Origin of the sequence: Blautia sp. NSJ-175, from assembly GCF_022867815.1 — a bacterium.
Taxonomy (GTDB): Bacteria; Bacillota; Clostridia; order Lachnospirales; family Lachnospiraceae; genus Blautia; species Blautia celeris.
The window spans coordinates 170,360-285,702 of the sequence record NZ_JALIFQ010000001.1; the positions used below are offsets into that span (position 1 = coordinate 170,360).

The window sequence follows — 115,343 nt, forward strand, 5'->3', positions numbered from 1 at the left end:
ATCGCTGTTATGGCCCATATCGAAAGCTCTGAAAGCAGCCAGGACAGAGTCAAGGGATTTACAGATGAGCTCACAGCCAATTACCCGGATATTAAGATTGTTAATCTCTCCTATGAAAATGAGGAGACACCGGTCAGGGAGATGGCAGCAAAAGTGCTGGAGGATAATCCGAATCTGAAAGGATACTTCTGTACCAATCAGGTCACTGCGGATGATGTTCTGGAAGCGCTGAAAGAAGCAGAGAGAGAAGAAATTGCCGTAGTGGGGTTTGATGCCGGCAAGACCCAGAAAGAAGCGATCAAGGACGGAAGAGAGGCCGGAGTTATCGCACAGAATCCGTATGGCATGGGATATGCCACCGCAGTAGCAGCAGCCAGGGCTTGGCTGGGGCTGGAAAATGATTCCTTTATCAATCCGGGATATCAGTGGATCGATGCTGCCAGCCTGGATGATGAGAAGCTGAAGAACTACTTATACGAGTAAGATAAAGTCAAATTAAACAAAGACATTCGGGGAGATTGTGTAAATTCTATACAATCTCTCTTTTTTTGTCGGGATTACCAAAATAAGGCAACTTTTTTTCGTGTAATTCGGTTAAAAATATTGTGAACAAATTGACAAATTGCATAATTCATAGTAATATTTAAACTATGTGAAGGTGGTGATACTGTGATAGAAGGAACAATCAAAGAAATCCGGGATGCGGAGCAGGAGGCAGCAAACATCGTTGCGGATGCAAAGCGCCAGAGTGAAAAGATTTCTGAGGAGGCAAAACTGGCTTCCGAAAAATTGTATTCCGATATGATTTCCGAAGCGCAGCAGAAGGCGAAAAAATTAAGAGACTCTGCTGAAACATTTGGAAAACAGCAGACGGACGAGGCCCTTTTGGCGGCTGGAAAAGAAATCGAAAAGCTGAAGAGCGCGGCAAAAAGCCGGGAAAAAGAAGCGGTTGATTTGATTATTTCCGAATTAATCTGAGAGGAAGAAAAAGAAAACGAGTTAAAGGAGGGATGAGAGTATGGCAGTAATGCAGATGCAGCGAGTCAGTATCTGCGCGCTGAAAAGGGACCGGAAGGCCATCCTGGAAAAGCTGCAGACCATGGGCGTCATGGAAATGACCCAGGTATTAGACGATGAGTCAGGCTTTGAAAAGATGGATACCCAGGGGGCCAGAAACACTTTTGAGAAAAAAGCGAACCTGGCGGATTTAGCACTGGATATCCTGCAGGAATATGCACCGGAGAAAAAATCCCTGCTGTCCAGTCTGGAAGGAAAAAAACTGATTGAAAAAGAAACTTACAACCAGGTAGCGGTTCAGAAGGAAGAAATGATGGACATTGCTTCCAGAATAACCGGCTGGCAGAAAGAAATCGCGGAGTGCCGTGCAAATATCCAGAAAATGGAGAACCAGATCGAAGCACTGGCTCCATGGATGAGCCTGGATGTGCCCATGAATTTTGAGGGTACCGGTTCAACCAGCGCACTCATCGGTGCTATTTCAGGCGAAATGACACTGGAAGCGGTTTACAGCCTGATCGCGGAGTACGCTCCCGAGGCTGAAGGCGTGGATGTGACAGTCCTTTCTGCGGACAGAGATTCCACTTATATTGTTGTGCTGTGTCTGAAGAAGAACGCACAGCAGGTGGAGGATGCGCTGCGGCAGGGCGGTTTTGCTAGGCCATCTCAGATCGTCAGTGAAATACCGGCGGTCGAAAAAGAACACTTGGAGGCAGAGATCAGTGCGCTCCAAAAAGAAATTGAGGGATGTCAGAAGCATATTACTGAATATGGGGACAAGCGCGCAGACCTGCGTTTGATTTCTGACTATTTCCGTACAAGAGCAGAGAAATACGAACTCCTGGGACAAATTCCACAGTCCTCCAGGACCTTTTTTGTAAGTGGGTATATACCTAAAAAAGCGGTTCCTGCAGTGAAAAAGGCAATGGAAGAGGGCTATGATCTGGTCTTTGATGTGGAGGAGATACAGGAGGATGAGGAAGCCCCGGTGCTTCTGAGCAATAACGCGTTTTCACAGTCTGTGGAGGGCGTTTTGGAATCCTACGGTCTGCCGAAAAAAGGCGAGGTTGACCCAACGACGATCATGTCGTTTTTCTATGTATTTTTCTTCGGTCTGATGCTGTCTGATGCGGCATACGGACTGATTATATTCCTGGCATGTTTTATTGTACTGAGAAAGTACCCGCGCATGAGCCAGGGCATGCATAAGGCGCTGAAAATGTTCATGTACTGCGGTCTTTCCACTTTAGTGTGGGGTGTACTTTTCGGAGGATACTTCGGAGATGCCGTGGACGTGGTCGCGCGAACCTTCTTCCATGTGGATGTACCGGACGGCGGACTGATCAAGGCAGCCTGGTTCGTTCCGCTGAATGACCCAATGCGTCTTCTTATGTACGCGATGCTGTTTGGTGTGATCCATCTGTTCATGGGACTGGCACTGAAAGGATACATGCTTCTGAAAGATAAACAGTACATGGATTTCTTCTGTGATGTTATTATCTGGTATGTATTTCTGATCGGTTTGGTTATGATGCTGCTTCCAAGCAGTATCTTTGCATCCATCTCCCAGCTTCCGGAAGGAACTTTCCCACCGGCAGTTTCGCAGATCGGAAAGGTCATGGCGATCGCAGGCGCGGTAGGACTGCTTCTTATGTCAGGGCGTGCGAACAAGAATATCGCTCTTCGTCTGGCACTGGGCGCGTATGATATTTACAATGTAACAGGATGGCTGAGTGATGTGCTGTCTTACTCCCGTCTGCTTGCTCTTGGTCTGGCAACAGGTGTTATCGCATCTGTGGTAAACCAGATGGCAAGTATGCTGGGCGACGGTATCATTGCCGCTGTCGGTTTTATAGTGATTTTTATTGTGGGCCATTCACTGAATCTGGCTATCAATCTTTTGGGCGCATACGTGCATACAAACCGTTTACAGTTTGTCGAGTTTTTCGGCAAGTTTTATGAGGGTGGAGGAAGACCTTTCAACCCATTTAAATTAACTACGAAATATGTAGATGTTAAGGAGGAAACTTATTTATGAGTCAGTTAGGAATTGTTTACGCATTACTTGGTGCAGCATTAGCAGTATTATTAGCAGGTGCAGGTTCATCTATTGGTGTAGGTATTGCCGGTCAGGCAGCAGCAGGTGTTGTTACAGAAGATCCCAGCAAATTCGCTAAGGTTCTTATCATGCAGCTTCTCCCAGGTACACAGGGTATCTACGGTCTGCTGGTTGGTTTCATCACACTTTCCAAGATCGGTCTGTTAGGCGGAGGTATGCTGGATTTAACACCGCAGCAGGGCTTACTGGTATTAGCAGCTTGTCTGCCGATCGGTATCGTTGGTCTGATCTCCGGTAAATATCAGGGAATGACATCTGCAGCAGCTATCGGCATCGTTGCCAAGAAACCGGAACAGTTCGGTAAAGCTATGCTTTTCCCGGCCATGGTTGAGACATACGCAATTCTTGCTCTGCTGATTTCCATTCTTTCTGTAACGAACCTTTCCTTCTAATTAAAATATGGAGAGAAGTCCCGGCATGGGACAGAAATTACAGGACAGAATAGAAATAGTAAAGGAGAGCTAAAGAATGACTGGATTAGAAAAAATGAAAAGCCAGATTCTGGATGAAGCAAAAAGCTCCGCGAATGATATCATCGACCGTGCGCAGAAGAGCGCAGAAGCAGTTAAGCAGGAGATGAGAGACAAAGCGGAAGCAGAATGCGGACGTATCTCCCAAAAAGCGGATGCTGATGTTGAGAATATCAAGGAACGTGCCCTTTCCTCCTGCGACCTGCAGAAGAGAAAAGCACTTCTGGAGGCAAAGCAGGAAGTGATCTCTGATGTACTGGAGAAAGCTTACGATACACTGCTTACAGCAGACGACGAGACATATTTCAACATGCTCCGCAAAATGCTGGACAAATTCGTTCTGGCTCAGGAAGGGGAAATCTGTTTCTCACCTGAAGATTTGAAGAGAATGCCGCAGGGTTTTGAAAAAGAAATTTCGGACATAGCTGAGAAAAAGGGCGGAAAACTGGTTCTTTCCAAAGAACACAGAAATATCCGCGGAGGCTTTGTCCTGATATATGGTGGAATCGAAGAAAACTGTACCTTTAAGGCCATGTTTGATTCCAAGAGAGGTGAACTTTCCGACAAAGTTCATGCATTATTATTTTTGTAAGCGATAACCGCAAGAAGGAGGAATTATCTTGATTGATACAAAATATACCTATGCGGTTGCGCGAATCCGTGCGCTTGAGACGGCGTTATTCACTTCTGCCACTCTTGACCAGCTCATGGCCTGCCAGACAGAGGAGCAGTGCCTGCAGCTTATACAGGAAAAGGGTTGGGGCGGCGCGGATACGCCGGTGAATGCAGAGGCAATATTGACCAGGGAGCAGGAGAAAATCTGGGAGAATATCAGGGATCTGGGTGTTGATATGTCCGTCTTTGATGTACTTTCCTATCCCAATATGTTCCACAATCTGAAGGCAGCCATCAAGGATGTGTGCACGGAGGAGAACGGCAAGTCAATGAACATCTACTATGATGACACTGCCATCTCCCCGGATGAAATGCTGGAGATCGTGCGGAGCAAGGATTTTTCCAGACTTCCCAAATATATGGCTGGCGCTGCAAAAGAGGCTTATGAGACACTGCTTCACACAAGGGACGGACAGCTCTGCGACGTCATTGTGGACAAGGCAGCCCTTGAGGCGATCTATGCAGCAGGCAAGGAAGCAAAGGACAGCATTATCAAGGATTATGCGGAGTCTACCGTTGCCATAGCTGATATTAAAATCGCTGTGCGTTCACAGAAAACCGCAAAAAATCTGGATTTTATGAAGCGCGCGATGGCGGAATGTGAGTCACTTAGTGTGGCACAGCTTTCCAAGGCGGCAGTGAGCGGCATTGATGCCATTGTGGAGTATTTGTCGGGAACTGCTTATGCGGAGGGCGGTAAGGCCATTGCAGAGTCCATGTCCGCGTTTGAACGCTGGTGTGACAACCGCATGATGCAGACCATGCAGCCTCAGAAATATCAGTCATTTTCAGTGGGACCTCTGGTTGCCTATGTGCTTGCCAGGGAGAACGAGATCAAAACGGTACGAATCATTTTGTCCGGCAAACGCAGCGGGCTTTCGGATGATTCTATCCGGGAAAGGGTAAGGGAAATGTATGTATAAGATTGCAGTTGTGGGCGATTACGACAGTATTTACGGGTTTGCTACACTGGGTCTTGATATATTCCCGGTAACATCCCGAAAAGAAGCTGAAGAAAAACTGGAGCATCTGGCAGCCAGCAAATATGGGATCATCTATATCACAGAAGCGCTGGCAGCAGAGTGCAAAAAGACGATTGATAAATTTCAGGAACAACTGCTTCCCGCCATTATCCTGATCCCCGGTGTTTTCGGAAACACGGGTGAAGGTGTGCAGGGAGTGAAATTATCCGTGGAGAAGGCTGTTGGCTCGGATATTCTTTTCAGCAATAATTAAAAGGTCCGGTATGCGGCAGCACGCCGCAGCACCCGGAATTTGAGCGGTAAAATACCGCAGATACGAACTAATTTAGAAAGCAGGTGATTCGTTCCGATGAGCAAAGGTACGATTAAAAAAGTTGCAGGACCGCTGGTTATCGCGGAAGGCATGAGAGACTCGAATATGTTCGACGTTGTCCGTGTCAGTAACCAGCGTCTGATTGGTGAGATCATCGAGATGCACGGTGATGAAGCCAGTGTTCAGGTATACGAGGAGACATCAGGTCTTGGGCCGGGCGAGCCGGTTGAGTCCATGAATGCGCCTCTTTCCGTAGAACTTGGACCAGGTCTGATCACAAGTATTTACGATGGTATCCAGCGACCGCTGGATGAGATTATGAAGGTGTCCGGCACCAACTTAAAGCGTGGTGTTGAGGTTCCTTCTCTTAAGAGAGATAAGAAATGGAACTTTGTTCCTACTGTTAAAGTGGGGGACGAGGTACAAAACGGTGATATTATCGGTACGGTACAGGAGACCATCGTTGTTAATCACAAAATCATGGTTCCTTACGGGATAAACGGTAAAGTAAAAGAAATAAAAGCCGGTGAATTTACGGTGGAAGAGATCGTTGCTGTTATCGAGACCGCAGACGGTGACAAGGAAGTTGGTATGATGCAGACATGGCCGGTTCGTAAAGGCCGTCCGTATCTGAAAAAGCTGCCGCCGGAGATGCCTCTGGTAACAGGACAGCGAGTTGTTGATACTTTCTTCCCCATCGCCAAAGGCGGTGTTGCAGCCGTTCCGGGACCTTTCGGAAGCGGCAAGACAGTGATTCAGCATCAGCTTGCAAAATGGGCTGAGGCTGACATCGTGGTTTACATCGGATGCGGCGAGCGTGGAAATGAGATGACAGACGTTCTGAACGAGTTCCCGGAACTGAAGGACCCGAAGACAGGACAGTCTCTGATGGAACGTACCGTTCTGATCGCCAATACCTCCGATATGCCTGTTGCGGCACGTGAGGCTTCTATCTATACAGGTATCACCATCGCGGAATATTTCCGTGATATGGGTTACTCCGTAGCCCTGATGGCAGACTCCACATCACGCTGGGCCGAGGCTCTTCGTGAGATGTCAGGACGTCTGGAAGAGATGCCCGGTGAGGAGGGTTACCCTGCATACCTGGGTTCCCGTCTGGCACAGTTCTATGAGAGAGCCGGACACGTGGTTTCTCTGGGCAGTGACCACAGAGAAGGTGCGCTTTCCGTTATCGGTGCCGTATCTCCTCCGGGTGGTGATATTTCCGAGCCGGTATCCCAGGCAACCCTGCGTATCGTTAAGGTATTCTGGGGTCTGGATTCCGCACTTGCTTACAAGCGTCATTTCCCGGCGATCAACTGGCTGACCAGTTACTCTCTGTATCTGGACAATATGGCTGACTGGTTCAATGAGAAGGTTGCTCCTGACTGGATGGAAGACCGTCAGAAGATGATGAGCCTTCTGCAGGATGAGGCTGAACTGGAAGAAATCGTTAAGATGGTAGGTATGGATGCACTCTCCGCAGGCGACCGTCTGAAAATGGAGGCTGCACGCTCCATCCGTGAGGACTTCCTGCATCAGAACTCATTCCATGAAGTAGATACCTACAGTTCTCTGCAGAAACAGTATCTGCTGATGAAACTGGTTATCGCATTTTACGAGCAGTCCAAGGAAGCGCTTGACAAGGGTGCTAATATCCAGGGGCTGATCAAGATGGATGTCCGCGAAAAGATCGGACGTTTCAAATATGTGACAGAAGACAAACTGGACAAAGAATATAAGGCAACAATGGACGAACTTGCTGCTGATATTGCCAATGTATTTGGGAAGGAGGACTTCTAATGCCGAAAGAGTATAGAACCATACAGGAAGTTGCCGGCCCTCTGATGTTGGTGCGCGGTGTTGAAAATGTACATTTTGATGAATTAGGTGAGATTGAGCTGGCAAGCGGTGAGACACGCCGCTGCCGTGTACTTGAGATCAACGGAAGTGATGCCCTGGTACAGCTTTTTGAGAGCTCCACAGGTATCAACCTGTCAGACAGTAAGGTGCGTTTCCTGGGACGAAGCATGGAGCTGGGTGTGTCTGAGGACATGTTAGGCCGTGTATTCGACGGTATGGGACGCCCGATTGATGATGGTCCTGAAATCCTTCCGGATGAGAGACGTGATATCAACGGTCTGCCTATGAATCCGGCTGCCAGAATGTACCCGGAAGAGTTTATTCAGACAGGTGTATCCGCAATTGACGGTCTGAACACACTGGTACGTGGTCAGAAGCTGCCTATCTTCTCCGCATCAGGTCTTCCTCATGCGCAGCTGGCCGCTCAGATTGCAAGACAGGCTAAGGTTCGCGGTACCGGTGAGAACTTCGCCGTTGTATTTGCCGCTCTTGGTATTACCTTTGAGGAGTCCAACTTCTTTATTGAGAGTTTTAAGGAGACAGGTGCCATCGACAGAACCGTTCTGTTCATCAACCTGGCAAATGACCCGGCTGTAGAGCGTATCGCAACACCTAAGATGGCGCTTACCGCAGCAGAGTATCTTGCATTTGAAAAAGACATGCACGTACTGGTAATCCTGACAGATATCACAAACTACGCAGATGCCCTGCGTGAGGTTTCCGCAGCCCGTAAAGAGGTTCCCGGACGCCGTGGATATCCCGGTTACATGTACACAGACCTTGCAACCATGTATGAAAGAGCAGGACGTAAGAAAGGAAGTAATGGTTCCATTACCATGATTCCGATCCTTACCATGCCTGAGGATGATAAAACCCATCCGATCCCTGACCTTACCGGATATATCACAGAGGGTCAGATCATTCTGAGCCGTGAGCTTTACAGAAAAGGTGTAACACCGCCCATCGATGTTCTGCCGTCCCTGTCACGACTGAAAGATAAAGGTATCGGTGAAGGCAAGACACGTGCTGACCATGCGAACACCATGAACCAGCTTTTCGCCGCTTATGCCCGTGGTAAAGAGGCAAAAGAGCTGATGACCATCCTTGGTGAGGCAGCACTTTCTGATATTGACCTTATCTATGCAAAATTCGCGGATGCTTTTGAGGCGGAATACGTTTCACAGGGTTATACCAGCAACCGTGATATTGAGGAGACACTGCGCATCGGCTGGAAGCTGCTCTCTATTTTACCGAGGAGTGAGCTGAAACGTATTGATGATAAGTTCCTTGATGAATATTACGGTAAACAATAATGCCGGCCGGCAGCAGGCTTAAGATGCCTGCTGTCCCTTTAGAAAATGCATAGAAAGAGGTGATTGTCTTGGCATCTACCCAGGTAAATCCTACCAGAATGGAACTTACCAAGCAGAAGAAAAAGCTGGTCACAGCCATCAAAGGCCACAAGCTTTTGAAGGACAAACGTGATGAGCTTATGCGTCAGTTCCTGGATCTGGCAAGAGAAAATATGGCTCTGCGCCTGAAAGTGGAAGAGGGTATTAAAGAGGCTAACAAGAACTTCGTGATCGCAAAAGCCGGCATGTCCGAACAGACACTGAACACAGCGCTGATGGCACCGAAACAGGAAGTATATCTGGATGCCGGCAAGAAGAATGTCATGAGTGTTGACATTCCTGTCTTCCAGTCCCAGACCAGAACCGCAGATGCAAATGACATCTATTCCTACGGTTTTGCCTTTACTTCCGGTGACCTGGACGGCGCGGTGAAATCTCTGGCAGACATCCTGCCGGATATGCTGAAGCTTGCGGAGATTGAGAAGTCCTGCCAGCTTATGGCTTCCGAGATTGAGAAGACCCGACGCAGAGTAAATGCTCTGGAACACGTTATTATTCCGGAGACACAGCAGAATATTAAATATATTACCATGAAGCTGGACGAGAGCGAGAGAAGTACGCAAATCCGTCTGATGAAGGTAAAGGATATGATGCTTGAAGAAGCACATCATTATAAGGAAAAGGACAGAGAACGCGCATACGGCGCGGGCTGATATGTCTGATGGAAGAATCCTGTTTCCCGGGAGAACTGACACATGGTCAGTCCGCTGGGAGACAGGATTTTTTTAATTTACTGGAAAAATTTTACATTACTTGAAAGAAGGAATTAATTTGGAGAAGAGATATTCGATAGGGGAAATAAGTCACATAACAGGTGTTTCCAAAGATACGCTGCGCTATTACGACAGAATTGGTGTCTTTAAGCCGGAATATGTAGATCCTGATAATCAGTACCGATATTATACATACAGCCAATTTTGGTATCTGGACATTATCACATGCTGCCGAAGGCTGCAGATACCGTTGGAACGCGTGAAGTCAGTTTTGGATCTGCATGATAACGAAAAGATTGTGGAGATGCTCAAGGAACAGAGGCAGGAGGCACAGAGGCAGAGTGAGTATTACGCCAGAGTGGTGGATGATATAGACTGGTACACAGAACAGAATAAACGGCTTAGAGAGATGGGGAAGGATAAGGAAATCAGAGTAAAGCATCTGCAGCAGAGACGTGTTATTTATGGGAGAAATAAGGAAGATGAAGCAGCTTATCATATTAAATTACAGGAGGCGTGCAGAGACGAGATTTCGCATATGGAATCAATTAAAAGAAACTACGGATATGTGTTGAATGGCAGTAAAATTCGTGAAAATGTGTTTCATCAAATGGGAGAATATATTGATATCCGTGTGGATGAATACCGTTTTGCGTCCAAAGAAAATATCCTTACAATTCCGGAAGGGGAGTATGCTTGCTTTACTACAGAAGTCAGAGGGAATTTTGCGGATTTCGAAATACTTGTAAACTGGCTTGACAAGAATGGGTATTCCCCTGATTTTGTCATAGCCGACGAGGCAGGGCTCCAGCTTTTTGCGTATAATCAATATTTTTACCCGTGTGAGATAAAGGTTTTACTTTCCTCTTGACCTTGGAGCGGCTCAAAGGTTTATGCTGAGTATAACAAAAAGGATATATAGTGCCGGCTGAAAAAAAGCTATAGTATCCGGTTAAATGAAGAAAAGAAGTTTTGATATAGGTATGGGTTCTTTATGAACCGGTGAAAGGGGGACTTTTTTATGGATGTAGCCAATCTCACACCAAAACAAAGACGGGTGAAACAAATATGGGGAATGCTGGCGCTGTGTATCTGCGGTGCAGCAGTTTATGAACTGCCATATCTGAGTTGGTCTTATTATGATGCAGCAGTAGAATTTTATAGGGTTAGTAATGCACAGATGGGGTACTTAATGACGATGTACGGTTTGGCATGCGTTATTTCTTATCTGCCTGCAGGATGGGTTGCAGATAAATTCCAGGCACGGCATTTGATCGCAACAGCGCTGGTATCAACAGGTATTTTTGGCTTGATTCTTACATTCAGGCCGCCATATGTTGTGTTGATGATCTGTTATGTCTGTTATGGATTTACCACAACTATTCCGCTATGGAGTGCTATGATGAAGGCCACTAGAGAGCTGGGGGATAGTTCCGAGATGGGGCGCCTTTATGGATTTCTGGAAGGGGGAAGAGGTTTTGTACCCGTTTTGTATGGTGCTGTCATCATTCCCATTTTCTCCTATCTGGGAGAGGGGGCAGGAGGATTCAGGGCGATATTGATATATTTTGTTATTCTGGATTTTGTCTGTGCTTTCTTCGCGCTTGGGGCGATCCGTAAACTGCGTCCGGATGAAGAAGAAACACAGGAGACCGGGACAAAGCATAAGCATTCTTTTGCCGAGTATCTGGATATGATGAAAAATAAAAATCTATGGCTGCTTACACTCTTGATGTTCTGTTGTTTTATGATATATGAGAGCTACAGTTATATTACTCCATATCTTACTAACTTTTTTGGTGTGAGTGAATCCCTTGGGGCAATGATAAGTCTGATCAAATCCTACGGACTGGCCGTTTTTGGGGGAATTGCGGCCGGATTTGTGGCAGATAAGATTCATTCCAATCCAAAGGTGATCGGAATCGGATTTTCACTTATGGTGATCGGAATCGCTACTTTCTTTGTAGTACCGGCAGAGCCGAAGCTGCTTGGAATTGCAGCGGTCACAATTCTCGTTATCAGTCTGGGTTTGTTTATGGTCAGGGCATTGTATTTTGCTGTTATTGATGAGATAAAGATTCCGCTGAAATATACGGGTATGGCGGTAGGATTTGCCTCTGTAATAGGTTGTCTTCCTCAGATATTTATATACTCTATCACAGGAAACCTTTTGGACGCATTTCCGGGGATTCGGGGATACAGATATATGTTTGCATATGAATTTGCAGCTGCGCTGATAGGGGCAGTACTGGCATTTACTCTATATAGAAATATAAAAAAAGAAAACAGCAAAAACGCCTGAGAGCGCTGTATGCAGCAGAAAGGAGTATGGGTATGGATAACCATATAATGACAGAGTTAATAATTAACAAGGCGATTGCATTTGGAGCAGCAGCAGCAGGTATTGCTAATATTCGGGATTTAAAAACAGCGCCTGCATTTTTAATGATGCCGCAGAGACCTCATATTGACCGGGTGGGGGCAGTAGAGAATACAACGGGCCTTCCGGAAGGGGTTGTGGACTGGAAAGATGAAATGCATTCTGTTTTAGTGATCGCCTATGAACACCCGGAGGAGAAACCGTATCTGGACTGTTGGCTGGATGGCAAAAATCCGCCTGGAAATCTGGAACTTATCAAAATTAATAAAAAGTTAAAGGAATACATAGAGTGTGAAATGCCGGAAGTCACAGCGAGACCTCTGAACTATTATGTGGAAAAGGGCGGTGTCTGGCTTAAAGACTCCGCAGTTGTGGCAGGACTGGGCGTAGTAGGAAAAAATAATCTGCTTATTACAAAAGAGTATGGGCCGAGAGTACGGCTTAGAGCTATGTTTTTGAGCGCTGACCTGCCATCTACCGGTCCTATTGACTGGGACCCATGTGACGGATGTGATATGCCGTGCAGAAAAAGCTGCCCCCAGAATGCTTTTGGTTCTGTTATTTATAAGGCCGGTGAATACGGTGGGCTGACAAAACTGCCGGGGCGGGATGGCAGTTACAGTTTGCTTACTTGCGACAGGCAGATGGCAGAGGATGAAGATAATGAGATAAAGACACCTACAGAGGTGCCGGATTACGGAACAGCAGATTCCATAATTAAATATTGCAGAGAATGTGAGCTGAACTGCCGGATTAAATAATGTTAAAAGGCGTCCCTGTACTGTCTGGGCGTCATGCCCGTATATTTTTTAAAGACAGAAATATAATGGCTCTGGCTGGAAAAAGACAGTATCATGCTGATCTCTGAAATAGAATACTGAAACACAGTCAGCAGGGACTTTGAGGTCTCCACCCGTTTCCGGTTCAGGTATTCCATAGGGCTCATGCCCATTTCCTCCCGAAAGAGGTGGGAGAAGCGGTCCCTGCTCAGACCGGCGGCACAGGCAATGTCAGAGAGGTATACTTTTTCCTGCTGATGGTCATTCATGTAATTGATGGCTCTGCGGATGGCAGGGGAATGACTGGTCAGGCCTCTGGCCTTTGCCGCGGCAGCCGTAAATTCTCCGGTGGCCTGGTCCCGCAGGGAGAGAAGGCGTGTGACAGAGGTGCATTTTTCAGATGCCTGGATATAACTGTCACTCATAGCATAAGCCATATCTTCCTCCACTCCTGCCTCCATTGCGGCTCTGGTGATCTGAGTAATGTGAGCGATGAAAAGATTCTGGGCATGGCGCAGCGGGTTGAGGGAAAGGATTCCCGGTTTTCCTGTGAGGCTTAACTCGTTCATACATTCTTTTGCACGTACAACATCTCCTGAGCGCACCGCGTCCAGGAGATTTTTTTCGTATGAATAGGGTGTATGAAATGCGGCGGATTCTCTTCTGTGAAACAGGGTCTTCTGAACCGCTGCGGGAATAGGGGCAGACATTTTCAGATGATTTGCCTCCAGAATCTCTTCGGTATGAACTTTTTCCCGGAAGAACAGGCTGCAGGCCAGGGAAAGGAAATTGTAAAAGTATTCCTGTTCCATGACAGGCAGCGCTGACATGAGAGGAAAACGCATGTCAGGAGGCAGCGCGGAGAAATCCGGAAAGCTCTGTTTAAACTCCCTGTCGGAGAGCCGGGAAAAGAGGCAGGGGCCGAAATAAAGGGTAAAATTTGTGTCGGTCAATGCAAGGGGAAGAGCTGCACTGTAATATGCGTTGTTTTCCATGAAGAGAACAGGCAGGGGTACTGTATTTTTATGGGGCAGACTTTCCGGCAGCAGGGGGAAAGGGAAACGCTCCATGCCCTCCAGGTGCGGGAAGGTAAAACATATGCTGCTGTCAGGTGACAGGCAGCGTATGGGAATCTGTGTTAAATGATAAAGCAGACGGCAGTTATGGCGGATGCTCCGGATGTCCATTTTAAGTTCTCCTTCCATGGCAGCAGACAGTTTTTTTCAGTATACCAGAAAAAGAAAGTAGTGACAAGAAATTGATATAAACAGCATGATTTTGATATTCTCCGGAGCATATACGTGGTATTTTAAGGGTATAGCTCATCATGCGGCACAGCCGTTGGAGAGCATGATGAATTTATGCAAAGGAGCGAATAAGCATGAAACGTGATGTGAAAGCAATTGTAAAACAGATGACACTGGAAGAGAAGGCGGGGATGTGTTCCGGTAAGGATTTCTGGCATTTGAAAAGTGTGGAAAGGCTGGGGATTCCTGAGGTGATGGTCAGCGACGGACCTCACGGACTCAGAAAGCAGGATAAGGAGGCAGACCATCTCGGAGCAAATGAGAGTATCAAAGCCGTGTGTTTTCCTACTGCCTGTGCGACTGCCTGTTCATTTGACCGGGAGCTTTTAGAGACTTTAGGTGAGACACTGGGAGACGAATGTCAGGCGGAGAATCTGTCTGTCATTTTAGGCCCGGCAGTAAATATTAAGAGGTCACCGCTGTGCGGAAGGAACTTTGAATACTTTTCAGAAGACCCGTATCTGGCTTCACAGATGGCTGCAGCGCATATAAAGGGTGTGCAGTCGAAAAATGTGGGAACATCCATCAAACATTTTGCGGCAAATAATCAGGAGCACAGAAGAATGTCATGTTCCTCTGAAATAGATGAGAGAACTTTCCGGGAGATTTATCTGGCAGCTTTTGAGGCCGCAGTGAAGGAGAGCAGACCCGATACCGTGATGTGCTCTTATAATAAGATCAACGGAACATTTGCGTCTGAGAACCACAGACTGCTCACGGAAATTCTGAGAGATGAGTGGGGATTTGAAGGATACGTTATGTCTGACTGGGGTGCAGTGAACGACAGGGTAAAAGGACTGGAAGCAGGTCTTGACCTGGAAATGCCGGCAAGCGGCGGACATACGGATGCGGAGATTGTGGAAGCTGTGAAAACAGGTGTGCTTGATGAAGCGGTTCTGGATACAGCGGTTGAGAGAATCCTAAATATTATCTTCAAATTCTCAGATAACCGTCAGCCCGGCAAATTTGATAAGGAAGCAGATCACAATCTGGCAGCCAGAATCGCGAGAGAGTCCATGGTGCTTTTGAAAAATGATGGAATCCTGCCTCTGAAGGGAGAAGGACAGAAGATTGCGTTTATCGGAAAATTTGCAGAGAAGCCCCGGTTCCAGGGAGGCGGAAGTTCTCATATCAACTCCTTTAAGGTGACAAGCGCGCTGGATGCAGTCAAGAAATACGCGGATGTGTCTTATGCACAGGGATATGACGTGAAAGAGGACAAAGTGGATGAAGCCATGTTTGCTGAGGCAGTGGAGACGGCTGAACATGCGGATATCGCTGTGGTATTTGCAGGTCTTCCGGATGCGTTTGAGTCTGAGGGGTATGACAGGGAGCATATGAGAATGCCGGAGTGCCAGAACAGGCTAATCGCGGAAATCGTAAAAGTACAGCCGAATACAGTGGTGGTTCTTCACAATGGTTCCCCTGTGGAAATGCCGTGGGCAGATGATGTGAGAGGAATCCTGGAGTCTTATCTCTGTGGACAGGCGGTGGGAGAGGCCCAGGCGGATATTCTCTTCGGCAGAGCCAATCCATGCGGTAAGCTGGCAGAGACCGTTCCCTATAAATTATCCGACAACCCGTCTTATCTGAACTTCCCGGGTGATGGGAAGACCGTGGAGTACAGAGAAGGAGTATTTGTGGGATACCGCTATTATGATACCAAGGAAATGGCAGTGCGTTATCCTTTTGGCTATGGACTTAGCTATACTACATTTGAGTACAGCGATCTGAAGCTGTCAGCAAAGGAGATAAAGGATACGGACACTCTGACGGTTTCACTTAAGGTTAAGAATACCGGAAGTATGGCCGGCAAGGAGATTGTACAGCTTTATGTGACAGATAAGACCAACGCTGCCAGCAGACCGGTTAAGGAATTGAAGAATTTTGCCAAGGTAGAGCTGGCGCCCGGCGAGGAAAAGGTTGTTGCTATGGAGCTGGATAAGAGAAGCTTTGCATGGTACAATACGGAAATTTCTGACTGGTATGCAGCCACCGGCACATATGAGATTCTTGTGGGAAGTTCCTCCAGGGATATTCTTTTAAAAGATGCGGTGCAGCTTACTTCTACAACGAAGATTCCTGTGAAAATCCACATGAACACCACCGTTGCGGAATTGCTCGCAGAGCCGAAGGCAAAAGAGATCATGAGCGGCCTGCTGAAAACCATGATGGCAAATATAGGTGCCGGTGATGAGGAAGGCAGTGCGGCAAGTGAAGCTATCTCACCTGAAATGTCTTTGAAAATGATGGAGAATTCACCACTCAGGACATTCAGAAGCTTTGCGGGAGTGAGCACACAGGAAGTGCAGGCACTGATTGAGAAGCTCCAGGCAGCCGTGGATCAGTGATGTGAGAACAGCAGCAAATATGAATTATAATTTTAACGGACAGGCGGGAAAGTATATTCCCGGCTGTCCGTTTGTGGTATACTGTATGTGGCATAATTATTGAGAAAAATAGCGGCAGTTAAACGGATGAGGAGGAATCAATATGTTTCGATGGGGAATTATGGGCGGCGGTTTTATATCATCCCAGTTCGCAAAAGGGCTGGAAGAAGTAGCGGATATGCAGGTGGAGGTACTGGCCTCCCGGTCCGGAAGGAATGATTACGGGATACAGGCAAAGAAATACTGCTGTTCCTATGAAGAACTGGTAAATGACAAAGATGTGGATGCTGTTTATGTGGGGACCATTCATCCTCAGCATCTGGCGTGCGTCAAAGCCTGCTTAAAAGCAAAGAAACCCGTGTTGTGTGAAAAACCGGTGACAATGAATGCCCGGGAACTGGAAGAGATCCTTGAGCTGGCAAAAGAGAATCATACCTTTTTTATGGAAGCTATGTGGACAAGATTTATCCCTGCAATGAGAGAGCTGAAAAAGGAAATACAGGCAGGTGTGTACGGAAAAGTGCATAATATGCATTTTACATTTGGCGGGCCGGCTAAGCCGGAGACAAGGCGTCTGTTTGAAGCTGAACTGGGAGGCGGTGCTCTTCTCGATGTGGGTGTTTATGGTGTAAGCATTGCACAGTATCTTCTGGGAGAAACACCCGATGTGATACACGCATGGTCTGAAAAGAATGCGGAGACAGTGGATTTGAATACCTGTATCCAGATGACTTATCCCTGCGGATGTCTGGCGGATATGGTATTTTCCATCAATAGAAAAGTGGACAACCGGGCAGTGATCATCACGGATAAGGCTGAACTGGAAATTCCGTATTTCTGGCGTCCCAATACGGTCTATCTGTTTGAACCAAATGAGGATTTCCGCACGGATACGCTGAAAGAAAAAAGAGTCGTCGAAGTGGCCGGAAACGGATACCATTACGAGGCACTGGAGGTAGAAAAAATGTTGAAAGAGGGCAGGACAGAGAGTCCGGTTATGCCCTGGGCGGAAAGCCTCCGGATCATGAGGGAACTGGATGAGATCAGAAGGATCTGCGGGATCTGCTATCCTCAGGATGCCAAGTAAAGTAAGAAAAAAGGAGATGAGACCGGATGTCAGAAGGGAAACAGAAGTTTTTGATTGGTACATATACGGAAACCGTTATATTCGGTGACGGAAGCCGTTTTAACGGCAACGGACAGGGGATATATCTGGCTGAAATAGATATGGCAGCAGGAAAAATGAAACAGGATCAGCTGATAGAAGGGATAAAGAATCCCTCCTATGTCTGTGCAGATAAAGCAGGAAAAAGGATTTACGCGGTGAGTGAGCTGGAAGAGTATGAAGGACTTGAAAGCGGAGCTGTCAGTGTTTATGAAACCGGGAAGGACGGCATGATGAGGCTGGTGGACAGAAAACCTTCCATGGGAACCAATCCCTGTCATCTTTATCTGGATGAGGAGGAGAGGATATTATATATCAGTAATTATGGCAGCGGTTCTGCCTGCGCATACAGGATAGGGGAAGACGGGCATTTCCGGGAACCGGCAATGGTGATACAGCATCAGGGACATTCCGTTGATGAGGAGCGGCAGGAGGGACCTCACGTACATTCTATCCATCCATGCCGTTTTGCGGAAGGTGTGCTTGTGTGTGATTTGGGGCTGGACAAAATAAGCCGTTGTGTGGTGCGGGAACAGAAGGGTGAATGGACTTTTACAGAGGTGGAGAGCTGGATGACAAAGCCCGGATATGGTCCGAGAATGCTGGTATACCATCCGTTTCTTCCCATGTTTTATGTAGTGCAGGAGATGGGAAACAGGGTTCTTGTATATGACTATGGAAGCGGCACACTTCAAGAAGTACAGGATGTTTCCAGCCTCATGGAGAAGGACAGAAAAATACCGAATACAGCGGCGGAAATCCGCATTAATTCTGCCGGGACAAAGTTATATGTTTCCAACAGGGGAGCTGACAATATCAGTGTATATGATGTGGACCGTGAGGGAAGGCTTGCGCTCACAGGCAGTATCTCCTCCGGAGGAAAGACACCGCGCTGCTTTGCAGCGGCAGAGGACAGAGATTCGGGGATTACATATCTGGTCATTGCAAACCAGGATTCCAATGAGATCATTTCGGTGAAGCATATGGATTTCAAAGAGGCGGCAGCAGAAGACAGTATGCAGGTGGGTAGTCCTGTTTGTATCTGGCTTCTGTAAGAAATGATGTCTGACGCAGTACGGCAGATTTAAAATTGTTTTGGTTTAAAACAGAGAGTAAGGCGGCAGAATTCCGCCTTAGAAGGAAGAGGAAAATGAAGAAGTCATACGAAATAGATATGTGCAACGGGCCGCTTTGGGGAAAACTGCTGCTGTTTTCTGTGCCGCTTATTTTATCCGGTATTCTGCAGCTTTTGTTTAATGCGGCAGATATTGTGGTTGTGGGAAGGTTTTCTGGAAATCATGCTCTGGCAGCCGTGGGGTCTACCAGTTCTCTGATACAGCTTTTTGTCAATGTATTTATTGGGTGTTCCATTGGGACAAATGTTTTGGTCGGAAGGTTCTGCGGGGCGAAGGATTCTAAAAATGTAAGCGAGACAGTACATACATCTATTTTGTTCAGTATTGTCTGTGGCTGTATTCTTATATTTCTGGGTGTGGCGTTTGCCAGGCCAATGCTGGAGTGGATGGCAACACCTCCGGAGGTTCTGGGGCAGGCAGTGCTCTATATGAGGATTTTCTTTGTAGGGATGCCGGCTATGATGCTCTATAATTTCGGTGCAGCGGTGCTGAGAGCTACAGGAGATACCCAGAGGCCTCTTTATTATCTGCTTCTGGCCGGAGTCATCAATGTGGTGCTGAATCTGTTCTTTGTTATTGTCTGCGGTCTTGGCGTGGCGGGTGTGGCGCTTGCCACGATCATTTCTCAGGCAGTGTCAGCACTTTTGATTCTGCGCTGCCTTATGCATACAGAGGGAATGTGCAGGCTGGAACTTAGAAAGCTGAAAATACATAAAGACAAGTTAAAACACATTGTCCGCATTGGTCTTCCGGCAGGGATGCAGAGTGCCATTTTTTCCATATCCAATGTATTGATCCAGTCCTCTGTAAACTCTTTCGGAGCCATTGCCATGGCAGGAAATACAGCAGCATCCAATCTGGAGGGGTTTGTATATACCTCCATGAACTCTATTTATCAGGCTGCATTGAGTTTCACCAGCCAGAATATGGGGGCCGGCAATCAGAAACGAATCAGTCAGATTTTATGGAGGTGTCTGGTGCTTGTGACGGTCATCGGAGGAATCTTCGGATGTCTGATGGTATTATTTTCACCGCATCTTCTTGGAATCTACTCCTCGGATGCAGAGGTGATCGCTTACGGAATACAGAGGCTTAAAATCATATGTCTTCCCTATTTTCTCTGTGGTATCATGGAGGTGCTGGTGGGAAGTCTGCGCGGTATGGGATATTCGGTTCTGCCTATGCTGGTGTCCCTGACAGGGGCCTGCGGGCTTAGGATTGTCTGGATATTTACCATATTTGTATGGCAGCACAGTCTGTTTGTCTTATATCTGTCGTACCCTATAACCTGGGTGATCACTGCAGCGGCACACATGGTCTGCTGGTGCAAACTGCGGCAGATGATGAAAAAACGGCAGATGGCAGGATAGGAAAGGAGAGGTCAGTATGGGGATTTTTAAAATTGAAACAGGCGATATTACAACGTATCATGTGGATGCCATTGCAAACGCTGCAAATTGTTCTCTTCTGGGCGGTGGTGGTGTTGACGGGGCCATCCACAGAGCGGCGGGACCGGGGCTTTTGAATGAATGCAGAGCACTTGGCGGATGTGAGACCGGACAGGCAAAGATAACAAAAGGGTATCAGCTTCCTGCAAAATATGTGCTTCATACTCCGGGGCCTGTCTGGAACGGCGGCGCTTTCGGAGAGGCGGAACTGTTGAAAAGCTGTTATGAAAACTGTATCCGGTTAGCTCATGAAAATGGCTGCAGGACTGTGGCATTTCCATCAATCAGCACAGGGATTTACGGATATCCTCTGGAGCAGGCGGCTGAGATCGCAGTGAAGACGATTTACGAGGGACTGGAAAAGTATCCTGATATAGAAGAGATTATTATGGTATGTTTTAGTGAGAGGGTGGAGAAGGCTTATAAAAAAGCGTGTTATGATTTAGCCGGTTGAATTGTTATGTGGATCAGCCCATTAAAATTGTTGTTTGATGGGGGATGTCCTGTTGCTGCTTTTACGCACAGCCTGTGCAGGAAATGCGCAGAACTGATTGGATAGTTGCAAAAAACGTATGTATTGTGGAGAAAACAGACAGGTGAACAGGCACCAGGGATAAGACGGGAAAGGAATTAAGGGAAATGAAGAAATGGAAAAATTTATTAGCCGGGCTGGTGGTTCTGGCATTACTTTTGGTAGGATGCAGCTCCGTGGGGCAGACGGCGGATGGGAGCCAGCCGGAGGTCGGTGGTCAGCCTATAGGCGAAGCAGAAGGCAGCGGCCGGCTGAACGTACATTATCTGGATGTTGGGCAGGGAAATGCAGCGCTTCTGGAATCTGAAGGGCACTATATGCTCATAGACGGAGGAAACAGGAAAGCATCCTCCTTTGTGGTAAGCTATCTGAAGCGTCAGAATGTGGAGTCTTTGGATTACATATTGATATCCCACTTTGATGAGGACCACCTGGCGGGAGCTATTGGTGCGCTCTACCAGTTTCCGGCAGGAAAAGTCATCACGGCTGATTATGAGACAGATTCTTCCATTTATAAGTCCTATCAGGATGCCATGGAGAAACAGGGGTACGAGGAGACGCATCCGTCCCAGGGCGATGTCTTTTCCCTTGGAAGTGCTTCCGTGAGGGTCATTTCTCCGATTTCTTATGGCCACGAGGACGAGAATGAGGATTCAGTGGGAGTGATTGTGGAAAATGGGGATAATCGTTTCTTTTTTGGCGGTGATATGGGGAAAACCGGTGAGAAACAGGTAATGGAATCCGGTGCAGATATTGCGGCAGATGTATTTCTTTTAAACCACCACGGTTCCTACCTGAGCAGCAGATTTCTGGAACAGATTTCCCCTTCCTATGCAGTGATAAGCTGCGGAGACGGCAACAGCTACGGACATCCCAGACAGGATACCATAAAGCTGTTGGAGGATGACGGGATTCCCGTATTCCGTACGGACAAACAGGGAACGATCATTCTCCACAGTGATGGAAAAACAATATCCTGGGAACAGGAACCCTGCAACGATTATACACCCGGTACCAGGACTGCGAGCGGCGATAAAGAAGAGCCGTATGTGGAGGAAAATAACAGTGACGCAGAGCACTGCGACTATGTTTTGAACACACATACAAAGAAGATTCACCTGCCTTCCTGCTCGTCGCTGAAAGGAATGAAGGAAGACAATAAAGCTTATTATAAAGGCAGCAAAGACGAGCTGATAGATAACGGATATGAGGCATGCGGGAATTGTAAGCCATGAGGCTGATTAAAAATAACGAATCAGTACAAACGATTGAATTTAAATGAAAAGAGGTGGAATTATGAAAGCATACCAGATGAAAATAGCAATTAAAAATTCCCATCCACCCATATGGAGAAGGTTTATTGTTCCGGCCGGACTGAGTTTTTCACAGCTCAGTATCGTTCTCAACGAGGTTATGGGTTGGTGCGGATATCACTTGTTTAAATTTGAATATTATCACTTGAAGATAAGTATTGAAGAGGAATGTGAAGACTTCGCAGATATGGATGATATGGAATATCTGGAGGCATCTGAAACAATCATAGATTCTTTTATGGAGCAGGAGGACTGGTTTTCTTATATATATGATTTCGGGGACTATTGGGAGCATAGGGTGACCATCGAAAAAGTCATAGAGGATTATGAGTTTGCCTATCCTGTTGTTTTAAAGTATAAGGGAGAAACACCGTATGAGGACTGCGGGGGTATTTATGGATATTATGATCTTCTGGAGATTCTGAAGGATTCCTCCCATCCTGAATATGAAAGTATGAAAAAATGGACAGAGGGACATTTTACTCCAAAATATGATTTGGCAGAAGTGAATGCATCGTTAAAGCATATGGCTTTGGAAAATAAGAAAAGCAGTCCCATGATCCAGAGTGAGATTTACGAAGATTTAACCAAGAAGGGAAGCGGTTTTAAAACTATTCAGGGCACAGCAAAAGATTGGGATTATAACAGAGATGAAGTCATGAGAACGGATGCATTATCTGAAATGAGTAATCTTATTAAGGAGTATGAGTCGAAATACAGTCAGCTTAAAGAAGAGCTGGAAGCGAATTTGTCCGATGGATCACTCAGAGATATTTTAGAGGATTATCGGAAAGATGAGTTGCAGGAGATCTGTAAAATACATGGCATTTCCGGCTGCAGCAAATTATTAAAGAAGGATCTAATAGATTTTCTATATCAAAAGCTTCTGTCAAAGGAAGTCATGTGCAGATGTCTGTTGTATATGAATGATGTGGAATTGTCACTTATGGATAAAGAGGTTACCGGTGTGGATGAATCCGAAGATGTGTTGAATCTTGTGGAGAGCGGATATGCCGGAGCCACCTATATGGGAGCGGTGTACGTTCCGGAAGATGTGAAAGCTGCCTATTGTAAAAACTGTGATGAGGAGTGGAAAGAAGAGCGAAAAAGGGTACAGGATATCTTTCTCCATATCAACGCCTGCGCAGAGTTGTATGGAATCTGCCCCATAGAACGAATGATTTCCATGTATGAAAAGAACACGGGAAATACTATCTCAGAGACAGAGCTGCAGGAGTTTTGCATCCGAATCCCCGGATATTTAAAACGTTTTGAGATAGTTGGGAACGAACTGGTTCAGGAACAGGTGATAGAAGCAGATAGAATACAGTATCTTAAAAATATACAGGGAATTAAGGCTTATTATACTCCAACAATAGAAGAGATACAGACACTCGGAAGTTATTTCTATCTTCCTTTTGACAGGTATATGGATGCAATGGCAGATTTTTTCATGGAATTTTCGGAAGAGGAAGAAGAGGACGCCCGGGAATTATGCAGGAATATCCAGCGCATTATCCGTCTGGGGGGACAAATAGGAGATATAATGAGATATCTGGACAACGAGCTGATTATGATCGACGAGGAGGACTTCCCTCAGCTTGCAGAAATTCTGATGAGAGTCTGGAATCACACACGTATGCATATGAACCGGGGATATATGCCGGATGAAATGTCATATAACGGGGATGTAAAAACATTACAGGAAGAAGCAGACGAGATGGGATTTCAGCCGCTTCACGATGTGTCACGCGGAAAAGCGGAAATCATTGATTTTCAGGAAGAGCACAGGAAAAAGATATATCCAAACGATCCCTGCCCATGTGGTTCGGGCAAAAAGTATAAGCATTGTTGTGGTAAGAAAAAATAAAACGATGTTCCTTCAAGAATATAAGAAAGACAAGATGCGGAGGCAGTGTCCGGAATCTTGTCTTTTTCTTTAGGCATTTTTAGTGGGTTTAGTCATCAACCAATATAGCATTTGGATAGATATGTTCCATGCGTTCATCGGTAAAATGTTTATCCAGAAAACGTGTGACCGCATTTTCGGCAGACGATATATTGGAGTGGCGTTCCGTGTATCGGTTAAGCGCAAGGCCTGACATGATCATGTTGAATACCATGAACAAGATCATAAGCCATGTGATGGGAACTCCGGCTTTTTTCGGGATTTTTTCTATCAGTGCGGACAGCCGCGGGTAAAGAATTTTTAGCCAGATGACTGCGGCAATGCCCCAGAAAAAACAGTAAAGCAAGTTGATACGGCCTCCCAGATTAAAAGGAATGTCACTGTAATCCCAGAACACAGTACCGAAAACCAGCTCTGTAAACACACTGCATATGTATTCATAAGCTCCGCCTAATACGGTACCGAAGATAAAAATATAACTGTCACTGCGATTGCGGTATTGATATAAAATAGCAGTCAGCAGTACACAGCCCAGGCCCCATACAATACTGAACGGCCCGTAGACGACACTGCTGCGGCTCATTAATTTACCGGTAGTTGCAAGGCAGAAAATGGTTTCCGTGATATCTCCAAGAAAAGCTCCGAGGAAAAACAGACAGACCAGTTTATAGAACGAACAGCCGACAGCAAACACACCGGCGCGCTCTTTGGCTGCCTCAAGCTGCCGTTCCTTTTCCTGTCTGGCAGCTAATAATTCTTTCGCCTCCAGGCTGGGATAAGCCTTAGCCATATGTTTCTGTACCCATCCGGTCAGCCCTTCGCCCATCATATCTGCAGCCTTTTGCAGATTTTCAGATACACCCTCAATGATAGAGAGTCTTCGCAGCCTGGAATGAACGGCTTTGATAGCCATAATCGTTCCTGCCAGATCGAGACAGAGAACCGCGTACAGGACAATTAACAATATGGTTCCCAGGTTGGAGGGAATCAAGACGAGCAGTTCCTTCAGGGATGGGTTGATAAAGGAAATACAGACTACGGCAGAGATTCCCCACACAACCGTGTATGGAAGGTTGACATAACCTCCAAATTGAAATCTTTTCCGTGAGTAATCCCACCATTTCCGGTGGAATATTTTCTCCAGAACAAAACCGGTAGAAAACGTGATAACAGATGAAAGAATCACCCCGCCCAGAAAAAGAAAGAACAGGTGATTTCTGAGTTCAGGCAGAAAGACCGCAAATGCCACTGCGCCGAAACCATAAGCCGGACAATAGGGACCGAATAAAAAACCTACGTCAATGAACCGATGCTCCCTGACCGCCGCAACCGACGTGCCGATTGCCCAGCCAATGAAAGAATAGAGTAAGTAAAACCATAGAAGTTGGTATAGTGTGTAGTTCAAGTTATACCTCCTTTTGGGTGATGCCGGATGATAAGGGTTTTAGTATACCATATACGCGGGGGGAAGGGATGTCAAGTATAAGTGTAGAGAGAATTTCCGGTGCGAATTGAGAGGGAGCATGGATTTATCGGGAGATTCGCACTTGTAGTGGGGCTGAAAATGGGAAGAAGGGGTGGTGGGGAGTGAGAGGAATCTGTGGAAATTAATTGTAAATATGAGGATAATGTGATATTATATACAAGATGTAGTGAGGATGTTTGTGTATTTTTGCTATCGCTGCCTGTGCGGGGGCGTGGATTGAAATCAGTCAGGCGGTCAATCATATGCATAATTTTTCCAAGCGCTGCCTGCGCGGTGGCGTGGATTGAAATAGGTTGACGTTAAAGACACCGGCATTGGAACCATATCGCTGCCTGCGTGGCAGCGTAGATTGAGTTAAACCTGACACCCCGGTGCCGATGTCCATATATGATCGCCCCTACGGCGAAATACAATCAAATATCCTACACTACATTAACTAATAATTTGCATTGACATACAACCAAATTTCCCGGCATACATTGTAAAAACAACGTTTCCGGGAGATTTTTCCTTGAAAAGTTATATAGAAGAACGTGCTATATCCATAGCCAACTACATCATTGAAAACAACGCAACAGTCCGCCAGACCGCCAGGGAGTTCAAGGTGAGCAAGAGTACAGTTCACAAGGACGTAACCGAGCGTCTGCTGCAGCTTAATCCTTCACTGGCAAAGTGTGCCCGCAAGGTCCTTGACGTGAACAAGCAGGAGCGTCATATCCGGGGTGGAATGGCTACCCGGGAAAAATATCTGCACAAGGTGCAAAATTAACAAAAGAGACTCTTGTTTTGACAAAAATATGGGCGTATAATTGTTCCTATCAAAATACAAAAGCTTATTGTGAGGGGAAAACAAATGAATCGATTCTTTTCAAATGCGGATTTGCGGAAGCTGATCATACCGCTGATTATCGACCAGTTTCTGCAGGCGTTTGTAGGACTTGCCGATTCTATCATGGTGGCCAGCGTAGGCGAGGCTGCCGTGTCAGGTGTATCCTTGATCGATACGGTTATGGTATTGATCATCAACATTTTTACAGCACTGGCTACAGGAGGAGCCGTTATCGCAGGACAGTTCATCGGGAAAAAGAAAGCTGAGCATGCCTGCCTGGCAACCAACCAGCTGCTGTCCTTTACCCTGAAAGCATCCTGCATCATTATGGTGCTTGGATATCTTGGGAAGAACCTTATTATCAACGGAGTGTTCGGCAGGATTGAAGCAGACGTTATGTATAACTGCAATGTGTATCTGCTGATCGTATTTGCGTCTGTGCCCATGATTGCCCTGTACAATGCAGGTGCGTCTATTTTCCGTGCCATGGGAAATTCAACCATTGCAATGAAGACGTCCCTGCTTATGAACGCCATCAATCTGGGCGGAAATGCGTTGCTCATCTACGGATTCCACAGAGGTGTGGAGGGTGTGGCAATTCCCACACTTGTATCAAGAGGGGTTGCCTGTGTGGTAATGCTCTGTCTTTTAAATAATCAGAGCAGGATTCTGCATATCCACCATCCGTTTTCATTCAAAACAGACTGGATGCTTCTGAAGAAAATATTATACATTGGTATACCAAACGGTCTGGAAAACAGTATGTTCCAGCTTGGAAAAATTTTGGTGCTCAGTATTGTTACGGGATTCGGAACCGCGTCCATTGCGGCAAATGCTGTGTCCAACAATGTGGCCACATTTGCAGTCCTGCCGGGAATGTCCATAGGATTTGCGCTGCTCACAGTGGGAGCACAGTGTGTGGGAGCCAATGATTTTGAGCAGGTACATTATTATACGAAGAAATTGATGAAGGTCGCCTATATTTCCCTGATTGGAATCAATATACTGCTCATGCTTGTAATGCCCTTTATCATCAGGGCTTACGGACTGTCAGCGGAGGCCAGCGGCTACGCTTATAAAATACTGATATATCATTCCATATGCGTAGTGACCATATGGCCGTTGTCTTTTTCGCTGCCAAACACTCTGCGTGCAGCGGCAGATGTGCGTTTTACCATGCTTTTAGCCATTGTTTCCATGTGGATTTTTCGTATCGGATTCTCAGTGCTGCTGGGTGTAAAGCTTCACTGGGGCGTATTTGGCGTGTGGGTGGCTATGACGATTGACTGGCTGTTCCGCGCTGTCTGCTTTACCATTCGATATATCAGAGGAAAATGGCAGCATCAGTCACTTGTCTGAGGATATACATCTGTTTCGGATGCATTCATCCGCGGCAGTGTAATATATGAAAATACAAAAGGAGAAAATATCGATGAAACAGGATATGATTGTCATTCTTGACCTGGGAAGCACAGAGAACACCGTACTGGCGAGAGAAATCCGTGCTATGGGTGTTTACAGTGAGATTTATCCCCATGATATTACAAAAGAAGAGCTGGAAAAGCTCCCGAATGTGAAAGGTATTATCATTAACGGCGGGCCAAACCATATAGTTGACGGCGTTCGCATTGATGTAAGACAGGAGATTTATGAAGCTGGCAGTCCGGTAATGGCAATTGACCATGAACCGTCGGCCTGCAGTGAGAAATATCAGGACCTGAGCGAGGAACAGAGAGCTGAGATCCTGAAAAAGTTCGTTTTTGATACCTGTAAAGCGGAAGCAAACTGGAATATGAAAAATTTCGTCGCTGACCAGATCGAGATCGTCAGAGAACAGGTTGGCAATAAAAAAGTTCTTCTGGCATTATCCGGCGGTGTGGACAGTTCTGTAGTTGCAGCACTTCTGATCAAGGCTATTGGCAAACAGCTTACATGTGTCCATGTAAACCACGGCCTTATGCGCAAAGGAGAATCTGAGAGCGTAGTGGAAGTATTCAAAGACCAGATGGATGCGAATCTGGTTTATGTGGATGCCTCTGAGCGTTTCCTGACAAAGCTTGAAAATGTAGATGATCCGGAGCAGAAGCGTAAGATTATTGGTGCTGAATTTATCCGTGTCTTTGAGGAAGAGGCGAGAAAGCTGGAAGGCATTGAGTTCCTGGGACAGGGAACCATCTATCCTGATATTGTTGAGAGCGGAACCAAAACGGCTAAAATGGTGAAATCCCATCACAATGTAGGCGGCCTGCCGGAAGATTTACAGTTTAAGCTGGTAGAGCCTTTGAAACAGTTATTCAAAGATGAAGTGCGCGCATGCGGCATTGAGCTGGGACTTCCGGAAGAAATGGTGTACAGACAGCCGTTCCCGGGTCCGGGACTGGGCGTGAGATGTCTGGGCGCGATTACCAGGGAACGTCTGGAAGCAGTACGTGAATCCGATGCGATCCTTCGTGAAGAATTCAAAAATGCAGGACTGGATAAAAAAGTCTGGCAGTATTTTACAGTGGTTCCTGATTTCAAATCCGTCGGTGTGCGTGACAATGCCAGATGTTTTGAATATCCGGTAATCATCCGTGCAGTCAACACTGTGGATGCCATGACTGCTACCATTGAGGAAGTTGACTGGAAGGTACTTCTGAAGATCACAGACCGTATCATGAAGGAAGTTAAAAACGTAAACCGTGTCTGCTATGATATGAGTCCAAAGCCGAACGCTACGATTGAATGGGAATGATCCAAAACGCTGAGGTCAAATGTGGAGATATTTGTGGTTAAACTTACAAATTAAAACGAAAGAGAAATGTGGGTAAAATATGAACAGTAAAATGTTTCAAGAACCAAAGGCTCCTGTAAAACTGCCGGTCATGGAAGACGTGTCTTCTGTACTGGAAGCTGCGAAGGTTTCTGAGGAAGAAATTACAGGCTGCTGTTTTAAAGGAGTGTTTATCACTAAGTTTGATGGGAAACTGCTTCGTTTCAAAAGGGTAGCTTTTGAAAACTGTAAGTTTATCGGCTGTTTTTTCGATGAGGCCAGTTTCACTGATGTACGTTTTAAAAACTGCGATTTTTCCAACACCAGCCTCACGGATGTCTATTTTAAGAGATGTTCCTTTCAGTCCTGCAAGGCAGTTGGAGCTGATTTTTACGGCAGCCTTATGCGGCATGTGTCATTTCTGGAATGTAATCTTTCAGATATGAATCTGGACGCATCCAGAATGAGCTATGTTAAAATAAAGGACACGAATATGGAAGAGTCAAGCCTGAGCAAATGTGGGCTGGACAACATGGACTTACATCAGGTAAAGTTTGCCGGCACCAGCTTTTTCAAGACTGCGCTCAAGGGCGTGGATATGTCTGACTGTGATATGGACAAAATCATCATATCCGACGGCAAGGAGGAACTGAGAGGTGCTGTGCTCAATATGTCGCAGGCCATAGTCTGCGCAAAGCGGATGGGAATTGTGATCAAAGAATTCGAGACAGAAAACTAAATAAAAAATTAGCATTGACTAATGGGCCTGCTCTGGCATAAAATAACATAAACTTCTTTGCACTGCATTTATACTACAGTACAAACTGAGCAGGCACGGATGCTGGGCATCCGTATAGCCGGGTCACTTTTAGTGACAGCAGATGAGCATAGGGCATCTGTGGGACAGTAGATTACTTTATTGTTCCGCAGGTGCTTTTTAAATGGTTGGAAACAGCCCGGGTATTAAGAAGCAGCAGAGAAAGTTATGCAGTATCAAAGAAACAATACCGGGGAGGATTTAAAATGGAACAGGTAAGGAAAGAATTCGTTACGGATGAAAAGGCAAAGAAAATTGCACTTCATGTATCCGGAGTCAGTGTGGCAGGTAATGTGCTGCTCTCTCTCTTTAAACTGCTTGCAGGTATTATCGGTCATTCCGGTGCTATGATCTCTGATGCGGTGCATTCTGCTTCCGATGTATTTGGAACGATCATCGCAGTTCTTGGAATCAGCATTTCCAAAAGAAAATCAGATGCCAACCATCAGTACGGACACGACAGACTGGAGTGTGTGGCTGCCATTGTGCTGGCTGTGATCCTGCTGGCCACGGGGCTTGGAATCGGGATCAGCGGTGTGGAAAAAATCATAAAGGGAAACAGTAAAGGGGCGGCGATACCGGGCGTTATCGCACTTGTGGCAGCTGTCGTTTCCATTGTGTTCAAGGAGTGGATGTATTGGTATACCAGAGCAGCAGCCAAGAAGATCAATTCCGGCGCTTTGATGGCAGAAGCCTGGCATCACCGTTCCGACGCGCTTTCTTCTGTCGGAGCATTTGCCGGTATTTTGGGCGCAAGATTGGGTTATCCTATTTTAGATCCCATTGCCAGTGTGATCATATGTTTATTTATAGGAAAAGCGGCTTATGATATATTTAAGGATGCCATAGATAAGATGGTGGATAAATCCTGTGATGATGAGACTCTGGAACAGATGCGCGGCATTATTTCAAAACAGGCCGGCGTGCTGCATATTGATATGCTGCATACGAGGCTTTTCGGAGCAAAAATGTATGTGGATATTGAAATTTCCGCGGATGGCACGCTTTCCCTTGAGGAAGGACATGAGATAGCCCAGAAGGTGCATGATGCCGTTGAAAAGGAGTTTCCGCTGGTAAAACACTGTATGGTTCACGTAAATCCCGTATAAAATACAGTTAAGTAAGGTTCACGAAGAATGCGGCTTTGCAGGGGCGATTTTTGTCAGATATTCTGTTTTTAAGATATGGAAGGGAAAATTTCTTGTAAATTGAAGCGGGATATTTTATAATGAAATCTAGTTTTGAGGAATGCAAAAGAACAGGAGGGCACTTTTTTGAAGAGAGAAACCGTAATTGTACTTGATTTTGGCGGACAGTATAACCAGTTGATAGCAAGACGTGTTCGGGAATGCAATGTATACTGTGAGATCTATTCTTACAAGACAGATATTGAGAAAATAAAAGAAATCCAGCCTAAGGGAATTATTTTTACCGGAGGTCCTAACAGCGTGTATCTGGAGGATTCTCCCACATATACAAAAGAAATCTTTGAGCTGGGAATTCCGGTTCTGGGAATCTGTTATGGTGCGCAGCTTATGATGCATCTGTTAGGCGGTCAGGTAGGCACAGCGCCTGTCAGGGAATATGGAAAGATCGAGGTTACGGTGGAACAGTCTTCCAAGATGTTTGAGAACGTGTCCGAGAAGACAATTTGCTGGATGAGTCACAATGACTATATTGCGAAAGAAGCACCGGGATTTGAGATCATTGCCCATACATCGGACTGTCCGGTTGCAGCAGTGCAGAATCCGGAAAAGAACCTGTACGCGGTTCAGTTCCATCCGGAAGTGCTGCATACACAGGAAGGGAAGAAAATGCTTTCCAATTTTGTTTATAATGTGTGTCAATGCTCCGGTGACTGGAAGATGGACTCCTTTGTGGAGGAGAGCATCAATGCCATCCGTCAGAAGGTTGGAGACGGCAAAGTGCTGTGCGCGCTTTCCGGCGGTGTGGACTCTTCTGTTGCAGCGGTTATGCTGTCAAAGGCAGTTGGAAATCAGCTTACCTGTGTGTTTGTGGACCATGGTCTTTTAAGGAAGAATGAGGGCGATGAGGTTGAGGCAGTATTCGGACCGGAAGGCCCTTATAACCTGAATTTCATCAGAGTAAATGCGCAGGAACGTTTTTATGAGAGATTAAAAGGTGTGGAAGAGCCGGAAGATAAGCGGAAAATTATCGGTGAAGAGTTTATCCGCGTATTTGAGGAAGAGGCGAAGAAAATCGGTGCAGTTGACTTCCTGGTGCAGGGAACGATTTATCCGGATGTTGTGGAGAGCGGAGTGGGCGGAGAGTCCACTGTGATCAAATCTCACCATAATGTGGGCGGCCTGCCGGATTACGTTGATTTTAAGGAGATTATCGAGCCGCTCCGTGACCTGTTTAAAGATGAGGTGCGCAAGGCCGGTCTTGAACTGGGGATTCCGGAGTATCTGGTGTTCCGCCAGCCGTTTCCGGGCCCGGGTCTTGGTATCAGGATCATTGGAGAGGTAACTGCGGAAAAAGTGGAAATGGTGCAGGAGGCTGATGCCATCTGGCGTGAGGAAATCGCCAATGCAGGACTGGATAAGGAGATTGGACAGTATTTCGCAGCATTGACGAATATGAAATCTGTGGGCGTTATGGGGGATGAGAGAACCTATGACTATGCAGTGGCGCTGAGAGCGGTTACTACTACGGACTTCATGACAGCTGAGAGTGCAGAGATTCCCTGGGATGTGATTGGGAAGGCGACAAGCAGGATTGTGAATGAAGTGAAGCATATTAACAGGGTTATGTATGATTGTACGGGGAAACCGCCGGCTACGATTGAGTTTGAATAGTAAACAGAAAGCCGTGAGGCCGCATAAACAGCGGGTTTCACGGCTTTAACTATAGGTCGTGGTACTATTTTGGTACTATTATAATAATCAGAATATTTAGTGCTTTATTTTGTGAATAAAGAAATCATTTTTTATTGTATCATTTCTATAAATATTATAGAGATCACTATCAAGAGGCTGGAGCGTTTGTTCTTAAAGGAACAGGCGCTTTTTTAGTAGATATTTAAGGAGAGGTTTGGAATGGAAGGAATAAACAGCAGTTAAATCGAACGATATCAATGCTTTACATGCAAACTATAATACTTTATTATAAGTTGTATGAAAGTAAGGTGATGAAATGACAAAGAAAGAAATGCTGGAACAGCTCTCAAAAGAAAAGAAAGGGATCCTGAGGACAGCAGATGCCCAGGTATTAGGGATCTCCAGGCCCTACTTTTTGGAATTTATCCAAAAGCACGGATATGAAAAGATGGCCCACGGCATCTATCTGTCCCCGGATGCTTGGGAGGATGGGATGTATATCCTGCAGTCTAGATGTCCGCATGTTGTTTTTTCCCACGAGTCTGCTCTATACCTTTTGGGGCTGACAGACCGGGAACCTATGCAGCATACGGTGACTGTAAAAAGCGGCTATAAAACGACAAATCTAAAGGAAGAGGGGGTGATCGTCCACATCGTAAAAAAAGAAAGATATCCGATCGGCATCACAGAGATCGAGACGCCCATGGGCCACATGGTGCGTACTTATAACGCGGAGCGTTCGATCTGTGATATTCTGCGCAGCCGCAGTCAGGTGGAGATCCAGGACAGGCAGACCGCCCTGAAAGAGTATGCCCGCAGCCGGAAGAAGGATATCCCTCTGCTCCTGGAGTACGCAGAGGAGTTCAAAGTCGATAAGATCTTAAAGATATATCTGGAGGTGTTATTATAAGTGATCCACACATCAAGACAATTAAAAGCGCTGGTCCGTAACCGTTCCCATGGGGACAGCACGAAGGCGCAGCTGCTCATACGAAGTTATATCATGGAACGTTTTCTGGAAAGGATCTCCCTGTCGCCGTACAGGGAGAAATTTATTTTAAAAGGCGGAATGCTCATATCCTCCATGGTAGGGGTAGATTACCGTTCCACCATGGATATGGACACTACAGTCCGGAACATGCCCCTGTCTGCAGACCATATGGAAAAGATCATAAAGGATATCATCCGGATTCCCATCGAGGACGGCGTCACGTTTGGGATCAAAAAGATAACAGAGATCATGGAAGAAGAGGAATACGGGGGCATCCGCCTGCATCTGGAAGCTGTCCTGGATACCATGAAGATCCCCTTAAAACTGGATGTTTCCACTGGTGATATCATTACGCCGAAGGAGATCACGTATCAATACTGGCTGATGTTTGAGGAACGGACCATCCCGGTCCTGGCCTATAACCTGGAGACGGTATTAGCTGAAAAGCTCGAGACCGTGCTGAGAAGGGGGACGGCCAACACCAGGCTCAGGGATTTTTATGACCTGTTCCTTTTGCAGAAAGAGTACAGTAGCAGCCTCATCCTCCCGGATCTGAAACAGGCTTTTACAGAGACCTGCCGGCAGAGGGAGACAGGAGCAGAAAAAGGGATGGATGTCCTGAACAGGATCCGGGCAGACCCGGGCATGGAGCGGCTGTGGGAAAACTACAGGCGGAAGTTTGAGTATGCAGAAGGCATATCCTGGGATGAGGTCATGGGAACCGTAGAAATGCTGTATCAGATGACAGCAGAAAAAAAGGAGGAAAAGAGCTTTGAAAAGAAAGAAAGCCCATATAGGGCGAAAGACAGGGATCTATAAGAGAAGGAACTATAGTATGGGAGATACCATATAGAAGCTGGCCGCACATAAAAAATGCAGTCAGCTTTTTTTATGCCCGGGATCCGATATCACGGAAAGGAGTTGGTCCCCATGGAGAGGGAAGAAGCATGTTCTGCATCCCATGCCGCACACAGCAGCATTTTGGCCATTGCCGGGGCATATACCGGTCCGCTGCTGGAACACCTGTATGGGAAGGGACAGAAGACATGTGACATGGAAGATATATATGAAGCTTTGAACGCACTGTATGAGACCAACCGGGTGGAGGAGGCTATGGGCCTTATCCGCGGACTGTTTGCCATAGGGGAGATGGACTATCCCTATCCTCTGGAGGCCTTAGAAAGGTTCAGATCCGCGCGTGAGGCTTTTGTTTCCGAGTTTTTGGCCGGCTTCCAACGGAAGATCACAGAGAGAAGGAAAAGAGAGAAGTGTACAGGAAAGGAAGGAGGCAGATATGCCGCAGAGTAAAGTGATCGCGGTCATCAACCAGAAGGGCGGCGTGGGGAAGACCACGACTACCCTAAACTTGGGGGCCGGGCTTGTACGGGAGGGAAAGCGGGTGCTCTTGGTGGATGCGGACCCTCAGGGGGATCTGACCACATCCCTTGGCTGGCAGGACGGGGACCGCCTGGAGGCGACCCTTGGGACCCGGATGGGAAAGGCCATCGAGGATGTGCCGGTACCGCCGGAGGAGGGCATCCTCCATCATGAAGAGGGGATGGATCTGCTTCCGGCTAACCTGGAGCTGTCGGGAATGGAGCTGACACTGGTATCGGTCATGAGCCGTGAACGTGTCATGCGCAGCTGCCTGGAGCCATTAAGGGACAGGTATGACTACATCCTGATCGACGGGATGCCGAGCCTTGGGATGCTGACCATCAATGCACTGGCGGCAGCGGACAGTGTCATCATCCCGGTACAGTCCCAGTACCTTCCGGCGAAGGCCATGACTCAGCTGATCAAGACCGTGAACCGGGTAAAAAGAGGGATCAATCCGGGCCTGCGGATAGAAGGCGTGCTCCTCACACTGGTGGATCACAGGACAAACCTGGCGAAGACAACAGCAGAAGCACTCCGGAATGGATATGGGGATAAGCTGAAGATATATAGGACCGAGATACCGATCGCGGTGTCCGCAGCGGAAGCCACGACCGTGGGGCAGAGCATTTTTTCCTATGATGGGAAAAGCACGGTTGCCGCGGCATATGAGGCTTTGACAAAGGAGGTGCTTAAGGATGGCGAAAGGCAGCGGCATCCGGTTCACCCTGCCATCGAGCGATGAGCTCTTTAAGACAGAGGAGGCCCGGGAGGAGGAGAAGCTTGAGAAGGTCGTGAACCTTCCCCTCCAAGCGATCTCCGATTTCCCCGGCCATCCTTTTAAGGTGCGGGACGATAAGGAAATGCAGGACCTGGCAGACAGTGTCAGGGACTTTGGCGTCCTCGTCCCTGCCCTGGTACGGCCGAAGGGGGACGGCTATGAGATGATCGCAGGGCACCGCCGCAAGCGAGCAGTGGAGCTTTCCGGCCGTTCAGAGATCCCCTGCATCATCCGGGATTTTACAGAGGAAGAAGCCACGATCATCATGGTGGATTCCAACCTGCAGAGGGAGCATATCCTGCCGTCTGAGAAAGCGCTTGCTTATAAGATGAAATTGGAGGCTATGAAAAGACAAGGTCAGCGAAATGATTTAACTTCGGACCCAGTGGGACCGAAGTTTCGTTCTAATGAGGAATTAGCTAAAAAATCGGAAGAGAGTGTGACTCAGATTAAACGCTATATCCGCCTTACAGAACTGATCCAGCCCATCATGGATATGGTGGACGATGGAAAGATCGCTTTTCGGCCGGCGGTAGAGCTTTCCTATATCCCAAAGGATCTGCAGGAGACACTTTTGGATGCGATGGAATGTGAGGACTGCACCCCGTCCCTTGCCCAGGCGCTCAAGATGAAGAGCTTTGCAAAAGAAGGGCGCCTGAGTGAGGATGTCATCTTTTCCATCCTGCAGGAAGAGAAACCAAACCAGATAGAACAGTTCAAGATACCGAAAAAGCGCCTGAGCAAATATTTTCCTGAAGGGACGTCCGCAAAAAAGATGGAAGATACGATCTTAAAAGCGCTGGAGCAGTATCTGAAACGGCAGAGGAGCATGGAGCGGTGAAGGTACGCCAAGGGGGGAGTCTATCCCGTCTCCCTATGGCAGGCCGCGTCCGGTTTTCCCCTCTCCACACCTCACCCCTTTCGTTACCAGCTATACCAGCTCAAAGAAAAAAATATGGCTTCCGGAACGTAGTGGTAAGGGATAGGGCTGGATGGAAGCGGGGATATGGAAAGAGACCTTGACAGTTTGTATGTTTTTTATGTTTGAATGGCGTGGTCACAAAGAAAGGAGGGCTGTATATGACACTGAAACTGGGGATCACAGTGCTGTTAGTGGTATTTATCGCAGGGGCTGTCATCTGGCTGAACCTGCGGCACAGAAAGAAATGAAGGCCGGCAGGATCATGACCGGCAAAAAGGAGGGATGCGCCGTGAAGGAGCAGGAAGAAAGGAAGGAGACAGATCTGCAGGGGCTGCGGGAACTGGTCCGCCAGCTTGAGGACGGGCAGATGCTCACCGTGAGCCTGGGAGAGGAGGAGGAGGACGATGCATGAGCTGGAAGTGGTGAAGATCCGTCTGGTAAAGGGTACCTCCCTGTATAGTGACAAAGAGCTGAACTCCCCTGAGGCTGTCATGGAGCTGATCGCCGGGGAGATGGCCTTATATGACCGGGAAGTCCTGTGCATCCTGAACCTGAAAACAGATGGGACACCCATCAATCTGAACATCGTGAGCGTAGGCACCGTCAATCAGGCCATGGTCATCCCGGGGGATGTGTTCAAGAGCAGCATCCTGTCAAACGCGGACCACATCATCGCGGTGCATAACCATCCGAGCGGGAAGATCCTCCCGTCTAGATCGGATCTTTATATCACCCAGAGGCTGCGGCTTGGCGGGGAGCTCATGGGCATCCCGTTATCTGATCATATCATCATCGGGGGAGGCAGCGGGCAGATGTTCAGTTTCCGGGAGCATGGCCTCCTGCAGGCGGATCCAAAAGAGATGGAACAGTTCTTCCGGTCAATGAAAAAAGAGGCATGCCGGGAGCGGTGAACAGGAGGTGAGAGAAATGGGGTATATCCCGCCCGAAATGGTTGAAAAGGCAAGACGGATGGACCTTCTGACGTATCTGCAGACCTTCGAGCCCGGAGAGCTGGTCCATGTCTCCGGAAACACGTATGCGACGGCCACCCACGACAGCCTTAGGATCAGCAACGGCAAATGGTGCTGGTTCAGCCGCGGCATCGGCGGACGTTCCGCTTTAGATTACCTTGTAAAGGTGAAGGGGTGTTCCTTTCTGGAAGCTGTAGAGACACTGAGCGGCATCCCATGTCCGGAGACACGGCCGGTCCATAAAAAAGAACCTGCCCCCAAAAGGCTTCTGCTGCCCGAAAGAGCGGAGCACGCAGACCGGGTCATCGAATACCTTAAGAGGCGCGGGATCTGCCGGGAGGTACTGGAGTTCTGCCTGGAAACGGGCAGGCTTTATGAGAACAGGAACGGCCACAGCGCGGTCTTTGTGGGAATGGATAAGGAGGGGAGGCCGAGATATGCCGCCATCCGGGGCATGGGCGAAACTGGATACAAAGGGGATGCCTCCGGCAGCGATAAGCACTTTTCCTTCAGCATCCCGGGAAAATGCGGGACGCTCCAGGTCTTTGAGGGGGCGGTGGATGTGCTGTCCTATGCCACCCTGCGGATCCTGGATGAGAAGGACTGGAGGCAGGAGCACCTGCTTTCCCTTGGGGGCGTGTATGTCTCCAAAAGACCTATGGAACAAAGAAAACTCCCTGCGGCGCTGAAACAGTACCTGCAGGACCATCCGGAGATCCGGACCGTGATCACGAACCTGGATGATGACAGGGCGGGGCGGGAGGCAGCTCTGGCCATCGAAAGGCTCCTGCCGGAGAAGTACCGGGTGTCCCTGCGCCTCCCGTTGTATGGGAAGGATGTCAATGACACCTTATGCCACAGGCTGGGGCTTCCGATCGTCCGGACGGTGCAGAAGGGAAAGAAAAGAGAAGAAGAAAGATGACAGAAGGAAGGGAGGGGGAATGTATGGAGAAATGGGGGTACAGGGAATACAGGCAATGGATCCTGTCCGAGATGCGGATGTATTATCCACCCAATGAAGGCTTTGCCGTTTATACCCAGTGGATAGAAAAGAACAACATATCCCTGGAGGCGCTCATCATCCGGCATGTGACGGAACAGGAGGTGCCAGTCTTTTATCTGAAAGACTTTTATGGAGCGTACCGGGGCGGAGTGCCGCTGCAGGGGACTGCCATGCATATCTGCCGTCTGTATGAATGCCGCAGGCAGCTGCGGGCACCCTTTGGAGAGCTCAGTGACTTTGGGGCGGTGAAGGACAAGCTGCGCATACACCTGGTGGAAAAGGAGGGGAACCAGAGATATCTGGAGGAGGGTCCGTACCGGATCCTCACTTTAGGAGCCGCCATTGTGACAGCAGAGGTGCTGGACACACCAGATGGGAAGTTCTGCGCCCGGGTGACGGAGGAGCTGTTAAGAGGATACGGCATCTCTGATGACCGGTTGTTTGAGACCGCCATGGAAGAGACATGCAGGCAGGAACCGGCCTGTTTTTTTCCTTATGAAAGGGCAGGGAACGCCCTGGGGGAAGCACTCAAAGAGGATCTGGGAGCCGAGCCGTATCTGTACGTCCTGACGAACCGGTCGGGACAGTTCGGGGCTGCGGCTGCTTTATATCCGGGAGTCCTTTCGGAGGCCGGAGAGGTCCTGGGGGAGGATTTTTATCTCCTCCCGTCCAGTGTCCATGAGCTGCTGGCCATACCGAAATCTGAGGGGCTGAAACCGACATATCTGCGGAAGATCCTGCAGGAGGTGAACGCGGAAAGGACAGCGCCGGAGGAACAGCTCGGGAGCGAGGTCTTTGTCTATCAGAGAAGAGAGGAGCGGATCGCACCGTGCATAGGAAAGATGAGAGAACGGGAGGAGAACAGATGAAGGAAAACGACAGAAAAGGAGCAGAAGAAAGGGTACATGGAAAGCCATATACAGAGTGGGAGCCGAAAACGGACGCATACAAGAGGCTGAAGGCCTATTGGGAGAAGGCTGCCGGACTGGCGGAAAAAAAGACAGGACAGGGTGCCGGAGAGCTCAGGGAAAAGGAGGCGGGGCATGATGGAACATGATATCTTTTATTTTCAGGAACAGCTTTTAGCCGGGTTAAGGGAATACCTTCCCGCGGATGCCGGATATGTATACCGGATGGAGACAGTGGAAAAGAACAGGGAGACAAGGCATGCCCTGGTCATCGGGAAAAAGACAGACAGCATCATCCCGACCATATATATGGAAGGGTATTTTCAGGCGTATGAGAACGGGTATCCCTTATCCAGCATCTGCAGGGATATCTGCCAGGACATCCTCACAAGGGAGCCGCCCCGGCTGGATATGGGGAAGGTGCAGGACTATGAGCAGATAAAGGAGAACCTGCGCCTGCGCCTGGTGAGCCGGGAGGATAACCGAAAGTACCTGGAACAGGGGCCGTACCGGATGGATACCATAGGGGCCATGGTGGTGTACGCAGACCTGGATGAGAGCCTGATGGGCCAGGAGATGGGCATGCGGATCACACATAGGCTGCTGCAGGGGTACGGGGTCACAGAAGGCCAGCTCTTTGACGAGGCCATGACCCAGACACGGATGCACTGCCCGTTCACCCTGCAGTCCATGGACAGCCTGATCGAGGAGATGACGGGGATGCGGGGGCCCGGCGGCTGTGACATGCACATCCTGACAAACCGGGATAAGTTCTATGGCGCGTCCGTATCCCTGTATCCGGATACGCTCCCGAAGGTGCGGGAGATGCTGGGGGAGGATTTCTATGTCCTGCCTTCCAGCGTCCACGAACTGATCCTCTTACGTAAGTCCGGGCAGCATACTCCTTATGACCTGCGCGCCATGGTACGCCAAGTGAACCGGGAGCAGGTGGCGCCGGAGGAACAGCTGTCCAATGAGGTGTTTGAATACCGGGGAAAGGAAAGGCAGCTCCTGCCGTGCAGGATAAAAGAAAGGGAGAGGGAGCGTTGAGTGACAAAGGAGATACGATCCGCGTCCTGCTCGTGAGGCCAGGGAAAGCGCCGGAGGTCATGGAGATGGAGAACAGCCTGTCCGGGATGCAACGCGCGGTGGAAGGAAATATCGAGATGCTCCTGCCTTTTGAGGAGGAAGTGGCCCTTGTCTGTAATGAGGAGGGAAAACTGGACGGGCTGCCCTTGAACCGGGGCATCCGGGACCGGGAAGGGTGTCTGCTGGATATCGTGGCCGGGAACTTCTTTTTGTGCCGGGCCCCGAGGGACAGCAGTGCGTTTGAGAGCCTGACAGAAGGGCAGATAAAAAGATACAGGGAGATGTTCCGGTATCCGGAGATGTTCTTACAGATGGGACGGGAGATCTTCCCGATAAAGATAAAAGAACAGGAGACCGGCAGGGACAGCAGGTAAAAGAGCCGCAGAGGGACGGGGGCGTACATCATACCAGCAAGCATCGTGTTTGTGATACCACAAACACCGTTTACCAGGGGAGCGCCCCTGGGACCCTCTGCTATCAGGAAAGGAGGCAGCCGTATGGCAGGTTTTATGGTGGGGTTTCTCATCGGCACCCTGTTCGGGGTGTCCATCATGTGTCTGGTACAGATCAACCGGTATCATGGAAAGGACGGGGAAGGGACATGAGAAAACGGAACGTCCACATCCAGTTCTGGCTGGACCGGAAAGAAGCAGAACATCTGCAGAAGCTCGTAAAGAGGAGCGGCCTTGGCAGGGAGACGTATCTCCGGCAGCTGATAAGAGGCGTGGTCCCCAGGGACGCACCGCCGCCAGACTATCATGCCATGATGCGGGAGCTGTACCGGATCGGGAACAACCTGGACCAGATCGCGGCGAAGGCCCACACCCTGCAGGTGATGGATGTGCAGCGCTATGACGAGGCAGTGAAGGAGTTCCGTGACGCTGTCCGCACCATCACAGAAGCCGTGGTCCTGCCGGAAAAGAGGAAGTGATGGCAACTACATCTTTATGGAGCGTAAAAGGGTGGCTGGGGAAGGTGGTCATCTATGTGGAGGATCCAAAGAAGACAGAAAACCCTGCCTTTTACGGGGATGACAGGCTTACCGGACAGCAGGAGCAGAGCCTTGAGGATGTCATCTCCTACGCGGTCAATGAAAGAAAGACAACCGATACCGGGGAGACGGCATGCAGGGCCAGGGAGGGAGGAGCCGTAAAACAACGCTTTGTATCCGGCATCAACTGCTCGCCGCTGACCGCAAGGGAGGAGATGATGGCGGTGAAGAAACGGTTCGGGAAGGATAACGGGGTCATGGCCTACCATGGGTACCAGTCCTTTGCCCCGGGAGAAGCAACGCCGGAGGCCGCCCATGAGATCGGCGTCCGCCTGGCAGAGCGGCTGTGGGGAGACCGGTATCAGGTGCTGGTCGCCACCCATCTGGATAAGGAGAGCCACCTGCACAACCATTTCGTGGTGAACAGCGTATCCTTCCTGGACGGCCTGCGGTATTACCGCAGTGAAAAAGATTACTATGCCATGCGCAGGGAGTCGGACCGGTTATGCCTTGAATACGGCTTGTCCGTCCTGCTCCCGGATGCAGCGCGGGGACGTCCCAGACAGTATGGGGAATGGAGGGCTGAAAAAGAGGAGAGGCCGACCTTTAGAGGGCTCATACGGTCGGATGTGGATGAGGCCGTCCATATGTCCAGGACAGAGCAGCAGTTCTTTCAGTATCTGCGGCAGAAAGGATACGACATCAAGTTTGGCAGTGACATCACGGTACGCCCGCCGGGAAAGGAGCGGGGGATGAAGCTGGCCCGGAACTTTGGCCCGGAGTACACCCGGGAGGCCATCTGCCGGCGTATCCTGGAGCATCCGGTAAGAAAACAGAGAGGGCCGGTACTAAGCAGCAGACAGGGAGCACGGCATGCCCGGCTTTTGGGAGACCGGAAGAAGGCGAAACACACCGGCGGCCTTCGCGGGCTGTACCTGTATTACTGTTACTGCTTAGGCACCCTGAACACCCGGGAGCGGCCGGGCATGTCTGAAAGGGCGCGTTTCCTTCTGCGAGAGGATCTCATGAAGATGGAGCAGATCTCCAGGGAGACCCGGTTTTTGTGCACCAGCCGTATCGACACGGCGGAAGCGCTGGCGGCCTGCAGAAAAGACCTGGAGATCCAGATGGGGGAGCTTAGTAAGGCGCGTAGGCATCTGCGGAGCAGGAACCGGAGGGAGTCGGATGACGGGAAGAGAGAGGAGCGTAAAGAAGAGATCCGGGAGATGACCAGAAGGATCCGGAAACTCAGGGGAGAGCTGACGCTTTGTGACGGGATCGCCAGGCGCTCCGGCATCCTGAAAGAGACACTGGGGATCCTGCATGAGGAAGAACAAAAGGAGGGAAAGGAACATGAACACAGGGGGAGAGGCGGCCGAGCAGGTCGTTAGGATGTCCCTGGAGACAGGGGAGGTGGCACTGAAGATCACCGGGCAGGCGGCAAAGCATCTGGCGGTCATGCTGTATGCGGTCCTAAAGGACCAGAAAAGGACAAAAGGCCGGGTACGCTTGGAATCCCTGTGCCGGAACAGCCGTGAAGTGAAGGTCTTCACTGTCAGAAAGGAGGACGTGGGGACCTTTGTGCGGAGGGCAAGGGACTACGGGCTTCTTTACTGCGCAGTCCGGGGACAGAAGGACGGGATGGTGGACTTCATGGTGCGCCTGGAGGACGCCTCCAAGGCGGACCGCATCGTGGAGCGGTTCCGGCTGGCGTCTGTGGAAGAGAAGGATGTGAAGCTGGAAGTGGAGCATCCAAAGAGGAAACGGGGCAGGGAAAGCCGGGAGCAGAGAGGGGCAGCCCGCAAAGATAAGATCTCAAAAGCAGAGACGGAGCCAGAGACCGGGGAGGACGCTCTGCTGGAGGAGCTGCTTGGAGGACAGGAGGAGAGAAAAAAGGACCCTTTGAGAGCGGGGGCGGAAAAGCCCCGTCCGTCCGCGCCTATCTCAGGGACGCCAAAAAAAGAAGGGGATATCTCTAAAGAGCAGGAACAAAAGCGCCCCTCTGTAAAGAGACAGCTGCAGGAGATACAAAAGGAAAGGCAGGCATCAAAAGAGGGCAGCCGGATGAGACAGGCAGAGAGGAACAGCGCCGCCCACAACCAGCCGGGGAGACGAAAAAAGGACAGGGGCCAGAGAGTGAGGTAAGGGAAATGGAAGATCTTGACGCATTATTGAACACCGGTGCAGTGCCGCAGGATGAACGGACAGCCGACTTCATCGCGGAGAGCCGGGCAAACCGGAGCTTCTGCTATGAAACGGCAGAACGCGGAGCCCTGCGGGTGGCAGAAGACCCGGAGGCATTTAAGGCTTATCTGGATGTACAGAGCCGTTTCCTGCGGTATACGCCCAATAACGTGCTCCTGATACTGGAGCAGAAGCCGGAGGCAAGGAAACTGGGGAACATGGCCTACTGGAGGGATAAGAACACTTTTGTGAAACGGGCAGAGAGGAGCCGGCCCGTCTTCCTCCTGGAACCGGGGAAGGAATACCGGAGGGAGGACAACACCATCGGTCAGTATTACAATGCCAGGAAGCTGTATGACATCTCCCAGACCACGCTTGCGCCGTCAGAATGGGGACTGGGGAAAACGTATGGGGACAGGCAGCGGATACAGGCGCTCATCAGCCGGACCCCGGCAGCCATCCATACCGTGGAAAAGGAGCCTGAAGGTGCGGTGTTCGTGCCAAAAGAGCATAGTATCCTTGTACAGAAGGGCATGGGGGCAGAAGCCGTATTCCGGTGCCTTTCCAGGGAGCTGGCCCATGCAGAATTTGCAAACGGAGAGGAGGGATACGACCGGGAGTGCTGCGGGTTTCAGGCGGAATGTGTCTCTTATATCCTATGTAAGAGATACGGCGTGGAACCGGAAGGACCAAAAGACTTTGGTAAGGCACAAGCTCTTCTCGCGGGTCTTAGCCCTCAAAAGATCAAACAGGAGCTGGCCGTGATCCGGGATGCGGCGGGGAAGATAGCGGAACGCATGGAAAAAAGCCTGTCCGAACAGAAACGGAGACAGAAGGGCCAGACGGACAGACAGCAGGAAGGGCGCTGAGGCAGTGGGACAGAGAAAGGAAGAGCAGATATGAGAAAGGATAAGGGTCAGGGTGTGCTCCTTGCAGCCCTGGGGATACTGCCGGTGCTGTGGTTCTCACTCCTTGCGGCACCTCATCTTAAGGGCGGGCTGTCCGGGATCCTAGCGGGATTGACCACAGCATTAGAGCATCCGGCCCAGATAAGATGGGTGGAACAGAGTCCGAAGACCGCGGTCTGTTTTCTGGGAGCCTATCTCATGGGCATTGGCATCTATCTGAGCACCCGCCGGAACTACCGGAAAGGGGAGGAGCACGGCTCGGCCAGATGGGGGAGCGCCCGGGCCATGGACCGGCGATACGCGGACAGGCAGAAAGAGAAGAACCGCATCATGACCCAGCACGTGTCCATCAGCTACAACAGCTATCGGCATAAACGCAACCTGCTGACCATGGTGGTGGGCGGGAGCGGTTCCGGAAAGACCCGGTATTACTGCCTGCCGAACCTGATGCAGGCCAACACCTCTTTTGTGGTGCTGGACCCCAAAGGGGAGAACACCAGGGCGACCGGGAACCTCATGAAAGCAAAAGGATATGAAATCCGGGTGCTGGACCTCATCAATATGGAGCGGTCACACTGCTATAACCCGTTTTGCTACCTGCGGACAGACCAGGATGTACAGCGGCTGGTCACAAACCTGTTCAAGGCCACCACACCCAAAGGGAGCCAGTCCAATGACCCCTTCTGGGACACTGCGGCCAGCATGCTCTTATCTGCCCTGATCTTTTATCTCTGGTATGAGGCACCGCCCCGGGAGCAGAACTTCCCCATGGTCATGGAGATGCTGCGGGCAGGGGAGGTGCGGGAGGATGATGACAGTTACCAGTCTCCTCTTGATGAGCTCTTTTCCAGGCTGGAGATGAAGGATCCGGAGCACATCGCAGTGAAATACTATAAGGACTACCATTCCGGTTCGGCCAAGACCCTGAAATCCATCCAGATCACCCTGGCGGCCAGGCTGGAGAAGTTCAACATCCCAAGCGTTGCGGGGCTGACCGCCACGGATGAGCTGGACCTGCAGCTCTTAGGGGAGAAGAAGATGGTCTTATATGCCATCATCCCGGACAACGACACCTCCTACAATTTCCTCGTGAGCATCCTGTACACCCAGCTCTTCCAGCAGCTGTTCTACCGGGCGGACTACGTGTACGGGGGAAAGCTGAAGGTGCCGGTCCACTTTTTGATGGATGAGTTCTGCAACGTCTCCCTGCCGGATGACTATACCAAGATACTGAGCGTCATGCGCTCCCGTGATGTGTCCGTCTCCATGCTGATCCAGAACGTGTCCGCTCTAAAGGCACTGTTTGAAAAAGACTGGGAGAGCGTCATCGGCTGCTGTGACGAATTTTTATACCTGGGGAGCAATGAGACGGCGGCCCATAAGCTCATCAGCGAGTCGTTTCTGGGGAAGCAGACCATCGACATGAACACCTATGGGAAGTCCACCGGGCACTCCGGCAGCTACTCGACCAACTATCAGATCACAGGCAGGGAGCTGATGACGCAGGATGAGCTGCGGATGCTGGACAACCGGTATGCCCTTCTCTTTATCCGGGGGGAGCGCCCGGTCATGGACCTGAAATATGACATCCTGAAGCATCCAAACGTGGATCTTACCACAAATGGGAAGGGAAAGCCGTACCGGCACGGGGAAGTGAAGAAAGCTTCGGCCAGCATCACCTTTGACGGCTGGCTCTTAGATACTACGGATCTTGATCTCTATGAGGAGGAGGCAGGGCAGTATGAACTTTTGAGTGAGGAGGAACTGGAACTTTTACTGGAGAAAACAGAGGAGGAGAAAGAACATGGACAAGAAGGATAGGAAAAGGAGGTACCCGGACCTCAGGAGACGATGGGTCATCCTTTTCTTTGCGGCAGTGATGCTGAGCGTCATCCCGGGAGCTGTGCCGGTGCTGGCATCCAATGACCCGTTACAGGTAGTGAACAATTTGAGTGATTTCATCTTCGGACTCATCCGTGCCATCGGGATGATCCTTCTGGGACTCGGTATCATGCAGATCGGGCTGGCCTTAAAGTCCCATGACCCGTCCCAGAGGGCGAACGGGTTCTTAACAATGGCAGGCGGTGTCATCATCACCTTTACCAAAGAGATCCTGGAGCTGATCACCGGGTAAGGGGATGACAAGAAGAGAGGAAAGGAGGCGGAGGGATGGAAACAGACAGCTGGATCGTCCAGAACCTGCAGAACGCCCTGAACACCTGGAACCATAAGCTGGCGGAGATCTGGACCATCATCACCCAGACACCGGAGGAATTCCGGGGCGGGAGGATCTGGACGGTCATACGTGACATACACGGGGCACTGCAGGCCATAGGCTATGCGCTGCTGGTCCTGTTCTTTGTTGTAGGTGTTGTCAAGACCTGCGGGAGCTTTGCGGAGGTCAAGAAACCAGAGCATGCACTGAAGCTCTTCATCCGTTTCGCCCTGGCAAAAGGGGCCGTGACCTACGGCATGGAGCTTATGACGGCCCTGTTCCGGATCACCCAGGGGATCGCAGGCTCCATCATGGCCTCTGCGGGATTTTCAGACCCATCGGAGACACTGCTCCCGGACAGCATCGTGGAGGCGGTGGAGGACTGCGGTTTCTTAGATAAGATCCCTTTGTGGGCGGTGACACTCTTAGGGAGCCTGTTCATCACGGTCTTATCGTTCATCATGATCTTGAGCGTATACGGCAGGTTCTTCCGGCTCTATATGTACACAGCCATCGGGCCGGTCCCTCTTGCCGCCTTTGCCGGGGAGCCGTCCCAGAACGTGGGGAAGAGCTTCTTAAAAGGGTACGCAGCCGTATGTCTGGAAGGGGCAGTCATCGTGCTGGGATGCATCATCTTTTCCATCTTTGTGGAGAGCCCGCCGGTGGTGGACAGTGATGCGGCTGCAGTGACACAGGTGTGGTCGTATGTGGGGGAATTGATCTTTGACATGCTGGTGCTCGTGGGTGCCATCAAGATGTCAGACCGGGTCGTGCGGGAGATGATGGGACTGTAGAGAGATCTGGTTCTGGATATCAGAAGTTACCGGATATCCTGTCAGCGGATAAAAAAGTGGGAATGATGAAAAACGTAATGGATGGATATGGATCGCTGCCAAAAGGTAATGTGCGGAATCCACACGCTGCGATCCGGGTTTTAAACCTATCGAGTTCGATAGGTTAAAAAAAGGCCGGAGATAATGCCTTTACATTGATACTACAGTAATGAAAAGGCAGCGAAGCCAATAGGGAGCATATCAAAATCAGAAACATGTGGAGAACTTATGCTCATTTCAAAGGAGGACGCATGGGAAAACCAAGGGGGCGGTCTGCCGGGAATGCGGAGAGGTATCTATTTATCTTGAAGACCCGGAAAGATTAAAAGGAATTGAGACATAAAAGGTTATATGAGAGAACTATTACAAGAAAAAAATGAAGAGAACACCAGATAACGCCCGGTCATCTGGTGTTTCGCATCTTCACCATATAGGATCAGAACTATGGTTTTGTAAAAGATAGAAGCAGGTCTCCTGCCTTTTTTCTATGTAGAAATTTAAGTTTGCTGTCAGATAACAGGCGTGTCATCATCGCAATAGCGCATATCACCATTGCCGTCAATGTAAACATCCGACATGCTGACACCCATCTGTCTGGCCCTGCCGATCTGCCAGGCGATATCTTCTTCCATGGCCCGGGCGCGCCGTCTGTCCTTTATGGCTTCGGCAAGGGAGGAAAACCAGCTGAGGATGGTGATCAGAACGAGCAGGCCTAAGATCCCCAGTGCCAGCATCTCATGGGCGGAGGCCCAGCGGTTCAGGACCGTAGAGATCGCGAGGAAATAGAGCAGGGGAATGGTCAGGCGCAGTTTTCCGGCGGCTTTAAAAGCAATGGAAAGCAGTAACATCAAACAGGTGATACCAAGAGACACAAGTGCGTACATCATAAGATCCCCTCCAATCAGATGTGTTTTTTCTTTTAGTATAAAGGAAGGCAGAGACCGGCGCAACTGTATCAGGACGGTATTGAAAAAATAGGATAGGAGAAGAACAGTGGAAGTAAAGATCAATAAGGAGATACGGGAATACACAGAGAACATGTTTTTTGGACTGTCCATGCGGCAGTTCTTTTTTTCTGTCCTGGCCTGCGGGGCAGCGATCAGTCTATACTTTTTTGCAAAGCAGTATCTATCAGATGAAGCGGTGAGCTGGATCTGCATCCTGGGGGCTCTGCCCTTTGTGTTCTTAGGGTTCTTCCGATACAACGGGATGACAGCGGAACAGTTCCTCTGGGCCTTTATAAAGTCAGAACTTTTGACCCCCAAGATCCTGGTGTTCCGTTCCGAAAATCTATACTATGAAGCACTGAAGCCCATGCGGAAGGCAAAAGAAAAGGAGGAGAGGAAGAAACATGATCAAGACGCTTAGGCAGGCAGTCCTGCAGGAAAAAGAGCGCTTCCGGATACCCCGGAGTGTCCAGCATCTGATACCCGCAGAACGGATCTGGCCGGATGGGATCTTCCTGTGCGGCAGGAAATACACTATGATGTACCGGTTCACGGATATCAACTATGCGGTGGCAGGAAAAGAGGATAAGAAGTCCATGTTCTTTGCCTGGTCGGATATCTTAAACTCCCTGGACTGCGGCGCCGCGGCGAAGCTCACGGTCTTTAACCGCAGGATAAACCATAAGGAGTTTGCTAAACGCATCCTGCTCCCCATGCGTGGGGACGCGCTGGATGGATACCGGGAGGAGATGAACCAGATCTTATCTGACAAGGTGCGGGGCGCAAATGGAGTCGTACAGGAAAAATATATCACTATCTCTGTCTGCCGGAAGGACATCCAGGAGGCACGGAACTATTTTGCCAGGACGGGCACAGACCTGGCGGGCAGGTTTGCACAGCTGGGATCCCAGTGCCTCCCTCTGGATGCGGCGGAGCGTCTCCGGATCTTGTATGATTTCTACCGGGCCGGGGAGAAGGAGGATTTTTCCTTTGATATGAGGACAGCCATGAAAAGAGGCCAGAGCTTCAAGGACTGCATCTGCCCGGAATCCTTTGAGCATGGGAGCGACTACTTCAAACTGGGCGCACGCTATGGAAGGGTGCTGTTTTTAAGGGACTATGCCAACTATATCAAGGACGAGCTGATGAACAAGCTGTCAGAGGTGAGCAGGAACCTGATGATGAGCATGGACATCATCAGTGTGCCCACGGACGAGGCGGTGAAGGAGGTGGAGAACCGGCTCTTAGGGGTGGAGACCAATATCACCAACTGGCAGCGCAGGCAGAACGCCAGCAATAACTTTTCCGCCATCATCCCCTACGACATGGAGCTGCAGAGGAAGGAATCCAAGGATTTTTTGAACGACCTGACCGTCCGGGATCAGCGGATGTTCTTCGGGGTCCTGACCCTTGTGCTGACCGCCGATACCAGGGAAGAGTTAGAAAGAGACACTGAGTCCATCCTGGCACTGGGCCGGACAAATATGTGCCAGTTCGCGATACTTCGGGAACAGCAGATAGAGGGGCTTAATACAGTGCTCCCTTACGGGATACGGAAGATCCACGCCCTGCGGACCCTGAACACAGAGAGCCTGGCTGTCTTCATGCCGTTCAATACCCAGGAGATCATGCAGGAGCGGGGCCTTTACTGCGGTGTCAACCCCATGTCCCACAACCTGATCCTTTTGGACCGGGGGAAACTGATGAACCCTTCCTGCTTTATCCTGGGCGTACCGGGGAGCGGAAAGTCCTTCCGGGCAAAACTGTTCATCATCCTGGTGGTGCTGGCCACAACAAAAGACCAGATCCTCATCTATGACCCGGAAGGGGAGTATGAGGCCCTGGTAGAAGCACTTGGAGGCGTGAGCCTGCCCATCGCTGCGGGAAGCTCCGTGAATCTGAACGCCATGGACATGGTGGCAGGGTACGGGGAAAAGAACCCGGTCATCGACAAATCCCAGTTCATCCTGTCTCTGTATGAAAGGATCAGCAAAGGTGAGCATGTGGGGCCCAGGGAAAAGAGCATCTTAGATCGCTGTGTGGAACAGGTATATAAGCAGAAGGAAAAATACGGCATCCTTCCGTCTCTGCCAGAGCTGCGCAAGATCCTGCTCCAGCAGCCGGAACAGCAGGCAAGGGACCTTGCCCTGATGCTGGAGCTGTTCACAGAAGGGTCTTTGAACATCTTTTCCCAGCCGACGAACATCAATCTGAAGAACCGCATCATCTCCTTCAATACCAGGGATATGGGGGAAGAATTGAAAGAACTGGGCCAGCTGGTCATCACGGACCATATGATCAACCGGGTGACCGTCAACTGGGAGCAGGGCATCCGGACCCACATCTTCCTGGACGAGTTCCACACCCTCCTGCAGCAGGAGTACAGCGCGAATTTCTTCGACAGTGCTTACAGGCGGTTCCGGAAGCGTGATGCCTGGCTGACCAGTATGACCCAGAACGTGGAATATATCCTGGACTCTGTAAAGACCAGGACCATGCTGTCAAACTCAGAGTTCATCGTCATGTTCAACCAGTCCGAACCGGACAGGAAGGAACTGGCAAAGCTTTTGCATATCTCAGAACAGCAGCTGGCTTTTGTGACGAACGCACAGGCCGGGAACGGCCTTCTGCGGGTAGGGCATTCCCTGATCCCGTTCGTGAGTGACTTCCCAAAGGACAGCAGCCTGTATGGACTGATGAGCACAAGCCCAAGGGAGGACTAAAGGTCAAAAGAAAGAAGATCGACAAATGAAAAAAGACAGGAGAGAGTGAGAGCTGACAGAAAGGGAGGATGAGGAAGATGGACACTATGCTGCAGGTACCGATCGGGGAAAATGGGCATCTGAAGGAATTCTTTGAGATGTGCAGACAGGGAGGTCTGTCAAAAGAAGGGCAGGAGATCGAACAGCTCCTGCTCGTCCTGGAAAACATGGAAAAGCAGTATGAGGCAGTGACAAGGGAGCTGCAGGAGGTAAAGGGAGAACTATCCAAAGTCAAAAACGGAAGTGTGAAAGGAAAGGCCCTGTCACTGATCCGGCAGACAGAGTCCTATGTGGAGGAGGGAAAGGAGCAGGCGGTGGCCATCAAAGGCCGGATATTAGCCAGCATCGAGAGAGCAGTAGAGCACGCAAAAGATACAGGGACTCTCTTGATAGCCCAGGCCATTGACCTGACGCGGATACCCATTGCACTCAAACGTCTGCAGATCCGACTGGAACGGTCAGTGGAAGGGACGAGGCAGGCCGGAGAACGGTTACAGCTCATAAAGAAGGAATTTACCTTTGCCAGGACCCATCTGAAAAATATAGGAAGGGCTGTAAGACATGAGGAGCTCCTGCAGCCTATAACATCGGAAGATAAGGGACGGATGACCGGTGCGGAACGGACGCTGAAGGGGATCGAGGAAAAGTTCTCTGCCATGGAGAAAAAGACAGGGCAGGCACTGGATAAACTCTGCACATTCAAAGAGCATCTGGGGAGACCGGAGGGAGGCAGGGATTCTGTAAAAGGGACCCTCAGAGAGATAAAACGGGAAAAAGAAACCCCGGACAAACGGGAGACTAAGGAAATGACGAGAGAGTAGAGCAGGCTTGAGGGGCCTGTTCTTTTTCGTGAAAGGAGGAACACATGGAAAAGATACGATTTGCAAGCAGGGAGCATGAGGCATTTTATGAGCAGATGCTTAAGAGATGCGGGAACCGGGATTGTTATCATCAGGCATTTTTTTATTGCCTGGGGATCGCAGCAGAGACAAGAGAGAATGTGGAGTCCCTGTTTGATCTTGACGAGGACTGCATCCGGTTTGAAGGCATGGAACAGGGATGGCAGACCAGCGGGAGCCGGCGCCTCTGCCGTCTGGCTTATAATCTCTGGAACGGGTATATAGAGGAAGGAGCGGAGCGTATGTCAACACCTTATGGGCTGTTTGACTGCAGCTATTCTCCTTATTTTATGGAGGCTGTCCGTATCCGGTATCCAGAATATTTCCGGGGAGACAGGACTTTGGCAGAGCTGCGGGAGAAACAGGGACGATAGAGAGAAGGAGAGGAGCATGGCGGATATAAGGACCAGAGAAAAAGTAAAGGATGTCCGGACCATCGACCGCCTGCAGGCAGCCACCCATCATGCAAAAGAGGGGTATGTACGCACAAAAGAACAGATGGCGGAGGAGGTCTCCGGCAGGGAATCCTCCCCTTCGGGATATGCCACGGATCAAATGGAAAGGGAAGTGGAAAGAGGTACGGAAACCGCTGTCCGAGAAGGAGCCAGAAGGGGCATGGCGGCCGTTTCTCTGACCTGGAAAAAAGTCCGGGATATGAAGGAGAGAAGGGAGGAGAAAACGGATACCAGTACGGATGGGACAGATGAAAAAAATAATGAATTTTTACCAAAGGAAACAGGGACAGATGCTTCTTCGGATATACCATTTGAAAGAGAGCAGGCAGGATGGGAGAGGTCGAGCCCAGCTAGGAGTAGCGGACATGACGAACAGGGGTCGGATACAGATCTCAGACAGAGGCAGTCAGCAGGACGTAACAGGATACAGGAAAGGACGGAGTCCGCCCGAAAGATCAGACAGTGGGATGAAGCGGAGGGAACAAAAGGCTGGAACAAAGGAGATGAGACCGGTCTCCTGCTTGATCAGGACGCAGAGACCGGAAAAGAGGGAAGGGAAAAGATCCTTTTTGGAAAAACAGGGGATGGAAAGAATGGATACAGAGACAGCAGGCTGTCAGGTATGAGGGAAGAGTCGTCCCTAAAACGGCAGGATGTCGTTGCCAAAAGGGACAGCTGGGTCCGTACAAAGGAACAGACGGGAAGAGATATCAAGGAACCTGCCCATGCGGCGGGGAACTGGAACCGGCCTTCCTTTAAACATATCTGGGGAGGCGGCAGGACAGTGAAGACGGGCGAGATCAGGGAAGGCATCCAGGCATCAGCCTGGGCGCTGCCGGACCATGCCGCTTTCAGGCAGAAGGCCTGGGCCGTGCAGTCCTATCAGGCTGCCGTCCGGAAGGGGGTACAGACAGCAGGAAAAAATACCCTTACCATCTCAAAGGGCATAGCTGCTGGGCTTCGGAAGACTGCGGCATCAGCCAAGGCGCTGGCAGAAGGAACAAAGGCCCTGGGCGGCCTGCTGTGGCCTGCCTGTAGTACCGCTGTCCTTATCATTCTGTTCATTGCTCTGTTCGGAGGCTTTTTTCTGACATCTGCAGGAAATGACCCGGAGGGGAATGGACAGACCGTAAGTCAGGAGATCATCGCCTACACACCTGTCATCACACAATATGCCCGGCAGTACGGCATCCCCCAGTTCGTCACAGCCATACAGGCCATGATGATGCAGGAGAGCGGCGGACAGGGGACAGACCCCATGCAGAGTTCCGAGTGTCCCTTTAACACACGATTCCCGAATTCCCCGGGAGCCATCACAGAGCCGGAATATTCCATCCAGGTGGGCATCCAGTATTTTGCTTCCTGCCTGCAGGAGGCTGCCTGTGAGAGTCCTATGGACATGGACCGGCTGAGCCTGGCGTGGCAGGGCTATAACTGTGTGAAACGTTCCTAGCTGAAAAGGCTAGGCAGACAGCAAGTGCTGTTTAGAACTATTACTTTGAGAAATCAAATGAGTGGGTAACGCCACAAAGGGTTTCCTCTAATACTCCGACATGCGGGAAAAGTTGATATTAACATGAACCGTATGAAGCTCGGTGAAGTCGGTTGAAAGTGACCGTAAAGCATTATCAAATGCTACGAAATCTGCTCAGAGGTGGGCGGTGTCACCCATAGACCGGGAGTCTATAAAATACTCATGGATAGAATGGGTTCGCAAAACTATTGGCGAGACGAACCTGACGAATCTCCGAATGTACGGGTCTATAACCCTAATGCACAGAAATGTGTATGCCACGTGCGTGGTGTCAGTGCGGACGAGTAAGATTAGTTGTTATGAAAATCCGTTTATTGTTAAAGGCAGTAACAAGCTGACAGGCTCAAAGGAGAATCCTAAAAGTATATGTAAAGATAAAAGTAATGGAACGTTGGAAGCTGCCAACATGGAGAAAATATCTTCTATGAAGTGGTTGAAAGGAAATCTTTTGTGAAAATAGCAGAAGTATAACTTTATTTATGGCAGTGAAAGCGGTGACATGGTACTGATGAAGCGTCTAACAAACGTGGAGGGACGGTCACTAGTCTATGAAAGATGTATCATTCATTCTTCTTAGTAAGTTGTTAGAATAAGGTTCTGGTGAGACTAAAAAGGGCAAACCTCAATTAAGGAGGAGCCAACTTATTAAAAAGACAAACAAACTAAGGTACGCTGAGTATTATGATATGCAGTCTAAATTAGACCAATTATATATGCAAAGCAAGAATGGAAATAACTTTTATAAGCTGACAAAGCTTATGGAAAGTGAAGAAAATATCCGATTAGCCTATCGGAATATAAAGAAGAACATGGGCAGTCATACTGCTGGTGTTGATGGAAAAACAATAGCTGACATCGAAGATTTGACAGTTGAGGAAGTTGTAACAAAAATACGGGAAATGTTCAAATGGTATGAACCTGAAAAAGTCCGAAGAGTGTATATCCCTAAACCTGATGGACGGAAACGACCGTTAGGCATTCCCGCTATATGGGACAGGTTATTCCAACAATGTATTCTTCAGATTTTAGAACCTATATGTGAAGCAAAATTTCATCCACACAGTTACGGATTCCGACCAAACAGAAGTGCTCATCATGCAATAGCAAGAGCAAATCATTTTATGAATAATAAAGGGAACGGATACCATTATTGTGTTGATATGGACATTAAAGGATTTTTTGATAATGTAAATCATGGAAAATTGCTAAAACAAATGTGGACAATGGGAATACGAGAAAAGAAACTGCTTTCCATAATTTCCACTTTATTAAAAGCAGAAATTATCGGAGAGGGTAAGCCGATAAAAGGAACACCGCAAGGCGGTATATTAAGTCCGTTATTGGCAAATATTGTGTTGAATGAACTTGACTGGTGGATTAGCAATCAGTGGGAAACAATCAAAACTATAAGAGAATATACAACACATAAGGGTGCAAGAAGAGCCTTGATGAGACAAAGGAAGAATCTAAAACATTGCTATATGGTTCGTTATGCCGATGATTGTGCGCCACGAAGGCGAGTCCAAGTAGCGTAGCTACTTGAAGACAGCTATGCTGTACAGATGATGGCGGAGGGCCCGCCGGAACCGCTATACAGGTGGAGGTTCCAAACCACCCTAAGGTGCTGTAGTCAAAAGCTATGGTATTGAGCGTTAGGGAAAAGGCAGATATAACTGTCAGGTGGGTGTGAAGGAGATGAATGAACATATAAACCGCTTACGGAAATGTCGAAAGCGTAGAGATTCCATCAAAACCAGGGGGTAGTCGTTAACCTGGGATAAGCCTGGAGGAAACCTGTTTACTGTCCAGGCGGTGGGCGGCATAAAGGCGGCATGAACTTTACACAGGCATCTGTACGGAACGTGGGAACCCACGGGCTGATGTTAAGGGAGTATATCAAGCGGAAGAACCGTAAGATAAGAGTACCGATGCAGTCATGGGGGCAGATTGGGTTATAGTAGCGTGGAAGTTTCTGTAACGGGAATGGAGCAAAGAACCCGAATTATCCGGCTTTAAGGATAAGTCAACTTTAGAAAGAAGGAGGAACTTATGCAAGAAGCAAAGCCATACAGTATTTCAAAGAAAGCAGTGATAGCGGCTTATCAAAGAGTGAAAGCGAACAAGGGAACCTATGGTGTGGACGAACAGTCCATAGAAGATTTTGAGAGGAAACTCAATAACAACCTCTACAAAATATGGAACAGGATGTCATCCGGCACTTATTTTCCCAAACCTGTAAAAGCGGTAGCGATACCAAAGAAGAATGGAGGAACCAGAATTTTGGGGGTTCCGACAGTAGAGGACAGAATTGCCCAGATGGTGGCGAAGCTGTACTTTGAACCATGCGTGGAGCCAATCTTTTATGAAGATTCCTATGGATACCGTCCGAACAAGTCAGCCATACAGGCGCTTGAAGCCACAAGGACAAGATGTTGGAGAAAAGACTGGGTATTGGAGTTTGATATCCGGGGGCTGTTTGATAACATCAGACATGATTATCTCATGGAAATGGTAAAGAAACATACCAAAGAGAAATGGATAATCCTATATATCCAGAGATGGCTGACGGCACCGTTCCAAATGGAAGACGGGACGATTGTGGAAAGGAAATCCGGAACCCCGCAAGGCGGGGTGATAAGCCCAGTATTGGCGAACCTGTTCCTGCACTATGTGTTCGATGATTTCATGGTAAAGGAATTTCCGACGATACCGTGGGCAAGATATGCTGATGATGGGATAGCGCACTGCGTCTCCCAGAAACAGGCGAAATACCTGCGGAGAAGGTTGGAACAGAGGTTCCAGAGTTATGGTTTGGAACTGAACCAGGAGAAGACAAGGATAGTGTACTGCAAAGACGATGACCGGAGAGGGAATCATGAGAATACTTCCTTTGATTTTCTGGGATACACATTCCGTCCAAGAGATGCAAAGAACAGGTACGGGAAGTTCTTTACAAACTTCCTTCCGGCAATCAGTGAGAAAGCAAAGAAAGCCATACGCAAAGAGGTAAGAGGATGGAAACTGCAATTAAAATCGGACAAAGACCTCTACGATATAGCAAACATGTTCAACCGTCAGATACAGGGATGGATTAATTACTACACGCATTTCTATAAATCAGAAATATATGATGTGCTGAGGTACATCAATGGATGTCTGGTGAAATGGGTGCGGAGGAAGTATAAGAAGCGCAAGGCTAGACGAAAGGCGGAACACTGGCTCGGAGAGATAGCAAAGCGTGACAGGAACCTGTTTGCACACTGGAAATTTGGGATACTGCCAGCGGCTGGATGATGGGAGCCGTATGAGCTGAGAGGTTCACGTACGGTTCTGAGAGAGACTTGAGGGGAGGTTCCTCAGGTCTACTTACTTTAAAATCTTCTGTCGAGATTATCCGAGTGCATTGAGATTGTATCATGCTACGCAAGATTTTATTGAAAGAAGATTGAAATTGGAAATCAGTCCCGAAAAATCAAAAATAGTCAATCTTAGAAAACAGCGAAGTGAATTTCTGGGTTTTACTATGTATGTAAGACCAAAAAGAAATGGTTATGTGGCTTATAGTCACATGAGTGACAAGGCAATCAGACATGCACATGATAAACTAAAACAATCTATTAAAAGGATTGCAAAGGAACAATCACGTGACGCAGTGTGGAAATATAATACGGTAGTAATGGGAATCCATAATTACTATGAAGTAGCCACGCACGTAAACAGAGATTTAGCCCATATGAGTCAACACCTTACAAAATCTTTATACAACAGGCTGAGAAGAGATTGGAGACCAGCGAGTAAAGCAGATTTATCCATAACACTTTTAAAACGTTATGGCAGGTATAATCCAAAATGGTATAAAGCTCACGATATGATTATCATTCCTATATACACATGGAAACACAGGTATGCGATACAATTCAATCAAAATATCTGTCCATATACAAAAGAAGGAAGAGCCTTGATACACAATAATCTAAAAGCGGTGAGCAGGGAAGTTCTTATACACATACAGAGATATTATTGTGATTATCGTTCTATTGAATATAACGATAATCGTATCTCAAAATTTATTTCTCAATATGGAAAATGTGCAATCAGTGGCGAAGAATTAACGTTGAGGGATTGGGAGTGTCATCATAAAGTTCCCTTGAAATATGGTGGAACAGACAAATATAACAATCTTATTATTATGATACTACCATTTCATAAAGCAATTCATAAAAGGGATAGAAAAGAACTTGACAATCTAATGGAGAAGTATCAGTTATCAGAACAAAAAAGGAAGTTATGTATAGAATTACATGAACTGGCTAATCAATCAGAAAAATAGATACATTGGAGTAGATGGCACGCCGTATGAGGTGAAAGTCTCATGTACGGTGTAGAGTGGGGGAAAATTCGGAGATAATATCAAAGAATTACCTATCACTATACGGAAATGGGTATATCACCTGGGCTGTCAGTAACTTTGGCGGCTACAGCGAAGCCAATGCCCTGGTGTTTTCCCAGCAACAGGCCGCATCCCACGGCTGGTCCGGATATGGGGACCCGCAGTACGTGCCGCATGTGATGCGCTATTACCAGTACCGTGGAGGCGGCATGGCAGAGGGCGGCCTGCTGGTACAGGTGGCCAAAAGTCAGCTGGGGAACCAGGGCGGGCAGCCTTACTGGAGCTGGTATGGATTTGAGAGCCGCCAGCCATGGTGCGCCTGCTTTGTCAGCTGGTGCGCGGACCAGTGTGGGTATCTGGAGGCAGGGCTTGTCCCTAAGTTCTCTGCCTGCGAGGAAGGGATCCGGTGGTTCACAGAGAGGGGACAGTATCATCCGCGTGACCATGTACCGGAACCCGGGGACCTGGTGTTCTTTGACTGGGGAAGTGATGGCAGCTACGACCATGTGGGGATCGTGGAATATGTGGAGGCGGGGATGGTGCACACCATTGAAGGGAACACAAGCGACAGCTGTGCAGAGCGTTCGTATCCCCTTGGAGACAGCCGTATCTGCGGTTTCGGAAGTGTGGGGCAGCTATAAATGAGATCTGTCTGAAGAAAAAGTCCGGTACGCCGGGCTTTTTTTGTAAAGGAGGGGATGCCATTGCAGCAGGGATACGCCTTAAGAGCGTTTTGATTAAGAAATATCAGGTAGAAAAGGAATTTTAGGTGTAAGAAGAAAAAACAGGAAAGAGAATAAGGAGAACAGGACATGAAGAAAAATATGATCAAAGGCAGCATCGCAGTATTGGGACTTACCGCAGTTTTGACCACAGGAGGACTGATAGCTTACTTTACCGACACAGATGCACAGACCAATACATTTACGGTAGGGAAGATCGAGGTGGATCTGACAGAACCGGAGTGGGACAAGTATCCGGATACCGATAAGGATGGGATCCCAGACCCGGCTGAGGACATGACACCAAATAAAACGATCAAGAAAGACCCTACGATCACCAACACAGGTGTCAATGACCAGTTTGTCTTTGCGACAGTCCAGGTGCCGTGTAAGAACATCATCGCGGTGGACCCGGACGGGACCAGAAAACCGGCGGCACTGACTGATCTGTATTCCTACACCACCAATCCGGGCTGGGTGAAGCTCGGGACTTATGAAGTGAGGGATGGCTCCGGGGTGACAGCCCATAAATACTTATATACCTTTGCGGAGAATAATACGTGCACTGCCCTGGAAGCAGAGAAATCCACAAACCCCATCTTCTCAAAGATCACATCAGTCAATGCGGTAGAGGGACAAGGACTGGAAGAGCAGCAGTTTGAGATGCCCATCGAAGTCTTTGCCATCCAGACCAGTGACCTGAACGGAGGGAAGACCTCACCGGCGGATGTATGGAAGGTCTACAGCAATCAGAACAGCATCACGGAACAGTTCAATTGAGTACCTATGAAAGCGCACAGGCCCCTGCACGGGGCCTGTCCTATAGAAAGGGGGATGCAGGATGGAAAAGAAAAAGCTCGCAGTCCTTTTGGCAGTCCTTTTACTGGCAGGGGCAGCCGCCAGTGCCGGGATCTATGCGTACCTGTCTGCAGAGGACAGCCGGGTGAACCGTCTTACGTTTGGCCAGAACGTTATAGAGACAGAGGAAGAGTTTCCAACACCGGACCCGAAACCGGGGGACAGCATTGAAAAGAAAGTGAGAGTGAAGAACACGGGGGATGTCCCCTGTTTTGTCCGGACACAGATCCTGTTCTCAAACGGGGACGCAGAAGGCATATCCACCCTGGAGCTTAACGAAGCGGATTGGACAGAGAGACAGGAGGATGGGTATCACTACTATAAACACATCCTCCCTGTCGGGAAAAGCAGTGCCGACTTACTGACGGCGGTGAAGATCGCGGACAGTGCCCAGCTGGAAGAGCTGAAGGACTTTCAGATCATCGTGTACTCAGAATCCGTGCAGTCCGAAGGGTATGAGGAAGGGCAGTTCAGGGAAGCCTTTGAGAGCCTGACGCATTAGGAAGTTTGGGAGGGATAGAAGATGAAACGTAAGAAACTGGGGATCGCGCTGGGCGTCCTTTTGTGTGCCATAGCAGGCGCAGGCGGGATCTGGGCGTTTGCAGCTGCAGAGACATCTGTTACCAACAGACTGTCCACCTCCGTGGTGGATATCAAACTGGAGACTTATAAGGAAACGGGAGAAAGAGAGGTGCCCTTTACGGAAAAAGACCGGAATATCCAGATGATGCCCGGCATGGTCCTCTCTCAGATACCAAAGATCACCAACAAGGCCATTGACTGCTATGTCCGGGCCGGGATCGCCATAGAAGGAAAAAGAGAAGTGGAGCGGCCCTTATCCCTGGAGGATATCTCCGGCTTTTCAAAAGATTGGGTCAGGCATGGGGAATATTACTATTATACAAAGGTCCTGAAGCATGGGGAGGAGGCCAGCCTTTTCCGTACCATCACCATACCAAAAGAGTGGGATACCCAGTATGACGCGGACGGGGTGGCGGATTATTATACCCTGAATGACTGGGATATCACCATAAAGGTGGATGCTGTCCAGGCAGCGAACTTCACGCCGGATCTTGGGAAAGAGGACCCATGGGGGACAGAGGGGGAGGACTATGTCATCCAGGAATGTATCCATGAGGATGGATATGAGCTCACCGCCTATCAAAAACGGGAACCGCTGGAACTTACAGTCGTATATGAGGGGGAGAGCAGAAAACTGATCGCCAGTCCGGAGGATTTCTTTTCCAGCCTGCCAAAGCTTGTGCCCGGTGACGAGAAAGAAGGAGTCTTCAGCATGAAGAACAAGGGGGAAAAGAAGCAGGACTTCTATTTCAGGACCGAGATCCTGGAGGAAAAGGACATCCTGGAAAAGATCCGGCTGAAGATCGACACTGGAGGAGAGACGATCTATGAGGGCCCCTTGAACGCAGAAAAACTGAACGGATACAGCAAGCTGTGTAGCCTGGAAAAAGGAGAGAGCCAGGATGTGGCCTTTCGGATCACAGTGCCGAAGGAGCTGGATAACCGCTATACTCTCAATGACTGTAAAGTGAAGTGGATGTTCAAGACGGCAGAAGAGCCGGAACATGCGGTGCCGGTGAAGACAGGGGATACCCTCTGGCAGGATGCCGTGCCGTATATCCTGGCGCTGGCCGGGGCGGGTGGTCTTGTCATTGCCGTCATCAGGAAGAAGAGGAGAAAGAAGTGTTAATGAATGCATTACGAGTGGCAGGAAAGAGTCTGGAACACCTGACAGCAGGGCTCCTGGTCCTGGCAGTCCTGCTCTTCTGGATGCCCCGTCTGTTCCAGATAACCCCATATACCGTCCTGAGCGGGAGCATGGAACCGGTCATCCGGACCGGGAGCCTGTGCTATATTGACCGGGCAGCTGTGTTTGATGAGGTGGAGGATGGGGATATCATCGCATTTGCACGTATGGACGGGAGCTGTGTGCTGCATCGGGCCATCCGGACAGAGGCAGGGAAGCTCCGGACAAAGGGGGATGCAAACGGGGCAGAGGACCTGGCGGCTGTGAGCAGGGGAAATTTCCTGGGAAAGGAAGTCTGCTCCATTCCATATCTGGGATATGTGACCGTGTTCCTGCAGAAAAAGGAAGGGAAGGCGGCGGCAATGATGGCAGCGGCCGTTTTTTTTCTGGCAGGTCTGTTTGGGCAGGTCTGCCGAAAGGAGGGAAAAGAGTATGAAAAGACTTAGGAGGGTGCTGATCGTTCTATGCTTATGCCTGTCTGTCACGGTTTCAGGCCTGCCGGTATCTGCCATGGAGAAAACCGGTAACGAACCTGCAGATACTGCAGCTGAGGAAGAAAAAACGGGGACAGATGAGGCAGAAAAGAAAGAAGAGACAGAGGGTGACGACAAAAGGACAGAAGTACCGGATACAGACACGGAGGAGCCTTCAGAAACAGAAGAGACAGAAGGAAAAGGACAGAAAGAGAGACAGGAAGAAAATACGGAACAGACGAAAGAAGAGCAGACTGTCCAGGGAACGCCGGAAGAGGAGCTGGGTGAAACCGGTCCGGAGGAAAAAAGCCGGGAGGAGAAAGAAACAGAGAAAAAAGCTGTACTGGAACAGATCGCCGGTCCGGAGGGAGCCTGCTTTGCGATCCAGTCAGACCTTGGCAGGTACCAGAGGTCCGTGGATAACGGGAGCAGCCAGCAGGTCAACAGTGTACGGTATGATAAGTTCTATACGGATGTAGGCCTGGGAACCTCTTATGATCCGCAGCTCGCCATGGGGATCAAGTATATCGACCATGATAATGAGACACCGGACGCGGACGGGAAATGGCGCTATGTCTACTGCCTGAACTTCAATAAGTCCAGTCCTACCGGCCAGCACATGACTTATCAGGGGGGATGGACCAGCAGAAAGATCGCCTACTGCCTGTACTATGGAGCCATGTTCTGGGAACAGCCCTGCCGGTATCCGAAGTACAGGACAGGGGACTGGCAGTTAGATTATTTTGTCACCCAGGTAGCGGTCCATGTGCTGAACGGGGAATTTACTCTGTCCAGTGCCTTTGGGCAGATCGATGACGCGGCAGGCGCTACTGCAGACGAAAAGGCGCTGGCAAAGGACAGGATCAATCTATTGGTGAATGATGCGAATGACGGAGGAAACTATGCAAGCTTTACCGGGGATGGCTGGTTTGATGCCAGTGCACAGGCGGCATTTCGTGTCACCACACCGTCTGACTTTGCGGCTGTGACGGATGGCTATGCGACCGGATATTCCACACCAACCTTTAAGACGGCTTATGACCTGGACATGAAAGAACAGATTACCGGTTTCAATGTGACAACGACAAACGGGGTGAACGTACAGAAAAAGGATACGAAGACGTATTCGGATTTCCGGTTGTTCATTAAAACTGCACAGTACAAGTCCTGGCAGCTGACCGGCAAGACCGTGAGCACTACAGTAAAAGCAACGGCACCCAAGTGGTGGGGCGGAGGCATCTACACAGCACCATCGGGCAGTGAATACCAGGACTGTGTCCTCTGGACGTATACCACCGCAGGGGGGAGCTTCACAAAGACAGCATCCTTTGACAAAAAGGTACCGAAGAAGACATTTACCCTGAACATCCAGAAAAAGGACGCAGAGACCGGGGCGGGCCTTACGGGGGCAGTTTTTTCCTTGTGGGCTTATGACGGAAGCGTTTATAGCAAGAAGCTGGGGATATTCACAGATAAAGGCGGCGGAAAATATTCCTATACAGGGATCGACTATACGAAGACAAAGGACGGGTGGTTCCTGGTCAAAGAGGATAAGCCGCCAAAGGATTATCACCCGGAATATGTCATCTACAACAATGCAGACAAGGAGAACTATGTAAAACATGGAGGACGGGAAGTGAAGCTGACTGTAGATGGATTTGAGTGGGACGGAGTCCCGGATGGAGCCATATTCAAAGATACCCCAGTGACCCCGAAGGCAGATATCGTGGTCAAGAAAACGGACGCGGATACAGGAGAGATCCTGGAAGGGGCAGAGTTCCAGGTGCGGGAATGGGATAAGACCGTAAAGGCCTATAAGAAAACAGCGTACCGAACCTTAAAATATGACGCAGCCGCCAAACGGTATGTCACGGAAAAACCGGTCGAACGGACTGACAGCAATGAGGGAAAATTTAAAGTCATAGAAACAAAGCTGCCCGAGGGTTATCAGTGTCCCTGGGAAAAGGAGATCGAGATCACGGAGAAAGGAACCGTGACTTTGAACCTGGAGGCAGTCAATCATCCGGAGAGAACATTGACCATCCATAAGAAAATCCAGGTGGATGAGATCACCTGGGCACATGGAAACCCGACTTTTCTTTTCTCAGTGAATGGGGTGGATATAGAGGGAAAAGAGCATTCTTATCACCGGGTAGTAGAATTTACGGAAGATTATGTGAGAGAGCATCAGACAGGCGGGTATGTGACACTGAGTACAACGATAACCGGTATCCCAGCTGGGGAGTACAAGATCATGGAAGATACCCCAGTCATGCGTTATGTCCTTACAGATGCTGTGGCAGGAAGTGAAAATGTATCTGTCGTGAAAAAAGATGTGGAAATGATCAATGGGTTCATGAAGATCCAAGCAGATGTATCAGCGGATCTAAGGCCTGCAGATGGAAACGTGACCTTTGAGAATCACAAAACACACTTTGATAAGGTGTCTCATAACAGTACGGTGATCAATGTGATCAAATAAAAGGAGTAAAAACAGGTCCAATACTTCAGAAGAGAGAAGTATTGGACCTGTAATGCAAGGATCATATTTTTGAAAATATATACAAACGAAAGGATAAAGTCCAGGTTTTTAATGGTCTGATCTATAAGTGTGTTTTTGGTCCATGGAAATGCACTCTATAATAAATATAATGTTGATGTCTATTTGAGCGATTTTTGCATTTACAGACATTGTAGTTCAGTAAAAGTGATTTATTTTTCGTCCATTTTAATATAGGAATGGAGAAGATGCAGAACCACTTGTTTTTCTTTCGTGCTCAATTGATTTAGTGCCTGCAGTATCTCCTTATCCTCACCTTCTTCTACAAAATCAAAGAGATAGTTGGGGGAGAGGCTGAGAACTTCGCATAACTTGATGATCACCTGTCCGCTTGGCACCTGCCCTGCTAAGATCTGTCTCATATAGCCAGGTTCTATACCGCATTTCACTGCCAGTTCATCAGTTTTCAGATTTAATGATTTTCTCTTTTCATTTACTTTCTTACCAAAACGTTTATCTATCATTTTATGACCTCTTTTATGATATATATAACTTGTTAGTTTTAGTATAAAACACAAGCGGAAAGCAATATATATAACAAAATCTGCTTTGTTCGATATAAAATCACATATCTCCTTGTTCAAACTCGTTGAAAGAGTCCAGCAGGTGGAGCAGCAGATTTTTTTGTTTGGGCGTCAATTTATTGATCCTTGATATGATCTGTTCGTCTTTTCCGCTTTCATCAGTTATTTCAAATATGTAATCCGTTGTAATATGTAAGACTCGGCATATATTGACTAATACTGATAAACTGGGGACATCTCCGGATAAGATCTGACGCATATATCCTGGTTTTATATGACACAGATCAGCGAGCTCATCCACTTTCAGACCTTTTTCCTTACGCCGCTGATTTATCTTTTCACCACATCTTTTATCTTTCATGGATATTTCTCCCTACAATATTATGTGAGTGATAATCTCATATTGCTGATTATATATGCTTTTCTTGACACGTGAACAGCACCGTAAACTCGAACAATGTCATAAATACACGAACAAATGATGTGGACATGGTTTAAAATGGATGCTACTATATATATTATATTGTTAGTTATATCATTACACTGTATGCGCATGAAGGGATTGAAAAGGGACAAAATGATACTACTTTTTGTACAAATTATTGAAGAGGAGGGAGAACGGCTTAAATTCTTGAAAATATATGAAAATTATAGATATAGGATGTTATACATTTCCAAACAGATCCTTAATGACCAGGGGCTTGCGGAAGATGCAGTGCAGGAGTCTTTTCTTTATCTAGCTGTCAATATCCATACCATAGACACGGATATCCTTTCGCCCAGGACCAGGAATTTTATCTATCTGGTAACGCGGCATAAATCCATTGATCTGCTCAGAAAAGCTAAAAGGGATATCAGTATCAGTGAGGAAAAACTGGAATATCTGGCAGGCAGCTATAAGCATGTGGAAGAGATCATACTTGAAAGAGACGTGTATGCACATGTGCTCAGGAGTATTTTGGACCTGCCTCTCATCTACAGAGAATGTCTTGAACTTAATATCGTTTATGAGTTATCAGCGAAAAAAATAGCTATGTTAATGGGGATATCTTATGAGACAGTGAAGAAAAGGATATTACGCGGAAAAGCTCTTTTAAGGGAGAAGATAGATGCCGGATACAGATAAAAGGATAAAGGAAGTCTGGGAGATAATAGTGGACGAACGTTCCGATACGATCCCAAGAGAAGAAGAGTTAAAAGACAGTCTATATTTTTCAAAAGAGTTTCCCGAACAGAGGACCAGGCATCTGCCTGAGAAATTCATTTATATAAGGGGAAAGACTTTTTCTAAACTGGTCGTCTGTATCGTTATTTTGATCATCCTGGCAAGTTCCGTAACGGTATACGCAGTTGTGCAAATGCTGGAAAGGCATATCAATGATATCAATACAGATATCCGTTTGAGTTGGGAGAATATTGAAAAGACAGAGATAGAGGACAGGTATTTCCCTGTATACATTCCCCTGCAGTCTTATATTGCTAAAAAGGATATAACCGACAATACAACCATTGTGGAATATACAGACGGCCATCATGAGATCTGTTTTCGGCAGGAACTTTCCACCGGGGAAGGGAGTTTTGACAATGAAAATACAGATGAGAGTCTTTTGACGATAAACGGAGCAGAAGCCGTCTATTTTGAAAAGCACAATGAGAAAACTTTGATCTTTTCTGATTATGGGTATGTATTCTACATAGATACAAGTTCAGAAGACATAACAAAGGAGCAGCTGATACATATGGCAGAATCTATTGAAAAGGAGTCAGGATATGAATAAAAAAATGAATCGTAAGCTTATCGTGGTTTGTCTGCTGGTTTTCCTATTAGTTGGTACAGACCGTTCGGTACAGGCATCTGCAGGGATAGATGCTGAGAATGTTAAAACAGTGATCGAACCAAGAAACACAAATATTAAATACAGCACGATTTCCTTGTCGTTATCGGATGGTACTGCGAAATGCAGTGCTTCAGTTACCGGCTATTCTTCAAATACAAGCCATGTTTCCATTTATCTGTATCTGCAAAAGTATACCGGCAGTGGCTGGTCTAATGTGGCAAGCTGGTCTGATTCAGCAAATGACTATACACTCAGTATGTATGAGACTACATCGATATCCAGTGGGAGGTATAGGCTAAAGGCAAGTTATTACGCGGAAAATGAGAATATTATAAAATACAGCAGTGAGAAAGTATATTAAGGTGGAATGTGATATGGATAAAGATAATATAAATAAGCTGGATCCGGATGAGAACATTGTAGTAAGGATGGGGGGTAAGGTATACATATATGAGAAAGGCTCACCGGAGTGGAAAGACTGGGAGAGTATACCATCTTATGATGATGCAGAGATGGTATATAGCCTGATGATAGGGGAGTATGTGGATGAGTTTAAAGCAATGATCCCTGAATACATAACAAACATTATCGTTGAAGAACCCCATCCGTCTTCGGAATCATCTAAGCTGCTGAACGAAGCATATGAGACATATAATAACCTTCTTAGCGCTTCAAAGGACGGCCATGCCGATGATGTATCAGGTATGGGTACATTATTTGAAAACTTATATGATCTGGTTCATAATATTGTATGTACTTTTTATAAAGTAGCTTTTTATAGCCAGTCGAAGGAAGTATATTGCCAGGATGAAATACAGTGTCAAAAAGATTATGAATGTATGATCTGGAAATTGCTTTGCTATAAGGATAAGGTGAATTCTGATGCAGATAAGCAGAATATAGACAGGTTGATATATATTTTGAATGAGCAGATTAAGATATTTTATGGGCGGGCAATGGAGTATGGAGTATATTTTCGGAAATATGAAAAATGAAGATATGTTCATTAAATCACTTAAAATATGGGAGTTGTCCATACTTAGCTTCTAGGATAAGAGATAATAGGAACGAGGCAAGTCAAACTAAATTAATCTGTTGTCCCTGCTCTTTTCATTTTAACAATAACGATGGCCTTTTCAGTAATTTTGAACCGCGTGATTGTGGCAGAAACTATTATTTTTGTATTCATAGCAGAATTCTTCGACCGTTCAATTTTTTATACATTATGTTCTGTTGATTAATTAATAATTAGATGTTGGGGGCAAAATATTATGTTTCGCCCCCAACATCATTCAAATTATTCTAATTGAAGAAATAGCTTATTATTTTGGATTCTGTTCCCAGAGCTATTATGGTAAGATATTTAAGAGATGAACAAAAATGTCTCCTAAGCAATACCGCTATCGCTATGGGAATCGAAAATTTATAGATGAGTTTGAACAAATTTGGGAATAAATTATGTATACCTCCATTGTATAGACTTCAGCACCGGTATTGGTAGTATAAACGGAATTGCTTAATGCGTTCATATCCGCTATCTTTGCAGACAATGGTTGTTCGGGAAAAATATGTTTCAGTATTTTCTTGAATCTCCATAGTTGTTATTAAAGATATTCCTGACGTTCTTATAGTTTATGGAATTTTGTAATATGCAATGTATTGTTTGTTTTGCGATTACAGACATTTAGTAAATATATGTTGGAAGGACTTCTTTGATGATCAGCTAAAAAAGCTTTGAATTATTAGTAGATAAGTTCAGGCTTCAAGATGTAGAATTTTGTTGTAATTTAGCCCCTGGGCTTTATGTAAGAAAAGTACAGTAGATTGTAAAAATCTGTCTGTGCTTTTTTTATTGGCAGGAAGGTTTTCATTCCGGCGTGTCCCTTGTCTTCACCGGAATTGTTGTTTCCGTGCTTGCCACCCCGGCCCCGGAGTGTACGAAGATCGTCCAGGGAACCATAGCGGCCGCAGCGGTTATCAATGAGATCATTGCTGTGGTAGCAGCGAAAAAGTGATTTGAGTGGGCCGGGGAATTCAGCTTTGTTTCTTCCACTTCAATAAAAATGCAGAATTGACAATTACGATCACTGACCCGGTGTTATGAACAAGTGCTCCTACCACGGGATTTAAAATTCCTGTGATTGCCAGAATGATAGCAGCAAAATTTAACGTTAGAGAAAAAGTAAGATTGCATTTAATAACCAGCATCATGTGTTTCGCCAGAAGAAGCAGGTGGGGGAGTTCTTTAATATCATCATTGATCAGTGCAATATCAGCAGCATCCACAGCAATATCACTTCCTATTTTTGCCATGGCGATTCCCACGCCGGACATCTTCAGTGCAGGTGCGTCATTTATACCGTCCCCTATCATGCATACCTGATTTTTGCTGTCCTGGTAAGTACGGATCCAGTTTAGTTTATCTTCGGGAAGGCAGCCGGCATGGACTTCATCTATGGAAAGCTGTCGGGCAATATGGTGGGCTGCGTTTTCATTATCTCCTGTCATCAGGACCGGTGTGAAGCCGGATTCCTTAATTCCACTGATTGCTGCAGCAGCATCTTCACGAAGGGTATCAGCCAGCGCAATAAATCCGGAAAAAATATGATTGACAGCAAAGTAGATGATGGTGCATCCGGTATTCAGATACTTTTGGGCTTCATCTGCCGCATATTCGGGGATGGAAATACACTTTTGGGCAAGCAGCTCTTTATTTCCCCCCAGAATTTCACGTCCGTCAGCCACAGCCTGTACACCACGTCCGGGAAGCATTTGAAATTGTTCAGGCTGCGGCAGTTCTTTTTGTATTTCCTTTTTATAACACTGTACAACAGCTTTTCCGAGAGGATGCTCTGAACGGAGTTCCGCACAGGCGGCACAACCGTAGAGCTCCTGATCAGACAAATCCTGCAGGAAGCTCCTCACAGCAGCAACCTGTGGTGTCCCGTATGTAAGGGTCCCTGTTTTGTCAAATGTAATATGGGAGACATCCGCCAGGCGCTCCAGGGCATCCCCTTCCCTTACCAGAAAACCGTGTCTGGTTGCGTTGCCGATGGCAGCCATAATTGCTGTGGGTGTGGCCAGTACAAGTGCGCAGGGACAGAAGACTACTAAAATGGTAACGGCACGGATCAACTGCCCGGTGAACAGCCAGGTCAGTATTGCTGCGGTCAGTGCGATTATCACGATCCAGGTTGCAAAACGGTCAGCAAACCCTACAATTTTGGCTTTTCCGGCATCCGCAGACTGGACGAGTCGAATCATCCGCTGAATGGAACTGTCCTCCCCGACTCTTGTTGCTTTCATATCAAAAGAACCAAACTGATTGACTGTTCCGCTGGAAACCTGGTCTCCGCTTCCTTTATCCACAGGAAGGGATTCCCCGGTCATGACAGACTGGTCAATGGATGTCTGACCGGATAGAATGACACCATCCACGGGAATGGTTTCACCTGGCAGGACACGGAGAATGTCACCTTCCTGTACCAGTTTTGCGGGGATGATTTCTTCCGAGGAGCCAGTTACCTTCCGTGCGGTACGCGGGGTGAGATGAACAAGTTTTTCAATACCCGCCCTTGCTCTTGCTACAGTTAAATCCTCCAATAGCGCCCCAAGCTGCATAATAAATGCAATTTCTCCAGCAGCAAAATTTTCACCAATCATCAGGGAAGCTATCAGTGCGATGGATACCAGTACATCTGCTTTGATATCGAAAGCTGTAATAAGCCCTATGACTGCCTCCAGAATGATGGGAACACCGCACAGGAGAATGGCAATCCAGGCAGAGGGAAAGGGAAATGGGTTAAAGCGGATAATACTTGCCAGCAGAGCAAGTCCGGAGATAACAAGAAAGATGATATCGCGTTTGGTCCCTCCCCATTCTAACAGTTCTTCTAACTTTTTCATTGTAATGCTCCTTTCTCTAATAATACCTGTAGGGGTATATGTATAGTATACTTATAGGGGTATAGGCTGTCAAGGCAAAAAAAGAAAACCAGCCATTTCCGATGACTGGTTTTCAAGGGTATTATTTCCTTAGATCATATTGGCAAAGCGTTCCACCGCCTTTGTAAAGTTTGCAATCGTCTGGTCAGCATCACCGTGTTCGATTCCGTCTCTAACACAGTGATTGATATGGCCCTCCAAAACAACCTGGCCGACTCTGTGAAGCGCTGATTTGGCGGCATTTATCTGAGCGAGGATATCTTCACAGGGTACATCCTCATCCACCATTCTGTCGATTGCCTGAACCTGCCCGATGATTTTTTTTAAACGGCGGTGGAGATTATCGGCATCCATACACTGTTTCATACTACTACACCTCCTTTTTTGTACTATTAGGGGTATGTGTATTTGATATTATGAGATAAGATGCCCGGATTGTCAAGGCGTTTCTGGCAGATAGCCGGTTCTGACGTTAAGGCTGGAATAATTTTAAATTTACTTGTTGTGCTATATCATATTCTTTCCGTAATCAACACCGTAAGAGCGGAAAGAATGGCAGTATCTTGCTCTTCCAAACTTACAGACGGTAAGTGGAAAACTATCAATCACAAAGTATTTGCTATGAGGTATGCTGAAAACATCGAACAATTTTTGTTGTAATAATTCAGTTATCTGTAAAAGGGCCCGCCGTGTACGATTAAATCGGCTGCGGCAGCAAAGCTTTAGAAAAAAGTGACAGTAATTCTTTTTTATATAAGACGATTAAAATATATTTATTAACCCCGGGATAGGGTTTTACTTATTCAAAATCGTGGAAGAAAAGGGCGAAAAAAGCAAAAAAAATTATAACCATAGGGGAGGCTTCCGAAATATAAAATTGAAGTTTATACTTTAAAGGTACTGAATCTACTGAGCGGTATAAATAAAAGGACCTCTGTAATAAAGGATAAAAGAAGGGATAGAAAATGAAAAAGAAAAAGCAATTCCTGATCAAGATCGGGAAAAGGCTGCTGGGTTTTGTGGGCGCAATGTTTTTATTGTCTGTTATCGTGTTCTATTTTGCCCGGCTGGCACCGGGGGACCCGCTGCAGTCTTTTTACGGTGATGCAGTGGAATCTATGACGGTGGAGGAGCAGGACGCGGCAAGGATACGTCTTGGTTTGGACGGACCGATACATGTGCAGTATGTCAGGTGGCTGCAGAACGCGTTTCAGGGAGATTTCGGATTGTCTTTAAAATATAAGACGCCTGCCATGTCAGTAGTTGAGCCGCTTATCAGCAATACACTTATTTTAGGGGGAACGGCATACATACTTGTGTTTTTACTGGCAATCCTGCTGGCTATGTTCTGTGCCCGGTTTGAAGATACCTGGATAGACCGTGTCATCTGTAAAGTGGGTACAGCAGCGTACTATATTCCCCCATTCTGGCTGGGGGTTGTCCTGGTGTTGGTGTTCAGTATCAATCTCCATATCCTGCCCAGCAGCGGTGCGTATGACATCGGTAAAGCAAACGATATCGGCAATCGTATCCGTCATATGATACTTCCGCTTATCGTTATGATCCTGAGTCATCTGTGGTACTACGCCTATATGATCCGGAATAAGCTGCTGGATGAAGTGCGGAAGGATTATGTGCTGCTGGCACGAATGAAAGGGATAAGAAAAAATCAGATTTTATGGTTCCATTGTCTGAGGAATGTGGCCCCCACTATTGTAAGTATTATGGCGATTTCCATACCACATGTTCTGAGCGGTACTTATATCGCTGAGGCTGTGTTCAATTACCCGGGCCTGGGGGCGCTCTCTGTGGAAAGCGCAAAATATCATGACTATAATCTCCTCATGCTTCTGGTACTGATTACAGGTGTTCTGGTCATAACCAGCAGTATTATAGCCCAATTTGTCAATGAGGCGATTGACCCGAGAATGAAAGGAGCGGAGGTAGCGTCATGGAAGTAAGGAGTGATGGCTTCCGGATTGTAGGTGCTGATTACAGACAGCATGTACCGGAGATGAAAAAACAGACATTTCGGCAGTGGATAAAAGGAAAACCCTTTATCTCCATTATACTTTTAGTGATCATTGTGGGGGGATGCCTCTTTGCCGAACAATTATACAACCATGACCCCAGTGATTTTTATCTGCAGAATCTGAACCAGGTCCCGGGAAAGGAATTTTATTTTGGAACGGATTCTCTGGGGCGGGATATATATTCCATGATCTGGTACGGCGGACGGGCTTCCATACTGATCGGCCTTTTGAGCACAGTCATCATTACTGTGATAGGCATTACATACGGATGTGTCAGCGGTATGTGCAGTGAGGCCATAGATGCTGTGATGATGCGCGTGGCGGAGCTTTTGAACAGCATCCCGTCACTGCTGCTGGTGCTCCTGTTTGTATCCGTCACAGGAGAACAGAACATTGTAAAAATATCTCTGGTGATAGGCGTGACCGGATGGTTCGGACTTGCCCGTATTGTCAGAAGTGAGGTCAGGCAGATCCGTTCCAGCGACTATGTGCTGGCTGCCAGATGTATGGGAAGCAGCTTTGGGCATGTCATGAAAAAGCATTTGATTCCCAACTTTGTGTCAGCGATCATGTTTGTGGTGGTGTCCAGTATCAGCACCAGTATGTCCATGGAGTCCACGCTGAGTTTTCTGGGATTGGGGCTTCCGGTGGATGTGGTTTCCTGGGGTAGTATGCTTTCACTGGCAAATAAAGCGTTACTGCTGAATACATGGTGGGTCATCATCATACCGGGCCTGTTTTTGATCACAACATTGATCTGCATAACAAATATCGGTAATTATTTCCGAAAGGAAACAAATAAAAAACCAAGTAATTTATAAGGAGAGTAAGGAAAATGAAAAGAAAAGCAGCAAGTTTATTACTGGCAGCAGCTATGGTATGTACCATGCTGGCAGGATGCGGGAATTCCCAGGGTGGAGAGCAGAAAGAGGCAGAAACGGCAGGAACAGCGCAGGAGACAGAAAAAGATGCAGAGCCTGCAAAAGATGAATCGGACTTGTCAAATACTCTGGTTTATGCAGGAGAATCAGAAGATACGATCAATCCGCTTCTGAATAACCATGATGAACTTCCGAGTATCATCTTTTCAGGACTAATGAAATATGATGCGAATGGCGCACCTGTGGAGGATTTGGCTGAGAGTTACGAATACGATGAAGGAAGCATGACATATACGTTTCATTTAAGAGAAGGTGTAAAATGGCATGATGGGGAAGCTTTTACCGCGGATGATGTTGTCTTCACTTATGAACTGCTGACAAAAGATGAAAACCTGACAGCAAGCATAACCAGTAACTATGAGGACATCAAAGAGGTAAAAGCGGAGGATGCGGAAACGGTTGTCATTACAATGGGACAATATAATGCGGCTATGCTGGACAACTTTACCATGGGTATCCTTCCAAAACACCTGCTGGAGGGAGAGGATATCAATACAACCCCATTTAATCAGAAACCGGTGGGAACAGGAAGGTACAAATTCGTCTCATGGGATACCGCAGGCGGCAGTATTACATTGGAAAAAAATGAAGATTACTATGATAAAGTACCGAATATTGACCGTGTTGTCTACAAAACCGTATCTGTAGAAAGCACAAAAGCAACAATGCTGCAGTCCGGAGAAGCTGATCTGGCTTGGTTAAATGCTAAATATGCAGACGAATTCAGAGGTAATGATAATTATACGAACTATGATTTTAAGACTGCAGATTACCGTTCTGTGTCCTGTGACTTCCGTACGGATTTCTGGAAAGAGAACGGAGACTCCATAGGAGTTCTGAACTATGCAATCGATAAACAATCCATTGTGGACAGTGTATTGAACGGTCATGGTTTTACGGCTTACAGTCCTCTTCAGGTTAACCCTTATGGCGGAAATGAAGCGGCTGATATCTATAGCTATGATTTAGACAAGTTCTCAGAAGAAATGGACAAACTAGGCTGGAAAAAGGGCGATGACGGAATCTACGAAAGAAACGGACAGAAATTCTCCTTTAGTATCCAGGTACGTGATTATGAGGAAGAGCGTGTAGATATTGAGAACATCGTTTCACAGCAGTTGAAAAAGGCCGGTGTGGAATTAAAGGTGGAACTGGTGACAAAATTTGATTGGGAATCAGGATACAACGGCTTTTTAGCAGGCTTCGCATCCCAGTTTGATCCGGATGGACTGTATAAACAATTCGTTACGGATGCCAGTGAAAACACTATGGCATATTCTAACGAGAAAGTAGATGAATTATTAAAAGCCGGACGTCACGCAAAAGATCCGGAGGAGCGTAAAAAAGCATATCAGGATTTTGAGGTTGCTTACGCGGAAAATCCCGGACAGATCCTGATCGCATATCTGGACGGTAACTATGTGGCAGTAAAGGGCGTAGAAGGTCTGGACAACACAAGGATCCTCGGACACCACGCGGTCGGTGTTATGTGGAATATTGAGGAATGGACAATCAGCAGATAGGGGATATAAGTTATGGGAGCATTGTTGGAGCTTGAACATTTGTCGGTGAGTTTTGATACACCGAAAGGAGAAGTACAGGCGGTCAGAGATGTGTCTCTTACGGTTCAGGAGGGAGAAATCCTGGCCCTGGTAGGAGAATCCGGCTGCGGAAAAACGGTGATGAGCCAGTCGGTTTTAAAACTCCTTCCCGGCAATTCGAGAATTAAGAGCGGAAAGATTCTGGTAGACGGCACAGATATTACGGATTATAAAGAAAAAGATATGCGTAATCTAAGGGGAACAACACTGTCAATGGTGTTTCAGGACCCTATGACTACCCTGAATCCCACAATGCCCGTAGGAAAACAGATCATGGAGGCCGTCCTGAAACATGAGCGTGTAAGCAGGGAGGAAGCTAAGAGAAGAGCCGTTGAGATGCTGGATCTGGTAGGAATTGAAGATGCCGAGCACCGCTATATGCTGCAGCCCCATTATTTTTCAGGGGGAATGCGGCAGCGGTGTGTGCTTGCCATTGCGCTGGCCTTAAAGCCGAGGCTTTTGTTTGCGGACGAACCAACCACAGCGCTGGATGTTACGGTACAGGCAAAGATCCTTGATCTGCTGCTTAAATTAAAAAACAAACTGGGGTTATCCATCGTGTTCATTTCCCATGATCTTGGTGTCGTGGCAAAGATCGCGGACCGTGTTGCAGTCATGTATGCCGGAAAACTGGTTGAGGTGGGCAAAGCGGAGGAGGTTTTTTATGATCCGCGGCATCCCTATACCTGGGGATTGCTGTCCGCCCTGCCGTCTCTGGCAAAAAAAGGTGAGGGCCTGAAGTGCATTCCCGGAATGCCCCCCATGCTTTTGGACCCGCCGAAAGGGGATGCGTTTGCTGTGAGAAATGAATTTGCGTTGGCTATAGACTATGAAGAGATGCCTCCTATGTTCCAGGTGTCGCCGACTCACAGTGCGGCTACATGGCTACTTGATAAAAGGGCGCCGAAGATTCAGCCCCCGCAGATTTTCAGGGAAGAGAGAGCAGCAAATGAAAGATAATAGAATTCTGGAAGTGAAAGACCTGAAACAGCATTTTCAGCTGAGAAAAGATTACACAGTCAAAGCAGTGGACGGAATCAGTTTTGAGATAAAAAAAGGTGAAGTGTTCGGAATTGTGGGGGAATCAGGTTCCGGTAAATCCACAATAGCCAGAACCATTATGGGGGTATATCCGCCTACGGAAGGTGAGGTATGGTTTAAAGGCCGGAAAATTTCAGACAAAAAAATATCTGCTGTTGATAAAAAAGATGTACAGAAGAATATGCAGATTATCTTCCAGGATTCTGCCGCAGCTCTAAATCCCCGTATGACAGCGGAGGAGATCATAGCAGAACCGGCAGTTGTAAACCATGTCTGGAAGACAAAAAAACAGATCCATGAGGAAGTGCAGCAGCTTCTTTCCTATGTGGGCCTAGACGCTTCATACTGCGACAAATACCCCAATGAGCTGTCAGGGGGCCAAAGACAGAGAGTGGCAATTGCCAGAAGTATCTCAGTAAAACCGGATTTGATCTTGGCGGATGAACCCATCGCATCCCTGGATATCTCTATTCAGGCACAGATCATTAATCTGTTTTACCATTTAAAAGAAGAGCATCGAAGCACTTTTTTATTTATCGCCCATGATCTGTCTGTGGTGAGGTATATCTCGGACCGCATTGCTGTTATGTATCAGGGGAAGATCGTGGAGATGGGCAGGACGGAAGATATTTTTCATGATCCGCTGCATGCCTATACAAAATCCTTGCTGTCCGCCATACCGGTGCCTGACCCGGTCTTTGAAAGGAATAAAAAGCTGCTGGAATACGGGGGAACGGCCAGGCATGATAATGGGGAGATGAAGGATTGGGGAAACGGGCATTTTGTTTATGTATAAATTAAGAGAAAAGAAACGGGAGGGTATTACAAATGAAATGGAAAAAGGTTCTGATAAGTGCGCTGATGTTATCTGTGATCATGACAGGATGCGGCGGGGCGAAAGGGAGCCAGGAAGCGTCGAAGACAGAATCCGGTGCGGCGGCAGAAGACGAAAGCTCGACGAAGGATTCTGATACAGCAAAGCAGGAGCCAGAGGAAAAACAGACCAGGACAGTGAAAGACAGCGCAGGACGTGAGGTGGAAATACCGGCGGAGGTAGAGAGTATCGTATGCCTTAATGTGAGTACACTTCGCTATACCTGTTATATGCAGGCACAGGACTTGGTGATAGGGGTAGAGGACTACGAACAGGAAAAATCTATTTCCCGCCCATATAATTATGTGAATTATGATCTGTTCGCGGATATTCCGGTCATTGGAAATAATGGTGAACATTATCTGGAGTCTATTATAGAGACAGATCCTGACGTGATCATGATGTCTGCCTATGATGATGCAGATGTGGATGGGATACAGTCAAAAACAGGGATTCCTGTTGTTCTGGTTCCCGGCAGTGATGAAATGATGGATGAGGGAGCATATGAGACTTTCCGTATTATGGGGGAAGTGTATGGAAAAGAAGAACGTGCGGAAGAGCTGACAAAGTATATGGACACTGTCAAAAAAGACCTGGAAAGCCGCACAAAGGATGTAAAGGAAGAGGATAAACCTTCCGTATACGTGGGTGGTGTAAGCTATAAGGGCGCTCATGGGTTTGAAGGTACAGAAGCAGGATATGGCCCCTTTAAAGCGATCAACGCGAAAAATATGGCAGATGAGACGGGGCAGAAGGGCCCTTTTAACGTGGATTTGGAACAGGTACTTGCCTGGAATCCAGATGTGCTTTTTGTGGATTTTAACGGTTTAGACCTGATCAAGGAACATTATTCCTCTAATCCTGAATACTACAGCCAGTTAAAAGCAGTGGAGGAAGGAAAAGTATATTCTCAGATATCCTTCCGTTCCAGCGCGTCTAATCTGGAGACAGCTTTGGCAGACACCTATTATGCAGCGAGCGTTTTATATCCGGAACAATTTTCGGATATAGATCCAGCAAAAAAAGCGGATGAAATCTTCAATACTCTGCTGGGAACAGATTTTTATGAGACCCTTAAGGAGAACGGTTATGAATTCAGGCAGATCCAGATCGGACAGGAATAGCTGGGATCCTGCATACCGCAAAAAACAGATACGGAGTATTTTATTTTTAGGAATACTGTCTCTGGTGCTTGTATTGTCTGTCATATTATCCTTGTGGGCAGGATCTTATGATACGCCTTTTGGAGATTTGATGCGGGGGATTTTTAATAAAGCTCAGGATAATAAGATAAATGTGGTGGTGAGAAATGTTCGTCTGCCAAGAATCTGTACGGCAGTGGTTTCCGGCGCAGGCCTGGGTGTGACGGGATGCATTCTTCAGTCAATCCTTTATAATCCACTGGCGTCAGCGTCTACACTGGGCGTGTCTCAGGGAGCGGGGTTTGGTGCAGCATTTGCTATCATTGCGCTTGGAGCCGGCACCGCCGTCAGCGGTAGTGTAATGATTCCCCTGTGTGCTTTTGCGGGGAGTATGGCGGTTGCCCTTGTGATCCTGGCACTGTCAAAATTTCGTCAGGTATCATCAGAATCCATTGTACTGGCAGGCGTTGCGATCAGTGCCATGTTCACGGGTGCTACAACCCTTCTGCAGTATTTTGCCGATGAAGTGGAGCTGGCTGCTCTTGTTTTCTGGACTTTTGGCGATTTGGGGAGTGCTTCCTGGGGGCAGATCGGCTTCATGGCAGCAGTATCTCTGATCGGCTGCATTTATTTTATACTGCACAGATGGGACTTTAATGCACTTTTAAGCGGCACGGAAACAGCAGTCAGTCTGGGGATCAATGTCAAGAGAGTGACTATGATCAATATGATAGTCTGCTGCTTTATTGCTGCAGTCATCGTATCTTATATTGGCCTGATAAATTTTATAGGGCTGGTGGCACCTCATATTGTACGCAGAGTGGTTGGGAATAATCATGTATATCTGATCCCCGGGTCTATTCTGGCCGGCAGTTCTCTTTTGCTCCTGGGAGATCTCTTTGCGAGAACGGTGATCAGCCCTGTGATTCTTCCTATAGGAGCGATCACGTCCTTTTTGGGAGCACCGCTGTTTCTGTATCTGCTGTTTAAGGGGAGAACGAGAGAATGATAGAGATAAAAGATTTGAGATATCATTATCAGGGCGGTCCGGAAATATTGAAGTCCATTAGTTTCCGGCTGGAAGAAGGCCGTTTCCTCGCGATCCTGGGAAATAACGGTGCAGGAAAAAGTACAATGCTGAAATGTTTTAATAAAATCATATTTCCGGACAGCGGAAGTGTTGTCATGGACGGTGAAGAGATCCTGAACCTTTCTGCAAAAGAAGTAGCTAAGAGAATTGCCTTTGTAGCGCAGACCGTCCCTAATAACCAGATCACAGTGCATGATATGGTAATGCTGGGACGCAGGCCTTATATGCGGTGGGGATTTACACAGGAGGATCATAAAATTGTCCATGAGGTTATGGAGTCCCTTCATCTGCTGCACATGAGAGGCAGGTTTTTAAATGAGCTCAGCGGCGGTGAGAGACAAAAAGTAATGCTTGCCAGGGCACTGGCACAGCAGCCCAAAATACTGCTATTGGATGAACCAACCAGCAGCCTGGATTTGAAGAACCAGTATCAGGTACTCCAGGCGGTAAAGGATATCTGCGGCAACGGACAGATTACAGCAATGGTAGTGATCCATGATCTGAATCTGGCCCTGCGGTTCTGCGATCGATTCCTGTTATTGCAAAACGGCGAAGTCTGCCGCTATGGGAAACAGGAAGTGCTTGACAGGAAAGCAATCTGGGAGGTATATGGAGTGCATGGGGAAGTTTTGGATATTCAGGGCAGAAAGATAGTGATGGTCGATTAACATATATCGGGAGAATGAGATATGGATTTAGAACAGCTTAAGAGGGAGTGGAAGAATCCTTCAGCGCATAACGGAGTTTTGCAGGCAAAAATCTGGGATAACAGAGCCGGAGAGTATGAGAAAAAGGAAATTCCAAATGAAAAAGATGACCCTTTTCTGAAGTTCTTATGGAAAAAGGCAGAACCGGATGCGGATATGCAGGTCCTTGATATTGGATGTGGGGCGGGGCTTTATACAATTGCACTGGCCGGCCGGGTTAAAAAAGCTGTGGGTCTGGATGTATCTTCGAGAATGATTGAATCTGCAAAGCGAAGAGCGGATGATCTGGGAATCGCCAATGCGGAATTCGGGGTACAGGATTGGTCAAAAACCGATGCGCAAAGGTGTGGTTTTCAGAATGGATTTGATATTGTTTTTGCACATATGACACCTGCAGTATGTGATTATCATACTTTTGATCAGATGAATGCATGTTCAAAAAAATATTGTTTTATGGCAAAGCCGGTAAGGCGCAGAGATGCTGTGCAGGACGGGGCTTTCGCTGCTGTAGGGATAGATACACAGGGAAAGCAGATGGATGATACCGTTCTGAATTCCTTTACCTACCTGTGGCTGAAGGGATATACTCCGGAAGTGGTGAAGATAGATGAGGTCTGGTCAGCCAAACGGTCTGTGGAAGAAATGACAGCGTGGTGTACAGACAGGGCAGGAGTCTATAAGAATCTTACGGCAGAGGAGAAAAACAGGATTCGGAATTATGTAGAAAGTGTCAGTGAAGAAGGAATGGTAAATGAAGTCGTGAGAACATCAATCGTAACTATCTATTGGCATGTTTAAGGAGAAGAAGACTATGAATACAGAACTTTGGGATAAGTGTAAAGCATTTCATGGACATGAATGCGGAGGGCTCACAATAGGTTATAAAGCGGCTCTCTATGCAATAAAACTGCTGGATTTAAAAACAGATGAGACGGCGCACAATAACAGTTGTATATCCAGTGACGAGCAGGTAGTTTGTATATCGGAAAATGATGCCTGCGGTGTGGATGCCATACAGGTAATCATGGGATGCAGTGTGGGAAAAGGAAATCTGTTGTTTCATATGAGAGGAAAGCAGGCATTTTCCTTCTACAACAGAATAAACGGAAAATCCGTCCGGTTGGTATTGAAGCCAAAACCTGAAGGAATGACACGTGGGGAATCCTTCAGCTATTATCAGAATCTGGAACCGGAAGCCATGTTTGACGTGAAGGAGACCACGATCTCTCTTCCGGAACAGGCCAGAATATTTCAGTCTGTAAAGTGCAGCTGCTGTGGAGAGACTGCTTCCGAAAATATGGTGCGGTTAAGTGAAGGAAAAATGCTGTGTCTTGATTGTTATGAAAATTATGACCGCTTTCAGGTTTGAGTAAAAAATATCCCCCGGAGGAGCTTCCGCTGTCTAAAAATATCAGTTATAGTATAAAATAGTGATAAATCCACATAGAGCGGTACACGGTGAGAGGAGCTTCCCTAAAAGAGTGAATTATGGATGATAACAAGGATAATTATTTGACAATCGGACAATTGGCAAAAATGTTTCATATCTCGAACCGTACTCTTAGATATTATGAAGAAAAGGGAATACTCAAGCCTCACCATATAGCCCCAAATGGTTACCGGTACTATTCGGAAAACCAGATACTGGTTCTGGATATGATTCGCTGTTTTCGTAATTTAGGAATACCGATTGATAATATTATAGAGCAGTTCAGCGAGAGACAGTGGACGGGTTCAAGGGATGATATTCTTCAGATCTTGCTTCAGCAGGAACAGGAAATCAACCAGCGTATCAAAGAGGAAGAAAAAAAACGGGAATATCTGAACCGCATGGTGGAGGATATGAAGCAGAATAATATGCGTGATGGTGAGATTAAGATATTATCCATGCCGCAGCGTTCTGTTGTTGTATTTGAGATGAAGATAGATACCGAGGCTGAAAGAGAACAGTATTTCCGTAAAGTAGTATCTTATATAGCAGAACATTTTGGAGAGGATTATCCGGTATTATTTGGAATTGTTCCGGCAGAAGCTGCAAGAAGAGGAGATTTTCGGTACTCGTATGTAGAATACCAGCCGAGGAGAGATTGCATTATGAATTTTCAAGAAGATGAATTTTCTGTCGGACATAAAATTACACATGTATTTTTGAAGACAGAAAAAGAAAGTACCTGTGTTTCGGTTGCCTTTGACACAAAGTGGGAGGAACTGGGGACATACTATAAAAATCTTTTTGAATATATTGACGAAAAAGAAATGGATTGCAGTACATATCTGAGGGAGAAATGGAGTTATCCCCGATTGGTAAATGGAAATCAAATACAGATTCTGGGTAATCTTGAGATGGATATAAAAAATGTAGAAAAATAAAGAATAAACGATTGACCCTGCCATAATGGCAGGGTTTATGTTATAATTGGGTATTTTTTGACAGATAGGAGGTGTAAACATGAATATAATGGAAATAACCGATTTGTATGTAGGGTTTCCAACAAAGGATGGGTTAGTTAAGGCAGTGAATACCATCGACTTAATCATTGAGGAAGGGGAAAATATAGGTATTTTAGGAGAATCCGGTTCCGGTAAATCCGTATTTGCAGACAGTATCCTTAGACTCATCAAGGATCAGACGGTCACCAAAGGAACCGTGGTATATCGTGGTCAAAATTTAATGGAAATGGATAAAAAAGAATTAAGGGGCCTGAGAGGAAAGGAACTTGGCATGATCATGCAGAATCCTTCTAGTTCCCTGAATCCATCCCTTACGATTGGTAATCAGATTGGCGAAGCGGCAGCAGTCCATGAGAGAATCAATAAGAAAGAACGGAACAAAAAAACCCTGGAAATCTTGGAGAAAGTGAGGATCAAGAACGCAAAACAGCGAATGAAGGAATATGCACATCAGTTTAGCGGCGGCATGAAGGAACGCGCTGTTATAGCTATGGGGATAGCACAGAGTCCTCGATTTCTAATTGCTGACGAGCCTACAAAAGGGCTGGATACCCTGGTAAAATATAAAGTTGTTCAGCTGCTGAAAGAGGTGTCGGAGAATAAAACGATGCTCCTGATCACACATGATCTGGATGTGGCAGAGCAGATTTGTGATCGAATAGGAATTTTGTATCTGGGTGAATTTGTGGAAATAAGTGCAGTGGATGCTTTATATAGAACACAGCTTCACCCCTATACCGAGGGCTTTTTCAAAGCCATGCCGAAAAATGGTATGCTGCCCATAGAGGGACTCCCCGGTTCATTGATTGATCTGCCGGAAGGGTGCCGGTTCCATCCAAGATGTCCAAAATGTATGGAACGATGTAAGAAAGAACATCCCCCGTTATACACGAAACAAGATGGAAGGAAGGTAAGGTGTTTTTTGTATGCTGACAGTGAATGACTTGTGTAAAAGGTACTCTTCGGGAGTATGGAAAAAAAGTTATACACAGGCGGTTGCCCATGTTTCTTTTCATATAGAAAAGGGGAAGGTATTAGGAATCGTAGGGGAGAGCGGAAGCGGAAAATCGACGATCGCCCAGTGTATCACCCGGCTGGTAGAACCTTCATCCGGAGAAATTATTTTTCGGGGTGAGGAGATCACTCGTATGAAAGCGGGGAAGCTGAATAAATACAGAAGAAATATGCAGATGATCTTTCAGGACCCGGATTCCGCACTGGATCCTAAAATGACCATATCTGAGAGTTTGGAGGAAGCCCTTAAATTAAACCAATGCCATTATAGTGCAGAAGAAAGAAAGAGAAAGACAGATGAATTGATTGCACTGGTCGGACTGAATGCGGAGCATAAGAACCGTTATCCCCATCAGTTGTCTGGGGGCCAAAACCAAAGGGTAGTTCTGGCAAGAGCCCTGTCCTTTGATCCGGAGCTGCTGATTGCAGATGAACCCACGGCATCTCTTGACGTATCTGTACAGGCTCAGATCCTCACACTGCTGAAGACAATCCAGAGAGAAAAAGAGCTGACTATGCTGCTCATTTCTCATGATATGGAAATTGTGCGGAGAGTCTGTGATGAGGTAATTGTAATGTACAGAGGGGAGGCAGTGGAAAAGGGGCGTGTGGAAAGTGTTTTTGGCAATCCTCAGCATGTCTATACGCGTCTGCTGTTGGACTGTAACGAAGAGAATGTAAAAAAGTGGATTGATTACAAAAAAGAAAAAGGAAAGAGAGGGAACAAGAATGAGGAATAGATGGATGAGATTGACTGCAGTATTAGCGGCAGCGGCTATGCTCGGAGGTATGCTTGCAGGATGCGGCAGCAATGACAGCAGTAAAAGCGGAAAAGGGGAAACCGGAAAAGTACAGCAAAATGAGGATATTGCTAAATTTATTTATCAGGTGACGGACAGTTTTGATACATCGATCAACTATATTGCGGCCTCATGGGTAACTTATGGTGTAGCGGAGACGTTGTTTGAAGTTGACGAGGAAGGTAATGCAGTCCCCCTGCTTGCAGACAGTATGGAGATGAAAGACGATTTGCACTGGACATTGAAACTGAAAGAGGGAATCAAGTTCCATGACGGTACTCCGTTCAATGCGGATGCTGTATTATTTACTTTTGACCGTCTGGCAGCAACCGGTGAGATCGGAGGAAATTTTGATTTCATTGTCTCAATGGACAAGAAAGATGATTATACCATAGAAATAACAACAACAGAAGCATATGGTGCTTTAAAGGAACGATTCTGTGAATATAAAACAGCTATTGTAAGTCCGACAAATAAATTCGAGGATACACTGATCGGCACAGGACCTTTTAAATTTAAAGAAACACAAAAAGACGTGAAAAACGTAGTGGAGAAAAATGATGATTACTGGGGCGGTGATGTAAAGCTGGCCGGGGCGGAATTTTATCCGGGAGAAGATGAGATGACCAGAAGCTTCCAGCTCTATAATAATGAGGTGGATTTCAGTATCTTAAATATTCCGATTACAGAGTATGAAAATGCGAAAACAAAAGAACAGTTGGATGTATTTACACTGGATTGTGATTATACACATATTATGATTTTAAATACCACGAAGGCACCATTTGATAATAAGGATGTAAGGCATGCGTTCAGTTATGCAATTGACAGAGAACAGCTTGTGAACAGTATTTATGGGAATGTGGAAGGCGGAGTTCCGTCATTTGGAGTTGTTCCTGTAAAATATTCCTGGTCAAATCCGGACGCATGTACCGCTGTATATGACAGAGAGAAGGCACTGGAGCTTTTTAGAAATGCAGGGATAGAAGACACAGACGGGGACGGCATGCTGGAATACGAAGGCGCACCCTTTACAGTTACCATTATGACATATGAGACAGGTCTCTATAAAAATGCGGTGGAGATATTACAGTCACAATTAAAAGATATAGGTGTAAATGTTGAATTGGAGATCACCACCTGGGATGTCACGGACCAAAAAATGTCAGATAAGGATTATGATATCAATTTTGATTCTGTGCCGTTTCTTGAATTTGGAAGCCCGGTATCTCTGGCTAACAAATTCGGTTCTGATGCCTATTTTGCATTGGGGGCAGGATATGCCAGCGAGGAGATGGATCTGGCACTGGAAGAAGGCAGCAAGGCATTAGAGGAAGAGACGAGAAAAGAAAAATATGACAAGGTGCAGGAGATCGCCATGGAAGATATGCCCTTTATTCCCGTATTCGAGGTGGTTAAGGTTTATGCAATGAATAAGAGACTTCATGATATGGATTTAAATACTTACAGTGTATTTAAACTGACAAAGGATACTTATATCCAGGATTGACAGGTGAGGTAATAATATGTGGAGATTTATAGGAAGACGTCTCGTACAGTTTATCGGAATACTATTTTTAGTCTCAATTGTGTGTTTTTCTATCAATTTTATAACACCTATCGATACTGCTAAAAGAGCCTTGGGAGATCCTATGACCCATTCGCTGCCTGACGAAACCATTCTTGAGAGATTCCGGGAAGAAAAAGGTCTGAACCGTCCTCTTCATGAGCAGTATCTGGAGTGGCTGGGAAAGATTCTGCATGGGGATTTAGGGGAATCCCTGATTACCGGGGAGCCGGTAGGCGAGGATATTGTCTATCATTTTGAAAAAACATTCAGTCTGGCAGTCTTTGCTATGGGGCTGACACTTGTTTTTGCAATCCCACTTGGCATTCTGTGCGCGCTTCGGCAGAACAAATTCATTGATTACATAGGAAGACTTCTTGCTATGACAGCTGTCTCAATGCCCGGATTCTGGGTATCTTATCTGCTGATCATCGCCCTGGCTTTAAAAGGGGGGATCCTTCCGGTGGCAGGTTATGGAGATGGAAGCCTGAAGTATATGGTGATACCGGGAATAGCTCTTTCTCTTATGAGCTTTGGCACAGTGATGAAAATGATGAGAAATAATATGGTGGATGTTATGAAAGAGGACTACATGATCACAGCGGAGGCTAAAGGCCTGCACCCGTTTCAGATCATTATGAAGCACGGGGTGAAAAACGCATTGATATCGGTGATCACTCTTGCAGGAATGACATTTGCCAGTATGCTGGCAGGCTCTGCAGTAATAGAAAAGATTTTTGCCTGGCCCGGTATTGGACATATGATTCTTTCAGGTATTGAAAATAAGGATTTTCCGGTAGTTCAGGCCTGTGTGATTGTTGTATCAGCCATTTATCTGATGATAAATTTTCTGGTTGATATTCTGTACATTATAATAAATCCGAGGATACGTTATGATAAGGAAAATTAGAAATAAAAAAGTATTGTTATTTTGGGTCATGGTAATAGCGGTGCTGGTACTGATCGCTCTGTTTCCCGGATTATTTGCATCTCATGACCCGGTACAGGCTGATCTGAACCAGAAATTCTTAAAGCCGTGTAAAGAAATGCCTTTGGGGGCAGACCATATGGGCAGATGTATTTTATGTCGTATGATTTACGGGACAAGGGTATCCCTGTTTGTATCAGGGGCAGTTGTTTTGATCACGGCAGCAGTGGGAGGCTGTGTAGGCATGTTCAGCGGATTTTATGGCGGAAAGACAGATACCGTGTTAATGAGGATTGTAGACGTATTCCTGGGCTTTCCGAGTTTTCTGTTCACATTGGCCTTTGTAGGCATGTTTGGAGGGGGAACAAAAAATCTGATCATAGCACTTAGTTTCTTCGGATGGATGCATTATGCCAGAGTAGTGAGAAGTGAAGTGCTGAGTCTGCGGGAAAAAGAATTCATCAAAGCAGCCAGAGGTATGGGTATCGGCAATGCCTCCAATATCCTGAGACATGTACTGCCGAATATCATAGGTCCCGTGATCGTCATCATGACAATGGAGGTGGGAGGAATCATTTTATCCACCTCCGGCCTGAGCTTTTTGGGAATCGGCGTACAGCCGCCTACGCCGGAATGGGGATATATGCTGAATGATGCAAAAGTGTATATATCTGACATGCCTCAGCTTATGCTGTATCCGGGAGCAGCCATTATGCTCACCATCTTATCATTTAATTTCCTGGGCGACAGTTTGAAAGATGCCCTGGATGTAAAAGAATCCAGATGGACAAAAGACAGTTAATGGAGAAAATATATGGAACACTTTAAAAAGTTTTGCAGTTATTATATGCCTTACAAAAAATGGATGATTCTTGATCTGTTCTGTGCTATTTGTTCAGCACTGATTAATATATCATTTCCTGTAATAACAGATTACGCGATTAACACATGCCTGCCTGAGAAGAATGTAAAAATTTTCTTAGTGCTGATGCTTTCCTCCATAGCAGCATATTTTATCAACGGTTTCCTTATATATACAGTCAGTTATGTGGGACACAATACCGGGGTACAGATTCAGGCAGATATCAGAGAAGACCTGTTTGCACATATGCAAAAACTTTCATTTTCTTTTTATGATAAGAACAGAGTCGGAAATCTGATGTCGCGAATTACAACAGACTTATATGAAATTACGGAGCTGGCACATCATGGGCCGGAAGATGCATTGATCTGCAGTTTTACTCTTCTGGGAGCCATGGCAGCTATGTTTATATTGAATTGGAGACTGGCCGTTTTCGTGGCGTTTCTGATTCCGCTTACAGCAATATACATAGGATGGCGGGAAAAAGTCACAATCAGCATCGTGGAGGACATGCAGGAAAAGATGGGAGGCGTCAACAGTGAACTGGAGACAAGCCTCACGGGAATAAGAGTGACCAAGGCCTTTTGTAATGAGGATTTTGAAAAGGAGCGGTTCCGGAGATCAAACGAGAAATTCAGAAGTGCAAAGAAAAATTATTTTAAGCAGCTTGGGATATATATGATGGGCATGGACTGGATTAAAAGTGCCATGAGACTTTCCATAATTTTTATCGGAGGTCTTTTATATCTAAAAGGTCAGGCAACATTTGCGAATCTGGTTTCCTTTAACTTGTTTGTGATGGTTCTTATGACCCCCATACAGAAAATGATAGATTTCTCTGAAATATTGATCGGAGGTATTTCCGGATTCCGAAGATTTAGTAAGATGATGGAGGAGAAACCGGATATAAATGAGCAGAGACAACCGGTTGAATTGGAGCATCCAAAAGGAAAGATCACTTTTCATGAAGTCAATTTTTCATATGAAAGCAGCAGGGAGATATTAAAAGAAATAACATTCGATATCCCTTCCGGTACCTCCATGGCGTTTGTGGGGAATTCCGGTGCGGGCAAGACAACATTATGTCATCTGATACCAAGATTTTATGATGTGACCGGCGGACGCGTTGAAATTGATGATATTGATATTAGGAATATAAGTTTGAAATCTCTTCGGGAAAATATTGGAATGGTACAGCAGGATGTATTTATTTTTCCGGATACGATTATGGAAAATATCCGCTATGGCCGTTTGAGCGCCTCGGATGAGGAGGTAATAGAAGCAGCGAAAATGGCAGAAATTCATGACGACATCATGGATATGAAGGCAGGATACCAGACATATGTAGGAGAACGCGGTGCTATGCTGTCAGGGGGACAAAAACAGAGACTTAGCATTGCCAGAATGTTTTTGAAAAATCCGCCGATCGTGCTTCTGGATGAAGCGACATCGGCTCTTGACAGTGTAACCGAAATGAAGATTCAGGAAGCATTGGACAGATTATCAAAAAATAAGACAATGGTGCTCATCGCCCATCGTCTTTCAACGATACGAAATGCCGATACCATAGCTGTCATAGATCAGGGGCGTATCGTAGAAATGGGTAGCCATGAGGAACTGATGGAATTAGAAGGTCAGTATTCTCATTACTATAAAGCACAATATCACAAAGAAAAGGAGAAAGAACATGGGAAAAACAAATAAGGAATTAGCAATTGACATTGCGATCGAATATGCGCATGGGATGCTGCATATTAACGGAACTGATGGATATCCGGTTGAGGATTGCTGTGAGGTGATCAAGAAAGTTTATGAGACCTTGGAGAGCCTTGATCCGGATGGAAAAGAGTGATAAGAGAGGAGGAGTTTAAATGCATTTAATCTACGATGAAAATGGAAATTTGATTGAACATGGGGGACATGATCACCACCATCATGAACATGTACACGAGCATCAGAATCCGGAAAGTCAGGACAGTAAAAATGAAACTCTGGTTCTATTGAACTATATGCTGGAGCATAATGATCATCATGCAGCAGAGCTGCAGGAAATGTCAGATGCGTTGGAGGCTGACGGATTCAAGGAAGCAGCAAAGCAGATCCGTGATGGAGTCTCTGAGTTTCATAAGGGCAATATGCATTTAAGCCGTGCTATTGAATCGGTTAAAGAAAAGCTAAAAGAGAAATAAAATAAAAATTGCACTATTTATCCATAAAAGAGAGAAGATACAGGCATGCAGACGGTATGCGGCTCTTTTGACAGGAGATAAATAGTGCGATTTTTTTGGGGAAAATTGCATTTATAACCCCAGGGGGAGCTTGTAAACTTTTGGAGGAGATTATATTATTATTGGTGAGATTATATGCAGAAGCACCCGGTAAATGCGGGATATAAAACCCTGTGTTTTTCAGTAGAAAACGGGATAATCGGATTTAGGTAAAATGAATTGGTAATGCGTAATTGAGAGGTAAAGCTATAGATTTATATAGCCTTTTTGTCGTATACACAAAGTTGAAAAATACGCCGATCAGGTACTGTGAGAAGTTCAATGATGAAAATAAGGACGGTAATTCTGTAATACAGCGTCATTATTTTTTCTTGAACTTTTTTTTATAATATATAAGGAGGGGACATATGGAGCGGTCTTTACTGAAGCTTTTAGAAGAAAAAAGTCTGGAGGAATATAAGGCTTTGCAGGGAGAGTGGAAGCCGGATTTTCATAGTAATAAAGAAAAAATATATATCTGCAGACAGCCGCGTTTTGTTGATGTTCCAATACATACACATGAAGAAATCATACTTTTTTATGTATGCAAAGGGAACTATATCCATGAAATTGACGGAAATAAGATAAAAGTAAAAGCGCATGAAATTCTTGTATTAAGCCCCAAAGCCAGACACAAGATCATTGCCGGTAAAGAACAGGATATCGCTGTTAATATAAGGATTTATCCGGATACTTTTTGTGAAATGTTCTCCGGCTTTGAAAAGAAGGATTCCGTTTTTGAATTTTTATCAAAGGTACTTATGGGAAACGAAAAGACAATTTCATATTTATGTTTTCATACATCTGAAAACTACTGCGTTCAGAACCTTATGGAAAATATAGTGCGCGGATGGTGCAGCAAAAGAGGAAATTCTTGGGAGATACTTCAGATCTCCTTAAAGCTGGTATTTTTATACCTGATACAGACATTTGAGCAAGATACTCTATATCTGCAGGAGCGAAGCGGACAAAGCAGTGAGACGATCCTGTTTGTGACAGAGTATCTGGAACGGAATTATACACAGGCTTCTCTGGAAGAGCTTTCAGGACGGATGCACATGTCTCCTGTTACACTCAGCAGAATGATAAAAAGTAATACGGGCAGTACATTTAAGGAACTTCTTCTGAATAAAAGGTTCCAGAAAGCGGCGGAGATGCTGCTGGAAACCGATAAGACGGTAAATGATATTGCAGAAGAGATCGGTTATGAGAATAACAGTTATTTTTACAAAAGATTTACGGAACGCTATCATATGACGCCTAAAAAATACAGAGAAATGTATAAAGAAATAAGGAAAGAAAATGAAGAGGAGAGGATGAAACTGGAGATACAAGGGAAAATGGATTATTACTGGAAAGACCGGGCAGAAAGTTACAGCCAGCAGAATAAAGGTCAGTTAGAAGATCCGCACCATAAAGTATGGGAAAAGATTATCATGGAAAATGCACCCCAAAAGGAGAAATTAAAAATTCTTGATATGGGTACCGGACCCGGCTTTTTTGCTGTCCTTTTGTCACGCCTGGGACATGACGTCACTGGAGCGGACAGGAACGCAGCAATGCTTGAGGAGGCCGAAAAAAATGCCCGGTTATATGACGTGCATCCAGAGTTTATTCAGGTTGGAGAGCAGCTTCCTTTTGAGGATGAGAGTTTTGATATAGTGATCTCCAGAGACGTTACCTGGATGTTGATGGAGCCTGAAAAGACCCTGGAGCAATGGTTCTCAAAAGTGAGGCCGGGAGGCAGGCTTATGTATTTTGATGCAAACTGGTATGGATATCTGAAGGACAGAGAGGAAACAAAAAAATACAAAGAGTTTCGCAAATTTGTCAGAGAGCGTAAGGGCTTTGTATATGCCAGTGCGGTGGAAATGGAAAAAATAGCAGCCCATCTTCCCTTTACTTATCGTGACAGGCCAAAATGGGATCTGGATTACTGGAAAATATACAGGAAGAAAAAGGTTTATTGCCGGGAAATGCTGAATCCTGAGATTTATTCACAAATGGAGCAGCTTCAGTATGCACAAACTCCTGAATTTCTGGTAGTGGTAGAAAAATAGAAGGGGTACGAAATGAAAAAGCGAAATCGTGTCATCAAGAAAATATTCAGCAGTCTTTTGCAGTCCCTGATCGTATTAATAGGAATAACCTTCATTAGTTTTCTGATCCTGCATTTATCTCCGGGAAATCCTGCCGAGATATGGCTGACCGGAGGGGATGGAAATGTGGGCCAGATCTCCCAGGAGGCTGTGAAAGCGCAGGAGGAAAAGATGGGCCTGGATAAACCGTTTTTGATCCAATACGGGATGTGGCTGAAAAAAGTATGTTATGGAGATTTGGGTGAATCTTTTACTACAGGACAGCCGGTTGTTTCAGAACTGCAGAGAAGGGTTATGCCGACCATAATGATCGCTTTTGTATCACTGTTTCTCACCATGCTCATTTCAGTTCCTCTGGGGATTGGCTGTGCAGTGTACAAGGATAGATGGCTGGATAATATGATCAGGAGTGTTTCTTTCCTTGGGATCTCCCTTCCGACTTTTTTTACGTCCCTGGTCCTTTTATGGCTGTTTTGTCTTAAATTATCCATATTTCCGGTTATCGCTGACACAGATGTAAAAGGGATGGTACTGCCTGTGGCGGTATTTGTGATTCAATGTTCTTCCAGGCTGACAAGACAGGTCCGTGCAGTCATTCTGGAACAGTTAAACCAGGAATATGTGAAAGGGGCAGTGGCCAGAGGAGTTAAGAAAAGCCGGATCCTGTTCAGCCATGTGCTTAAAAATGCCATGATACCTGTTCTCACATGGGTAAGTATCTATCTTGGGATTCTGCTGGGCGGCGCTGCAGTGGTTGAAACAATTTTCTCATGGGACGGACTGGGAAAACTGGCAGTGGAATCTGTTGCGCGCCTGGATTATTTTGTGATACAGGGATTTGTACTTTGGGTGGCATTGATTTTTTTGGCATTGAATTTTTTGGTGGATGTGATCTGCAGTATGATTGATCCAAGAATAAAACAAGATTGAGGAGAAAGGGATGAAGAGAAAGAAAACAGAGGAAATATCTTTTTACATACTCATTGGTTTGATCGTGATATTGCTTTTGGCTGCGCTTCTGGCTCCGGTACTTGCGCCAAACGATCCCTTTAAAACAGAGCTGACACTTGCGTTAATAAAGCCTGATAAAGAATTTCCGCTTGGCACAGATCCATTGGGACGGTGTGTATTATCCAGGATCTTATATGGAGCCAGAGTTTCTATTTTCAGCAGTTTGTGTATTATTGGTATTGTGTTTTTTATCGGAACTGCCATCGGTGTGACTGCCGGGTATCTGGGCGGCGCAGTCGATATGGTACTCACAAAGATCATAACGATCATGCAGGCATTTCCTAAATTCATCCTCGCTATTGCTATAGCCGGCGTTCTGGGAATTGGGATAAAAAATACAATACTGGCGTTATGTCTGGTAGAGTGGGCGGAATATGCCAGAATATCAAGAAATTTAAGCCGCGGTGTGAAACAGCGTACTTATATAAAGGCCGCAAAGGTGTGCGGCGAATCCAGATTACAGATTATGTTTCATCATGTTCTGCCAAATGTCCTGCCAACACTTGTGGTGAATGCAAGCCTGGGGATATCATCCATGATCATGGAAGTTGCAGCACTGTCTTACCTGGGAGTAGGTGTGAAGTCTCCCATGTCCGAATGGGGAGCTATGATGAATATAGGAAAGGATTATCTGCAGACAGAGACCAGGCTGGTTATCATACCGGGCATTGCAATCTTTGTTGTCTCTGTACTCTTTAATTTATTTGGTGACAAGTTAAGAGACATATTGGACAGATAAAAATATACAAGAGGAGAATAAGAAAATGAAAAACAGAATGATAAAATTAACAGCGCTGCTTATGAGCGTATTATTACTGGGAACGGGATGCGGAGCGTCCGGGGGAGATACTGCGGGAGATACTGCGGTGAAAGAGGAAGGAACAAAAGAGAAAGCGGTATTCGCCGATACCCAATGCCCCACAAGCCTGGATCTGGCAGACAGCTGGAACAGCTGGTATACGTCCAGATATGGAATTACGGAAACATTATTTAAGCTGGATGATACGCTGACTGCACAGCCGTTTTTGGCAGAGTCATGTGAGATGCAGGATGATACCACCTGGGTCATAAAATTAAGAGATGATGTTACCTTTCAAAATGGTAATAAGATGACAGCCGAGACTGTTAAAAAATGCTGGGAAAGGACCATGGAGATCAATGCAAGATTAAATGAACTGTTATTCATTGATTCCATGCAGGCAGACGGGCAGACTCTGACAGTAAAGACCACAAAAGCTGTGCCGTCATTTATTACGAGCCTGTCTGAGCCGCTTACGGGAATTATAGATGTGGAGGCTGATGGTGATATAGCGGAAAAACCGGTGGGAACAGGTCCTTTTATGCCGGTAAGTTATGAGGTAAAAGGAACTTTAGAGGTTGAACAGTACACGGATTACTGGGGCGGTACACCCAAATTGGAGGGGGCTGTTTTCCATGTGATCGCGGATGCAAATGCTCTGGCCATGGCACAGCAGAGCGGGGAAAGCGATCTGTCCGTGAGTATTCCTGCAACAAGCCTGGAGCTTTTTGAAAAGGATGATGCCAAATATAATGTAGACGGAGTAGCCGGTTCCAGAGGTCAGGTGATTTTCATGAATTACGATAATGAATTCATTCAGGATATTCATGTGAGAAAGGCGATCAGTATGAGCATTGACAAGGAAAGTTATGCCAATGTACTGAACAAAGGAGCTTCAGTGCCTGCCTCACAGCTTTACCCGGACTTTATGGCATTTGGAGGATCTGACGGCGAGTGTATAGAATATGATTTAAACGGGGCAAAAGAGCTTTTAAAAGAAGGGGGATATAGCGACAGTGACGGTGACGGCATACTGGATAAAGACGGAAAAAATATATCTCTCAGGATGGTCACATACAGTACAAAGGCAGAACTGCCTAATTTTTGTGAAGAGATGTCTTCCAAACTGAAAGAAATTGGTATTGATCTGCAGGTTGAAGTCTATGAATCTGTGGCGGAACAGCAGAAAAGCGGAGATTTCGATCTGATGATGATCAGCTTTACCATGACACCTACCGGTGACCCTGGTTACTTTGCTGATATTGCGTTTAAAACCGACGGAAGCAGTAATTACGGGCACTATTCCAATACAGAAGTGGATGCGCTGATCGACCAGCTTGACAGTGAGTTTGACCAGGAAAAGCGTACAGAACTCACAAAACAGATTCAGCAGAAGATTATTGATGATGCAGGATATATTGTGGTGGGGCATTCCAAATATATTTATGTGATGGGTAGTTCACTGAAAGGTCTGAAAACCAATCCTTCGGAATACTATCTGCTGGATGCTGAGGTTTATATTCAAAAATAGAAAGAGTGAGGACTGATACGTGCTAAGAGTAAAGAAACTCTGCATATCATATGAAGGAATTCCTATAGTAAAAGATGCGGAATTTGAAGTAAAGGAAAAAGAAATCATCGGTATTGTAGGCGAAAGCGGCTGCGGAAAGAGCACCCTTTTACAGTCTCTCTTAATGTTGGAAAAGAAAGCTGTAATAGACAGCGGTGAAGTCATATTCAGAGACCGCCGGCTGGGAGACTTGTCAGAGGAAGAAATCCGGTGTATACGCGGAAATGAGATCGCTGTAGTTTTTCAGAATGCAGCACTTTCTATGGATCCAATGAAGACAATAGGGAATCTTTTTTATGAGACTGTGCGTATGCACAGCAGGATCACAAAAAAAGAATGTGAAAAAAGGGCAAAGGACCTGATGAAAAAAGTCAGGCTGGCAGATGTGGACCGTATCTGGAAATCATACCCATTTGAATTAAGCGGGGGTATGTGCCAGAGGATAGCCATTGCCGCTGCCATGATGAACCAGCCCAGACTGATTCTGGCGGATGAGCCCACAAGTGCTCTGGATGTAACCGCGCAGGCACAGGTTGTGGCACTGATGCAGTATCTGCGGGAAGAATTTGGTACGTCCATGATAGTTGTCTCTCATAATATGGGGGTGATTGCCCAGCTTGCGGATAAAATCGCAGTGATGTACAGCGGAAATATTGTGGAATGGGGAACTGCCGGGGAGGTTCTGCATTCCCCAGGGCATCCGTATACGAAAGCGCTCATCAATGCAATCCCCAGAATGGATGGCAGCATACCTAAGGGGATTGCCGGGAGGCCGCCGGAATTTTCAGAAAAAAGGACAGGGTGCCCCTTTGCGCCAAGATGCGGAAAAAGGACGGCCGTCTGTAGCGGCAGGCCGGAGAAGATTTTTTTGTCAGAGGAACATTGGATTGCCTGCAGACATATGGATAAAATCTGAGAGCATAGGAGTTTGTTATGGCATTGTTAGAGGTACGGGGATTAAAGAAAAATTTTACCGGTAAAAATGAAACATTACATGCGGTAAAGGGTATTGATTTTACTATTGAAGAAGGGGAATGCCTGGGACTTGTGGGAGAAAGCGGCTGCGGAAAGAGCACTACAGCCAACATGACAGCAAGACTTTTGAAGGAGAGTGAAGGCGACATATTTTTTCTGGGAAAAAGGATAAATGGGGGAAAGCGTCTGTGCGCGGCCGGAAAAGAAATGCAGATGGTATTTCAGAATCCCGCAGATTCTTTTAATCCCCATTATTCGGTGCTGGAATGTGTTATGCAGGGCGCCAGATATTATAAGTTATATTCTAAGTCAGAATTAAAAGAACGCGCCATGGAATGGATAAAATATGTGGGATTAAAAGAATCTTATCTGGAAAAGAAGATAGGGGAGTTAAGCGGAGGAGAGTGCCAGAGGACAGCCATTGCCAGAGCTTTGATCTGCAATCCGGCCCTGATCATTTGTGACGAAGCAACCAGTGCACTGGATGTATCTGTTCAGGCCCAGGTTGTGGAACTGATCCGGAAGCTCAAAGAAGAGAAAAAAGTGTCATTTTTGTTTATAACGCATGATTTGGCTCTGACGTCATCTGTGTGTGACAGGATCGCAGTGATGTACAGCGGAAGAATTGTGGAGATGGGTGAGACAAAAGCCATATTGCAGCATCCGATGCATCCTTACACACAGCTTCTTTTATCCTGTGTACTGCCCGCTGTCGGAGACGATGAATACCGAGTCCCGGAATGCAGTTCGTTTCGGGGAGCGGGAGATGGCTGTGACTTTTATGAATTTTGTCCGAAAATATGTACACAGTGTAAGGACCGGGTTCCGGATCTGCAGGAGAGGGAAGGCCGTATGACTGCCTGTTTCCAAAGAGGAGATCCGGATGAGTGATGCAGAAAGAAAAAGGGATATGGTAAATGGCAGTATGGGAAGTTCGCTTTTTCTTTTTGCGCTTCCATTATTTTTCAGCAGTTTGCTGCAAATGCTGTATAACACAGCGGATCTACTGTTTGTGGGAAATTTTGTGGGGAAACAGGCAGCTGCGGCAGTAGGGGCAGGCGGTTTGCTGGTGACCTGTCTGATTGGACTTTTTACGGGTCTCTCTGTTGGTGCTGGAGTGGCAGCTGCTCAGGCAGCAGGTGCGGGAAAATGGAAACGCTTGGAAAACATCCTGCATACAGCAATCTGTACAGCTGTTCTCGGAGGAACAGCTGTTATGCTGGCAGGTCTGTTGTTTTCTGAGAGTATTCTGCGTGTTATGCATACGCCGGCATCTGTTATGGAGGATGCCGTTTCTTATATACAGATATATTTTATCAGTATGGTGCCGATGATCGTGTATAATATGGCAGCAGGTATTCTCCGGGCTTATGGAGATTCCGGGACTCCTTTCTATATCCTTGCGGCAGGCGGAATATTGAATGTCCTGACAGATGGATTATTGGTAGCAGTGCTGCATATGGGGGTACGGGGAGCGGCAGTTGCTACCGTTGTCTCTCAGTCTTTTTCAGCGGTTGCTGTTTTATATGTTCTCATGAAGGGAAAGGAAAAGTTACGGCTGAAGCCGGGTAAATTGAAAATAAGTAAAGAAGAGCTGGGTAAGATCCTGCATCTGGGTATTCCTTCCGGCATTCAGTCTGTGGTTATCACACTATCCAATATTATAATTCAATATTATATAAATGGGTATGGAGAAAATGCAGTCGCCGCGTTTGCAGCATATTTTAAACTGGAAAATTTCTTGTATTTACCGGCTATGGCGTTTGGGCAGGCAGCAACTACTTTTGCAGGGCAGAATGCAGGAGCGGAAAAGTATAAGAGGATCCGCAAAGGGATTTCTTTGGCAGCACTTATATCGGGGGGGATAGTTGCAGGGATAGCCTGTGTTCTTATGCTGGGCAGAGAATCCTTATTCTTATTATTTGTGAAGGATTGGGAAGTGGCTTCTTATGGAATACAGATCATTATGATAACCTTCCCCTTTTACTGGCTATATCCAATCATGGAAGTTTTCGGAGGTGCAATAAGGGGGATGGGGTATTCCGTTATACCTATGTTCGTCATATTAAGTACATTATGCGGAGCACGCATCGGGCTTCTGGCTTTTTTTAATGACCGTGTGCAGGAGGTCAAAGCGGTGGCAGCGGTTTATCCCATAACGTGGTTTTTGGCTGTGCTTGCCTATTTCTTTATATTTTATAAAATAGTATTTACTTTTGAAAGAAGGTGTATATGTGAACATACAGGAGAAAATAGAGGACTGGTGGAGTGACGCTGAAGAATACGATTCATATATAAAACAGGAGTTTCAGGATGACAGATTTCGTGCCTGGAAAGAGCTGTTTACAGAGCATCTTGGCGGAAAAACAAATCTTAGGATTTTAGATATCGGAACAGGTCCCGGCTTTTTTGCATCAGTACTTGCAGATATGGGGAATGAAGTGATTGGAATTGACTGTTCGGATGCAATGCTGGAGCGTGCACGAAGAAATGCAGCACAATTAAATGTGAATCCACGTTTTTATAAAATGGATGCACATCATACGTTTTTTGAAGAGATGAGTTTTGACTGGATCGTGAGCCGGAATGTGACATGGACGCTTCACAGGCCGGAAGAGGCTTATATGCATTGGAAAAAACTGTTAAAGTTAGGGGGAAGACTGCTGATCTTTGATGCGAACTGGCATAGACAGTTTTATGACAGGGAAACGGCCCGGAGAGTAAGAGAACGGGAAGAAAAATATTTTGAGATATATGGAAAAGAGTTTAAGGTCTGCACGGAAGACAAGGCATTTTATGATATGCTGCCCTTGTCAAATACCATGAGGCCCAGGTGGGATATAGATATTTTACAGAAGATCGGTTTCAGTCATGTTTCTGTTAAAGAAGATATCGGCAGCAGAGTCTATGAGGAATGGGAAAAGGAATTATATTGAGAGTCTCCCTTGTTTGAGATAGAGGCGGTCAATGGGCAGAGTTCGGAACCCCCGGATGGGGAAATGTGGTCATAAAAAAGCAGTGTTCTGTGCTAAAAACCTTGATTTTCCGGCAGAAAAAAATGATATATTTTTTTGAGTTTTTAACCCGGGGGGCGGCTTGTGAAAGGTATTTTTATGGTATATGATTATATCACGGTTAATCTTCCTCCAAAAGTTGACCGGAAATATTACAGTATTGTTAAAGTGCCGTTCCCTCCGCTAGTTAACGGCACATAAAATTTGATTTGAATTCACCAACACTCCAAGAGCAAAAATCCGCATCCTACGCCGGGATGCGGATTTTTGCTCTTTAGGCCTGCCTGCCGGACGGAATCAATTTAAATCCATCTGTTTCTTTTTTCACCAAAGTGTCACCATATGTTGATTATATAACATATGGTGATTTTTTGATGATTGAGATACAAATAGACTCTTTATATAATGAAAATAAGGTTGAGGACAGGAAACAGCCACTATTACAAAATAAGGAGAGAGAAATGAACGAGATCAACAGGACAACCACATTTAAATCAGTAGAAGGAAAAGTTGTAATTGTAACAGGTGCAAGCAGGGGAATTGGAAAAGCGGTCGCAGAGATATATGGGGCTAACGGCATGAAAGTTGTCTGCGCAGCCAGAAGTGTGGAACAGGGACAGGCGGTGGCAGATGCAATCTGTGAAAATGGCGGGGAGGCTGTTTTTGTGCAGACAGACTGCAGTGATACAAAACAGATGAAAAAGCTGGTTGATACAGCCGTGTCTCACTATGGAAGATTGGATGGCATGGTAAATAATGCGGGCATTGGGCAGGGAGGAACTCCGCTGCATGAGTATGGGATGGAAGATTATGAGAATATCTTTGATCTGAACAGTAAAGGAGTCTTTGCAGGGATGAAATATGCGGCGGAGGCAATCCTTCGTTCCCACAGTCAGGGAGGATTCCTGATTAATGTGGCCTCTATCGCAGGAATTCTGCCCCAGCGGGGGCAGGCGCTGTATACGGCAACGAAATTTGGTGTGGTGGGAATGACGAAAGCCGCTGCACTTGATTATGCCCCTTATAATATTACGGTAAATGCCATTTGTCCCGGATATACCAAAACAAGTATATTTGGAGATGCACCGGAGCAGGCAATGGCTTTCTTTGCAAAGGACTGCCCTTCCGGCCGGATGGGAGAACCAAAAGAGTGCGCGTATCTTGCACTGTTTTTGGCAAGTGATATGGCACGTTATATTACCGGCGCTGCCATTCCTGTTGACGGAGCGCTGTCAGCCGGAAGTAAAAATGTTTCACATTGGAAACATCCGGAAATCCTGGAGTGATAAGCAGAGATTTTCGGGTGCTGAATAGCTAGAGCTCCATCCGGCCAGAAACTGTAGTAGCAGCATTGGGATTAGATGATAATATAAGCTGATTCAGATCATCTATTTTTTCTGCGATGACAGCAGGTACCTCTCTGGCGCCTGTTTTCATCCAATGTTCGATTAACATGGTGGTACCTCCGGCCAGATAACTATATACGTATTGTCTGTCCGGATCGCTGAGATAATCCACATCAAGGGACGCCAGGTGGGATACTGCATACCGGGAACAGCGTTCCGCCAGTTTGTTAGGGAAATCACTGTCCGGGGAGTTGGCTGTAAGTGATGTGATCAGGTCCTGATAATCCAGAAGGGATGTGAGTAATGTAGTGAGAACATGTATCGTTCCATTTTGTGCAGAATCAAACAATAATAACTCCAACTGATTCAAAGCGGATTCTTCCAGTGTATGCATGAGATGATAGACGTCCTCATAGTGCTTATAAAAGGTACTGCGGTTGATTTCCGCTTTTTCACAGATCTCTTTTACTGTGATTTTACCAAGAGGTTTTTGTTTTAATAAGTCGATAAATACATGCTGAATGATCTGCCTTGTATATCGGACGCGAGCATCGGTTTTCATTTATTTTCTCCTTCAAAAATTCCCATCCGGGCATTTAGTGCTGTACTGGCATTAGCTCCTGTACTTAACTGCCGGGATGGGAGGTTTTCAAATATGGGTTATTTTTTTATATCTTGTAAAACGCGGTTGAGTTGTTTGATGCTTTCATCATCGGCACCGCTTTGTTTCAGAAGGCTGACCAGAGTCATACGGCCCATCATACGCTGAAGTGCCGGATTATCCTTAACAGCGTCGGCAACGTCACCCCGTTCAGAAGCACCCTGTGACATCATCTGGTCAATGATTGCACCGGCCCTGGGATTTTCACGGATATCCGCCAGGCGGTCGTTTATGGAAAAACAGTCAGGATTCAGGTCATCTGTGTCAAACCAGTTTGTGACAGGAGCACGTTTGACAAATATATAATCCGGATTTTCTTCTGCAACACGCCTTATCGTTATGCTGTCTTCGCAGGAGTCTGCTTTGGCAGTAATGGTATGAGTGCCTGTGATTGGTACCTGGAATTTAAAAATGGTCTTGCCGGAGACAGTGGCAAATGCAGTGCCATCTACAAAGAGTGTGACCTCCGGTTGATTTGAATATACTTTGATTTCGGTAGTTTCTTCCACACGGTCAGCATAGCGGCGGCCGCACAGGTGTACAAATGTATCTGTTTGATTCCATGCCGCTTTGTAAAGATAGAAGGCGTCTTTTTTGAGTTTTCTGTCCATGGTAACGAGGCCTTTTTGGTTTTCTCCATGTTTACCGCCTTCGTCACGGCCGTCAGCAGCAAAATCAAACAGATTCCATACATGTGTGGCCCACAGATAGGGTCTGGCTTCTATCATTTGCAGCATATGTTCGTGGTAAAGGGCCTGATAGCTTTCTGTGTAATCGCCTTTTTCCGGTGCGGCGGACTGGTACTGTGGATTGGCGTCTGCACCATATTCTGAGAAACCGATCACCCTGTCAGGATATTTCTCATGGTATTCATCAAAGAAATCATCCGTTTGTTCCAGTTCGCCCAGATACCAGCCAAAATACAGGTTATAACTGTTAATGTCCGGGATCTCCAGGATGGGGCTGTCTGTCTCCAGCATAAATACATTAGCCATGGTCGTGGGCCGCGTAGGATCAAGTTTGTGGCACAGGTCATTGAGTTGTGTGTGGTTTTCCAGTAAATCCTCATTTACAGCGCTGGCGGCTGTGATTTCGTTGGATAATCCCCAGGTGATAATGGAGGGGTGGTTGTAGTTTTGTACCACTAATTCTTCCATCTGTGTCAGCGTATTGGCACGGGCATTTTTCATGTGCATGGTAATGTATGGAATCTCCGCCCAGAGGATCAGTCCGCATTCATCGCAGAGGTCATAGAATTCTTGTGCGTGCTGGTAATGCGCCAGCCGGAGGGTGGTTGCGCCCAATTCCAGGATGATTTCCATGTCTTTTTTGTGATGTTCCATGGTAAGGGCATTTCCTACACCTTTGAAATCCTGATGACGGGAAACTCCGCGCAGGGGATAGGAGTGTCCGTTCAAAAAGAAACCCTTTTGAGGGTCTATATGGAATTTTCGGCATCCAAAACGTGTACTTACTTCATCGCCGCTTTCTAAAGAGGCACTGGCTGTATAGAGATATGGGTCCCTTAATCCATCCCATAAGTGTACGTTTTCAATCATAAATGTGGCCTGTGCGTGTTTTTCAACGGATAATACCGTTTGGGACTGGCCATCCACGGTGAATGTTACCTGGTCATCTGCCGAAACCCATGCTTCTACGGTAACAGAAGCTTTGTGATTTTCCAAATCTACCTGAGGTGTTACCTTAATTCCGGGTGTACCACAGTAGTCCAGTTCAAAATGTGTTTCCGGAACGACAATCAGATTCACCATACGGTAAAGTCCGCCATAAAATGTAAAATCTGCTTTTTGCGGATAACAGGTATTGTTGTCTTCATTATTCAGAGCAGCAACAATCGTGTTTTGTTCTGATAAAACATCCGTGATGTTTATGCGGAAGGTGGAATATCCGCCCTGGTGGTGGGCAAGCAGCCGGTCATTTACATAGATATGAGCAGTCATAGCAGCGCCCTGGAATTCCAGATAAGCCTGTTCACCTGGTTTTAATTCCGGTCTGGGTAAGTTTTTTACGTAATAGCAGGTTCCCCTGTGGTAGTCATTTCCACCGTCCTGGCCGTCAATGGCGTTCCAGGTATGGGGAAGTGTCACGGTCTCCCCGGGAAGCGCTGCGGCGGTAAGAGCATCCTCTGCTGATTTTACAAAATTCCAATTGTCTTTAAGTGGTGTTACATATCGGGTCATGCTTAGTTTTCCTCACTTTCAGTCTGTGTTGCGTTTTTCTTCTTTTCAATACGTTTTTGAACTTCTACCATATCTTCTTTACTCAAATGACAGAAGTGCATGGCTGCCAGAGTGCAGATCCAGCCAAGAATCGGAAGTCCGAACATGATAATCGTTGTAGTCCAGAAAATAGCTGGGGTGGCGGCATCTGTTGGCTGGGGCATAGTGGAAGTATAGCCAATCAATGCAATGGCACCTGTGGCAATCAAAGCGGAGAAAGAAGATACAATTTTATCGATAAAACTGTAAATGCCTGTAACGACCGCCGGAACATAACGGCCGCTGCGGTCCTGTTCATAATCAATGATATCAGACATAAAAGCAGTACCAGCAGTAGTTACACACATATTGGCACCGTTTTTCGCCAGGGTAAGAACTACGTAGAGAATCATACAGATACCTGCGCTGGCAATCTTTTTTGGGTCAATCACAATTAAAAATCCCCACATGATTACACTGATTGCGATACAGATACGAGTCCAGGTGATGATTGTTCTCTGGCTTCCGAACTTTCCGGCATATTTCGCACCGGCAATTGCAAAGAGAATAGAAGGCAGCATACCGATAACACCGAGAATGGTTGCAAGTCCCATATTGCCTATCAAAATACCATTCATCATGGTTACGATAACGGCCTGAGAGGTGGTCTGCTGTGCAATTTTGTCAGAGGCAGAAGAGATGATATAGCACTGAAGAGGACGGTTATGCTTTAAAATTTCAGCCATGTCTTTGAGTTTTAAGTGTTCCTTCTTAGCTGCTAACCCGCGAAAGTTTTCCGGTTTATCGTATTCTGATACACCGATGCATACGAGAAGAATACCAACTGCGGCAAGGCCAAGGCATACCTTGCAGGCAGTACCCAGGAATTCAAGATTGTAATCTCCGCCGAATTTGGGGAGAAGGATAGTATTTAAAACAATACTGAGAGCCATGGGGACAACATAGTTAAGTGCAGTTGACCATACGCTGATGGTCGGGCGCTGCTTGGGGTCATTACTGATTAACGGATTGATGGTAAGGGCTGTCATATTAGTGATGGTATAACCAATGACATAGATTATGTAAAATAAAGTGAATCCGATAATACCAAGACCTTTTCCCGGTCCCCAGACAAACATTGCCATGAGAGCCAGGGCTTCGATGATATAACCTGTGATGAGCAGGATACGGATTTTACCAAACCGTGTGTTTACTCTGTCATAGACAAATGCGAGAAGCGGGTCAGTGATACCATCTATAATCCGTGTCCAAGTGAGGATAACACCAACGACTGCTGTGGCAATACCAAATCCAAGACTGGCTGTGTAACTTGCCAGTCCGATGAGGGAGTAGACGCTCATGCCGACAAAGGCGTTACATGCAATCAGGATAATTTGCCAGAGTTTTGCGCGGCGGTATTGTACACCGTCAATTTCACTCTGCGAGAGCTTTTGTTTTTTTGCCATGATAAATAAATCCTCCGTTTTCTTTGTATATATTTGCGTTATGCAAATGATAAGACGTTACTGTTCAATCCGCGCTCAGTAACAATAAGACAAATATAAGGGAAGTTTTATTTGTATGTAGTATAGAAATTCGCTCATATGTACAAAAATTCGTGGAAAGAAAATTGAATGTGGAAAAACCAAACATTACAGTTAAAATCAGAACCATTATATTCTGTGATTCTGCGCGCGGTATTCGCTCGGCGACATACCCACAAGTTTCTGGAAACAGGTGTAAAAGTAACTCCGGTTGCTGAAGGAAAGGTTATCGCTGATCGTTTGAATATTTTCCGTGGTTCCGGACAGGAGCAGCCTGGCCTGATCGATTTTCTCCTTCAAGATGAAATCATTAATGCTTGTGCCCATCTCCTCCTTGAATTTGTGGGAAAAGTAATATTCTGAATACCCGCTGCGTTTGGCCAGCATATGAATTGAAAGAGGCTCTGTTATATGGGATTTGATATAGGCACAGGCATTCTGTATGGGTGCTGAGATATGTGATTCTTCCTTTGATTTACGCACGCGGTAAACATAATCTGCAAGCATGGTTTCGCTTAACTTCTGTATTTCTGACATGGAGTTACATTCCTCTATTCTGGCCGCGTAGAAATCGTTCAGATCATAGGAGATAGAGGGCGCAAGACCGCCGCGGATGCAGGCTCTTGAGCAGAGTGTCAGCAATACAAGGGTATTATTTTTATGGAGACGCAAAGAATCTTTGGAATCTATCTTCATGCCGGAGCTTAAAGACGCGGACTTTGCCAGGGCGTCTTTATAGTTGGGATTACCGTCAGCTATCATTTTGAACAACTGCTCTTCCGCGTACCAGATACCGGCGTGTTCCAGGGAAGAGGTGATGGAATCGTTTTTTTTCGCCGCGGGGACAATGCTTTGATAGGTTACGTCGTTTGTTGATATTCTGGAACCCGTCAGACAGTAGTGGAGCATAACAGCATATTGATTGATAATATTGGTGGGGACTGTGGGAATACGCTCAAACAGTTTAAAAACCATGGAACGAAGCTTTACAGTCAAATCATATTCGTCCAGATGTTTTCTCATAAGCATCTGGGAATCACGGCCGCTGTAAATGGGTCCTATTAAAAAACATTGTTCCAGAAGTGTGCCATGGTAAACAAATCCCACAATCCATAAGAGGTTTCCGGCGGCTTCCACAATGAGAGGAGTCTTTTGACCGGAAGCGATATATTCTTCCACCAGTTTGGAAAGACCGGTGTAGGAGAGAAAATTGCCGGAAAAAATACTTTCGGTCCAGTTTGTATGCGTCATATTCAGATTCTTATCATAGGCCCATATATACAGGTCGTAGTTACAGTTGATCAGTTCCATGAAAAAAGATATTTTATCGGGTGTGTTCATAGAAATCCTCCTCTTGTCTGCGAAGTGGCAGATATTTCATGTTGAAATTCGTTAAAATGTTATGAATTTAATGAAATGGAATGTTTGCTGAAATTATAACACATTTTATTGAATTATTGAACGCATAGGAAAAGGTTTTCTAATAAAATATATACTATAAAATTATGGAGGAATAAAAGTATGAACAGCAAAAGAACGGTTTTAACGGCAGATGGAAAACCATTTATAGCCATTGCAGGGGAAGTACATAACTCAAGTTCTTCGTCAGCAGAATATATGGAAAGTGTTTGGAAACGGGCGGAGGAGCTGGGACTCAATACACTTTTACTGCCTGTGACCTGGGAGCTGACGGAACCTGTGGAGGGGCAGTTTTCTTTTGAACTGGTGGATACTTTAATTGAACAGGCGCGGAGTTTTCAGATGAAAATTATTTTTCTGTGGTTCGGCACATGGAAAAATGCCCAGTGTATGTATGCTCCGGAATGGGTGAAAAAGGACATGAAACGTTTCCCCAGAGCCCAGGTGGAAAAGGGGAAAAATAAAACAAGGCTTTCCATGTTTTACGGGATGGAATATACCACACTATCATATCTCGGAGAGGAGACAAATCGTGCAGATGCCAAAGCATTTGCAAAATTTATGAAGCATCTGAAAGAGGTGGACAGTCAGGAGCATACCGTCATCGCTGTGCAGGTGGAAAATGAGACAGGCCTGCAGGGAGCGGCCAGAGAACATTCCGACCAGGCAGACTTCCTGTTTGAGCAGCCTGTGCCGGAAGCGTTTGTTTCTTATATGAAGTCTCATACAGAATCTATGGAAGCGGGTATCAAAGAAGCCGTACAAAAAGGAAAGGACAGCGGAAGCTGGAAGGATGTATTTGGAGACTATGCCGAAGAGGTATTCAGCGCATATTATATTGCCGGTTATGTGGGAAAGGTTGCAGCCGCAGGGCGTGCAGAGTATGATTTGCCGATGGTTGTGAACTGCTGGCTTGATAAAGGGGGAGAGGCCGGGCAATACCCCACCGGCGGGCCAATCGCAAAGGTGATGGAGGTGTGGAAATACGCCGCTCCGGCTATTGATGTGTTTGCGCCGGATATCTATGTACCTTATTTTTGTGACATTTGCGACACTTATACCAAACTTGGAAATCCGTTATTTATTCCGGAAACAGCAGTGCACTCCCATGCGGCACCCCGCCTGGTTTACAGTATAGGACACTATCATGCCGCCTGTTTTGCGCCTTTTGGTTTTGAAGATATGGGACAGCCTTTTGATGATATTACAGCATATCTGTTTGGTGTGGATGTGACAGACCCATTACTGCAGATTCCCCAGGATATATCAGAATACGCATGGTGCGCAAAAACCCTGAACAGCATGATGCCATTGTTGACAGATAAATATGGAAGTGATGAGCTGCAGGCTGTATGCTCAGAAACTATGGATATGACTTTGGCTGAACCGAACGGCGGATTTGCGGATATGGGGAATATGGCAGGAGAAACCATGATGTTTGATGATTTCGGATTCCAGGTCATAATGAATATTCCGCTGGTGAAGCGTAAAGATGGCGTGTGTCTGATCCTGAGAGAAAGCAGGGATACGTATTATATATTGGCGAATGGGTGCATGATTACAGCCTTTTCGGCAAATCCTGAGAAAACCTTTTATGACATCATTTCATTAGAAGAAGGGGAATTCGTGGATGGACGCTGGAAAGCGGGAAGAAGGCTTAACGGAGACGAAGCATCCAGGTTGTGCTTTAACAACTATGAATTGTTAAAACTGAAGGTATTTCAATACCAGTAAGATAGCAAAGGGGAATGGAGTGTGAATGACAAAACATTAAAGAGTCAGGAACTGTTTGAACATAAGCCGGTCTGGACAGCCGTTTTTTCTATGGCGGTGCCGTCTTGTATTACTATTCTGGTGATGTTTTTTTACAATATGGCTGACATGTTCTTTATCGGCCAGTTGGGAGATACGGCACAGGTGGCTGCAGTATCGGTTGTGAGTCCGGTATTTTCCCTGGCTGCTGCTGCGGCCACTATGCTTGGAATCGGCGGTTGTTCAGTGATCGCAAAAGCGGCGGGGACAGGAGAAATTGAGGATGCCAGGACGTATGGCAGTCTTTGCTTTTACACAGCGGCAGTATTTGGAGTTATCTGCACCATTGTCATGCTGATCGCTTCCAATTTTGTTCTGGGGCTGCTGGGAGCGAATGCAGAGATTTTCGTGTATGCGAAGGATTATATGCGGATTCTGGCACTGGGGGCGCCGATGATGCTTTTATCCACGACCCTGGGGGCTTTACTCCGGGCTGACGGTGCGATCAAAGAAGGTCTGCTTGGAAATATGACGGGTACAATACTCAATATTATATTGGACCCCGTATTTATACTGGTTTTTGGATGGGGGGTAAAAGGAGCTGCGGCCGCGACACTTCTTGGAAATGCTGTCAGCACCATTTATTATGTGATTTATATCCGAAAAAAAGGTCAGATCCTGAGTCTGAAACCATCTTATGCCATTCGGAAACCGAAATCTTTACTGCATATTATTGCAGTTGGAATGCCAAACGGAATTTCCAGTATTTTGAGCGGATTTGCTGCTACTTTTTCCAATAATCTTCTGGTTCTGTACGGTACCAATGCAGTTGCGGCTATGGCGGCAGCCGGCAAGGCTACTATGATCATATCCATGATCCAGATGGGGATATGTATGGGAGTGCAGCCCATGCTGGCATATAATTACGGAGCGCGCAATGTATCCAGGCTGAAAGAAATTTTAAAAGCTCTGAGCCTTTTGACGGTTGTCATTGGATTGGCAGCAGCAGCCGGATGTATTTTTGCCAGAGATACTTTGATAGGGATGTTCTTAAAGGATGCTGCCGCAGCAGGGATGGGGAAACAGTTAGTGGTATACCTTGTGCTGGCAAGTCCTGTTATCGGATTTTATTATCTGGGCACAAATTTTCTGCAGGCAGCCGGAAATGCAGTGACAGCAACAATTGTTTCCCTTCTCAGACAGGGAGTGCTGTTAATACCGTTTTTATTTCTCATGAATCATTTGATGGGATTTTTAGGAATTGCGCTGGCACATACATTGGCAGACGGTATAGCTACGATTGTGGCAGTCATTGCCATGTACAAACAATACAAAGTATTGCGCCATACGCTGTAATGAGATCCTGTCATTGAGTTTTTTGAAAAGGTACAGTTAAATTAGATAGTCTTTCAGGATTTCGTAATCGTTTTTATCTTCACAGCGTATCTCTCCGCCATAGAGGAGTGCCGGCTGATGCTGGAGGGAGACAAAAATCAACTGGCATAAGGTGCTTTGCATTGCCAGGATGTCTCCTTCTGAAGTTTCAAAGGTGACTTTGGAGCGGCATTCTTTTACTTTGTTCAAAAAATCTTCCAGACTGCAGTTTTCTTTTAAATGCATGATATCATTCCGCCTTTCGTTTTGGAGGTAGCGAGGTCAAAAAATTCTTACGGCAGAAACTTTTGACCTGACAGTTTTTTATTATAATAGCATAATAGAGAAATTTTAGATGTTTAAATATTTTGCAAAAAGATAGGAATTTCGTTATGACTTTCGATAACGTGAAAACAGGAACTTTTTAGTGAAAAAAGAGACACATGAGAGATGGATTTATTTTATACTGGTAAAAACAGTGAGGAGACGACCTGAAAGAAAGAGGATAGAATAGAAATGGCAAAAAAAGCAGTACAGCAGATCATGCTTGGAACGGTTACAAAAAATGAAAAACAGGCGCAGGAGACGCTAAAGCAGATAAAGGCGGCAGGTTATGATGGGATAGAATTGAATGGTTTTATGATACGCCCGTCTTCATTTCTGGTCCGGGTAATGACAAAAGCAGCCGGTATGCCGGTTGGAAAAGGCGGACAATTTGACTGGAAAAAGTTACTGGACCAGGCGGGTCTTAGCTGTGTAAGTCTTCATGAAGACCTGGGAACCATTCAGAGAGAACCGGAGACTGTGATTGCAGAAGCAGAGAAATTCGGAACAGATAAAATCGTGATTACGGGAATGTATCGTTTTGATTATTCAGATAAAGATGCTGTCAGGAAACTGTCAGATGACTTGAACCGTTCAGGAAAAGTGCTTAAGGATTCTGGCATTCAGCTCTTATATCATAATCACAACAGTGAATTCCGAAAAGTGGAGCCGGGGAAAACGGCATATGATATGATAATAGAAGAAACGAATCCAGAATATGTGAATTTTGAACTGGATTCTTACTGGCCTACGGAAGCGGGTGTATCGGCCATAACTCTTATGAAAAAGCTGGGAGAGCGGATGAAACTCTATCATATCAATGACCGGGGAACAAAAGTAAGCGGCCCGTCTATGACACCAATCCTGAAATCTGACAGTATGGAGCTGGGATACGGCAATATGAATCTGGAAGAATTGGTGCGGCAGGCCCTTGACGTGGATGTGGAGGCAATCATTCTGGAGAGCCACAAGAACTGGGCAGACAAATCACCGGTAAGATCACTGCAGCTCAGTGCAAAATTTTTGAAACAACATATGGTATAACAGAAAAAGGAGGCAGGTTATGGGAAAATTTGAAAAGGGATTCCTGATTGGCGCTGCAACAGCAGCACATCAGGTAGAAGGCAATAATAAAAACAGTGATTACTGGGCCATGGAACATATGAAATATACTTCTTTTGCAGAGCCGTCAATGGATGCAGTTGATCATTACAACCGCTATGAAGAGGATATTAAAATGATGGCAGAGGCAGGGTTAAATGCTTATCGCTTTTCCATTGAATGGGCAAGAATTGAACCGGTAAAAGGCGAGTTTGATGAGAAGGAAATCGAGCATTACCGCAAAGTATTGGAGTGCTGCAGGAATTATGGAATCGAGCCGGTTGTCACAATGCTGCATTTTACATCACCTAAATGGCTGATAGAAGAGGGTGGTTGGGAGAATGAAGAAACCATCGGGTTATTTGCGAATTACTGTAAGTATGTGGTGGAAAAATTAGGCTCATATATGCATTACATCTGTACCATCAATGAGGCAAATATGGGACTTCAGATTGCCGCCATTTCCGCAAGATATAAAGCACAGATGATGGAGAAAATGAAACAGGGAGCAGGAGCCGATGCGGATAAAGAGGCGGCAAAAGGCACAGAGGGAACCGTGCAGGTTGGCCTGAATATGCAGAAGATGATGGAGAATATGGAGAACCAGGCCCGGGAAAATATGGAGGTGTTCGGTGTAACCACACCCCAGGTATTTGTAAGCGGCAGGACACCCAAAGGCGATATTCTGGTTATGAAAGCCCACCAGGCTGCAAAGAAAGCCATCAAAGAGGTAAATGCCAATCTTCAGGTGGGACTTACGCTTTCCCTTCATGATATCCAGGCAAAAGAAGGAGGAGAAAAACGGGCAGAAGAGGAATGGGACGAAGAATTTTTACATTATCTGCCCTACATAAAAGAGGATGATTTCTTTGGACTTCAGAATTATACACGGTCTGTGATGGATGCGGATGGGATTTGTGCGGTGCCCCAGGGTGCAGAACTGACACAGATGGATTATGAAATTTATCCCCAGGCGCTGGAAGCCTGTATCAGGAAAGTATATAAGGAATTGAATATGCCTGTTATAGTGACGGAAAACGGCATTGCAGTTGCGGATGATACCGTGCGTGTGGACTTTATCAATAAGGCAACAGATGGTGTGGCAAATTGTATCGCAGACGGTATTCCGGTGAAAGGGTATCTGTACTGGTCATTGATGGATAATTTTGAGTGGCAGAAAGGGTATTCCATGACATTTGGGTTAATTGCCGTTGACAGAAGCACACAGAAGAGAACCGCAAAACCAAGTCTGAAACATTTGGGCGGACTTATTGAGAGGAGTTAATAGATGAAGTATTATTGTAATCCTGTTAATGTACCGTATCGGTATCAGTTTAATATGGATCCGCGTTCTAATGGAAAGCTGCAGATTGACAGAGAGGGGGCTGACCCTTCTATGATCCAGTTTCAGGGAAAGTATTATATTTTTGCCTCTATGAATCTGAGTGTCTGGGTATCGGAGGATATGGTAAACTGGGAGTCATATTCTCTTCCAAAGAATCTTCCCCTTTATGATTATGCGCCGGATGTAAGGGTATGCGGTGATTATGTGTATTTCAGCGCATCGAAGAAGGGAGAAAACTGTAATTATTACCGGACCAGAGATATTATCAGGGGTCCCTATGAGGAGATTGCAGGTACCTTTGATTTTTGGGACCCGAATTTGTTTTTTGATGAGGATGGGAAAATTTATTTTTATTGGGGGTGTTCTAATATCACTCCTGTATGGGGTGTGGAATTGGAGCCGGAGACTATGCTCCCTAAGACAGAGAGGAAAGTGGTGATTGAGGGCAATCCCTATGAGAGAGGATACGAACGGATGGGGGTTGATCATTGTGAGTTTCCCCGCAGTGAGGAAGAGGTGGAGATGATGTTTCAGGGCTTCCTGAAGCAGAGCAATATGACAGAAGAACAGCTTCCGAAAGTGTATGCACCGCAGATCCGGGGGATGTTTACAAGGCGGCCTTTTATAGAGGGGCCGTGGATGGATAAGTTTGGCGGAAAATATTATCTTCAGTATGCATGCCCGGGAGCACAGTATAATACTTATGCAGACGGCGTGTATGTGTCGGATTCACCTCTTGGTCCGTTTTCATTGGCGGCAAACAATCCATTTTCCTATCATCCGGGCGGTTTCATGCCGGGGGCCGGTCATGGGTCAACCATGTGGGACAGGGAGGAAAATCTCTGGCATACCTCTACCATGAGAATCAGTGTGAACCACCAGTTTGAACGCCGTATTGGAATCTGGCCGGCAGGATTTGACCAGGATGGAGAGCTGTTCTGCAATCAGAATTATGGGGATTGGCCCATAGCAGTGGAAGAGGGAAAAATAAACCCCTGGAATGAACCGAAATGGTATCTTTTAAGCTATGCAAAACCTGCAAAGGCGTCTTCTGCAGCGAAGGGCAAGGATGCAGATAAAGCGGTAAACGAAGACTCACAAAACTGGTGGAGAGCCGCAGGCAGTGAACCCGGGGAATGGATAGAAGTTGATTTGGAGAAAGCAATGGATGTAAGGGCAGTTCAGATTAACTTTGCAGATGATGCTCTTCCTATTGAGTCGCCGGGAGAGATTAAGGGCACAGCCACACAGCCCCGGTATATCGAGGAAAGAAATCTGCGGACAAGATGGAAACTGGAAGGCTCGCTGGATGGAAAAGAGTATTTCGTTATAGAGGACAAATCAGAGGCCGTGACAGATCTGCCTCATGATTTTATCGTGCGTGAAAATGGCCTTCAGATTCGTTATGTGCGGCTTACCGTGATTGAGATTCCATATGGGGTGGAACCCTGCATTTCCGGGCTGCGTATCTTCGGAATAGGAACGGGAGAAAAACCGGATGTGCCTGTATTTGAGGCAGGCAGAAGTGAGGATGAATTAGATTTACTGGTGGCTGTAGAAGGGAAGAAAGATGCTACAGGTTATAATATCTGCTGGGGTCATGAGGAAGAAAAACTTTATCACAGTTACCAGATTTACCGCAGCGTCAGGGATGTGGAAACGGGCAGTGAAGGAAGGATTGACAAGAGGATCGGGGCGCTGGTGAAAGGGCAGGATTATTTTGTCCGTGTAGACGCATACAATGAAAACGGAATCACAAAGGGAAAGGTTACAAAGCTATGAAAGCAGTTAATCTGAAAACAGAGCACATGGAAAATCCTTTAGGTATTGATGTCGCAAAGCCTTATCTGTCATGGACATGTCAGGGAGGAAAGAGACAAAGTGCCTATGAAATTGAAGCAATAAGCGGCAAAAGCACTGTCTGGAAGAGTGGTAAAGTCTATACAAACCAGATGCACGCCATATACGGAAGTGTT

110 protein-coding genes, 2 pseudogenes and 1 riboswitch (2 of these 113 running past the window's edge) are annotated in these 115,343 nt (G+C 46.6%); of the genes and pseudogenes, 99 read left to right on the top strand and 13 right to left on the bottom strand.

The genetic code is table 11. From position 1 onward, the window contains the following. From MUB35_RS00835 to MUB35_RS00895, 13 genes are all read left to right on the top strand, one after another. Nucleotides 1–483: the 3' portion of an ABC transporter substrate-binding protein gene (locus tag MUB35_RS00835; RefSeq protein ID WP_103731857.1), read on the top strand. The gene continues 759 nt to the left of window position 1, outside the view; 483 of the gene's 1,242 nt are visible here — the last part of the coding sequence; the start codon falls outside the window, past its left edge; it ends in the stop codon at nucleotides 481–483. 186 nt (nucleotides 484–669) lie between these two features. Then, complete coding sequence (locus MUB35_RS00840; protein ID WP_033139168.1) at nucleotides 670–978, top strand: ATP synthase; 309 nt, start codon at nucleotides 670–672, stop codon at nucleotides 976–978. 40 nt (nucleotides 979–1,018) lie between these two features. Next, the gene (locus MUB35_RS00845) at nucleotides 1,019–3,055 is read left to right on the top strand and encodes a V-type ATP synthase subunit I (protein ID WP_103731858.1); all 2,037 of its coding nucleotides are present in this window, start codon (nucleotides 1,019–1,021) and stop codon (nucleotides 3,053–3,055) included. Further along, nucleotides 3,052–3,528 carry a V-type ATP synthase subunit K gene (locus MUB35_RS00850; protein ID WP_018593354.1) on the top strand — a complete coding sequence of 159 codons (477 nt, stop codon included), beginning with the start codon at nucleotides 3,052–3,054 and terminating at the stop codon, nucleotides 3,526–3,528. The genes MUB35_RS00845 and MUB35_RS00850 overlap by 4 nt, the downstream gene beginning before the upstream one ends. A 76-nt stretch (nucleotides 3,529–3,604) precedes the next feature. Beyond that, nucleotides 3,605–4,198 carry a V-type ATP synthase subunit E gene (locus MUB35_RS00855; protein WP_033139166.1) on the top strand — a complete coding sequence of 198 codons (594 nt, stop codon included), beginning with the start codon at nucleotides 3,605–3,607 and terminating at the stop codon, nucleotides 4,196–4,198. A 28-nt stretch (nucleotides 4,199–4,226) separates the two neighbouring features. Continuing rightward, nucleotides 4,227–5,204 (top strand): V0D/AC39 family V-type ATPase subunit, encoded by a 978-nt coding sequence (locus tag MUB35_RS00860; RefSeq protein WP_103731860.1) that lies wholly within the window; start codon nucleotides 4,227–4,229, stop codon nucleotides 5,202–5,204. Then, entirely contained in the window at nucleotides 5,197–5,517 is a 321-nt protein-coding gene (locus MUB35_RS00865; RefSeq protein WP_033139164.1) for a V-type ATP synthase subunit F, read from the top strand. Before MUB35_RS00860 ends, MUB35_RS00865 begins: the two co-directional genes overlap by 8 nt. A 96-nt stretch (nucleotides 5,518–5,613) precedes the next feature. Next, nucleotides 5,614–7,380: a V-type ATP synthase subunit A gene (locus MUB35_RS00870; protein WP_033139163.1), complete on the top strand. Its 1,767-nt coding sequence runs from the start codon at nucleotides 5,614–5,616 to the stop codon at nucleotides 7,378–7,380. Further along, nucleotides 7,380–8,753: a V-type ATP synthase subunit B gene (locus tag MUB35_RS00875; protein WP_033139162.1), complete on the top strand. Its 1,374-nt coding sequence runs from the start codon at nucleotides 7,380–7,382 to the stop codon at nucleotides 8,751–8,753. Before MUB35_RS00870 ends, MUB35_RS00875 begins: the two co-directional genes overlap by 1 nt. A 68-nt stretch (nucleotides 8,754–8,821) precedes the next feature. Next, entirely contained in the window at nucleotides 8,822–9,505 is a 684-nt protein-coding gene (locus tag MUB35_RS00880; protein WP_033139161.1) for a V-type ATP synthase subunit D, read from the top strand. A gap of 118 nt (nucleotides 9,506–9,623) precedes the next feature. After that, nucleotides 9,624–10,436, top strand: a complete 813-nt coding sequence (locus MUB35_RS00885; protein ID WP_199688331.1) for a MerR family DNA-binding transcriptional regulator — start codon at nucleotides 9,624–9,626, stop codon at nucleotides 10,434–10,436. Nucleotides 10,437–10,586: 150 nt separating this feature from the next. Further along, nucleotides 10,587–11,867: an MFS transporter gene (locus tag MUB35_RS00890; protein WP_054350510.1), complete on the top strand. Its 1,281-nt coding sequence runs from the start codon at nucleotides 10,587–10,589 to the stop codon at nucleotides 11,865–11,867. 32 nt (nucleotides 11,868–11,899) lie between these two features. Then, nucleotides 11,900–12,706 carry an epoxyqueuosine reductase gene (locus tag MUB35_RS00895; protein WP_118593881.1) on the top strand — a complete coding sequence of 269 codons (807 nt, stop codon included), beginning with the start codon at nucleotides 11,900–11,902 and terminating at the stop codon, nucleotides 12,704–12,706. 2 nt (nucleotides 12,707–12,708) lie between these two features. Here the strand turns inward: MUB35_RS00895 and MUB35_RS00900 are convergent, their stop codons facing one another. Continuing rightward, the gene (locus MUB35_RS00900) at nucleotides 12,709–13,911 is read right to left on the bottom strand and encodes a helix-turn-helix domain-containing protein (RefSeq protein ID WP_244805682.1); all 1,203 of its coding nucleotides are present in this window, start codon (nucleotides 13,909–13,911) and stop codon (nucleotides 12,709–12,711) included. 194 nt (nucleotides 13,912–14,105) lie between these two features. On the opposite strand from MUB35_RS00900, the gene MUB35_RS00905 reads away from it, so the two are divergent. The 7 genes from MUB35_RS00905 to MUB35_RS00935 all read left to right on the top strand — a co-directional run bounded on the left by MUB35_RS00905 (nucleotide 14,106) and on the right by MUB35_RS00935 (nucleotide 23,885). Continuing rightward, entirely contained in the window at nucleotides 14,106–16,382 is a 2,277-nt protein-coding gene (locus tag MUB35_RS00905; protein WP_244805683.1) for a glycoside hydrolase family 3 C-terminal domain-containing protein, read from the top strand. Between the two features lie 142 nt (nucleotides 16,383–16,524). Next, the gene (locus tag MUB35_RS00910) at nucleotides 16,525–17,508 is read left to right on the top strand and encodes a Gfo/Idh/MocA family protein (protein WP_227209904.1); all 984 of its coding nucleotides are present in this window, start codon (nucleotides 16,525–16,527) and stop codon (nucleotides 17,506–17,508) included. A gap of 26 nt (nucleotides 17,509–17,534) precedes the next feature. Continuing rightward, complete coding sequence (locus MUB35_RS00915) at nucleotides 17,535–18,641, top strand: lactonase family protein (RefSeq protein ID WP_244805684.1); 1,107 nt, start codon at nucleotides 17,535–17,537, stop codon at nucleotides 18,639–18,641. 95 nt (nucleotides 18,642–18,736) lie between these two features. After that, on the top strand, nucleotides 18,737–20,092 hold the full coding sequence (locus MUB35_RS00920) for an MATE family efflux transporter (protein ID WP_033139186.1): 1,356 nt from the start codon (nucleotides 18,737–18,739) through the stop codon (nucleotides 20,090–20,092). Nucleotides 20,093–20,108: 16 nt separating this feature from the next. Next, a complete protein-coding gene (locus tag MUB35_RS00925; protein ID WP_244805685.1) occupies nucleotides 20,109–20,624 on the top strand; it encodes an O-acetyl-ADP-ribose deacetylase in 516 nt (171 codons plus the stop codon). Between the two features lie 185 nt (nucleotides 20,625–20,809). Then, nucleotides 20,810–21,937: a ComEC/Rec2 family competence protein gene (locus MUB35_RS00930; protein ID WP_103731448.1), complete on the top strand. Its 1,128-nt coding sequence runs from the start codon at nucleotides 20,810–20,812 to the stop codon at nucleotides 21,935–21,937. A gap of 61 nt (nucleotides 21,938–21,998) precedes the next feature. Next, entirely contained in the window at nucleotides 21,999–23,885 is a 1,887-nt protein-coding gene (locus tag MUB35_RS00935) for an IS1096 element passenger TnpR family protein (RefSeq protein ID WP_052098781.1), read from the top strand. Nucleotides 23,886–23,973: 88 nt separating this feature from the next. Here the strand turns inward: MUB35_RS00935 and MUB35_RS00940 are convergent, their stop codons facing one another. Next, complete coding sequence (locus MUB35_RS00940; RefSeq protein WP_244805686.1) at nucleotides 23,974–25,329, bottom strand: putative ABC transporter permease; 1,356 nt, start codon at nucleotides 25,327–25,329, stop codon at nucleotides 23,974–23,976. Between the two features lie 592 nt (nucleotides 25,330–25,921). Here MUB35_RS00940 and spoIIID point away from each other — a divergent pair. From spoIIID to MUB35_RS01065, 26 genes are all read left to right on the top strand, one after another. Continuing rightward, the gene (gene spoIIID / locus MUB35_RS00945) at nucleotides 25,922–26,179 is read left to right on the top strand and encodes a sporulation transcriptional regulator SpoIIID (RefSeq protein WP_033139152.1); all 258 of its coding nucleotides are present in this window, start codon (nucleotides 25,922–25,924) and stop codon (nucleotides 26,177–26,179) included. An 84-nt stretch (nucleotides 26,180–26,263) separates the two neighbouring features. Then, on the top strand, nucleotides 26,264–27,598 hold the full coding sequence (locus tag MUB35_RS00950) for an MATE family efflux transporter (protein ID WP_052098778.1): 1,335 nt from the start codon (nucleotides 26,264–26,266) through the stop codon (nucleotides 27,596–27,598). A gap of 73 nt (nucleotides 27,599–27,671) precedes the next feature. Then, entirely contained in the window at nucleotides 27,672–28,973 is a 1,302-nt protein-coding gene (gene guaA / locus MUB35_RS00955; protein ID WP_244805687.1) for a glutamine-hydrolyzing GMP synthase, read from the top strand. A gap of 79 nt (nucleotides 28,974–29,052) precedes the next feature. Next, on the top strand, nucleotides 29,053–29,730 hold the full coding sequence (locus MUB35_RS00960) for a pentapeptide repeat-containing protein (RefSeq protein WP_054350520.1): 678 nt from the start codon (nucleotides 29,053–29,055) through the stop codon (nucleotides 29,728–29,730). 75 nt (nucleotides 29,731–29,805) lie between these two features. Then, a riboswitch (NiCo riboswitch) is annotated at nucleotides 29,806–29,900 on the top strand. 114 nt (nucleotides 29,901–30,014) lie between these two features. Beyond that, nucleotides 30,015–30,917 carry a cation diffusion facilitator family transporter gene (locus MUB35_RS00965; RefSeq protein WP_033139148.1) on the top strand — a complete coding sequence of 301 codons (903 nt, stop codon included), beginning with the start codon at nucleotides 30,015–30,017 and terminating at the stop codon, nucleotides 30,915–30,917. A 165-nt stretch (nucleotides 30,918–31,082) separates the two neighbouring features. Further along, nucleotides 31,083–32,627, top strand: coding sequence for a glutamine-hydrolyzing GMP synthase (guaA, locus tag MUB35_RS00970; protein WP_033139147.1), 1,545 nt, complete (start codon nucleotides 31,083–31,085; stop codon nucleotides 32,625–32,627). Between the two features lie 337 nt (nucleotides 32,628–32,964). Then, on the top strand, nucleotides 32,965–33,558 hold the full coding sequence (locus MUB35_RS00975) for a type IV toxin-antitoxin system AbiEi family antitoxin domain-containing protein (RefSeq protein ID WP_103732812.1): 594 nt from the start codon (nucleotides 32,965–32,967) through the stop codon (nucleotides 33,556–33,558). Then, the gene (locus MUB35_RS00980) at nucleotides 33,559–34,458 is read left to right on the top strand and encodes a nucleotidyl transferase AbiEii/AbiGii toxin family protein (protein ID WP_103732811.1); all 900 of its coding nucleotides are present in this window, start codon (nucleotides 33,559–33,561) and stop codon (nucleotides 34,456–34,458) included. It begins immediately after the preceding gene. A gap of 111 nt (nucleotides 34,459–34,569) precedes the next feature. After that, a complete protein-coding gene (locus tag MUB35_RS00985; RefSeq protein ID WP_146051765.1) occupies nucleotides 34,570–34,947 on the top strand; it encodes a hypothetical protein in 378 nt (125 codons plus the stop codon). Next, the gene (locus MUB35_RS00990; RefSeq protein ID WP_103732810.1) at nucleotides 34,934–35,761 is read left to right on the top strand and encodes a ParA family protein; all 828 of its coding nucleotides are present in this window, start codon (nucleotides 34,934–34,936) and stop codon (nucleotides 35,759–35,761) included. The genes MUB35_RS00985 and MUB35_RS00990 overlap by 14 nt, the downstream gene beginning before the upstream one ends. After that, entirely contained in the window at nucleotides 35,715–36,638 is a 924-nt protein-coding gene (locus tag MUB35_RS00995) for a ParB/RepB/Spo0J family partition protein (protein WP_103732809.1), read from the top strand. The genes MUB35_RS00990 and MUB35_RS00995 overlap by 47 nt, the downstream gene beginning before the upstream one ends. A gap of 370 nt (nucleotides 36,639–37,008) precedes the next feature. Then, entirely contained in the window at nucleotides 37,009–37,131 is a 123-nt protein-coding gene (locus tag MUB35_RS30420) for a hypothetical protein (protein ID WP_255785536.1), read from the top strand. Then, complete coding sequence (locus MUB35_RS01000; RefSeq protein ID WP_103732808.1) at nucleotides 37,124–37,630, top strand: JAB domain-containing protein; 507 nt, start codon at nucleotides 37,124–37,126, stop codon at nucleotides 37,628–37,630. The genes MUB35_RS30420 and MUB35_RS01000 overlap by 8 nt, the downstream gene beginning before the upstream one ends. 16 nt (nucleotides 37,631–37,646) lie before the next feature. After that, nucleotides 37,647–38,612: a DUF3991 and TOPRIM domain-containing protein gene (locus MUB35_RS01005; RefSeq protein WP_118593880.1), complete on the top strand. Its 966-nt coding sequence runs from the start codon at nucleotides 37,647–37,649 to the stop codon at nucleotides 38,610–38,612. A gap of 23 nt (nucleotides 38,613–38,635) precedes the next feature. After that, nucleotides 38,636–39,562: a DUF5688 family protein gene (locus tag MUB35_RS01010; protein WP_146051717.1), complete on the top strand. Its 927-nt coding sequence runs from the start codon at nucleotides 38,636–38,638 to the stop codon at nucleotides 39,560–39,562. Then, nucleotides 39,559–39,750 (top strand): hypothetical protein, encoded by a 192-nt coding sequence (locus MUB35_RS01015; RefSeq protein WP_103732280.1) that lies wholly within the window; start codon nucleotides 39,559–39,561, stop codon nucleotides 39,748–39,750. Before MUB35_RS01010 ends, MUB35_RS01015 begins: the two co-directional genes overlap by 4 nt. Further along, nucleotides 39,737–40,651 carry a DUF5688 family protein gene (locus tag MUB35_RS01020; RefSeq protein ID WP_103732279.1) on the top strand — a complete coding sequence of 305 codons (915 nt, stop codon included), beginning with the start codon at nucleotides 39,737–39,739 and terminating at the stop codon, nucleotides 40,649–40,651. The genes MUB35_RS01015 and MUB35_RS01020 overlap by 14 nt, the downstream gene beginning before the upstream one ends. Next, nucleotides 40,648–41,064 (top strand): DUF3846 domain-containing protein, encoded by a 417-nt coding sequence (locus tag MUB35_RS01025; RefSeq protein WP_225305249.1) that lies wholly within the window; start codon nucleotides 40,648–40,650, stop codon nucleotides 41,062–41,064. The genes MUB35_RS01020 and MUB35_RS01025 overlap by 4 nt, the downstream gene beginning before the upstream one ends. Before the next feature lie 123 nt (nucleotides 41,065–41,187). Then, complete coding sequence (locus MUB35_RS01030) at nucleotides 41,188–41,295, top strand: DUF3789 domain-containing protein (RefSeq protein ID WP_103732278.1); 108 nt, start codon at nucleotides 41,188–41,190, stop codon at nucleotides 41,293–41,295. Beyond that, complete coding sequence (locus tag MUB35_RS01035) at nucleotides 41,292–41,621, top strand: plasmid mobilization protein (protein ID WP_054350528.1); 330 nt, start codon at nucleotides 41,292–41,294, stop codon at nucleotides 41,619–41,621. The genes MUB35_RS01030 and MUB35_RS01035 overlap by 4 nt, the downstream gene beginning before the upstream one ends. After that, nucleotides 41,621–43,072, top strand: coding sequence for a relaxase/mobilization nuclease domain-containing protein (locus tag MUB35_RS01040; protein WP_054350529.1), 1,452 nt, complete (start codon nucleotides 41,621–41,623; stop codon nucleotides 43,070–43,072). The genes MUB35_RS01035 and MUB35_RS01040 overlap by 1 nt, the downstream gene beginning before the upstream one ends. Then, entirely contained in the window at nucleotides 43,035–43,826 is a 792-nt protein-coding gene (locus MUB35_RS01045) for a PcfB family protein (protein WP_158587260.1), read from the top strand. The genes MUB35_RS01040 and MUB35_RS01045 overlap by 38 nt, the downstream gene beginning before the upstream one ends. A 5-nt stretch (nucleotides 43,827–43,831) precedes the next feature. Further along, the gene (locus MUB35_RS01050) at nucleotides 43,832–44,734 is read left to right on the top strand and encodes a hypothetical protein (RefSeq protein WP_103732276.1); all 903 of its coding nucleotides are present in this window, start codon (nucleotides 43,832–43,834) and stop codon (nucleotides 44,732–44,734) included. A gap of 30 nt (nucleotides 44,735–44,764) precedes the next feature. After that, nucleotides 44,765–46,594 carry a VirD4-like conjugal transfer protein, CD1115 family gene (locus tag MUB35_RS01055; protein WP_103732275.1) on the top strand — a complete coding sequence of 610 codons (1,830 nt, stop codon included), beginning with the start codon at nucleotides 44,765–44,767 and terminating at the stop codon, nucleotides 46,592–46,594. A gap of 58 nt (nucleotides 46,595–46,652) precedes the next feature. Continuing rightward, nucleotides 46,653–46,907: a glutamyl-tRNA amidotransferase gene (locus MUB35_RS01060; protein WP_103732282.1), complete on the top strand. Its 255-nt coding sequence runs from the start codon at nucleotides 46,653–46,655 to the stop codon at nucleotides 46,905–46,907. Between the two features lie 35 nt (nucleotides 46,908–46,942). Then, complete coding sequence (locus tag MUB35_RS01065) at nucleotides 46,943–47,782, top strand: hypothetical protein (RefSeq protein WP_103732274.1); 840 nt, start codon at nucleotides 46,943–46,945, stop codon at nucleotides 47,780–47,782. Between the two features lie 548 nt (nucleotides 47,783–48,330). Here the strand turns inward: MUB35_RS01065 and MUB35_RS01070 are convergent. Next, the gene (locus tag MUB35_RS01070; RefSeq protein WP_054350534.1) at nucleotides 48,331–48,708 is read right to left on the bottom strand and encodes a hypothetical protein; all 378 of its coding nucleotides are present in this window, start codon (nucleotides 48,706–48,708) and stop codon (nucleotides 48,331–48,333) included. A gap of 106 nt (nucleotides 48,709–48,814) precedes the next feature. Between MUB35_RS01070 and MUB35_RS01075 the strand changes: the two genes are divergently transcribed. From MUB35_RS01075 to MUB35_RS01140, 14 genes and pseudogenes are all read left to right on the top strand, one after another. After that, nucleotides 48,815–49,189, top strand: coding sequence for a PrgI family protein (locus tag MUB35_RS01075; protein WP_054350535.1), 375 nt, complete (start codon nucleotides 48,815–48,817; stop codon nucleotides 49,187–49,189). Next, nucleotides 49,173–51,491, top strand: coding sequence for a VirB4-like conjugal transfer ATPase, CD1110 family (locus MUB35_RS01080; RefSeq protein WP_103731932.1), 2,319 nt, complete (start codon nucleotides 49,173–49,175; stop codon nucleotides 51,489–51,491). The genes MUB35_RS01075 and MUB35_RS01080 overlap by 17 nt, the downstream gene beginning before the upstream one ends. A 77-nt stretch (nucleotides 51,492–51,568) precedes the next feature. Continuing rightward, complete coding sequence (locus MUB35_RS01085; RefSeq protein WP_103731931.1) at nucleotides 51,569–52,351, top strand: DUF6674 family protein; 783 nt, start codon at nucleotides 51,569–51,571, stop codon at nucleotides 52,349–52,351. A gap of 44 nt (nucleotides 52,352–52,395) precedes the next feature. Continuing rightward, complete coding sequence (locus MUB35_RS01090) at nucleotides 52,396–52,803, top strand: DUF6075 family protein (protein ID WP_103731930.1); 408 nt, start codon at nucleotides 52,396–52,398, stop codon at nucleotides 52,801–52,803. A 16-nt stretch (nucleotides 52,804–52,819) separates the two neighbouring features. Then, on the top strand, nucleotides 52,820–54,337 hold the full coding sequence (locus MUB35_RS01095; protein ID WP_054350537.1) for a lysozyme family protein: 1,518 nt from the start codon (nucleotides 52,820–52,822) through the stop codon (nucleotides 54,335–54,337). Nucleotides 54,338–55,062: 725 nt separating this feature from the next. Next, a pseudogene (locus tag MUB35_RS01100) lies at nucleotides 55,063–55,920 on the top strand (reverse transcriptase domain-containing protein); the annotation flags it as partial. 547 nt (nucleotides 55,921–56,467) lie between these two features. After that, complete coding sequence (gene ltrA, locus MUB35_RS01105; RefSeq protein WP_103731928.1) at nucleotides 56,468–57,712, top strand: group II intron reverse transcriptase/maturase; 1,245 nt, start codon at nucleotides 56,468–56,470, stop codon at nucleotides 57,710–57,712. Nucleotides 57,713–57,869: 157 nt separating this feature from the next. Next, entirely contained in the window at nucleotides 57,870–58,748 is an 879-nt protein-coding gene (locus MUB35_RS01110) for a group II intron reverse transcriptase (RefSeq protein ID WP_054350540.1), read from the top strand. Between the two features lie 56 nt (nucleotides 58,749–58,804). After that, complete coding sequence (locus MUB35_RS01115) at nucleotides 58,805–59,449, top strand: CHAP domain-containing protein (RefSeq protein ID WP_103731927.1); 645 nt, start codon at nucleotides 58,805–58,807, stop codon at nucleotides 59,447–59,449. A gap of 171 nt (nucleotides 59,450–59,620) precedes the next feature. Continuing rightward, a complete protein-coding gene (locus MUB35_RS01120; RefSeq protein WP_103731926.1) occupies nucleotides 59,621–60,310 on the top strand; it encodes a SipW-dependent-type signal peptide-containing protein in 690 nt (229 codons plus the stop codon). A 61-nt stretch (nucleotides 60,311–60,371) separates the two neighbouring features. Further along, a complete protein-coding gene (locus MUB35_RS01125; protein ID WP_103731925.1) occupies nucleotides 60,372–60,890 on the top strand; it encodes a hypothetical protein in 519 nt (172 codons plus the stop codon). Between the two features lie 21 nt (nucleotides 60,891–60,911). Next, entirely contained in the window at nucleotides 60,912–62,099 is a 1,188-nt protein-coding gene (locus MUB35_RS01130; protein WP_103731924.1) for a hypothetical protein, read from the top strand. Then, on the top strand, nucleotides 62,099–62,602 hold the full coding sequence (locus tag MUB35_RS01135) for a signal peptidase I (RefSeq protein WP_103731923.1): 504 nt from the start codon (nucleotides 62,099–62,101) through the stop codon (nucleotides 62,600–62,602). Before MUB35_RS01130 ends, MUB35_RS01135 begins: the two co-directional genes overlap by 1 nt. Further along, nucleotides 62,589–65,111 (top strand): thioester domain-containing protein, encoded by a 2,523-nt coding sequence (locus MUB35_RS01140; protein ID WP_118593879.1) that lies wholly within the window; start codon nucleotides 62,589–62,591, stop codon nucleotides 65,109–65,111. Before MUB35_RS01135 ends, MUB35_RS01140 begins: the two co-directional genes overlap by 14 nt. Before the next feature lie 230 nt (nucleotides 65,112–65,341). On the opposite strand, the gene MUB35_RS01145 is transcribed toward MUB35_RS01140, so the two are convergent. Then, nucleotides 65,342–65,653, bottom strand: a complete 312-nt coding sequence (locus MUB35_RS01145) for a helix-turn-helix domain-containing protein (RefSeq protein ID WP_103732794.1) — start codon at nucleotides 65,651–65,653, stop codon at nucleotides 65,342–65,344. A gap of 100 nt (nucleotides 65,654–65,753) precedes the next feature. Then, nucleotides 65,754–66,074, bottom strand: a complete 321-nt coding sequence (locus tag MUB35_RS01150) for a helix-turn-helix domain-containing protein (RefSeq protein WP_103732795.1) — start codon at nucleotides 66,072–66,074, stop codon at nucleotides 65,754–65,756. Between the two features lie 270 nt (nucleotides 66,075–66,344). Here MUB35_RS01150 and MUB35_RS01155 point away from each other — a divergent pair, with 270 nt between their 5' ends. The 5 genes from MUB35_RS01155 to MUB35_RS01175 all read left to right on the top strand — a co-directional run bounded on the left by MUB35_RS01155 (nucleotide 66,345) and on the right by MUB35_RS01175 (nucleotide 69,566). Then, nucleotides 66,345–66,839 carry an RNA polymerase sigma factor gene (locus MUB35_RS01155; RefSeq protein ID WP_054350550.1) on the top strand — a complete coding sequence of 165 codons (495 nt, stop codon included), beginning with the start codon at nucleotides 66,345–66,347 and terminating at the stop codon, nucleotides 66,837–66,839. Then, nucleotides 66,823–67,491: a DUF4367 domain-containing protein gene (locus tag MUB35_RS01160; protein WP_054350551.1), complete on the top strand. Its 669-nt coding sequence runs from the start codon at nucleotides 66,823–66,825 to the stop codon at nucleotides 67,489–67,491. The genes MUB35_RS01155 and MUB35_RS01160 overlap by 17 nt, the downstream gene beginning before the upstream one ends. Further along, on the top strand, nucleotides 67,484–67,912 hold the full coding sequence (locus MUB35_RS01165; protein ID WP_054350552.1) for a hypothetical protein: 429 nt from the start codon (nucleotides 67,484–67,486) through the stop codon (nucleotides 67,910–67,912). Before MUB35_RS01160 ends, MUB35_RS01165 begins: the two co-directional genes overlap by 8 nt. Before the next feature lie 13 nt (nucleotides 67,913–67,925). Further along, the gene (locus MUB35_RS01170; protein ID WP_103732797.1) at nucleotides 67,926–68,546 is read left to right on the top strand and encodes a hypothetical protein; all 621 of its coding nucleotides are present in this window, start codon (nucleotides 67,926–67,928) and stop codon (nucleotides 68,544–68,546) included. 882 nt (nucleotides 68,547–69,428) lie between these two features. Beyond that, entirely contained in the window at nucleotides 69,429–69,566 is a 138-nt protein-coding gene (locus tag MUB35_RS01175) for a hypothetical protein (RefSeq protein ID WP_330425188.1), read from the top strand. Between the two features lie 19 nt (nucleotides 69,567–69,585). On the opposite strand, the gene MUB35_RS01180 is transcribed toward MUB35_RS01175, so the two are convergent. From MUB35_RS01180 to MUB35_RS01190, 3 genes and pseudogenes are all read right to left on the bottom strand, one after another. Beyond that, entirely contained in the window at nucleotides 69,586–71,457 is a 1,872-nt protein-coding gene (locus MUB35_RS01180; protein WP_054350555.1) for a heavy metal translocating P-type ATPase, read from the bottom strand. Between the two features lie 129 nt (nucleotides 71,458–71,586). Continuing rightward, nucleotides 71,587–71,862 carry a metal-sensing transcriptional repressor gene (locus MUB35_RS01185; RefSeq protein WP_103733111.1) on the bottom strand — a complete coding sequence of 92 codons (276 nt, stop codon included), beginning with the start codon at nucleotides 71,860–71,862 and terminating at the stop codon, nucleotides 71,587–71,589. A gap of 153 nt (nucleotides 71,863–72,015) precedes the next feature. Continuing rightward, nucleotides 72,016–72,255: pseudogene (locus MUB35_RS01190) on the bottom strand (IS982 family transposase); the annotation flags it as partial. 206 nt (nucleotides 72,256–72,461) lie between these two features. On the opposite strand from MUB35_RS01190, the gene MUB35_RS01195 reads away from it, so the two are divergent. The 28 genes from MUB35_RS01195 to MUB35_RS01330 all read left to right on the top strand — a co-directional run bounded on the left by MUB35_RS01195 (nucleotide 72,462) and on the right by MUB35_RS01330 (nucleotide 101,568). Continuing rightward, complete coding sequence (locus MUB35_RS01195; RefSeq protein ID WP_054350557.1) at nucleotides 72,462–73,457, top strand: ABC transporter permease; 996 nt, start codon at nucleotides 72,462–72,464, stop codon at nucleotides 73,455–73,457. After that, nucleotides 73,448–74,350, top strand: coding sequence for an ABC transporter permease (locus MUB35_RS01200; RefSeq protein WP_054350558.1), 903 nt, complete (start codon nucleotides 73,448–73,450; stop codon nucleotides 74,348–74,350). The genes MUB35_RS01195 and MUB35_RS01200 overlap by 10 nt, the downstream gene beginning before the upstream one ends. Nucleotides 74,351–74,364: 14 nt before the next feature. Then, entirely contained in the window at nucleotides 74,365–75,993 is a 1,629-nt protein-coding gene (locus tag MUB35_RS01205; protein WP_054350559.1) for an ABC transporter substrate-binding protein, read from the top strand. A 12-nt stretch (nucleotides 75,994–76,005) separates the two neighbouring features. After that, nucleotides 76,006–77,031 carry an ABC transporter ATP-binding protein gene (locus tag MUB35_RS01210; protein ID WP_103732061.1) on the top strand — a complete coding sequence of 342 codons (1,026 nt, stop codon included), beginning with the start codon at nucleotides 76,006–76,008 and terminating at the stop codon, nucleotides 77,029–77,031. Next, the gene (locus tag MUB35_RS01215; RefSeq protein ID WP_054350560.1) at nucleotides 77,021–77,908 is read left to right on the top strand and encodes an ATP-binding cassette domain-containing protein; all 888 of its coding nucleotides are present in this window, start codon (nucleotides 77,021–77,023) and stop codon (nucleotides 77,906–77,908) included. Before MUB35_RS01210 ends, MUB35_RS01215 begins: the two co-directional genes overlap by 11 nt. A 32-nt stretch (nucleotides 77,909–77,940) precedes the next feature. Further along, entirely contained in the window at nucleotides 77,941–79,110 is a 1,170-nt protein-coding gene (locus MUB35_RS01220; RefSeq protein ID WP_054350561.1) for an iron ABC transporter substrate-binding protein, read from the top strand. After that, complete coding sequence (locus tag MUB35_RS01225) at nucleotides 79,076–80,137, top strand: FecCD family ABC transporter permease (RefSeq protein WP_103732060.1); 1,062 nt, start codon at nucleotides 79,076–79,078, stop codon at nucleotides 80,135–80,137. Before MUB35_RS01220 ends, MUB35_RS01225 begins: the two co-directional genes overlap by 35 nt. Next, on the top strand, nucleotides 80,134–80,886 hold the full coding sequence (locus MUB35_RS01230) for an ABC transporter ATP-binding protein (protein WP_103732059.1): 753 nt from the start codon (nucleotides 80,134–80,136) through the stop codon (nucleotides 80,884–80,886). The genes MUB35_RS01225 and MUB35_RS01230 overlap by 4 nt, the downstream gene beginning before the upstream one ends. 21 nt (nucleotides 80,887–80,907) lie before the next feature. Then, the gene (locus MUB35_RS01235) at nucleotides 80,908–81,723 is read left to right on the top strand and encodes a class I SAM-dependent methyltransferase (protein ID WP_103732058.1); all 816 of its coding nucleotides are present in this window, start codon (nucleotides 80,908–80,910) and stop codon (nucleotides 81,721–81,723) included. 13 nt (nucleotides 81,724–81,736) lie between these two features. Beyond that, on the top strand, nucleotides 81,737–82,294 hold the full coding sequence (locus MUB35_RS01240; RefSeq protein ID WP_103732057.1) for an FmdE family protein: 558 nt from the start codon (nucleotides 81,737–81,739) through the stop codon (nucleotides 82,292–82,294). Between the two features lie 119 nt (nucleotides 82,295–82,413). Next, nucleotides 82,414–83,295: a MerR family transcriptional regulator gene (locus tag MUB35_RS01245; RefSeq protein WP_103732056.1), complete on the top strand. Its 882-nt coding sequence runs from the start codon at nucleotides 82,414–82,416 to the stop codon at nucleotides 83,293–83,295. Nucleotides 83,296–83,374: 79 nt separating this feature from the next. Continuing rightward, nucleotides 83,375–84,319 (top strand): ABC transporter ATP-binding protein, encoded by a 945-nt coding sequence (locus MUB35_RS01250; RefSeq protein ID WP_054350566.1) that lies wholly within the window; start codon nucleotides 83,375–83,377, stop codon nucleotides 84,317–84,319. Further along, on the top strand, nucleotides 84,303–85,130 hold the full coding sequence (locus MUB35_RS01255) for an ABC transporter ATP-binding protein (RefSeq protein WP_118593878.1): 828 nt from the start codon (nucleotides 84,303–84,305) through the stop codon (nucleotides 85,128–85,130). The genes MUB35_RS01250 and MUB35_RS01255 overlap by 17 nt, the downstream gene beginning before the upstream one ends. Further along, nucleotides 85,120–86,700 (top strand): ABC transporter substrate-binding protein, encoded by a 1,581-nt coding sequence (locus MUB35_RS01260; RefSeq protein WP_118593877.1) that lies wholly within the window; start codon nucleotides 85,120–85,122, stop codon nucleotides 86,698–86,700. The genes MUB35_RS01255 and MUB35_RS01260 overlap by 11 nt, the downstream gene beginning before the upstream one ends. 16 nt (nucleotides 86,701–86,716) lie before the next feature. Then, on the top strand, nucleotides 86,717–87,667 hold the full coding sequence (locus MUB35_RS01265; RefSeq protein WP_103731041.1) for an ABC transporter permease: 951 nt from the start codon (nucleotides 86,717–86,719) through the stop codon (nucleotides 87,665–87,667). Next, nucleotides 87,651–88,487 carry a nickel transporter permease gene (nikC, locus tag MUB35_RS01270; protein ID WP_103731042.1) on the top strand — a complete coding sequence of 279 codons (837 nt, stop codon included), beginning with the start codon at nucleotides 87,651–87,653 and terminating at the stop codon, nucleotides 88,485–88,487. Before MUB35_RS01265 ends, nikC begins: the two co-directional genes overlap by 17 nt. A gap of 12 nt (nucleotides 88,488–88,499) precedes the next feature. Next, on the top strand, nucleotides 88,500–90,251 hold the full coding sequence (locus MUB35_RS01275) for an ABC transporter ATP-binding protein (protein ID WP_103731043.1): 1,752 nt from the start codon (nucleotides 88,500–88,502) through the stop codon (nucleotides 90,249–90,251). After that, on the top strand, nucleotides 90,235–90,399 hold the full coding sequence (locus tag MUB35_RS01280; protein ID WP_158587258.1) for a hypothetical protein: 165 nt from the start codon (nucleotides 90,235–90,237) through the stop codon (nucleotides 90,397–90,399). The genes MUB35_RS01275 and MUB35_RS01280 overlap by 17 nt, the downstream gene beginning before the upstream one ends. 19 nt (nucleotides 90,400–90,418) lie before the next feature. Next, nucleotides 90,419–90,736, top strand: coding sequence for a hypothetical protein (locus tag MUB35_RS01285; RefSeq protein ID WP_054350576.1), 318 nt, complete (start codon nucleotides 90,419–90,421; stop codon nucleotides 90,734–90,736). A 446-nt stretch (nucleotides 90,737–91,182) separates the two neighbouring features. Then, entirely contained in the window at nucleotides 91,183–92,874 is a 1,692-nt protein-coding gene (locus tag MUB35_RS01290) for a helix-turn-helix domain-containing protein (RefSeq protein ID WP_103731044.1), read from the top strand. A gap of 12 nt (nucleotides 92,875–92,886) precedes the next feature. After that, nucleotides 92,887–93,843 (top strand): ABC transporter permease, encoded by a 957-nt coding sequence (locus tag MUB35_RS01295; RefSeq protein WP_103731045.1) that lies wholly within the window; start codon nucleotides 92,887–92,889, stop codon nucleotides 93,841–93,843. 10 nt (nucleotides 93,844–93,853) lie between these two features. Then, nucleotides 93,854–94,663, top strand: a complete 810-nt coding sequence (locus MUB35_RS01300; protein WP_103731046.1) for an ABC transporter permease — start codon at nucleotides 93,854–93,856, stop codon at nucleotides 94,661–94,663. A 25-nt stretch (nucleotides 94,664–94,688) separates the two neighbouring features. Next, on the top strand, nucleotides 94,689–96,254 hold the full coding sequence (locus MUB35_RS01305) for an ABC transporter substrate-binding protein (protein WP_054350580.1): 1,566 nt from the start codon (nucleotides 94,689–94,691) through the stop codon (nucleotides 96,252–96,254). Between the two features lie 19 nt (nucleotides 96,255–96,273). Further along, a complete protein-coding gene (locus MUB35_RS30610; protein ID WP_103731047.1) occupies nucleotides 96,274–97,209 on the top strand; it encodes an ABC transporter ATP-binding protein in 936 nt (311 codons plus the stop codon). A gap of 17 nt (nucleotides 97,210–97,226) precedes the next feature. Continuing rightward, nucleotides 97,227–98,159, top strand: coding sequence for an ABC transporter ATP-binding protein (locus MUB35_RS01315; protein WP_103731048.1), 933 nt, complete (start codon nucleotides 97,227–97,229; stop codon nucleotides 98,157–98,159). Next, complete coding sequence (locus tag MUB35_RS01320) at nucleotides 98,152–99,540, top strand: MATE family efflux transporter (RefSeq protein WP_103731049.1); 1,389 nt, start codon at nucleotides 98,152–98,154, stop codon at nucleotides 99,538–99,540. Before MUB35_RS01315 ends, MUB35_RS01320 begins: the two co-directional genes overlap by 8 nt. After that, the gene (locus tag MUB35_RS01325) at nucleotides 99,503–100,204 is read left to right on the top strand and encodes a class I SAM-dependent methyltransferase (RefSeq protein ID WP_244805688.1); all 702 of its coding nucleotides are present in this window, start codon (nucleotides 99,503–99,505) and stop codon (nucleotides 100,202–100,204) included. Before MUB35_RS01320 ends, MUB35_RS01325 begins: the two co-directional genes overlap by 38 nt. Before the next feature lie 539 nt (nucleotides 100,205–100,743). Then, nucleotides 100,744–101,568: an SDR family NAD(P)-dependent oxidoreductase gene (locus tag MUB35_RS01330; RefSeq protein ID WP_103731051.1), complete on the top strand. Its 825-nt coding sequence runs from the start codon at nucleotides 100,744–100,746 to the stop codon at nucleotides 101,566–101,568. A gap of 28 nt (nucleotides 101,569–101,596) precedes the next feature. On the opposite strand, the gene MUB35_RS01335 is transcribed toward MUB35_RS01330, so the two are convergent. From MUB35_RS01335 to MUB35_RS01350, 4 genes are all read right to left on the bottom strand, one after another. Next, nucleotides 101,597–102,190 (bottom strand): TetR/AcrR family transcriptional regulator, encoded by a 594-nt coding sequence (locus MUB35_RS01335; RefSeq protein WP_103731052.1) that lies wholly within the window; start codon nucleotides 102,188–102,190, stop codon nucleotides 101,597–101,599. Between the two features lie 98 nt (nucleotides 102,191–102,288). Further along, complete coding sequence (locus MUB35_RS01340; protein ID WP_103731053.1) at nucleotides 102,289–104,490, bottom strand: glycoside hydrolase family 2 protein; 2,202 nt, start codon at nucleotides 104,488–104,490, stop codon at nucleotides 102,289–102,291. 2 nt (nucleotides 104,491–104,492) lie between these two features. Beyond that, complete coding sequence (locus tag MUB35_RS01345) at nucleotides 104,493–105,974, bottom strand: MFS transporter (protein ID WP_103731054.1); 1,482 nt, start codon at nucleotides 105,972–105,974, stop codon at nucleotides 104,493–104,495. 207 nt (nucleotides 105,975–106,181) lie between these two features. Continuing rightward, nucleotides 106,182–107,393 (bottom strand): helix-turn-helix transcriptional regulator, encoded by a 1,212-nt coding sequence (locus MUB35_RS01350; protein ID WP_054350590.1) that lies wholly within the window; start codon nucleotides 107,391–107,393, stop codon nucleotides 106,182–106,184. Between the two features lie 180 nt (nucleotides 107,394–107,573). On the opposite strand from MUB35_RS01350, the gene MUB35_RS01355 reads away from it, so the two are divergent. Both MUB35_RS01355 and MUB35_RS01360 read left to right on the top strand, forming a co-directional pair. Continuing rightward, nucleotides 107,574–109,205 (top strand): GH35 family beta-galactosidase, encoded by a 1,632-nt coding sequence (locus tag MUB35_RS01355; protein ID WP_103731055.1) that lies wholly within the window; start codon nucleotides 107,574–107,576, stop codon nucleotides 109,203–109,205. 21 nt (nucleotides 109,206–109,226) lie between these two features. Continuing rightward, on the top strand, nucleotides 109,227–110,579 hold the full coding sequence (locus tag MUB35_RS01360) for an MATE family efflux transporter (RefSeq protein WP_103731056.1): 1,353 nt from the start codon (nucleotides 109,227–109,229) through the stop codon (nucleotides 110,577–110,579). 36 nt (nucleotides 110,580–110,615) lie between these two features. Here the strand turns inward: MUB35_RS01360 and MUB35_RS01365 are convergent, their stop codons facing one another. Further along, the gene (locus MUB35_RS01365) at nucleotides 110,616–110,843 is read right to left on the bottom strand and encodes a hypothetical protein (RefSeq protein WP_103731057.1); all 228 of its coding nucleotides are present in this window, start codon (nucleotides 110,841–110,843) and stop codon (nucleotides 110,616–110,618) included. A gap of 270 nt (nucleotides 110,844–111,113) precedes the next feature. Here MUB35_RS01365 and MUB35_RS01370 point away from each other — a divergent pair, with 270 nt between their 5' ends. The 4 genes in view from MUB35_RS01370 to MUB35_RS01385 are tightly spaced (at most 19 nt apart) and all read left to right on the top strand, a layout consistent with a single transcriptional unit that may run on beyond the window. Then, on the top strand, nucleotides 111,114–111,965 hold the full coding sequence (locus MUB35_RS01370; RefSeq protein WP_054350593.1) for a sugar phosphate isomerase/epimerase family protein: 852 nt from the start codon (nucleotides 111,114–111,116) through the stop codon (nucleotides 111,963–111,965). 19 nt (nucleotides 111,966–111,984) lie between these two features. Further along, the gene (locus tag MUB35_RS01375) at nucleotides 111,985–113,307 is read left to right on the top strand and encodes a glycoside hydrolase family 1 protein (RefSeq protein ID WP_103731058.1); all 1,323 of its coding nucleotides are present in this window, start codon (nucleotides 111,985–111,987) and stop codon (nucleotides 113,305–113,307) included. Between the two features lie 3 nt (nucleotides 113,308–113,310). Then, nucleotides 113,311–115,149 (top strand): family 43 glycosylhydrolase, encoded by a 1,839-nt coding sequence (locus MUB35_RS01380; RefSeq protein WP_103731059.1) that lies wholly within the window; start codon nucleotides 113,311–113,313, stop codon nucleotides 115,147–115,149. After that, nucleotides 115,146–115,343: the 5' portion of an alpha-L-rhamnosidase gene (locus tag MUB35_RS01385; RefSeq protein ID WP_103731060.1), read on the top strand. The gene runs 2,349 nt beyond the window's last position; 198 of the gene's 2,547 nt are visible here — the first part of the coding sequence; its start codon is at nucleotides 115,146–115,148; the stop codon falls past the right edge of the window. Before MUB35_RS01380 ends, MUB35_RS01385 begins: the two co-directional genes overlap by 4 nt.

Coding starts and splice junctions, on each gene's coding strand:
- MUB35_RS01225 (WP_103732060.1), top strand. CDS start 79,076: ATGAATTCAGGCAGATCCAGATCGGACAGGAATAGCTGGGATCCTGCA.
- MUB35_RS01290 (WP_103731044.1), top strand. CDS start 91,183: ATGGAGCGGTCTTTACTGAAGCTTTTAGAAGAAAAAAGTCTGGAGGAA.
- MUB35_RS00915 (WP_244805684.1), top strand. CDS start 17,535: ATGTCAGAAGGGAAACAGAAGTTTTTGATTGGTACATATACGGAAACC.
- MUB35_RS01170 (WP_103732797.1), top strand. CDS start 67,926: ATGGATAAAGATAATATAAATAAGCTGGATCCGGATGAGAACATTGTA.
- MUB35_RS00965 (WP_033139148.1), top strand. CDS start 30,015: ATGGAACAGGTAAGGAAAGAATTCGTTACGGATGAAAAGGCAAAGAAA.
- MUB35_RS01040 (WP_054350529.1), top strand. CDS start 41,621: ATGGCAACTACATCTTTATGGAGCGTAAAAGGGTGGCTGGGGAAGGTG.
- MUB35_RS01280 (WP_158587258.1), top strand. CDS start 90,235: ATGGGAAAAACAAATAAGGAATTAGCAATTGACATTGCGATCGAATAT.
- ltrA (WP_103731928.1), top strand. CDS start 56,468: ATGCAAGAAGCAAAGCCATACAGTATTTCAAAGAAAGCAGTGATAGCG.
- MUB35_RS01055 (WP_103732275.1), top strand. CDS start 44,765: ATGAGAAAGGATAAGGGTCAGGGTGTGCTCCTTGCAGCCCTGGGGATA.
- MUB35_RS01205 (WP_054350559.1), top strand. CDS start 74,365: ATGAAAAGAAAAGCAGCAAGTTTATTACTGGCAGCAGCTATGGTATGT.
- MUB35_RS01240 (WP_103732057.1), top strand. CDS start 81,737: ATGAATACAGAACTTTGGGATAAGTGTAAAGCATTTCATGGACATGAA.
- MUB35_RS00850 (WP_018593354.1), top strand. CDS start 3,052: ATGAGTCAGTTAGGAATTGTTTACGCATTACTTGGTGCAGCATTAGCA.
- MUB35_RS01355 (WP_103731055.1), top strand. CDS start 107,574: ATGAACAGCAAAAGAACGGTTTTAACGGCAGATGGAAAACCATTTATA.
- MUB35_RS01315 (WP_103731048.1), top strand. CDS start 97,227: ATGGCATTGTTAGAGGTACGGGGATTAAAGAAAAATTTTACCGGTAAA.
- MUB35_RS01065 (WP_103732274.1), top strand. CDS start 46,943: ATGGAAACAGACAGCTGGATCGTCCAGAACCTGCAGAACGCCCTGAAC.
- MUB35_RS01165 (WP_054350552.1), top strand. CDS start 67,484: ATGAATAAAAAAATGAATCGTAAGCTTATCGTGGTTTGTCTGCTGGTT.
- MUB35_RS01080 (WP_103731932.1), top strand. CDS start 49,173: ATGATCAAGACGCTTAGGCAGGCAGTCCTGCAGGAAAAAGAGCGCTTC.
- MUB35_RS01335 (WP_103731052.1), bottom strand. CDS start 102,190: ATGAAAACCGATGCTCGCGTCCGATATACAAGGCAGATCATTCAGCAT.
- MUB35_RS01020 (WP_103732279.1), top strand. CDS start 39,737: ATGATGGAACATGATATCTTTTATTTTCAGGAACAGCTTTTAGCCGGG.
- MUB35_RS01000 (WP_103732808.1), top strand. CDS start 37,124: ATGCATGAGCTGGAAGTGGTGAAGATCCGTCTGGTAAAGGGTACCTCC.
- MUB35_RS00990 (WP_103732810.1), top strand. CDS start 34,934: ATGCCGCAGAGTAAAGTGATCGCGGTCATCAACCAGAAGGGCGGCGTG.
- MUB35_RS01185 (WP_103733111.1), bottom strand. CDS start 71,862: ATGAAACAGTGTATGGATGCCGATAATCTCCACCGCCGTTTAAAAAAA.
- MUB35_RS01255 (WP_118593878.1), top strand. CDS start 84,303: ATGCTGACAGTGAATGACTTGTGTAAAAGGTACTCTTCGGGAGTATGG.
- MUB35_RS01120 (WP_103731926.1), top strand. CDS start 59,621: ATGAAGAAAAATATGATCAAAGGCAGCATCGCAGTATTGGGACTTACC.
- MUB35_RS00985 (WP_146051765.1), top strand. CDS start 34,570: ATGGAGAGGGAAGAAGCATGTTCTGCATCCCATGCCGCACACAGCAGC.
- MUB35_RS01030 (WP_103732278.1), top strand. CDS start 41,188: ATGGCAGGTTTTATGGTGGGGTTTCTCATCGGCACCCTGTTCGGGGTG.
- MUB35_RS01285 (WP_054350576.1), top strand. CDS start 90,419: ATGCATTTAATCTACGATGAAAATGGAAATTTGATTGAACATGGGGGA.
- MUB35_RS00845 (WP_103731858.1), top strand. CDS start 1,019: ATGGCAGTAATGCAGATGCAGCGAGTCAGTATCTGCGCGCTGAAAAGG.
- MUB35_RS01085 (WP_103731931.1), top strand. CDS start 51,569: ATGGACACTATGCTGCAGGTACCGATCGGGGAAAATGGGCATCTGAAG.
- MUB35_RS01180 (WP_054350555.1), bottom strand. CDS start 71,457: ATGAAAAAGTTAGAAGAACTGTTAGAATGGGGAGGGACCAAACGCGAT.
- MUB35_RS01320 (WP_103731049.1), top strand. CDS start 98,152: ATGAGTGATGCAGAAAGAAAAAGGGATATGGTAAATGGCAGTATGGGA.
- MUB35_RS01035 (WP_054350528.1), top strand. CDS start 41,292: ATGAGAAAACGGAACGTCCACATCCAGTTCTGGCTGGACCGGAAAGAA.
- MUB35_RS01265 (WP_103731041.1), top strand. CDS start 86,717: ATGTGGAGATTTATAGGAAGACGTCTCGTACAGTTTATCGGAATACTA.
- MUB35_RS01340 (WP_103731053.1), bottom strand. CDS start 104,490: ATGACCCGATATGTAACACCACTTAAAGACAATTGGAATTTTGTAAAA.
- MUB35_RS01260 (WP_118593877.1), top strand. CDS start 85,120: ATGAGGAATAGATGGATGAGATTGACTGCAGTATTAGCGGCAGCGGCT.
- MUB35_RS01095 (WP_054350537.1), top strand. CDS start 52,820: ATGGCGGATATAAGGACCAGAGAAAAAGTAAAGGATGTCCGGACCATC.
- MUB35_RS01145 (WP_103732794.1), bottom strand. CDS start 65,653: ATGATAGATAAACGTTTTGGTAAGAAAGTAAATGAAAAGAGAAAATCA.
- MUB35_RS00890 (WP_054350510.1), top strand. CDS start 10,587: ATGGATGTAGCCAATCTCACACCAAAACAAAGACGGGTGAAACAAATA.
- MUB35_RS00995 (WP_103732809.1), top strand. CDS start 35,715: ATGGCGAAAGGCAGCGGCATCCGGTTCACCCTGCCATCGAGCGATGAG.
- MUB35_RS01235 (WP_103732058.1), top strand. CDS start 80,908: ATGGATTTAGAACAGCTTAAGAGGGAGTGGAAGAATCCTTCAGCGCAT.
- MUB35_RS01215 (WP_054350560.1), top strand. CDS start 77,021: ATGAAAGATAATAGAATTCTGGAAGTGAAAGACCTGAAACAGCATTTT.
- MUB35_RS00935 (WP_052098781.1), top strand. CDS start 21,999: ATGAAAGCATACCAGATGAAAATAGCAATTAAAAATTCCCATCCACCC.
- MUB35_RS01130 (WP_103731924.1), top strand. CDS start 60,912: ATGAAACGTAAGAAACTGGGGATCGCGCTGGGCGTCCTTTTGTGTGCC.
- MUB35_RS01305 (WP_054350580.1), top strand. CDS start 94,689: ATGAAAAACAGAATGATAAAATTAACAGCGCTGCTTATGAGCGTATTA.
- MUB35_RS00865 (WP_033139164.1), top strand. CDS start 5,197: ATGTATAAGATTGCAGTTGTGGGCGATTACGACAGTATTTACGGGTTT.
- MUB35_RS01210 (WP_103732061.1), top strand. CDS start 76,006: ATGGGAGCATTGTTGGAGCTTGAACATTTGTCGGTGAGTTTTGATACA.
- MUB35_RS01220 (WP_054350561.1), top strand. CDS start 77,941: ATGAAATGGAAAAAGGTTCTGATAAGTGCGCTGATGTTATCTGTGATC.
- MUB35_RS00975 (WP_103732812.1), top strand. CDS start 32,965: ATGACAAAGAAAGAAATGCTGGAACAGCTCTCAAAAGAAAAGAAAGGG.
- MUB35_RS00900 (WP_244805682.1), bottom strand. CDS start 13,911: ATGGACATCCGGAGCATCCGCCATAACTGCCGTCTGCTTTATCATTTA.
- guaA (WP_244805687.1), top strand. CDS start 27,672: ATGAAACAGGATATGATTGTCATTCTTGACCTGGGAAGCACAGAGAAC.
- MUB35_RS01380 (WP_103731059.1), top strand. CDS start 113,311: ATGAAGTATTATTGTAATCCTGTTAATGTACCGTATCGGTATCAGTTT.
- MUB35_RS00855 (WP_033139166.1), top strand. CDS start 3,605: ATGACTGGATTAGAAAAAATGAAAAGCCAGATTCTGGATGAAGCAAAA.
- MUB35_RS01295 (WP_103731045.1), top strand. CDS start 92,887: ATGAAAAAGCGAAATCGTGTCATCAAGAAAATATTCAGCAGTCTTTTG.
- MUB35_RS01230 (WP_103732059.1), top strand. CDS start 80,134: ATGATAGAGATAAAAGATTTGAGATATCATTATCAGGGCGGTCCGGAA.
- MUB35_RS01010 (WP_146051717.1), top strand. CDS start 38,636: ATGGAGAAATGGGGGTACAGGGAATACAGGCAATGGATCCTGTCCGAG.
- MUB35_RS00950 (WP_052098778.1), top strand. CDS start 26,264: ATGAATCGATTCTTTTCAAATGCGGATTTGCGGAAGCTGATCATACCG.
- MUB35_RS01140 (WP_118593879.1), top strand. CDS start 62,589: ATGAAAAGACTTAGGAGGGTGCTGATCGTTCTATGCTTATGCCTGTCT.
- MUB35_RS00920 (WP_033139186.1), top strand. CDS start 18,737: ATGAAGAAGTCATACGAAATAGATATGTGCAACGGGCCGCTTTGGGGA.
- MUB35_RS01250 (WP_054350566.1), top strand. CDS start 83,375: ATGAATATAATGGAAATAACCGATTTGTATGTAGGGTTTCCAACAAAG.
- MUB35_RS01275 (WP_103731043.1), top strand. CDS start 88,500: ATGGAACACTTTAAAAAGTTTTGCAGTTATTATATGCCTTACAAAAAA.
- MUB35_RS01060 (WP_103732282.1), top strand. CDS start 46,653: ATGCTGAGCGTCATCCCGGGAGCTGTGCCGGTGCTGGCATCCAATGAC.
- MUB35_RS01350 (WP_054350590.1), bottom strand. CDS start 107,393: ATGAACACACCCGATAAAATATCTTTTTTCATGGAACTGATCAACTGT.
- MUB35_RS00870 (WP_033139163.1), top strand. CDS start 5,614: ATGAGCAAAGGTACGATTAAAAAAGTTGCAGGACCGCTGGTTATCGCG.
- MUB35_RS00960 (WP_054350520.1), top strand. CDS start 29,053: ATGAACAGTAAAATGTTTCAAGAACCAAAGGCTCCTGTAAAACTGCCG.
- MUB35_RS01135 (WP_103731923.1), top strand. CDS start 62,099: ATGAATGCATTACGAGTGGCAGGAAAGAGTCTGGAACACCTGACAGCA.
- MUB35_RS01300 (WP_103731046.1), top strand. CDS start 93,854: ATGAAGAGAAAGAAAACAGAGGAAATATCTTTTTACATACTCATTGGT.
- MUB35_RS01050 (WP_103732276.1), top strand. CDS start 43,832: ATGGAAGATCTTGACGCATTATTGAACACCGGTGCAGTGCCGCAGGAT.
- MUB35_RS01345 (WP_103731054.1), bottom strand. CDS start 105,974: ATGGCAAAAAAACAAAAGCTCTCGCAGAGTGAAATTGACGGTGTACAA.
- MUB35_RS01200 (WP_054350558.1), top strand. CDS start 73,448: ATGGAAGTAAGGAGTGATGGCTTCCGGATTGTAGGTGCTGATTACAGA.
- MUB35_RS01330 (WP_103731051.1), top strand. CDS start 100,744: ATGAACGAGATCAACAGGACAACCACATTTAAATCAGTAGAAGGAAAA.
- MUB35_RS01160 (WP_054350551.1), top strand. CDS start 66,823: ATGCCGGATACAGATAAAAGGATAAAGGAAGTCTGGGAGATAATAGTG.
- MUB35_RS01150 (WP_103732795.1), bottom strand. CDS start 66,074: ATGAAAGATAAAAGATGTGGTGAAAAGATAAATCAGCGGCGTAAGGAA.
- MUB35_RS01125 (WP_103731925.1), top strand. CDS start 60,372: ATGGAAAAGAAAAAGCTCGCAGTCCTTTTGGCAGTCCTTTTACTGGCA.
- MUB35_RS01005 (WP_118593880.1), top strand. CDS start 37,647: ATGGGGTATATCCCGCCCGAAATGGTTGAAAAGGCAAGACGGATGGAC.
- MUB35_RS01015 (WP_103732280.1), top strand. CDS start 39,559: ATGAAGGAAAACGACAGAAAAGGAGCAGAAGAAAGGGTACATGGAAAG.
- MUB35_RS01245 (WP_103732056.1), top strand. CDS start 82,414: ATGGATGATAACAAGGATAATTATTTGACAATCGGACAATTGGCAAAA.
- MUB35_RS00910 (WP_227209904.1), top strand. CDS start 16,525: ATGTTTCGATGGGGAATTATGGGCGGCGGTTTTATATCATCCCAGTTC.
- MUB35_RS00930 (WP_103731448.1), top strand. CDS start 20,810: ATGAAGAAATGGAAAAATTTATTAGCCGGGCTGGTGGTTCTGGCATTA.
- MUB35_RS01090 (WP_103731930.1), top strand. CDS start 52,396: ATGGAAAAGATACGATTTGCAAGCAGGGAGCATGAGGCATTTTATGAG.
- MUB35_RS01370 (WP_054350593.1), top strand. CDS start 111,114: ATGGCAAAAAAAGCAGTACAGCAGATCATGCTTGGAACGGTTACAAAA.
- MUB35_RS01365 (WP_103731057.1), bottom strand. CDS start 110,843: ATGCATTTAAAAGAAAACTGCAGTCTGGAAGATTTTTTGAACAAAGTA.
- MUB35_RS00925 (WP_244805685.1), top strand. CDS start 20,109: ATGGGGATTTTTAAAATTGAAACAGGCGATATTACAACGTATCATGTG.
- nikC (WP_103731042.1), top strand. CDS start 87,651: ATGATAAGGAAAATTAGAAATAAAAAAGTATTGTTATTTTGGGTCATG.
- MUB35_RS01045 (WP_158587260.1), top strand. CDS start 43,035: ATGAACACAGGGGGAGAGGCGGCCGAGCAGGTCGTTAGGATGTCCCTG.
- MUB35_RS00905 (WP_244805683.1), top strand. CDS start 14,106: ATGAAACGTGATGTGAAAGCAATTGTAAAACAGATGACACTGGAAGAG.
- MUB35_RS00895 (WP_118593881.1), top strand. CDS start 11,900: ATGGATAACCATATAATGACAGAGTTAATAATTAACAAGGCGATTGCA.
- MUB35_RS00875 (WP_033139162.1), top strand. CDS start 7,380: ATGCCGAAAGAGTATAGAACCATACAGGAAGTTGCCGGCCCTCTGATG.
- MUB35_RS01195 (WP_054350557.1), top strand. CDS start 72,462: ATGAAAAAGAAAAAGCAATTCCTGATCAAGATCGGGAAAAGGCTGCTG.
- MUB35_RS01070 (WP_054350534.1), bottom strand. CDS start 48,708: ATGATGTACGCACTTGTGTCTCTTGGTATCACCTGTTTGATGTTACTG.
- MUB35_RS01375 (WP_103731058.1), top strand. CDS start 111,985: ATGGGAAAATTTGAAAAGGGATTCCTGATTGGCGCTGCAACAGCAGCA.